The organism is Streptomyces sp. NPDC041940, from assembly GCF_055589465.1.
The window spans coordinates 223,568-331,665 of sequence record NZ_JBVJBP010000004.1; the positions used below are offsets into that span (position 1 = coordinate 223,568).

A 108,098-nucleotide genomic window follows, 5' to 3' on the forward strand; every position below is an offset into this window, starting at 1 on the left:
GGCCGTGTACACGGGCAGCCCGTCCCGGGCGGTGGAGCGGGCGATGTCGTAGCGGCCGATCGCGAGCGTGGCGAGGTAGCTCGCCATGGGTTCGGCGGAGTGCCAGCTGAACGTCGTACGGCCGTCCTTCGCGGTCGTGACGTCGCGCAGCTCCCCGTTGGAGACGGCCCGGAGCCCCCGCGGCACGGTCACCGTGAGGTCGTACGACGCCTTGTCGGACGGGTGGTGGTTGCCGGGGAACCACGCCATCGACCCCGTCGGCTCGCCCAGCGCGAGCACCCCGTCCTCGGTGCGCAGCCAGCCCTCCTGGGAGCCGTCGGGGTCGGTGACGGTCCCGGGCGCCCCGGAGTAGCGGACGGTCACGCGGAACGTCTCGTCCCGGCCGAGGTCCTCGCGCGGCCGGACGGTGAGTTCCTGGCCTGCCCGGTTCCAGCGGGCCGTCTCGCCGCCGACGGTGACCTTGCCGACGTCCAGGCCGGACAGGTCGAGGTTGAAGGCGGACAGGTCCCTGGTCGCGCGGGCGGTGAGGGTGGCCGTGCCGGTGAGGTGGTGGGCGTCCGGGTCGTAGGCGAGGCGCAGGCCGTAGTGGGTGACGTCGTAGCCGCCGTTGCCGGCCTTGGGGAAGTAGGGGTCGCGTACGCCGGAACCGCCCGGGGTGCCGTGGACCCCGCCGCAGGCCGTGAGGGCGAGCGCGGAGACGAGCAGGGCGGGGAGACGACGTACGGACCGGGCCACGCTCTCGATCCTATGAGGGCCGTGACAGCATCACCTCGTGCTCGACATCGGCTACGCCCTCTCCAACCGCTTCCCCGACCCTCCGCAGACCGACTACCGCCGCGCGGACGTCCGCGCCCTGCGGCACGACCTGTTCTGCGGTGACGTCTATCTGGCGGACACCAAGACGGACCACGAGGTGTCCACAGCCTGGGGATGGGTGCCGGTGCTCGACTTCGCGTGGGCGCTGTGCGACATCGTGGAGCGGATCGACCGGGACCCGGCGGGCTCGCGGGCGTCCCGGCCGCAGCGGGCGGAGCTGGACTTCACCGAGTCGACGGACCGGATGCTGTTCGAGCGCCGCTTCGGATGGGTGGACATCGAGGCCGACTGGATGCGGGCGGAGGAGCCCCCGCTCACCGTCTCCCACACCGAACTGCGCCGCGAGTCCCGGGACTTCCTGCAGGACCTGATCGCCGACCTCACCGATCTGCACGACGACCTCGCCGAGAACCCGGCGATCTGGACCCTCCAGGCGCGCTTTCCCCGGGTCTCCTGACGACGGTTCACGGCCGGGCTGACACGATCGCCCTTCGACCGGCAGCGGATACAGCGGACACGGGGAGAACGGCGGCATGAGCCAGGGGCGCGTGACCTACGGCCTGAACTACAGGATGACGCCACCGGTCATCGTCAGCGGAGAAGGGCTGCCGCAGGGCACCTCCGTCCGGCTCCACCGCGATCCCGACAGCCCCGCGCCGGACCGGCACCGCTCGCTGCGGGCCTTCCATCTGCGCGCGGAGGACTGGGCGCCGGTCGCCCGGGTGGTGACGGAGCAGCCCCTGGGGTCACGGCTGAGCGGACGCCCGGCGGTGTACCACGTCCTCGATCCCCACGGCGCTCCGCTCGGGCGGATCACCCTGCGGCGCCGCCGCGCCTTCCGGTGGGGTCGCGAACGCTGGACCGTGGAACCGGCTGCGGGGCCCGTCCTGCACGGGTACGTGGGCCGGCTGGCGTGGTGGGCGCTGTGGTGGCCCTTCGGGCTGCCGGTCTACCTCCTCTTCCTGCTCCTGGCCCTGATGGCGGAGATGGACGGCGGCTTCCGTCCACCCCGGCGCATCACCTGGCGGGACGGCTCCCACCACGCCCACCTCGTCTTCCGCGCGGTGGCAGAGGACTACCGGCTGCTGCGGCACGAACTGGACCCCCGTCTGCTCCACGCCCTCATAGCCCTGCACCAGTCCTACGACTGCCCGGAGGAGGCGGGGGCGGGGGGCTGGTACGAGTACTGAGGTGAGCGTGCGGGGTCAGCCCTCCACTCTGATCCCCCACTCCATCGCCAGCACCGGCGCCAGATCCAGCAGTTGCCCCGTACTGATCACCGCCCCCGACAGCCGGTCGAGACCCCCGCTGATCTCCAGCGACGCGGCCCCGCGCAGGTCGACGTCCGTGAGGGTCGCCGCGTGGAAGTCGACGCCCTTGAGGGCGCAGTCCACGAACTCCACCCGCTCCAGGCGGGCGCCCCCGAAGTCCGGCTCGACGAGGACACAGCCCTCGAAGACGACGTCTCTGAGCCGGGCCGTGCGCAGATTCAGATAGTCGATCTTGCCGCCGCGGATCAGCACCCGCTCCAGCACCGCCCCGTGCAACTGCGGTCCCCCGAGGCGGGCGTCGGTCAGCTCCACGTCCCGCAGGGTCGCCTCGGCAAGGTCGGTGCCGACGCCCCGGACGCCGGTGAGGGCCGAGTCCAGGAAGCGGGCATGCCGCAGCCGGGTCTCGTCCAGCGCGCACCCCGTCAGCGCGCAGTCCATGAAACGGGCCCCCGCCCCGTCCTGCCCGGTGAGATCCGCGTCCCGGAACTCCAGCCCGTCGTAGTCCCCGTCCGGTTCCAGCCCACCGCCCCCGTACGCCTCCAGCACGGGCAGCCGCACCTCCGGTCGCCGCGCGCCCTTCACACCCGTACCGCCCGCCGCTCTCCTCGCCATGCCCCCATGCTGCACCCCACCACTGACAACACCCCCTGACCTGCGCGAACACCGGCCATGTCACATTCCGGCCCCCGCGAACGGTCGTCATCCCGAAGGCGATTACCGACCTCAGGCCCCAGGGAGATCCCAGCCATGCACCGCATCACCGTCATCGGCGGCGGCTTCGCCGGACTGACCGCCGCCATCACCGCCGCGGAGGCGGGCGTCAAGGTCACCCTCCACGAAGCCCACCACACCCTCGGCGGCCGGGCCCGCACCGCCGAGGGCCCGTACCGCACGAACGAGGGACCGCACGCCCTCTACAGCGGAGGCCCGCACTGGGCCTGGCTCAAGCAGCGCGACCTCATCGGCCCGCTCGCCCCGATCCCGCCCCTGGAAGCCGCCCGGCTACGGCTGCGCCACCACGGCGTGCTGCGCCGCACCCCGCCCTTCCCCATGCTGAAGCTGCTGCGCCGCACCCCCCGGCAGGCGCCCGTGGACGTCGACTTCCTGACCTGGGCGACCGGCGTCGCGGGCGAGGAGGGCGCCCGGGCCGCCGCCCACTACTCCGCCGTCGCCCTCTTCCACCACGACCCCGGCTCCCTGTCGGCCGCGTTCGTGCAGGAGCGCCTGCGCCGGGCCACCAAGCTGCCGCCCGAGGCCCACTACCCGCGCGGCGGCTGGGGCAGCCTCATCGACCGGATGGCCGCCCGGGCCTGGAATCTGGGCGTCCGGATGGAGACCCTGTCCCGTGTCGACGCGCTCCCCACCGATACACCGGTGATCGTCGCGACCTCCCTGGACGCCGCCCGGCGGCTGCTCGGCGACGACTCCCTGACCTGGCCGAGCGGCCGTACCGCCCTCGTCGACCTGGCCGTGCGCACCCGGCGCGGGGACGCCTTCGCGGTCTCCGACCTGGACGCGCCCGGCTGGCTCGAACGGTTCACCGCCCAGGACAGCGGCCTCGCCCCGGCCGGCGAGCAGCTCATCCAGGGGCAGCTCCCCCTCGCCCCGCACGAGTCCAAGTCCGACGGCACCGCCCGCGCCGAGCAGCTGCTCGATCTGGGGTTCCCGGGCTGGCGCGAGCGCGTCACCTGGCGGCGCGCGTCCGTCGCGAACGGCCGTACGGGCGCGGTCGACCTGCCCGGCACCAGCTGGCGTGACCGGCCCGCCGTGGACCGGGGCGACGGTGTCTACCTCGCCGGTGACCAGGTCGCGGCCCCCGGTGTGCTCTCGGAGGTCTCCTTCAACAGTGCCCTGACGGCGGTGTCCCTGGCCCTCGGGCGGCGGGAGCTTGACCTCGAGCAAGCTTGAGGTTGAAGGCTGGCCGCAGACCACTGCGACACGAGGAGCCTCGTATGCACGCCATCCGCCTGCACGCCTTCGGCCCGGCCGAGAACCTCACCCACGAGCGGGTCGAGGACCCCCGGCCGGGCCCCGGACAGGTCCGTATCGCCGTACGGGCGGCAGGCGTCCACCTCCTGGACGCCGCCCTGCGCGAAGGCATGCGGGGCGGACCGGTGGCCGAGCAGGCGCCGCTCCCCACCATCCCCGGCCGCGAGGTCGCGGGAGTCGTCGAGTCCCTGGGCGGCGATGTCAACGGCGACTGGCTCGGCAAGCGGGTCGTCGCCCACCTCGGCTTCGTCCCCGGCGGGTACGCCGAACTGGCCGTCACCGCGGTCGAACGCCTGCACGAGATCCCGGAGAACCTGGACTTCGCCGAGGCCGTCGCCATGATCGGCACGGGCCGTACGGCGATGGGGATCCTCCAGTTCGCCGACCTCGGCCCCGGCTCGGTGGCCGTCGTCCCGGCCGCCGCCGGAGGCATCGGCACGCTGATCGTCCAGTACGCCAGGAACGCCGGGGCGACCGTCGTCGGCCTCGCGGGCGGGCCGGAGAAGGTCGCCCGCGTGCGGGCGAACGGCGCGGATCTCGCCGTCGACTACAAGGACCCGGCCTGGCCCGCCAAGGTCCGCGCCCACCTCGGCGGCCGGACCGCGTCCGTCGTCTTCGACGGCGTCGGCGGCGACGTGGCCCGCGAGGCCGTAGCCCTCCTGGGCCCGGGCGGCAAGCACATCGTCTTCGGCTGGTCCGGCCAGGGCATCCTCGACGGCGAGCCCTACCTCGTCGACGGCCTCTCCGAACAGGTCCTCGGCCCCGCCATGCTCGGGAAGGCCGGAGGCCCCGACCCCCTGCGCACCCTCGAAGTACGCGCCCTCACCGAGGCCGCCACCGGCCGGCTCGCCCCGGCCGTCCACCGCTTCCCCCTCCGCGAGGCCGCGGCGGCGCACCGGGCGCTGGAAAGCCGGGGGACTACGGGGAAGGTGGTCCTGGAGCCATGACGTCCTGACACGACATCGAGAAGGGCCCCGCTCGCCACGGGGCCCTCCAGAAAAAGAGTGTCTGCCACCGGCAGATCAGCGAGCGACCGCCTTCGTCGCCGTGCTCACCGCCGATCCGTCCTTGTGCCCCGCGCGGTGGGCCATCACCTTCACGGTGATCTTCTTGCCCTGCTGCGCCGCCTTCAGCACGAACGAGGACTTCGTCGCCCCGCTGACCGCCGTACCGTTCGCGTACCACTGGTACCCGTACGAGGAGGCTGCCGGACTCCACGTCCCGGCCGACGACTTCAGTGTCTTGCCGACCTTGGCCGTCCCGCTGATCACCGGCGGCTTCGTCGCCTTGGGCGCGTCGCCCTTGGCCACGGTCACCGCCGGGGAGGACGCCGACCCGCTCTGCCAGCCGCTCCTGACCGCCGTCACGGTCACGCTGATCTTCTTGCCGGCCCGGGCCGCCGGGATCCGGTACGTCGCCGCCGTGGCACCGCCGATCGCGGCCCCGTCCGCCTTCCACTGGTACGTGTACGACGTCGGCGCCCCCGACCAGGTGCCCGGCGCGGCGGTGACCTCGGCACCCACCTTGGGCGTGCCGGTCACCTTGGGTGCCGCGCTGTTCTCCAGCTCGGGCCGGGGCGTCACGGTGAAGGTGCCGCGCTGGAACTCCCAGCCGCGCGTGAGCACGCTGACGTTCCAGACGCCGGTCGCCGCGCCCGTCAGGTCCACGGTCGCGGTCACCGTCCGGTTGTCCGCGGCGACCGAGTCCGCCTTCGCCTCGATCGTCTTGCCGGCCTGGCTCAGCCGGACCGTGACGTCCTTGCCGAGCGCGGTGCCGGTGACCGTGAGCTTCACTTTGCCGCCGCCGGGACCCGTGTCGGGGCTGACGGCGGTGACGTTCGTCTTCTCCGTGCCGCACAGCGCGGACGAGCAGATGAGTTCGGCGCTGTAGGCCGTGCTCGACGCCTTCTCCGGCAGGCCGAGCAGGAACAGCGACGGCGCGCTCCCGGAGGACGAGCCCGGGACGCCGCAGTCGTAGCCCTCCGGGATGAAGCGCGTGCAGCCGTTCTTCCAGGTGGAGGTGTCGTACAGGACGGGTACCGCCTTGGCGTCGGCGCCCGCCGTGTCCTTGATGTCGGTGTCGAAATGGTCGAATCCGGCGGTGGGCAGCGCCGCGCACACGGCGGTGCGCGACTCGTCCAGCGTGCCGGTGACCGGCCCGTATCCGAAGGCCACGGACGGCACCTTCACGCACTCCGGGGCGGGCCCGTCGGCGGTCGCGATCCGCAGCCGCTCCAGGCGGTACTCGGGCGCCGCCTTCAGGTTGGCCGGCGTCTGCACGAGAACCTGGTGGGTGGTCGAACCGCTCACCGCGCAGGACGTGTTCCGGAAGGAGCACTCCACGCGGCCGTCCCCGGCGACCACCGCGCTGTTGGCGGTACCGAGCGCGTCCCGCACGTCGACGTGTACGACGTCGGTCGCCGCGCCGGTGGTCACCTGGTGGCAGTTGATGGTGCCCGGCGCGTACGCCCTCTTCAGGGACGCCCCGCCGACCTTCACCGCGGCGGTCGTCGCACAGCCCGCGGCGGAGGCTCCGGCCGTGACGTCACGCCGGGCCAGGCTGTACGTCGCGGCCTCGTCCCGGCCGGTCACCAGCACGGTGTGGGCCTTGCCCGGGGTCAGCGAGCAGATCGTCCAGCCGTCGGTGGTGGCGTAACGGTCGCAGACGCGCTTGCCGTCCGAGTCGAGCACCGAGAAGCCGGCCGGAGCGGTGCCCGAGGTCGCGGTCAGCTGGAGCAGCTCCGCGTTCGAGTGCGCGTCCGCCGGGATGCCCAGGCAGTGCGAGAAGACGCCGCCGCCCGTGGTCAGCGCGGCCTTCGCGCCGCCCGGGGCGAAACTGCCCGCGGGCAGGGCGGGGCAGCCCTCGGCGGCGTCGGTGCGGTGGAAGGCGACCGCGTAGGGGCCGGTGGCCGCCTCGCCGCTGTCCTCGGTGTGCACCAGCGCGCGGAACGGTGCCTCACCGGTCAGCGCGCAGTCGCCGTCCCCGAGCGCCTCGCTGCCGCACTGCGGGGTGCCCGCGCGGTCCAGGACCTCCACCTCGGGGGTCAGTCCGGCCGAGGAGTTCGCGGTGAGCGCGGCGATCCGGGCACCCTTCGGCACGGGCAGCGTCAGGCAGTCGTACTGCCCGACCGTGCTCAGCTCGCCCTTGTGGAGGCCGGTCCCGATCTCCTCGCAGCCGGCGTCGGAGGCCCGGTCGAACACGACCAGCCGGTCCCGGGAGACCTCGAACGGGTAGCTGCCCAGGACGGCGGTGTAGGTGCCCGCCTCGCGGATCCGGCACGGGTCGGTGCCGGAGTCGCACACGGTCAGCCCCTCGGCGTCGTACACCCGGACCGCCCCGGCCGACCGGTCCTCGTCCACGGCGTGCACGGTGTAGGGCCCGGCCCGGTCGGCGGTGAAGGTGTAGCAGAGGTCGGTGCGGAAGTCCTGCGGCTCCAGCGGGCCGTACGGCAGTACGGAGGCCGTGGTGCAGCCCTGCGGGTCGTTCAGCCGGCGCACCTGGAGCGCGTAGGCGGCGGGGAAGCCGGTCTCCGAGCGGGAGACGCTCGACAGCACCCGGTAGGGGCCGTCGCCCGGCAGCACACAGCTGTCCTCGCCGTCCTCCGGGAACCGCTCGCAGATCCGGGCACCGGTCCCGTCGGTGATCCAGGCGACCGACTCGCCGTACACCTTCCGCTGCAGGTTCAGCCGGATCCGCTCTCCGGGCCGGCCCTCGAAGGCCTGGCAGTCCAACGCCAGCGGGCTCGCCGCGCTCCGGATCACGGCCGGCCCGTCCCAGCCGGTGCCGACGGGCTCGGCGCAGCCGCGGGTCCCCGAGCCGAGCGGGACGACGGTGAGTTCGGTCTTCTCGTCGTCGACCCAGCCGCTGTTGACGACCTTGAGGGTGTACGTACCCGCCGCGGGCACCTGGCACCAGCCCTCGGTGCGGGCCTCGTCGGCGTAGCAGTCGACCTGGGCACCATCCGCGTCGTACAGCTCCGCGTGGGCGTTGTTCCCGCTGTCGTCCAGGGCCGTCACCAGGTGCGGGCCGGCCGAGCCGACGGTCACGGTGAAGCAGGCGCTGCTCTGCGCCGGAACGGTCGCCCTGCCTACGGCATCCCCCGGATCCCCGAACGGTGCCAGCGCGAGCGGCGCGCACTCCGGGTCATCGGCCTCGGCTGAGCCCGCCCCTGTCAGGCTCAGCAGTGAGGCGAACAGCGAGACGACGGCAGCGGACGCGAGGACCCGCGCCCGTCCGGGTCTTCGGGACGCACGGGCGTCGGTGTACGACATGACAATCCCCCCTGGATCATTGGTTGTTGGCGAGATGCTCGCACATGGGTACGACACCGCGCCCATGAGTATCGGGCGCCCCAGCGCACACGCCGGAACGGGCGACGGACGGTGCCCGCCGAATTCAGGTGACCCGCGCGACGCACCCCACTACCGTGCCGGGAGTGATCGAGATCCCTCGCGAACTGGCAGCATCACAGGAGAAGTTCAACGGCGAGGCGGGCCGCGCCTTCATCAGCGGACTGCCCGCGCGGACGGCCCGCTTCCTCGACCACTGGGACCTGACACCCGACGGCCCCCCGATGCACGGCGTCTCCGCCCTGGTCCTCCCGGTCCTGCGCCGCGCCGACGACACCCCCGCGGTCCTCAAGCTCCAGCTCCTCGACGAGGAGAGCGAGGGCGAACCGGTGGCGCTGCGCGCCTGGAACGGCGACGGAGCCGTCCGCCTGCTCGACCACGACGAACCCACCGGCACCATGCTGCTGGAACGCCTCGACGAGACCCGCATGCTGTCCCACGTGCCGGACGCCCACCTGGCCGTCGTCACGATCGCGGAACTCCTCGCCCACCTCACCTCCTTCCCCGCCCCGCCCGGCGTGCGCCGCCTCGGCGACATCGCCCGGGCCATGCTCGACCGGACCCCGTGGGCCCTGGGCCGCATCCCCGACCCCGAGGCCCGCCGCCTGGTCGCCGACTGCGCGGCCGCCGTACGCGAGGTCGTCGACGAACCGGGCGACCGCCTCCTGCACTGGGACCTCCACGACGAGAACGTCCTCGCCTCCGACCGCGCCCCCTGGCTGGCGATCGACCCCAAGCCCCTCGCGGGCGACCCCGGCTTCGAACTCTGGCCGGCCCTCGACAACCGCTACGACCCCGACGACATCCTCTGGCGCTTCGACGCCATGACCGACATCCTCACCCTCGACCGCCCCCGAGCCCGAGCCTGGACCCTCGCCCGCCTCCTCCAGAACACCCTCTGGGACATCGAGGACGCCCGCCCCCTCGACAACGACCAGCTGGAAATCGCCCGACGCCTCCGCAGCGCGTGAAAAACCCAGGCCGGGAGAGGTCCGGCCTGGACATGGGCTGGTAGGGAAGGTCGGTCGAGATGCGGGTTCTCAGTCAGCAATAGGCCAAAGCTGGACAACCCATACCTCAAGGGGATCCTCATGCGGCCCCTCAGGAGGGAAGGGCTCGAGCGCCAGAGCAGCCTCAACATGATCCCGCCCTCGGCAGAGCAGACGCAGGTGGTGGCGCCCCGGCTGCAGCGCGATCTGGCCGTAGGACGCGCCGTTCAAGTCGACCACCTCGAGGCGATCCGCCATCGGGGACTGAAAATCCCGTTCGTACTCCCAAGATCCTGAAGGCTGAGGAGCGGGCCCGTCCCATACCTCGAGACGCACCAAGGGATAGAAATCGTTGTCGCTGGAGGTCAGGCTCCAGCCTTCTCCGGGGATCTGAACAATGTCGTCCTCCGCCGGCGCCTGCTCGAACAGGATGGGGCCGATCTGGATGGTCCTGTAGTACACCCGCGGGCGGACATCAACAGCGTCGGTCAGAGTGGACACTTACCCTCCTCACCATCGAGCGAGCAGGGCCCGTCAGGCCGGCCCCGACCTGAACCACAAAGGCCCAGGTCAGATGGTGTCTGTCCTGGGCCTGTTCGGAGCCCCCTGTCGGATTCGAACCGACGACCTACGCATTACAAGTTGTCCGATCTTGGTCCGGGGGTGTCCGTTGCTGTACGCGAGGTAGACGCGACACCTGACCAGGCCGCTTCCCAGACTCCGGCGGACAAGAGTGGACGGTCCGAGAATGAGCGGCAATCGCGACCACAACTGAGACCGGTTCAGGTCTGGAGTGCGCCAGCGCTGCACCAGACGGCGACAGCGCCAGCACACCGTCTCCCACCGAGAGGTTAGGAGCGGACAGCGGTGATCAAGGCCGCCACGGCTCCGATGAACGCGGCGGCAGGGGTGAGAGCGATCAAGAGATCCCTGAGCCATCGAGGGCTGCCGCCGCTAAGCTCCTGCTCTGGAGGGCGATGGGCTTCCATCTACTTCGTTTCTCCAATCTGCGAGAGCTTTGAGGTACGCCACCAGCAAGCTCTCCGGGCCAGGCCCCGCTCCCACCACCCGGTGTGAGGCGGGGCTTTGTCTTACGCCCAATGCAACCTGTCCGCTGCACTGCCTGCGACCATGACGGCCGATCCCGGCAACACCCGGACGGCGTAAGCCCAGTTGAATTACCCTATGGCAGCCAGGACCGGACAGGTCCGGACGTTGCCGGACAGGGGCAGACACCTCCGGCCGCTACGGGGGAGACACTCGAATGGATCTTGCAAGTCAGCTGCGAGAGCTCCGTGTGCGCGCCGGAACCCCCTCGTATCGAGCGCTAGATCGTTTGATAGCGCGACAAAGAAGACCTCAGAAGATGACACGCTCTACAATTCAGGAGAAATTCTCAGGGAAGTCCTCTATTAATCTTACGCAAATCGTGTCCATAGTGGACGCGCTGGCCGAGTATGCTCAGATGCACGGAACCCCACTCCCGAAGCATGAGATAGACCGCCAAACATGGCAGGATCGAGTGGCAGCCGCGTCAAAAAACTCTATCGCAGGGCCAAAGGAAGGGCTGACCCCAGGAAGCACTTCCGCCACTCCGGGAATAGAGTGGAATATTGAGCCTCTGCGACGCGCTCAAATGGATGACCTAGTGGCCTTAATCCTGGATCACAGATCCAAACCTGTTGGTGACTGGTTGCCCCGAGTGCTACGGGTCATGACGCAAGCAGAAATGTCCGTCACCGACTTTTTGAGGAGAGCGGCAGAGGATTCACCCCAAGGGGTCGTCAATACGGTGGCAGCGCTGCACATGGAATTTTCGTACGAGGTCGAAGGACCTTGGGGTACCGAAAGGAGTCAGCAGAATATTGACACAGTTGGCCGACTGATTACCTTCTCGGCAGAACGGCATGGCGACACGGCGACTCCAGTAATTGTCGTAAGTTTGAGGCGCTCACACCTCGGCATCTATGTGGATGACTTCCTGACCAGAGTGGCAACTTGGTTCCTTGCTTCTTCTATCGAGAGTGCAGTGGATCAACTACGATCGGCAGCCTTGCTAGGAGACGTCAATCTCGTACTCACAGCGATCGCGCAACGCAAGTACGATCGCATTTACGAAGTTGTGGAGCACTTCGGGCGGAATAAGTGGCGCCCCGGAGACTTGAATACGATCCTTCACGCCATTGGTTCACGCAAAGCCCTCGAACTGAGATACATCATCGAAGATTTTCAGAGCCGCAACGCACCGGAAGACCTGTTGAAAGAAATTGCACGCGGAGTGGAGTACAGCAATCACCAGGAATACATGGAGTGGTTTGCTAGTTGGGGCAATCACGATTTTGCCGACCTGATCCATAAGGCCTCAGAAGAGCCCCCCTTCTAGCGGCGAATCCCCGGAAATAATCTAGTGGACCATACCCCCACAGGAGGGGATTAGTGACGACGAACAAATATCAAGATGTGAATTTCACCGTTCTCCCATCAGAGCGCTTCGGGATCTCCTCCAGGGAGGAAGTATCCGCAGTTATCAGGATGGGGAGTCCGGATCTCCCGGCGCTTCTATCAACAGCACTGGAAGAGCTACACGTCGTCACGCGAATCTTCTTCACCGAGACAACCAACAAATCTGCGGCCATTGTCGGTAATCACGCCTTCAATGACTTCGACGGCTTGATCGATTCCCTACTCTCTGGTGACGGCAGAGCTGCGGCGCGGGTTTCCAGATCGCTATACGAACACTTGGTCAACTATTGCGAAGTGATGGCCTCTACCGCCGCGGCCGAAAGGTATATAGATCATCGAGCAGTAACAGCGGAGCTGCTAGGAGATCTGACGCATGGGCTACCCCATCTGAAGGGCGTTGAACAGAAGCGGGAAAGAGTCAGGCTGGCAAAACTCAAACGCGACAGCTTGAAGGACCTGAAGTCCGCTCTCTTGAGGTTCGGAAATTCCTTCCGTCGCGACTGGTCATCCGGCAACCTGCGCGACCGGGCCGTAAAGCATGGGTACGGAGACAAGTACGACACCTACCGACTGCTTTCACAGGTTACTCACGGCAGCTGTGGCGGCGTGCTGGGAAACTACTCATCCATTTCCGGCGCGACCGTACATCGAACAGGCCCATCCCTGGACCTAGCGGTTCTTTCCTACCTAGAAGGCCTCACTTTCTTTCGAGACTTCGCCAAGGAGATCGAAGCCCGGCAGGGTATCAACACTCGGCAATTGACCACTTCGCTCAACAAATTGCTTTCATACTGGCCTACGTATCGTAAACTTCTGCGCGTCATTGACAGGCGCCTGTGGCCAAGCTCGCCCCCTCCGAGCCCAACCCCAATTATGGCTCTTTACCCAAATGGTCGCATTCGATGGTTTTACTGGGAGCCGGCCTTGAATATGATGAAGGCGGCTAATCCGCCAGCTGACGCGGAATGGATTGAGGAGACTTTTCGCGCGCATGTAAAGGACGGTCACGTGGATGTCCCTCCGGACCTGAATGGACGCCCTATTACATCTGCCGTAGATAACACTCAAGTCTCTCCGAAGGAGGGGGCAGAGTGGTTTACCGCGACCGCGATCTTCCCTCCTGGGTCGAAACCAGAGATTTCATGGCTCAGTCCGAGAGCTGGCGCGTGACCGCCAGGTTTGACAGCAAGAGGACCATGCGAAACTGGACCGGATGGTGAAGCCAGCGGTGAGGGAGATCGGGTGTCGCAGCACGTCAGCCCTCGGGGATCCTTCCTGACAGTCGCAGAGGCCCTCAAGGAGCTAATCGCAACGAAGCGGGGCATGCGTGAGCTACCGCCAGCCGCACAGCTCATGCAAGACCACGGTGTCTCTCGTGGTGTCATCCTCCGAGCCTTCAAGGTGCTTCAGGACGAAGGACAGGCCGAACCAGTGCCAGGAGGGCGCTGGCGCGTCCTCCGGCCCGGGGAACACGTCGACCGTCGACCGCTTGAGGCGCGCATCGCGGACATCGTCACGGATGAGGGCCTGGAAGTCGGAGCAGCGTTCCCGAGCGCGTCAGTCCTAGCTGAGAGGTTCGGAGTTTCCCGCCCAACAGTGACCAAGGCTCTAGACAAGCTGGAGGCCGCCGGCGTGCTGGCGAGTGCAGGGCAGGGCAAGGCGCGGACGGTGCGTTCCGTGCCAACGCGAGAGGAGCGGTCGTAGCTTGCCGAAGTTGACGGAGTGGGCTTACCCCTTGGCTGAGTCCCTGCTCGCTGAGCCGCTACCGCGGCGGTGGAAGCACTGCCTCGGGGTCGCCGAGAGGGCGCGTACGATCGCGCTCGTTCTCAACCAGGAGGCCGATCTGCTGGAGGCCGCGGCGGTCCTGCATGACATCGGCTATGCCCCGGACCTGGCCAAGACGGGCTTTCACCCGCTGGACGGGGCGCGATACCTCCGAGACGTGGCCGGCGCCGACGAACGGGTCATCAACCTCGTCGCCCACCACTCCTGCGCCTGGATGGAAGCGGAAGCGCGCGGCATGCGCGAGGAGCTGGAGGGTGAGTTCCCCCGCGAGAGCGCGCACCTGAACGACGCGCTCTGCTACTGCGACATGAACACCACGCCGGACGGCACGTCCACGAACCCCATCGACCGGATCAACGAGATCGCTGGCCGGTACGGGCCGGACAGCCTGATCGGGCAGTTCATCCGCCGGGCCGAACCGGAGATCCTCGCCTGCACGTCCCGCGTACTCGAACGGGTCGCGGCGGCCAAGCGTCAGCCGATGTAGGGAGTCGTGCGCGCCCGGTCCATGGCGTGCTCGATCCGCAACCGCATCGTGGGGTGCACGTCAAACGTCGTCAGGTCCGCTGGGTCGACCCAGCGGACCTGAGTCGTCTCGTTGCTCGTACGGAGCTCACCGCCGACCGGCCGGGCGCGGAAGCAGATGCTGAACTGCTGGCGCACCTCGCCGTCGTCGTACTGCATCACGTGTCCGGGGTCCGTGTAGAGCCCGGACACGTTGACGACCTCCGCCTTGATCCCGGTTTCTTCCCAGACTTCGCGCACGACGGTGTCGCTGATCGACTCCCCCACGTCGTGACCACCACCGGGCAGTGCCCAGCGCCCGTTGTCGGAGCGCTGAATCATCAGCACCTGTCCCGCGTCGTTCTGCACGAACGCGACGACGGACGGCACAACCGAGTTGGCCGGCGGGGCATCGGGGTCGTGCAGGTAGTCGATACGTCCCATGGTTCAGGCTCCCGTGATGCTCGCTATGTCCTGCTCGGTGATCGGGCGGGCGTTCTCCCAGGTGTGTTCGATGCTATTCGCGTACGTGTCGAACATGCCGCCGCCCGGCAGACGGCGCAGATGGAGGACGGGCGCCATGAAGGCGCCGATGCCGTAGACGTGAGGGTTCACCAGCATCTCGTCGTCGGCCCGGTAGATCGAGTTGTAGAGCGTCGAGTCGTGCAGCCGAAAGCCGACGTCCGGATGGCTCCGCATGAGGGCGCGGTAGTGGAGCAGGGCGTTACGAATCTTGCCGTCCATGATCTGGTGCCCCTCGTCGATGCCGCGCTGTCGTACGGCAGCACACTCGGGGTCGCCGAGCAGGATGCGCACCTGGGCTCCGGCCTCTACCTTCGCCTTCACGAGGTCATGGAACAGCGGGTCCTCGGAGAGGAACAACCCGGAGTAGACGAGCACGTCCAAGTTCCGCCCGGCGCGGCCGTAGAGCTCTCGCCAGAGCCCTGGTGGCACCGTATGGCGGTGCGGGTAGACGGTCGCTATCTCGGCTTTGGACAGGTCCGCCGCGCTCTCGATGGTCCGGCCGTCTTCCCAGATCGTCGTCACGTCGACCTTGAGCGCTGCCGCTGTCGCGTACTGGTGACGCCGGTACGGAACCTTCCCTTGCGTGATCCAACGCTCGACAGTCTTCGGAATGACGCCGATCTCTTCGGCCAGGTCCTGAACGGTCATGCCACGCGCTAACAGGGCCGACCTCAAGCGCTCGTTGGACATCTACACCCCCTGAGGGACTTGTAGGGACTTCTTGAGCGTAGTCAGCGCTCCCCAAGGTTTCCAAGGGTGCGGTTACGAACGCCCCTGACCTGCGGCGATTCTGATGGTGCGCCAAGAAGTTCCGGGCGCGAAAGCACGAGGTTCCGTCGCGGCACTTGACGGACCCTAATGCAGTACCTGTAAAACAGGTACTGCAACGACCGAACGCAATACCTCGGTCGGAAGGCGGCTTCATGCCGCCTGCACAGAAGGCGGGGACGCTGCAATCCCGCTGAAGGCCAGGCAGAACAGGGTTTCGGCCCGTACTGGCGAGGTGGCCCGGCGACCGCGAGCAACGGCCGGAGGGTGGGGACGTGGTCCCCCTTGCAGTGATTCATCCCTGTTGATCTCACCTGAGAGGCATTCCAGTGCACCGACGAAGACTTTGGGCGCCGCCGTGTCGGACCGGCCGGCGGGCGCCAGTACGCAAACCGGGTCCGTGAGCGGAACGCTCGCTCGCGGCCGAACCGGTCCGCTCTCTACCTGCCATCGCAGCGGCTAGCGCTGCGGCCGGTTGCCTCCCTCGCCCGTCCAGGCCCGCACATCGTGCGGAGTCCGTACGGGCGGGGCGCGGGGAGCCGAGACAACCCGGCTTCAACGGCAAGCGGCCCCCGGGGTGCCACCCGGGGGCCGCGCTCGGGCCGTTCACCCTTCGAGAGGAACACGACCCATGAAGATTGTCCCCCTTCACCCGCTGTCCGACATCGACGTGAACGAGCAGGACCGCGAGCCGTCGGCTGCGGAGCTGTCCGCCATCGCGTACGAGACGCCGCTCATCGAGGCGGAGGTCGAGTTGCTGGACGTCCGTATCGCCTTGATGGACCGGACGCCGACGCAGCTGGACCGTGGGCGTCTGCGCAAGGCTGTGCACAAGGTGCTGGCCGAGCGCGTGGCGCTGGCCAACCGCCTGGCCCCGGGGGAGGCGGCGTGATCCGCATCGTCACCGCGGCCCGCCTGGAACGGCTGGAGGCCGACGCGAGCACGGCCCGCGGGTGCGCCCGGCAGATCAGTGGGGCGGCGAACGAGGCGTTCGGCCGGTATGTGCGGGAGCTCTTCGCCGTCACCGATCGCGCGGAGCGGGCGGAGGCTGCCGCGGACGAGGTGGGCGAGCTCCTGACCGGTGCGATGGATGAGCTGTCCGCCGCGCAGCAGGAGCTGCTGCTGAAGGACATTGAGATCCGCCGGCTGCGAGCCGAGCTGGAGGGTGAGTCACTGGAGGGGCGGACGCTGACGGTCCTGCTGCACTACGGCGAGCCGCACACCGTCTACGCCTCCCGCGAGGACGCCTACGCCGACACCGCCACCCACGGCGCCGACCCGGACGGGTGGGTGCCCTCCGGTGAACGCCCGGCCGCCGAGTGCAAGTGGCGGTGTGAGGCGTTCATCTACAACGCCTCCTCCAACGGCTTCCGCCGCGCTCGCATGCCCGCCCCGAAGCTGATCGAGGGGGCAGCGTGAACAGTGTTCAGACGCGTTCAGCAGAGCGCGCCCTATCGGGCGGGACGTGGCTGATCGTGTGCGGGGCGACGCTGTACTCGATCCTCACCGTCACGCCGCTGATGGCCGCGCACACGGCCGAGAAGTGGGACTGGACAGCGCCGATCCTGCCCCTCGTGGTGGACGCAGCAGTCGTCATCGTGGTGAAGCTCGATGACGTGCTGGCCCGTCTGGGCGGCAACGGCGGACGCTGGCCCATCACGCTGCGGTGGATGACCGGCCTGATGACCCTGGCGCTCAACACGGCCGATTCCGCGCTGAAGAAAGACCTGGTCGGCGTGGCAGTGCACTCGGTGGCGCCGCTGCTGCTGATCGTCACAGCGGAGACCAGCCTGGCCTACCGGCGGGCGATCGCCGCCGCCGTGGCGGCCCTGGAGGATCAGCAGCGAGCCGAGCGGGAGCGGCGCGAGCAGCAGGCCCGGGAGCGTGCCGAGCAGGCCCGTGCCGAGGCCCGCGAGGAGCGCGAGCACGCCGCGCAGTTGGCCCGTGAACAGTGTGAGCACGAGGCCCGCATCGCCCGCGAGCAGGCGGAGCGGGAGGAGCGGCAGCGGCGCGAGGAGCGTGAGGCCCGACAGCGGGCCGAGGCTGCCGAGCGGGAGGCTCGTGAACGCCGTGAACGCGAGCGTGAACGGCATGAACAGGAACGGCTGCGCCGTGAACAGCAGGCCCGGCAGCAGGCTGAGGCCGAGCAGCGCGAGCGTGCCGAGCAGGCGGAGCGTGAACACCGTGACCGCCAGGAGCGTGTGGCCCGTGAACGCGCCGCTCTGCTGGAGCGCGGCCCGGCCGAGGCCAAGCTGCCGGAGGTCGAGGCGCGCCGGATCGTAGCGGCCGGGTTCGAGTCGGGCCTGTCGGTGCGCCAGGCGGCGGAGCTGTGCGGCTGGTCGGTCGGCTGGGTCTCCCAGCGCTACGCCGAGCACCGCGACCCCGGCACCGGCGGGGCTGAGTTGGCCATCGCGGGCAACTGATGGCCAGCCTCCCCGTCTACCGGTGGCGCCTGGCCCCGGACGGGCTGGCCACGCGCCGCCAACTCCGGGCCCTCGGGCTGCGACCCGGCGGGCAGGACGTGGCCGGCCAGTTGGAGCGTCCGCGGCGCCACCGCGGCCCGCTGGTCGCCTACCTCTACCTCATCGAGCAGGCCAAGCCGGTCCGGCCGATGACGCCCGCGAAGTGGGCCGCCCTGGCCAAGGCCAACGCCGCTCGCCGCATCTGCCCCGAGTGCCGGCGGGATGCCGGATACGTCATCCCGCCCTCGCTCGGCATGTGCGCCCCGTGCGCCTACCCCGACGAACAGTGCGCCGCCGCCTGAACCCCTTTCGACTTCACCGGGAGTTTCGCTGTGTCCAGCCGTACCCGTACCCGCTCCGTGAAGACGGCGGCGGGTGTCCACACCGTCCGTATCCCGCGCCAGCGTGGCCGGCGCTCCGACCCGTTCGTGATCGTCGTCCCCGAACGCCCCTCCCTGACCCGCGAAGCCCTCGGCTTCATAGGCCGTGGCCTGTGGACGTTCCGCCGCGCGCTCGCCCCGACCGGCCTGTCCGTGCTCGCGTTCCTGGTGGCCGGGCTGCTGCACGCCATCGCCTGGTGGTCCGCACTCGTCGTCGCCCCCGTGGCGGCCGTGCCGGTGGTGTGGCTGCTGGTCATGCAGCGCCGCCGCCCGGCCCGCGCCGCCGCGCTTGGCTGGCGCATTGGCCTGGCCGTGCTTGCCACGGCCGCCGCTGTGTGGCTGGCGCTGGCCGCCGGGTTCGGGCCGCTGAACGGCACGCTCGCGCTGCTGTGGCTGCTCATCCTGATCGCCGCCCAGACCGCGTGGCTCATCATCCGCCCGTCCCGCTGACCTGAGGAGATCGTCTGATGGCGCAGAACACCAACGGCCAGCGTGCGCGCGGGCCCGTGAACGACCCCAAGACCGGCAAGTTCGCCAACGCCGGGGCAGCCGCCGGCGGGTTCGTCGGGGCGCTGGGAGGCTCGATGGTCCCGCCTATCAACGTCACCGTGAACAACAACAAGCGCGCGGCCGGCTCGAACGGGCGCCGCCCGCACGCCGAAGCCCTGCTCCCCGCCCCGGACTTCAGCTCCCCCGCGCAGGTGCGCAACTACTGCAACACCCTGCGGGCGGCGGCCGTGACGCTGTCGATCGAGGTCGCCATGGGCACCGAGATCCTCAAGGGCGTGCTCGCGGCCGTGCCGGACCCCGACGGGCGGGCGTTCGGCTCCCGGATCCGCGCGGCGAAGGTCGCCCGGAAGATGAACAAAGCTGCCGATGATCTGCGCAGCGCGGCGAAGAACGCCGCCGCCTGCTACGCGACGTTCCAGCAGGAGTTCGAGGAAGAGATCAACCGTGTCCGTCACCGTGCCCGGAAGCCTCAGCAGCCGGTCATGAACTGGGCCCAGCAGTAAGGAGGCCACCCCATGGCAAGGAACAGCTACGGCCGCCGTGTGCGGCACACCGACTTCCTCGACAACGGCCTGGTCGCCGACTACACCGGCCCCGGTCTCCTGCCCGGCCAGTCCGCCGGCGGTGGCGGTGGGGTGGGCGCCTACCTCCTGTCCCGGGCGATGCCGCACCTTCCGCCGTGGCTGGCCGCCGCCGGCATCGGCATCGCCGGCGGACTGGGGAGCCTGAAGTGGGAGGAGAGCGCGGCGGCCGGGGTCGGCCTGACCCTCGCTTCCGTCGCTCTGACCGGGGCCACGTGGTGGATGGGCAAGTCCACCACCGCCCAGCGGCGCCTGCACTCGGCGATCACGGTTGCGTCCGCGTCCGCGTGGACCACGGCCGCGTGCCTGGCCGGCCCGACGGCGGGCCCGCTGCCCGACCTGTACCTGATGGGCGCGCCGGCGCTGGCGCTGTCGTGGAACATCCGCATGGTCCTGCGCCGCAACGACGCCCCCGCCGGCGAGAGCGGTGACAAGGGGCTGCTGGAGAAGGTGGGGCTGGCGCGTGCGCAGATCGGCAACGCCAAGGTGGAGCCCAACCGGGTCACCGCCCCGCTCGCGGTGGAGGCCGGTGAGCAGACCAACGACGACGTGTCCAAGGCCCTGGCCCGGATCGCCTCCGCCCTCGACCTGCCCACCTCGGCCGTGCGCTACCAGCCCGATGGCGACTCCAACCGGCGCGGGGACCTGGTCATCGTGCCTGAGGACATGCTCGCTGAGGCCGCCTATTGGGAGGGTCCGTCGAACCTGGGCGGTTCGATCGCCGATCCGCTGGTGATCGGCCGTTACGACGACGGCTCCCCGATGTTCCTGTGGCTGCCCGGCGACCCCGACGCCGGCCGCAACGGCACCCACGTCCTCGTCGCCGGCGGCACCGGGTCCGGCAAGGGCGAGACCGCCCTCAACCTGCAGACGGAGATTCTGTCTCGGCGGGATGTGCTGCTGTGGCTGTCGGATCCGAAGATGTTCCAGGACTTTAGGCCGCTGCTGCCCGGCATCGACTGGGCCGCCGAGGGCGGGACCCCCACCGAGGTCATGGTGGAAGCGATCCAGGCCGTCATCCCAGCCCGCACGCGCTGGCTGGGCCAGCACAACTACCGGCAGTGGATCCCCGCGGCTGCCGAAGCGCAGAACGACCCGAAGCACTCGTGCCGCGCGGACGGCCGGGCCTGTGGCTGCGACGGTATGCCGTACCTGGTGGCGTGGATGGAGGAGGCCGCCAGCACGCTGCGCAGCCTCGGGGACGACGCGTTCACCGGCATCGCCCAGGAGGCACGCTCCGCCGGCGTCTCGCTGATCGTGTCGCTTCAGCGGCCCTCGTACGACCAGATGTCCACCAGCACCCGGGCCTCTCTGCCGTCGGTGATCGCGCTGGGCTGCGACCCGCGTGACGAGTCGTTCTCCCTGCCCGACACGGTCCTGGACGCGGGCGCCCACCCCGGCGCCTGGGGAAACCGCCGCCCCGGTTACTGCTACTTGGTCACCCCCGGCATCGACGAGACCCGCTACGCCTCACCGGGCCGCACGTGGGGGTTCGGCCGCGACGCGGTGTCCCGGATGGAGGTCCTCGCCGACTGGGCCCAACGCAACGGCGCCGAGGCCGACCCCGTCACCGCCGGCGCCGCGTCCAGCGTCGCCGGAAACGCCTACACCGGCCGCCCCACCCCGGACGGTGCCCCCGGGCACGCCGCCACGGCGGAGGACGACATGGACGACGACACCGGATACGGGCCGCTCGTCGACCTCGAGGACGCCGACATCGACCCCGAGGCCGAACTCCCCGAGCCCGAGCAGGGCGACGACGCCCCGATCTTCGGGCAGGACAGTGGCCGCAAGCCGTCACCGGAGGAAGCCCGGCGGCTGTTCGCTCAGGCGCTGGAGGAGTTCGAGCGGGCCGGGCACATGGTCGTCGGCCCGAAGGACTTCATGGACTGGTGCGACCGCAACAACCTCTCCCGGCCGTGGGTCTCCGCACGGCTCAAGGAGGCCGCCCTGGAGGGCCGTCTGGAGGCAACGAACACCACCGGCCGGTGGCGCATCGTCCCCGCCCTGACGGCCGCGTGACACCTGACACCGTCACGCCCGGCTGACACCCAAACCCCTAGGCACACGCGGTGTCACGCACCTCTGACACCACCCGCTGACACCCCAACCCGCACGGGCCCGCGCCACCACCGTGGCGCGGGCCCGCCGACATCCCAGGGAGGCCCGATGAACGACCCCAACCGGCCCACGGCCGTCGAAGTCCACCACCCGCAACCGATCACCGTTCACCCGCCGGCCACACCGGTCGCCACAGTCCAGCCGGGCCACGTCCCGGCGGTGGCGAGCGTGGTCCTGCCCGACGGACGGGTCGTCACCGGCTACGCCATCAACCCCGCCCAGCCCGAACCGGTGGTCGCCAAGCAGCCCGTGTCCCGGACGGCGGTGAACGTCGCCCTCGGGGGCGTCGGGTTCCTCGCTGTGTGCGGCGGCCTGCTGCTGCTCACCTCGTTCATCGCGGCCCTGACCGCGTTCGTCACCCAGCTCATCACACTCGCCGCCGTCTGCTTCGGCGGCTGGATCGCCGCGATGGTGTTCAGCACGGGCGGCCACGGCGGCGGGACCACGGTCAACATCCGCAAGGCCGTGATCAAGCGGAACAAGTTCTACGGCTGACCAAGGAGGCCGACACCCGTGATCCGACTCCGCATCAAGGTCACCCACTGCCCCCGTCGGGCCCTGGCTCTGTCCGACACCCCTCGCCCCGACTGCCCCGAGTGCCGAGGAGAGGGCGGCATCGCGCACGACTACGGCGACCACACCGGCGAGTACGCCGGTACCCACTGGGAGCCCTGCTCGTGCTGGACGCAGTGGGCCGTGATCCTGCTGTCCCTTCCGCGCCTGCCGCGCTGGATGCGCCGGCGTCGCCCTGACAGCGACCCGTGGGCGCCCGGCGGCTACAGCAACGAACCGCCCTTCTAGCTACGCCCAGGGCGGCCCCCTCTCGCCAAAGACCGGGGCCGCCCTGGTCCAACCTGCCATCAACAGACCCGTTGGAGGTCTCCCAGCATGACCCAACAGACCCCCCTCCGGCGAGTGGCACTCAACCTGGCCGCCGCCGGACTCCCCGTGCTGCCCCTGCGCCCGGGCAAGGCACCCTTCGCCAACTGCCACCAGTGCGCGAACAACGCGTGCGGCGGCCGGCCGAACATGAAGACCGCCGGGCCGTGCCAGTGCCCGGGTGTCTGCCACGCGTGGGCCGCCGCCACCACCGATCCGGCCGTCCTCGCCTCTCCGGCCTGGATGGCTGCGTGGCAGCGGGCCGTCTGCGTCGCCTACCACCCCGGCGCCGCCGGGCTGACCGTCGTCGACCTCGACGACGCGGCGGCCGTCGACTGGGCCCGGGCAACCCTGCCCGCCACACGGACCGTGCAGACGACGCGCGGTGAGCACTGGATCTACCAGGGCGCCATGGCGTCCCACAACGCCGTTCGGCCCGGTGTCGACATCAAGTCGACCATGTCCTACGCCCGCTACCTCGGTCCCGGCACAGGCACCATGACCGACCTGCCCGACACCGTCCGCGCGCTGGCCATGAAGGAACCGCCCGCCGCCCGGCCGGCGCCCCTCTCCGCCTCCGTGCCCGCACGGTCCGGCGGCGGGCAGTGCCCGCACCGCACGCCCGCCTTCCTGGAACGCGGCATCGCCATGGCCGTGCAGCGCATCACCGCCGCCCGCAGCGCGATCCACTCCACCGTGTACGGGACGTTCCTGGCGGTGCTGTCCACGCACGGCCGGTGCGGCTGCCTCACCGACACCCACGTCAACCGGCTGTTCACCGCCGCGCAGACCAAGGGCGAGACGGCCCGGCACTGCACCGAGGCGTGGACCAACGCCCGCACCACGTTGGGACTGTGACCCGTGTCCGACGACGACAAGACCCCCGGCCGCGAGGTCATCACCGACTACGCGCGATCCCACTTCCGCTACTTCCGCACCGCCGACGGCACCGTGTACGCGCAGCGCAAGGGCCACCCCGTGGCCCGCCCGATCCGCTCCCAGGGCACCACGGGCAGCCACCGCCAGGAACTCATGGTCGGCATGTTCCGCGACGGCATCGGCGTGTTCAACGGCACCGCCCTGAAGGAGGCGCTCGACCTGATCGAAGCACTCGCACTAACCGAGGACGTACAGGCCGTGCACATCCGCGTCGCCCCCGGCCACGACGGAGCCACCTGGCTGGACCTCGGGCGCGCCGACGGCCTGTCCGTGCGCATCCACCCCACCGGCTGGGACCTCACCGTCCCCGACCCGCGTGAGGTCTGCTGGCGGCGCACCCAGCTCACCGGGGAACTGCCCGTACCGGTCAAGGACACCGACGGCAAGGGCATCGACGCGCTGCTCAGGCTGTGCAACTTCGCCACCGCGGAAACCGAGTGCCTAGCCATCGCGTGGCTGGTCGGCTGCCTCGAACCGTCCGTCCCGGTCCCGGCCCCGTTCCTCACCGGCCCGCAGGGTGCGGGCAAGTCCACCGGTGGGCGGATGCTCGTCAGGGTCGTGGAGGGGATGAGCGGGGACCTGCGCCGGGCCCCGAAGGACGAGGAGAACCTGACCACGGCCGTGGCCGCCGGATGGGTCACCGCCCTGGACAACCTCTCCCACATGACCCCCGACATGTCCGACGCGATGTGCCGCATCGTCACCGGAGCCGAGGACGTCAAGCGGGCCCTGTTCACCGACGGGGACGTCTTCCGCGTCGGCTACCGCCGCCCCCTGCTCCTGACCGGCATCGACGTCGGCGTCATCAAACCCGACCTCGCCGAACGGCTCCTTCCCCTGCGCCTGGAACGCCCCCGCGTCCGCCGCACCGAAGCGGACCTGTGGGCCGACTTCGCCGAAGTGCTGCCCGTCATCCTCGGCTCACTCCTGGACCTCACCGTGCAGGTACGCGCGGCCGATGCGGACATCCCCACCGACCTGCGCATGGCCGACTTCGCGCACCTGTGCGCACAGCTCGACGCGGCCACCGGTCTCGGGGCGCTGGCCGCCTACCGGGCCAGCCTGGACGACCTCAACGACGACGTCATCGAGGGCGACCTGCTCGCGCAGACCGTCCTCAAGCACGCCGCCGGCATCGACCCAGGCGGCGAGCAGCGGATGACGTCTGCTGAGTGGCTGCACTGCCTCACCGGCCTCTACACGGGCGAGGACTTCCGCCCCCTGCCCAAAGGGTGGCCGACCACCGGCAAGGTGCTCTCCGACCGCCTCAAGCGCCTTCAACCCACCCTCGCCGCCCGGGGCGTGCTCATCGACTGGGGACGCACCAAGGCGTCCCGCTACATCGAGATCGCGCGGCCCGCCGCACCGGCCGAGCCGGAGCAGGAAGCGGCCTTCTGACCGCGCGGCGCACTCGCCCGCAACAGCAAGAAGAGCACCCGGCCCCGCGTGCTCTTCTTGCTGTTCGGCGGCGGCGCCGCCCTGCGGTCGCGCCGCGAAGCGGCTCCTTCTTCACGCTCTGAGCCGCGCACCACAACAGACACCACCCCCCTCTTTTGTCCGAAGTAGGAAGACGCTGCGTCACCTGCGTCACCCACACCCCGAAAACGGCCACTGACCTGCCCAAACAGTGGTGACGCAGACGGCCGGATCCTGCGTCACCCCGCGTCACCCGCGTCACTCGGTGACGAAGGTCTACGTCACCGGTGACACACCCCCAGCTTCCTGCGTCACCCTGAAACCGCAGGTCAGACCCCCGAATGACGCAGATGACGCAGATGACGCAGGAATCCCCACCTCGGACACACACGACCCCTGAAAAGCACCCAGGACCCTCCCCTCAAGGAGACACCCGGATGAGCACCGCGGCTGCTGTACCCGTCGACCGACTCCTGTACAAGCCCGAAGAGGCTGCCGAAGCGCTCGCTCTCGGCCGCTCCACCATCTACGAGCTGATGGCCGAAGGAACCTTGAGGTACGTCAAGCGAGGTCGCTCCCGCCGCATACGTCGCAGCGACCTGGAGGCGTACGTCAACAGCCTCGAACCGATCTCCCACTGACCCACACCGCACCCAGCCCAAGGCGCCCCCGGACCCCACGGTCCGGGGGCGCCTTCCGTATGGAGGAGCACGTTGAGCCCCCGCAAGCCGAACATGGAGTCGTCCATCTACCTGGGCAGCGACGGCTGGTGGCACGGCCGCGTCACCATGGGCGTCAAGGACGACGGCAGCCCCGACCGGCGTCACCGACGCGCCAAGTCCGAGCCCGCGATCAAGCGCAAGGTTCGCGAGCTGGAGGACCTACGCGACAAGGGCCGCGCCCCCAAAGCCGGCCGCAAGCCGACCGTCGCCCAGTGGATGACCACCTACCTGACCGACATCGCGAGCCTGAAGCTCAAGCCCCGTTCCTTGGACGACTACTGGTCCAAGACCCGAAACGACATCATCCCCGGCATCGGGCAGCACCGGATCGACAAGCTCCAGCCGGAGCACCTGGAACGGATGTACCGGAAGATGCTCGACGCCGGGCACGCGGAGTCCCACGTCCTCAAGGTGCACCGCATCCTCTCCCGCGCCCTGAAGATCGCCCACCGTCGCCGGATCATCGTCGAGAACGTGGCCACCCTCGTGGACCCGCCGACCGTCGACGAGACGGAGACGAACCCGTTCTCGATCGAGGAGGCAAAGGCATTCCTGGAGGCCGCCGCCAAGCGGCCCACCTTCATGCGCTGGGTCGTCGGCGTCGGCATGGGATTCCGGCAGGGCGAAGCCCTGGGATTCCGGTGGAAGTACGTCGACCTCGACAACGAGCTGTTCCACCCCCAGTGGCAGCTTCAGCGCCTCACCTGGCGCCACGGCTGCACGGACCCCCATGCCTGTGGGGAGCGACTGCACCGATTCGCCCCCTGCCCGCCCAACTGCAAGACGCACAAGAGCTACAAGCGCGGCTGCCCCAAGCCGTGCCCGAAAGACTGCGCGAAGCACGCCAGTACATGCCCCGACCGCAAGGGCGGCGGACTCGTCTTCACCCGACCCAAAACCAAGAAGAGCCGGAATTCCGTGCCCATCCCGCCGCCCTTCATCCCGTACCTGCTGGAGCACAAGGCGCAGCAGGAGGAGATGCGCACCGCGGCCGGAGACGAGTGGCAGGAGCACGACGCGCTCTTCACCCGGCCGGACGGCCGGCCAATCGACCCCCGCGACGACTGGGAGGAGTTCAAGGAGCTGCTCGAAGAGGCCGGCATCGACGACCGGCGCCAGCACGACGGCAGCCGCCACACCGCCGGCACGATCCTGAACGAGCTGGGCGTCGACCTCCCCACGATCATGGAGATCCTCCGCCATTCCCAGATCGGCCAGACCCGCCGGTACGTCAAGGGCCGATCCCACCTCGCCAAGGCCGCGATGCGCCGCATGGGAGACGCGTTCATGCCTGCCCCGGCACCCCCGACTGAGACCAGGACTGAGACCAGCGACCGGCGAGCAGCCCGCGCGCAGCGTCGCCGCCGCATCCGCTGACGAAAAAACCCCAGGTCAGAGGACATCTGACCTGGGGTTCACCAGAGCCCCCTGTCGGATTCGAACCGACGACCTACGCATTACAAGTGCGTTGCTCTGGCCATCTGAGCTAAGGAGGCCCGTACGGGTAGGCACCCGCACGTGCCCGAGCAGTGTACCCAGGTCCCCGAGGGGCCCCGTCGAAAATTTCCGCGAAGTTCACAGGGGCGGAGGTACTGACAGACCAGGTGAACGCCAGGTACGGTCCTGAGCCAGTTCACACGCGTGGACTACACCACAACGGAATGCCCGTCGTGGCACCGCCTTCCTACTCGGATCGTCCGGCACGTTCCTGCCGGTAGAAGGGGTTCACTCATCATGGCCACTGTCTCGTTCGACAAGGCGACCCGGATCTACCCGGGCACCGACAAGCCCGCTGTTGACGCGCTGGAGATCGACATCGAGGACGGCGAGTTCCTCGTCCTCGTCGGCCCGTCCGGCTGCGGCAAGTCCACCTCGCTCCGCATGCTCGCGGGGCTCGAGGACGTCAACGCCGGCGCCATCCGCATCGGCGACCGCGACGTCACGCACCTGCCGCCGAAGGACCGGGACATCGCCATGGTGTTCCAGAACTACGCGCTCTACCCGCACATGTCCGTCGCCGACAACATGGGCTTCGCGCTCAAGATCGCCGGCGTCAACAAGGCGGAGATCCGGCAGAAGGTCGAGGAGGCCGCGAAGATCCTCGACCTCACCGACTACCTGGACCGCAAGCCGAAGGCGCTCTCCGGCGGTCAGCGCCAGCGTGTCGCCATGGGCCGCGCCATCGTGCGTGAGCCGCAGGTGTTCCTCATGGACGAGCCGCTGTCCAACCTGGACGCCAAGCTCCGCGTCAGCACCCGTACGCAGATCGCGAGCCTGCAGCGCCGCCTCGGCATCACCACCGTCTACGTCACCCACGACCAGGTCGAGGCCATGACGATGGGCGACCGTGTGGCGGTCCTCAAGGACGGTCTGCTCCAGCAGATCGACACCCCGCGCAACATGTACGACAAGCCCGCCAACCTCTTCGTGGCCGGCTTCATCGGCTCCCCCGCGATGAACCTGGTCGAGGTGCCGATCACCGACGGCGGCGTGAAGTTCGGCAAGTCGGTCGTCCCGGTGCAGCGCGACGCGATCGCCGCCGCCACCGACAAGACCGTCACCGTGGGCGTCCGCCCCGAGCACTTCGACGTGTCGGACGCCGAGCAGGGCCTCGCGGTCACCGTGAACGTCGTCGAGGAGCTCGGCGCCGACGCCTACGTCTACGGCACCGCGAAGGTCGGCGACGACTCCAAGGACCTCGTCGTCCGCGTCAGCGGCCGTGAGGTCCCGGAGAAGGGCAGCCAGCTGCACATCGTGCCCCGCTCCGGCGAGACCCACGTGTTCTCGACGTCGACGGGCGCGCGCCTGTCCGACTGACGGCAACCGCAAACACCCGACCTCGGATAATTCACCCGGGTTGACGAAGAAGGCCCCGCAGAGCGCTGCGGGGCCTTCTTCGTTGTCGACAAATACCCCGGCAGACCGGACGTTTCGAGCAGTGTGCGTCAACCCCTTACCCGGAAAAGGGCCCTCTCTCATCCCCCGAACCGGTGACTAAATGTCTACATTCCATCACCCCGCGCTACCCTCACACGCGTGAAGCACTCCACTACCCAACAGACGCGACGCGGCCGGGGCCCCGCCCGCCGGATCGGCCGCACCCTCGCTTTCGTCCTGCCCGTCGTCCTGGTGCTCTCCGGGACCCTCGCGGTCAGCCGAGTCAACTGGACGGGGGGCTCCTCCGACCCGGTGCTCACCGCAGCGGACACGGCCACCTCCGCCGGCACCTCGCGCGCCGCCAAGCGGGCTCCGCAGGACGTCCTGCGCGACAAGCTGCTGACCGAGCTGCAACAGGAGAACCCGGGCGTCGCCCTCACCCACCTCCAGCAGGCCGTCGACGACCGCCCGTCGCTGGCCCGGCACTGCGCCTCCCTCGCACGTGCCCTCGGCCAGGCCGCCGTCCGGGTCTACGGCCCGACCCGCGCCCAGTCCTACGCCCGCCCGGTCTGCGACACCGCCTTCGCCACCGGCGTCGCCGCCGCACACAGCTGAGCGCACCGCCCTGCCACCAGGTGGGCAGTCGATAACGGCAGACGCGGGAACCCCTCGTCCGCCGCTTTTCCCGGGCGGGACGCACCGTACAGTTCGGTCTCATGAGCGATCCGAGCGCCGCGTCCCGCCCCGTTCAAGCCGTCGTTCTGGCCGGCGGCCAGGGCTCCCGGCTGCGTCCGTACACCGACGACCGGCCCAAGCCGATGGTCGAGATCCCCGGGACGGGGACGCCGATCATCGGCCATCAGCTGTCCTGGCTCGCCGAGGAGGGCGTGACGGACGTGGTGGTCTCCTGCGGCCACCTCGCCGAGGTACTGCAGACGTGGCTGGACACGGCCGATCTGCCGGTCTCCGTCACCACAGTCGTGGAGTCGGAGCCCCTCGGCCGCGGCGGCGGCCTCAAGTACGCCGCGGCGCACCTTCCCCACCCGGACCAGCCCTGGTACGCCACGAACGGCGACATCTGGACCCGGTTCTCGCTGCGTGACATGGCCGACTTCCACGCCGAGCGGGACGCGATCGCGACGCTCGCCCTGGCCCGGCCCCGCCTGCCCTGGGGCGCGGTGAAGACGGACGGCTTCGGCCACATCACCGACTTCATCGAGGCCCCGCCGTCGACCTTCGAGATCAACGCGGGTGTCTACGTCTTCTCCCCCGAGTTCGCGGGGCTGCTGCCGCAGCGGGGTGACCATGAGCGGACGACGTTCCCCCGGCTGGCCCGGGAGCAGCGGCTGGCCGGTTTCACGATCCCTCAGGGGTCCTACTGGCGTGCCATCGACACGGCGAAGGACCTGACGGAGGCGGCGAAGGAGCTGGCCGCCACGGGCCGTTGAGAACGCGCCCAGGAGACAAGGAGAGGGGCCCCGCACCGTGACGGTGCGGGGCCCCTCTCCTGTCTCTCCCGCTTCGCGGTTGGCCGGCTAGCCCAGCAGGCCGCCCACCAGGCCCGGCTGGCCCGAGGAGGAGCCTTCCCCGGTACCGCCGCCGGTCGAGCCGGAGCCGCCGCCCGTCGTGGAGCCGCCGGACGTGGGGCCGGAGGTCGTGGTCGGTGCCTCGTCGGCCGGGGAGGACTGCCGGGGCGGGGCCTGGCCCGTGCTGCCCTGGGTCTGGCTGGGCGAACCGCCGGTGACGGTGCCGCTGCCCCGGGTGGCGTCCGGCCGGGTCGTGGTGCCCGCGGTGGGGCTGGCCGAGCCGGCCGTGGCGCCCTGGGTGGGCGACGTGGACGCCGACGGGGTCCGCTTCTCCTGCCGCTTGGGTTCGCCCGGGAGCGGGGAGCCCGGCAGCTCGTTGCGCGGAGCCTCACCGGGGCCGGGGACGACGACCCGGTCGGCGTCGCGGACGGCGCCGCCGAGCAGCGAACCGACCAGCAGGGTGAGTCCGGCGGCGATGGCGGTGACGAGGGCGCCGCGGCGCAGCACGTAGCTGCGCAGGTCCCAGATGTCGGCGCGGGGCCCGAGGCGGCGCCAGGCGCTGCCGGCCAGTCGGCCGTCGACGGAGTAGACGGGGGCGCCGGCGATGATCAGCGGGGACCAGGCGGCGAGGTAGATGATGTCGGGGGTCTCGTAGGCGGGGACGCTCTTCCAGCTGACGGTGACCAGCAGCGCGGCCGAGAGCAGGGCGCCGAAGGCCGCGGCGACGCGCTGCCAGCAGCCGAGCACCGTCAGGACACCGACGATGACCTGGGCGAAGGCGATGACCAGCCCGGAGCCGACCGGGTGCTGCAGGGCGAACTGGCGCAGGGGCTCGGCGACTTCCCAGGGGTGCAGGGTGTTGAGCCACGTGACCATGGAGCCGCGCTTGCCGCCGTCGAAGTAGACGGGGTCGCACAGCTTGCCCATGCCGGCGTAGACGGAGATGAAGCCGAGGAACACGCGCAGCGGGAGCAGGACGACGCCGAGGTTCATCCGGCGGCCCGGATAGTAGGCGTGCCGCGCCGGGTCGTCGCCGTGCCGCCTGGAGGCCCGCCCGGTCCCGTCCGGGTCGGCGGCGAGGTCGTCGAAGTCCTCTTCCGCGTAGGCGGGTTCGTCGTAGGTGCTGCCGACGGTGCGCATCGGAGGCAGCAGCCGGGCGCCGTCGGAGTGGGTGCGCTGGGGGCCGACGACGGGAGTCTCGACCGTCTGGTCGAGGTCGTCCGCGTAGCCGGCGCCGTAGCCGTCGCCCTGGTATCCGGGGCCGCCGTAGCCCGTGTTCCCGTGGCCGGTGGACGGGCGGGAGATGACCTGGGTGGCGCCTGCGTCGGCGGTGGGCTCCTCGGTGTGGCGGATGCTCTCGTGCCGCACGGCCTGGAGGAGCCGGTGGGCGCCGGTGTCGTCGGGCGCGGATCTGCCGCTCCAGACGACGGGCCGGCGGCGGGCGGCGGCCCCGTCCGCCCCGCCCCCGGCGGTGGCGACGGGGATGCGGGCGGTGCCCTCGCTGGCGGTCAGATGCCGTGCGACCCGGGGGGACTGGACGCGACGCGTCGAGACGCCCAACTGCACGCGGAAACTCGCGTGATTGACGATGACCTGCGCCGGGTCGCTCGGCACCTTCACCATGCTCAGCGCGGGAGCGTCGTCGAGTCCCGACGAGCGGTCCCCCGTGGGAGTGCGGGGTGTTCTGGTGTCCACACTCATCTAACCGAGTGACGTCGCGATAGGACACTGCTTTGACCGGCCGGATCTGTCCGGACCCCGTCAAGCTTGTCCTTGTCGCCCCACCACCCCCCGAATTACCCCGTTCGGGTGAAGTGCCGGATGCCTGTTCAGCGGCGTCGGCGCGCCGCCTCGTACAGCACGATCCCCGCCGCCACACCGGCGTTGAGGGACTCGGTGCCGCCCGGCATGGGGATCCGCACCCGGTAGTCGCACGTCTCGCCGACCAGCCGGCCCAGTCCCTTGCCCTCGCTCCCGACGACGATGGCGACGGGCCCGCCCAGGGCCTCGAGATCGCCGAGTTCGACCTCACCGTCGGCGGCGAGGCCGACGACCACGATGCCGGCCTTCTTGTACGCCTCCAGCGCGCGCGTCAGGTTGGTGACGCGGGCGACGGGCGTACGGGCGGCGGCGCCGGCGGACGTCTTCCAGGCACCGGCGGTCATCCCGGCGGCCCGCCGCTCGGGTACGACGACGCCGTGCCCGCCGAAGGCCGAGACGGACCGGACGACCGCGCCGAGGTTGCGCGGGTCGGTCACCCCGTCGAGCGCGACGATCAGCGGGTCCACGCCCTCGTCGGCCGCGGCGCGGGCGAGGTCCTCGGGGTGGGCGTACTCGTACGGCGGGACCTGGAGCACGAGGCCCTGGTGGTTCAGCCCGTTCGTCATCCGGTCGAGCTCGGGGCGCGGCGCCTCCATGAGGTTGATGCCCCCGCGCTCGGCGGCGAGTTGCAGGGCCTCGCGCACCCGCTCGTCGCTGTCGATGAACTGCTGTACGTACAGCGTGGAGGCCGGCACGCCCTCGCGCAGCGCCTCGACGACGGAGTTGCGCCCGACGACCAGCTCCGAGGTGCCCTTGGCGCGCGGGCCCTTGGTGCGGCTCTGGGCGCGGCGCGACTTGGCCTGCGCGGCGCGCTGCTTGGCGTGCCCCTTGCGCGCCTCGGCGGGCGGCGTCGGCCCCTTGCCTTCCAGGCCCCGGCGCCGCTTGCCGCCACTGCCGACCTGCGCGCCCTTCTTGCCGGACATGCGGCGGTTGTTCGCGGCCATGAGCTACCCGTCTCCGTGAAGTGGTTCGTACGTACGTCTGCGTACGTCTGTTACGTCTATGCCTGTTGTTACGTCTATGCAGTGTGCCGCCCGGAGGCCCGGGCGGCACAGTCGATCAGCCGTGGGCCTTGTCTCAGCGGGGGCCGAGGCTCCAGCGCGGACCCTGCGGACCGTCCTCGATGACCAGGCCGGACTGCCCCAGCTGGTCGCGGATGGCGTCCGCGGTGGGCCAGTCCTTGCGGGCCCGGGCGGCCTCGCGCTGGTCGAGGACCATACGCACCAGCGTGTCGACCACGCCGTGCAGGTCCTCGCCGCGGTCGCCCTCCCCGGCCCAGTGCTCGGCGAGCGGGTCGAGGCCGAGGACGCCGAGCATCGCGCGGACCTCGGCGAGCCGGGCCACGGCGGCTTCCTTGTCGTCGGCGGCCAGCGCGCTGTTGCCCTGCCGGACGGTGGTGTGCACCACGGCGAGCGCCTGGGGCACGCCCAGGTCGTCGTCCATGGCCTCGGCGAAGGCGAGCGGCACCTCGGCGGAGGGCTCGACGACGCCGGCCTTCTCCACCACGCGCTGCACGAAGCCCTCGATCCGCGCGAACGCCGACTCGGCCTCGCGCAGCGCCTCCTCGCTGTACTCGATCATCGAGCGGTAGTGCGGGGTGCCGAGGTAGTAGCGCAGCACGATGGGCCGCCAGCGCTTGACCATCTCGCTGACCAGCACCGAGTTGCCGAGCGACTTGGACATCTTCTCGCCGCTCATGGTGACCCAGGCGTTGTGCAACCAGTACCGCGCGAACTCGTCACCGTAGGCCTTGGCCTGGGCGATCTCGTTCTCGTGGTGCGGGAAGACCAGGTCGAGGCCGCCGCCGTGGATGTCGAACGCGGTGCCGAGGTACTTGTGCGCCATCGCCGAGCACTCCAGGTGCCAGCCAGGGCGGCCGCGGCCCCACGGCGTCTCCCAGCTGGGCTCCCCCGGCTTCGCCGCCTTCCACATGGCGAAGTCACGCGGGTCGCGCTTGCCGGTCTCGCCGGCGCCGGACGGCTGCTGGAGGTTGTCCAGCTCCTGGTTGGACAGCTCCAGGTAGCCCGGGAAGGAGCGCACGTCGAAGTAGACGTTGCCGTCGGCCTCGTAGGCGTGCCCGCGCTCGATGAGGCCGCGCATCATCTCGACCATCTCGGTGATGTGGCCGGTGGCACGCGGCTCGTAGGTCGGCGGGAGGCAGCCGAGGGCGTCGTAGCCGTCGTTGAACGCGCGCTCGTTCTCGTAGCCGATGGACCACCAGGGGCGGTTCTGGTCGGCCGACTTGGCGATGATCTTGTCGTCGATGTCGGTGACGTTGCGCACGAACGTGACGTCGTAGCCGCGGTACTCGAACCAGCGGCGCATGATGTCGAAGTTCAGGCCGGAGCGGATGTGGCCGATGTGCGGGGCGGCCTGCACGGTGGCACCGCACAGGTAGATCGAGACGCAACCCGGCTGGAGCGGGGTGAAGTCACGGATCTGCCGGGCGCTGGTGTCGTACAGGCGAATAGTCACGACACCAGGGTAGTAGGCCGGGGCGTATGTACGGCACCGTTCTCGAGTGCGGGTCCGTGGGGGCTTGTCGCGCCCATGCGGCGGAGCCGCACAACAGACACAGCCCCGCGCCCCCCAGAAGCCGGACCGGTCATCCGCGCTTCACGACCAGCGCCGTCGCCACCGCCATGAGGCCCTCGTCCCGGCCGGGGAAGCCGAGGCCGTCCGTGGTCGCTCCCGACACGGATACCGGCGCGCCCGCCGCCTCCGACAACAGCTTCTGGGCCTCGTCCCGCCGCTTTCCGATCTTCGGTCGCGGGCCCACGACCTGCACCGCGATGTTGCCGATACGGAAGCCGGCCTCGCCGACGATGCGGGCGGCCTCGGTCAGCAGCGTGACGCCCGACGCGCCGGACCATTCGGGGCGGCCCGTGCCGAAGTGCTGCCCCAGGTCACCGAGGCCCGCGGCGGAGAAGAGGGCGTTGCAGGCGGCGTGGGCTACGACGTCCGCGTCGGAGTGGCCCGCCAGGCCCGGGCCCTCGCCCTCCCACTTCAGGCCGGCGCACCACAGCTCGCGGCCCTCCTCGAAGGCGTGGATGTCGGTGCCGATGCCGACCTGGGGGAGCGGGGGCTCGTAGCGGGGTTCGTCAGAAGCCATCGTTGAGCCTCCTGCGGGCCAGGACCGCCTCCGCGAGGACCAGGTCCAGGGGGCGGGTGACCTTGAAGGCCTCCTCGTGCCCGGGCACGGCCACGACCGTGAGGCCGAGCTGCTCGACCATGCCGGCGTCGTCGGTGACCTCGCCGGTCACCGTCTCGTGTGCCCTGACCAGCGTGGCCCGGTCGAAGCCCTGCGGGGTCTGCACGGCACGCAGCAGCGCGCGCTCCGGCGTGGCGACGACCGGCTCCGGCTCGCCGGGGGCCCGGGCGGGCTCGACCTGCTTGACGGTGTCGGCGAGCGGCAGCGCCGGGACCACGGCCGGGGCGCCGTCCCGTACGGCCTCGATCACGGCGTCGACGGTGTCCACCGGGACCAGCGGGCGGGCCGCGTCGTGCACCAGGACGATGTCGTGGCCGGACGGCAGCGCGTCCAGGCCGAGCTTCACGGACTCCTGGCGGGTCTGCCCGCCCGGGACGACGAGGAAGTCCGTCCGCTCGGGCAGCGCGTACGCGTCGAGCAGCGACCTGACCTCGGCGGCACCGTCGGGCGGGGCCACGACGACGACCAGGGAGACGGCGCGGGAGGCGGCCAGCGCGCGGACCGCGTGGATGAGCATGGGGGTGCCGCTCAGGGCGCGGAGCGCCTTGGGGGCGCCCGGGCCGAGCCGTACACCGCGGCCGGCGGCCGGGATCACGGCCGCCGTACGGGCTGCCGCGGGGGCGGCCGGCGGCTCAGGGCGTGATTCGTCAGACATCGGTTCCTGTCAGGTTTGTGTGCTGGCCTGGCGTGGGTATGGCCTGGAGGAGTGCCGGGCGCGACGCGCTCGACCGGACCCTTCCGTGACGCTGGTCGAGCCGGCTGCCCGGGCCCGGCACGCCAAATCAACCGGGTCGTGAGTGATAACACATCCCGGGGCGGCGGTGCACCGGCATCCGAGTACGAACATGCCGCAGCGCCCGGCGACAGGAAATTCGTCATCGGGCACCGCGGCATTTCGGTGTGCAGCGTTGATCAAGCGTCAAGCAGAGTGCTGATCGACGGGCTTCGCCTCAGGAGGCGAGTACCTCGTCGAGCAGGGCCTCGGCCTTGTCCTCGTTGGTGTTCTCCGCGAGGGCGAGTTCGCTCACCAGAATCTGGCGGGCCTTGGCGAGCATGCGCTTCTCGCCTGCGGAGAGTCCACGCTCGCGCTCACGACGCCACAGGTCACGCACCACTTCCGCGACCTTGATGACATCGCCGGAGGCGAGCTTCTCCAGGTTTGCCTTGTATCGACGGGACCAGTTCGTGGGCTCCTCGGCGTACGGCGCGCGCAGCACCTCGAAGACCCGGTCCAGCCCGTCCTGACCGACCACATCACGCACGCCGACGAACTCCGCATTGTCCGCTGGCACACGTACCGTCAGGTCGCCCTGGGCGACCTTCAGCACCAAGTAGGTCTTGTCCACGCCTTTGATCTGGCGAGTTTCGATAGCCTCGATCAGCGCGGCCCCGTGATGGGGATAGACCACGGTGTCGCCAACCTTGAACGTCATGTGACAGGTACCCCTTCCGTGGCTATCCAGGGTAACACGGAAACTGCGGGTTCTGAATGGCGTTTTCGCAGGTCAGGGCATATCTCGGGGCTTGACAAGTCCGACAGGAACGTGCTTCGCCCAGGGGATGGAAGAAGGTATTCGCAGGTGGGAGCGGCTGTCCGGGGTGAGCGAAACGCGTACGTTACACGTATCCGAAGCCCCCTCCAGATGGCCGAACATCCCGATATGTCCCGTTCCGTATGATCGACTTCCGCTACTCCGTTCGGCGGCCCGAGCCGGGTTCCCGTCGAATCCGGAATTGATCACGAACCCTCCGGGCGGGCCGTCGGTGATCAATTCCGAGGTGCTCCGCGCATTCCTTCACGGAAATTTTGCGGTACTGCCCCGGGGCTCTTATGTGAATGCCGGACGAGCACTCCGCCTATGTGACCCAGGAGTCACATGTGATGTGGGAGTCAGTTGTGACACAGGTGCGATCAGAGGTCCCGGGGGGTCGGGTGCGGCGGTGCGGGAACGGCTCGGTAACCTGAGGCCTGCTGACACACCCTTAGGGCGGCTTTATCGGCCGCTCTGCTCGAGTCAAGGAGTTGCCGCCGCCGTGAGCAGCAGCCTTCGACGCGGCGCCCTCGCCGCTGCCGCCGTCGCGTTCTCGATCGCCTCGCTCGCCGCGTGCGGCGCCGGCAACAGCGCCCAGACACTGGAGATCAAGCCGGACAACGCGGCGACCAGCGTGGGCGACATCAAGATCCAGAACGCCGTGGTGATCACCCAGCCCGACCTGGAGTCGACCGGCCCGGCCGCGATCTCCGCGACCTTCTTCAACTCCGGCAAGACCGCCGAGACGCTGGAGTCCATCACCATCCCTGGCACCGGCAAGACCGCCGAGCTCAAGCCCGCCAAGGGCGGCAGCCTCAGCATCCCGGCCGGCGGCTCGCTGATCGTGGGCGGCAAGGGCAACGCCACCGCCATGCTGCCGAGCAGCCGTGAGGCCGTGCAGGACGGCAACGCCCAGAAGGTCACCTTCACCTTCAGCAAGACCGGTGACGTGAGCCTGCGCGCGTTCGTCGTCCCCGCCGAGCACTACTTCAAGGAGTGGGGCCCTAGCGAGGTCCCGGCCGCGCCGGGCGCGTCGGGAGCCCCGTCCGGTTCGCCGTCGGGCTCGCCGTCCGGTTCTCCGGCCGAGGGCGAGTCGGGCGCGCCGGAGAGCCCCGCCGGTGAGGCCCCGGGCGGTCACGAGTCGCCGGCCACGCCGACGGACGCGGCTTCGGCGAGCGCGACGGGTGGCGCGGGCGCCGGGCACTGAGCGGCCGTAGAGAGCAGTAGAAGGGGCGGGACCTCCTGGAGGTCCCGCCCCTTCCGTTTCCGTCTTCGGCGTGCGGCTTACGGCTCGAACTTGTAGCCCAGGCCGCGGACCGTCACCAGGTAGCGCGGGGCGCCCGGGTCCGGCTCGATCTTGGCGCGCAGGCGCTTGACGTGGACGTCGAGAGTCTTGGTGTCACCGACGTAGTCGGCGCCCCAGACCCGGTCGATGAGCTGCATGCGGGTCAGGACGCGCCCGGCGTTGCGCAGCAGCATCTCCAGCAGGTCGAACTCCTTCAGCGGCAGGTCGACCTTGGTGCCGCCGACCGTGACCACGTGCCGGTCGACGTCCATGCGGACCGGGCCGGCCTCCAGCGCGGCCGGGGTGACCTCCTCGGGCTCGCCGCGGCGGCGCAGCACGGCCCGGATACGGGCGACCAGCTCGCGCGAGGAGAAGGGCTTGGTGACGTAGTCATCGGCTCCTATCTCCAGGCCGACGACCTTGTCGATCTCGCTGTCCTTGGCGGTCACCATGATGACGGGGACGTTGGAGCGGCCGCGCAGCTGGCGGCACACCTCGGTGCCCGGCAGGCCGGGCAGCATCAGGTCGAGGAGGACGAGGTCGGCGCCGTTGCGCTCGAACTCGTCGAGTCCGTCGGGGCCCGTGGTCGCGACCGCGACCTCGAAGCCCTCCTTGCGGAGCATGTACGACAGGGCGTCGGAGAAGGACTCCTCGTCCTCGACGACGAGCACTCGGGTCACGGAAGGACCTCCGGGGCAGGAAGCGTTTCGTACGCGGTTGATTCGGGGGATGTGGGGGTGGACCGCCCGGCCTCCTCGTCGAGGCCCGCGCCTCCTGCGCGTTCATCTCGGGCGGGCTGCTGATGTGCGCGGTCGCGGGCCGCACCGGCCTCCGGCAGCCGCAGGGTGAAGGTGGAGCCCTGGTTCTCGGCGCTCCACACGGAGACCTCCCCGCCGTGCGAGGCGGCCACGTGCTTCACGATCGCCAGCCCCAGTCCCGTACCGCCGGTGGCACGGGAGCGGGCGGGGTCGACGCGGTAGAAGCGCTCGAAGATGCGCTCCTTGTCCTTGTCGGAGATGCCGATGCCCTGGTCGGTGACGGCGATCTCGATGTGGTCCCCGCCGGACGCGTTCACACTACGGGCCGCTATACCGACGCGGGTGCGGGCGGGCGAGTAGTTGACCGCGTTCTCGACGAGGTTGCCGAGGGCGGCGGCGAGCTGGCCGCGGTTTCCCCATACGTGCAGGTCGGCGGTGCCGCCCGCGGCCATGGTGATCTGTTTGGTGCCGGCCTGGTGCCGGCAGCGGTCGATGGCCTCGGCGACGAGTTCGTCGACGCGGACCGGCTCGGCGTCCTCCAGCGGGTCGTCGTTCTGCACCCGCGACAGGTCGATGAGTTCCTGCACCAGGCTGGTCAGCCGGGTGGCCTCGATCTGCATGCGTCCGGCGAACCGCTCCACGGCCTCGGGGTCGTCGGAGGCGTCCATGACGGCCTCGGAGAGCAGCGAGAGGGCACCGACCGGGGTCTTCAGCTCGTGGCTCACGTTGGCGACGAAGTCGCGCCGGACCGCCTCGATCCGGCGGGCCTCGGTGAGGTCCTCGACGAGCAGCAGCACCAGCCGGGAGCCGAGCGGCGCGACCCGCGCGGAGACGGCCAGGGCCTCTCCGCGTCCGGTACCGCGCCGCGGCAGGTCCAGCTCCACCTGGCGTATCTCCCCGTCGCGCCTGGTGTCCCGGGCCATCTGCAGCATCGGCTCGACGGCGAGCTTGCCGCCGCGGACCAGCCCGAGGGCGTACGCCGCCGAGCTCGCCTTGACCACCGCGTCCGCCTCGTCGAGCACGACGGCCGAGGACCTGAGGACCGACAGGACGGTGTCCACGCCCGGCGGAAGCACCGGGTCCGTGTGCAGGGAGGTACGCGTGGGGCGCTTCTGCTCGCGCTCGCTCCACCGGAACGCCAACATGGCGATGACACCGGTGAGCACCCCGGCGATCGCTGCCACTGCGGCGACCGCCGCGTTCACGTCCATGCACCCAGGTTAGGCATGGCTCGGGCACGGGCCACAGCCGTCGGAGTGCGACCTCGAACACTCGTCGCCCAGAGTTCACCTTGGAGCCAGTATTGGTTCATTTGGGATGACGGAAACGGACGCGTACAGGCCAGAACGTGGGAGCGTGGGGTTCGGACCGTTGGTAATACGACGGTCGTACCGCCGGTTGTTCGGTGGGTCCCGGCCTGTTCGCTGGGCCCCGGCCCTTGAACCCCCGACACAGACGCACGAGAGGGAAGCCTGATGCGGGACGCGTACCACGAGGAACTGGACTCGATCAGCGACAGTCTGGTGGAAATGGCCCGGCTGGTCGGATCGGCGATCGGGCGCGCCACCACCGCCATGCTCGACTCCGATCTGAAGCTGGCCGAGGCCGTCATCGAGGCCGACCAGAAGGTCGACGAGCTCCAGCACGACCTGGAGGCCCGGGCCATAGCCCTGCTGGCGCGGCAGCAGCCGGTGGCGACGGACCTGCGCATCGTCGTCACGTCGCTGCGCATGTCGGCCGACCTGGAGCGCTCGGGCGACCTCGCCCAGCACGTGGCGAAGCTCGCCCGCCTGCGCTACCCGGACCGCGCGGTCCCGAGCGACCTGCACGCCACCATCCTGGAGATGGGCCAGCTCGCCCAGCGCCTGATGGCCAAGGCCGCCGAGGTGATCATCACCAAGGACGTCGACCTGGCGCTCCAGCTGGAGCAGGACGACGACGAGATGGACCTGCTGCACCGCACCCTCTTCCAGCACCTGATGGACGACCGCTGGAAGCACGGCATCGAGACGGCCGTGGACGTCACGCTGCTGGGCCGTTACTACGAGCGGTTCGCCGACCACGCGGTCTCGGTCGCCAAGCGCGTGGTGTACCTGGTGACGGGTGAGCACGCCGACGAGATCCAGACGGACGTGCAGCCGGAGATCCAGGCGGTGGCCACGGAGGCGGAGAGCGCCTGAAGACCGGGGGCGGGTGAGGATCGGCCGGGGCGCGCGCAAGCCTCAATGCGCCGTTGATGCGCCCAGCGGAACGGGCATCCAATGGGCACAGGCACCAGCCTGGGCACAGGCACCAGCCCTGAGGAGGAACCCATGGCCGATTCCCCCAGCACCACGCCCGACCCCACGCAGGAGCGCGAGACCGAGCAGCCCGCCGAGATCAGGAAACTGACCCTGATCGCCGCGTGCGGCTGCGGCTCGGGCTGCGGCTGCGGGTGCCAGTCGGGCAGCCCCTGCCAGTGCGGCTGAATTCCGTAGGGCCCCGGAGGTTCGCCTCCGGGGCCCTACGGCGTTGAGGTCGCCCGCGTGCGCGTACGGGCGGAGCATGGAACCGGAGGGTTCACGGGAGGGTTCGTACGGAAGGAGGCGCGGGCCATGGCCAAGTTCATGGATGTCCACCACAGCATGAAGGGCATCACGGAAGAGCAGCTGCGTGAGGCCCACAACGCGGACCTCGCCATAGAGGGCGAGGAGCGCGTCCACTTCGAGAAGGCCTGGGCGGACCCGGAGTCGGGCCACGTCTACTGCCTCTCCGAGGCGCCCTCGGCCGAAGCCATCCAGCGCGTTCACGAGCGCGCCGGGCACAAGGCCGACGAGATCCATCCGGTGCCGCTGTCGATTCAGTGAAGTGAGGCGAGGTGAGGTGAGGTGAGCGGCCGGCGGCAGAACTCGCGCCGTAGCCGCACACCACCGGGAACATCGCGGGCCGGTATCAGGTCCCGGAGGCGGACCCCTCCGGGACGGGCCCCAGGACCTGCGCGGCAGGCTCCCTCTCCTCCTCCTTCTCCTCCTTCTCCTCCGTCGTCTTCTCCTCTGTCATCTCTTGCGGCAGCCGCCGCATCAGCACCTGGTACCCCAGCCCGGCCACCGTCCCGACGACCGCGCACAGCCCCCACATCCACTCCGCCCCGACCCGGTCGATGACGAAGCCGGACAGCAGCGGGGCGACGAGGGCGGCGACGGACCAGGACATCGTGTACATGCCCTGGTAGCGGCCGCGGCCGTGCAGCGGGGACAGCCGGACGACCAGGCCGGTCTGCGTCGGGGCGTTGACGATCTCGGCCAGCGTCCACACGCACACCGTGAGGGCGATCGCGCCGACCGACCCGGCGAAGGCGGTGAGCGCGAAGCCGTACCCCGCGAGGAGCGAGGAGATGACGAGCAGCCGGCGGGGGTCGCGGTGCTCGATGAACCGCGTGACGGGAATCTGCAGGACGACGATCAGTACGCCGTTGACGGCGATCGCCGCCCCGTACTCGACCGGCGTGAACCCGGCCTCCCCCATCGCCACCGGCAGCCCCACCGACCCCTGCTGGAAGATCAGCGCGACGAGGAAGGACAGCCCGACGACGCTCATGAAGCGCCCGTCGCGCAGCACGGTGCCGAGGCTGACGGAGTCGTCCCGGGCACCGCTCCTGTCACTGACGGCCGTCTCGGCGGCGGGCTTGGACTCCGGCAGCCGCAGGAAGACGAGGATCGCGCAGGCCATCGTCATACCGGCCTCGACCAGGAACCCGGCGCGGTAGCTGACCTCGGCGATGAACCCCGCGGCCATGGTGGACACGGCGAAGCCGAGGTTGATGGCCCAGTAGTTCAAGGAGAAGGCGCGGATACGGTCCTCGGGCCGCACGATGTCCGCCATCATCGCCTGCACGGCCGGCCGGGAGGCGTTGCTCGCCATGCCCACGAGGAAGGAGACACCGGCGATCGCGACCGGGTCGCGCACGAACCCGAGGAGCGCGACGGACACGGCGGTCGAGGCCTGGGCGACGAGCAGCGTCGGCCGCCGGCCCAGCCGGTCGGTCATCACCCCGCCCCCCAGCGAGGAGATCACTCCGCCGAGCCCGTGCAGGGCGGCGACCAGACCGGCGTACGTGGCGGAGTAGCCGCGGTCGAGCGTCAGGTACAGCGCCATGAAGGTGGCGACGAAGGCGCCGAGCCGGTTGACGAGGGTGCTGGTCCACAGCCACCAGAACTCACGGGGTAGCCCCGAGACGGTCTCCTGGACAGCACGTCTGGCGCGGACGGCGTACGGCATGGACTCCCCCGGATGTGACTGGCCGCGCGTAAGTGGCGCACGTAGGAGTCACAAATTACGAGCGGCTGCTTGACGGCGGCCACTCGATTAACGGATCCGGTCAAGCGTCCGCCTGCCGGGCAGCCACGCGAACGGGCGAATGCGTGGATTACGCTCTGGGGCATGGCCGACGCACCGTACAAGCTGATCCTCCTCCGCCACGGCGAGAGCGAGTGGAACGAGAAGAACCTGTTCACCGGCTGGGTGGACGTCAACCTCACCGCGAAGGGCGAGAAGGAGGCGACGCGCGGCGGCGAGCTGCTCAAGGACGCCGGCCTGCTCCCCGACGTCGTGCACACGTCCCTCCAGAAGCGCGCCATCCGCACGGCGCAGCTCTCCCTGGAGTCCGCCGACCGCCTCTGGATCCCGGTCCACCGCAGCTGGCGCCTGAACGAGCGCCACTACGGCGCGCTGCAGGGCAAGGACAAGGCGCAGACGCTCGCCGAGTTCGGCGAGGAGCAGTTCATGCTGTGGCGCCGGTCCTACGACACCCCGCCCCCGGCGCTGGACGTCGACGCCGAGTACTCCCAGTTCTCCGACCCGCGCTACGCGACTCTCCCGCCGGAGCTGCGCCCGCAGACGGAGTGCCTCAAGGACGTCGTCAACCGCATGCTCCCCTACTGGTTCGACGCGATCGTCCCCGACCTCCTGACCGGCCGCACGGTCCTGGTCGCGGCCCACGGAAACTCGCTGCGCGCCCTGGTCAAGCACCTGGACGGCATCTCCGACGAGAACATCGCGGGCCTCAACATCCCGACGGGCATCCCGCTGTCGTACGAACTCGACTCGGAGTTCAAGCCGGTGAAGCCGGGGGGGACGTACCTGGACCCTGAGGCGGCTGCGGCGGCCATTGAGGCGGTCAAGAACCAGGGGAAGAAGAAGTAGCTCACGCCCTTTTGCCCTTTAGGCCCCCGACCTGCGGTTTGTTCGCGGGGTGGGGGCTTTCTGGTGAGGGCGGGTCGTCTCTGGGCCCTCAGAGGCCGCTTCCGAGGACACGGCTGCGCCGGGCCTGCCGGTACTCCTCGTAGAGCCGGTCCCCGGTCACGCAGCTGCCGACGGTCTCGCCGTTGTCATCCACGATCCGACAGTCCTGGCATGCGGGGCAGTGCAGCAGCATGCGCAGGTACGCGGCTCGCTCGGGGGCCTTCGGGCACTGGTGGTCCTCGTTCTCGTAGTGGTCGCACAGGGCGAGGACGGAACGGGCGAGGCGTTGCGCGTGAGCGGTCCGGGCCCGGGCAGACGGATCGCGGCCGGGCTGAGCGCTCAGCCGCAGGCGGGCCTCCCCCACGCAGGAGAGCGCACAGGCCCGCACCACGCTGTCCTCGGGCATGGCCAGCGCCGCCGTTTCGACCTCGGGAATGGTCAGCATGAGGTGTCCGTGCAGTTGGAGCGTCAGCGTCTCCAGCCCTTCTGGAGACGGCACCTCAGCGTTGCTCCCGAGGAAGCGGTCCGCGCTGGCGCGCATGGTCTCGAGGTCCAGCGGCGGCGCGGTCATGACTCGTCCTCGTCACCGAGGCAACGACCCGCCATCGCGAGAGCCAGCACGTCGACCGCCATGCCCAGTCGCCCGGGCCGGAGGAGGGGCACAGCCCAGTAGGACGCCCGTGTCTGCTCATCGAATGTGGTGCGGTCGGCTCGCGGCACTCCGAGGTACGTGCCCTCGCCCAGGCACTCCGCGACCGGCGCGCACCACATCTGTGCGGTGCCGGGTGGTACGAGGGCGTAGTAGCGGCGGAAGCCCGGATCGTGAATGACCGGGGCACCGCTGAGACATCGGGCCAGCCGATCGCTCACCGTGTCCCGATCCGCGCTCGCGACCGCCCGGTGCACGACTAGCTCGGGCAGACGCACCGCCTCGAAGACCCTCCCCAACGGAATCACGGCGAGCTCGGCGGCACCGTTCCACTCTCCACGCGCGGTGTCCGGTGACGGATGGGCCGATGCCAGCCACCGCTCGACCGTCCCACAACCCGGCGAACCCGCCGGGGATGGGCAGGAAACCCCCTGGAACCTAATCTCTGTCATGTCGGCGCTCCTCAGCAGCGTTGGCCACGCCCCGGGACCGGTCGCACGGTCGCACGGTCGCCGGGGTCCTTGCAGGAAGACCCTTCCGCCAGACGCCGATCGCTCCCATCCCAAGCCCTATAGGAGCGCCCTATATTGGAGCTATGGGGGAATTCCACACGGACCTCTGGTCCCATCCCGCACTCGCCTCAGCGGTCACCGACGAAGACTGGGGCCAGGTCTTCCGCACCTACCGCAAGCTCACCGGCCTCAGCCAGACCAAGCTCGGTGAACTCGTCGGCCTGGTCCAACCCGACGTCTCCGACATCGAACGCGGACGGCGCCGGGTGACCTCGCTCGAGGTGCGGCAGCGCATCACGGCCGGGCTCGATATCCCACCGTTCCTGCACACTTCACCGGAGCACCCGAACACGGCACCGGTCCCCGCACTCTCCCTCGCCGGCCCCGGACCCGACGAAGACCTCCTGGCCCGCGTCACGAGCGTCGTCGACACAACACACCGCGTGGACGCCCCCACCCTGGACTGGCTGGACCGCCTGCTCGCCGAACACCGCCGCGCAGAGGACGTGATCGGCTCCCGCCCCCTCGTCGAGGTGATGCGCCGACAACTCCACACCGTCGTCGACCTCTACGCCGCCGCCCGCGGCCCGCTCGCCGACCGTGTGGTGCGCCTTGCCTCCGAACACGCCCAATTCCTCGCCTGGATGGCCCAGGACCAAGGCCAGACGGCCGCCGCACTGGCCTGGTACGACCGCAGCCACGAATGGGCCCTGGAAGCCGGCGACGCCAACATGGCCGCGACCACCCTCAGCATGAAGGCCCACATGGCCTGGTCCGGCGGCCGCGGCACCCGCTGCGTACGGCTCGCCGAAGCCGCCCGCTGGTCCGCCCCCGGCACATCCCTCGGCGTCCAGGGCATGGCCGCCCAGATGACCGCCCGCGGCCACGCCCTCAACGGCGACGCCGACAGCGCCGAACGCCACCTGGACGACGCCCAGACCCTCATCAGCCGGGCCGCCGAGCACCCCGAGGACGAGCCCCCGTGGATGTACTTCTACGGCGAAACCTGGTTCACCCTGCAACGCGGCATGGCCGCACTGCACCTACGGAACTGGCAGACAGGCATCACCCACCTCACCACCGGCCTGAACGCCCTGCCGGACGACTACCGACGCGACAGAACCTGGTACCGGTCCTGCCTCGCACACGCCTTCGCCGGCGCCGGTGAAGCAGCACAGGCACTCGCAGTAGCCACGAAGGCCGTTCCCGAAGCCTCAGAGGTCGGCCGTCCTCATTCCTGGAACGAACTCCACACCACAGCGGCGGTTCTCCTGCGACGCGGAGCCGGGGAAGGGCACCAACTGGTCGCCGCATTGCGAGAGCACGACTGAGAAGGACGGCTAGGGCCTGTCCGGCGGATCATCGTTCAGAGGACGAGTTCCCCGGCTCGGCGGGCCACCTCGTCCGGCGTGAGGTCCTCCAGATGGGTGAGGAAGACCCAGACGTGGCCATAGGGGTCCTTCAATATGGCCGTGCGGTCGCCATGGAACTGATCGGTCGGTGGTTGCAGGAGTTCCGCACCAGCCGCGGTGGCTTGTTGCGCCAGCGCATCGACGTCATCGACGAAGACGTGCAGGCCCACAGTGGTGCCGCCGATGGCCGTCGGTGCGCTGAAGAGTGGCCCCTCGGCGTCGCCCAGCATGACGGTGGAACCGTGAATCGTGACTTCGGCGTGCACGATGCGTCCGTCGGGGCCGCCGAGGCGGAACAGCTCGGTGGCACCGAATGCTCGGGTGTAGAAGTCGATCGCGTTCGCGGCGCCATCGACCATGATGTGGGCGACGACAGCGTTGCGGTAGGTCTCGGGAATGGCGTTCGTGGTCATGGAGACTGCCTCCTTGGGGGCTCTTGCCTATGACCATGAACGTAGAAGCTGAACCATACTTGAGGTCAAGTGTGGGTCAATTGGCGGGCGATGAGGGAGCTGTGCGAAGCCACAGCCTGATCGCTGCGAGGGTGATGGTGCCGTGGAAGATGTAGGCGCGTTTGTCGTATCTCGTGGCCACGGCTCGGGAGTTCTTGAGGGCGTTGATCGTTCTCTCGACTTCGTTCCTCCTTTTGTAGATCGTCTCGTCGAAGCCGGTGGGCCGGCCGCCCCTGCTGCCTCGGCTTTGGCGGTTGGCGCGCTGGTTCTTCGGCTCGGGGATGGTGTGCTTGATCTGGCGTCGCCGCAGGTAGCGGCGGTTACGGCGGGACGAATACGCCTTGTCCCCACCGACATGGTCGGGCCGAGTACGCGGGCGTCCGCCATCGAGACGGCCCACTCGGATGCGGTCCATGACGGGGGTGAACTGCGGGGCGTCGCCCCACTGGCCCGGTGTGATCAGCAAGGCCAGGGGGCGGCGTCCGCCTTCCCCGGCGAGATGGATCTTGCAGGTCAGGCCGCCCCGAGAGCGCCCGAGTCCCTCATCGGGGCGGTGCTGCCGGGGCGTTGTTCTTTTCCCGACACCCGCGGGCGTCTCTTGCGGGCTCCGGCGGCGTGCTGGTGGGCCCGGCAGGAGGTGGAGTCCACACTCACCATCGACCAGTCGATGCGGCCCTCGGCGTCGGCGTCCGCCAGGACGGCCGCGAAGAGCCTGTCTCAGGTGCCGTCCGCCGACCAGCGTCGGTGCCTCTCGTACACGGTCTTCCACTTGCCGAAACGCGCAGGCAGATCCCGCCACGGCACACCGGTGCGGTTCCGGTACAGGATCCCGTTGATGATCCTGCGATGGCTCGCCCAACGACCGCCCCGCTTGCCGGACTTCGGCAGATGTGGCCTCAACCGGACCCATTCATCGTTCGACAGATCTCCCCGCCCCATGGACATGCCAACGAGCCGACCCCAGACCGGTCACATGATCCGCCGGACAGCCCCTAGCCAACGAGCGCGTTGACCGCGATGCCAGCACCAACGAGGCCGAAGGTCGAGAGCCCGGCGATCCATACGGGGTAGGCACGAAGACGGGCCAAACGCGGAACACGCACGCCGAGCTGGCTACACCGGTCGTTCAAAGGCCGGTGAAGCACCTCCCACCCCTGGTCGCGCTCGAACCTCTCCAGCCAAACAGCATCCGCAGTCGCACTGAGTCGGTGCCTCATCAGGAGCTCAACAGACAGGAGCGCGACCACTACGGAGAGAAGCCCCGATGTGAGGCGCGCGAGTTGACCAGAGCCGGGCCCGAGGCCGATCGTCATCAAGAACGCCTGGGCAGTGAGGGCGATACCGGGGACCTGCCAGACCATCTGGTCGAGGCCCACATGCCGGGCTGCGACCACTTGATACATGATGAGGCGATCGTCCGAACTCGGTTGCGTCGCCATGTAAGCCCCCGTTGATCGACGTTGGTGAGCATGCTCTGCGCGAGACTGATACCACCGAGATGGAGCAGGCATCCCTGACGGCCACCTTCCAAAACCCCTTGGCCACCACGGCGTTGTCGAACAGGGCGAGTTCAGCACGGCTCGGGGCTCGAACAGCTCTACGTGGTGTTCAAGCATCTCGCGAGTGATCGGGGCTGTTCGTCGAACGTGTCGATGTCGAGGTCTGCCAGCCATTCGTCCGGGCACAGGCGTACAGCCGGAGTCTCGTGTGCCCCGTCCTGCCGTAGGTCTGGATGCCCGATATTCGGTGGCGGAGCCGTTGCGGGCCGGTACACCATGCCCCCCATGGTCTCGGATGAGCACACCCGTGAACGAGCCGCGGCTCGGTGGACGCAGGCGACCGTCTATTCCGACATGTGGGTTGATCCGGACGATGACCCCCGCGAGAGCGGCACCGAAGTCGTCGATGAGCGCAGCGCCCTGCTCGAGAGCCTGCGTCACTATCGACTGACCCTGGAGATGAAGTGTGCGGGGCTGGATGCCGAGCAGATGGCTCGGCGGTCCGTGCCGCCGTCCACGATGTCCCTGCTCGGGCTGGTGCGGCACATGACCGAGGATGAGCGGCATTTTCGGCGGGTGATGGCCGGTGAGGACGCGCCGAAGCTGTATCGGACCGATGAGGACCGGGACGGGGACTGGAACGGCGCGGTCGCCGACCCGGGGGTCGTGGAGGATGCCTGGCGGCAGTGGCGTAGCGAGGTGGAGCGCACTGATCGGTACCTGGGTGGCGTCACCGACCTCGCCAGTACGAACGCCGGGTTCTCCGACCTCGGGCCTGAGCCCGGTGGGCAGCTTCAGTTGCGGGATGTCCTGGTGGCGCACATCGCGGAGTACGCACGGCACTGCGGTCACGCCGATCTCCTGCGTGAGTCGATCGACGGGCGCGTCGGGCAGTAGCGATGTCTGGCCTTGGTGGGCGGTCATGACCCCTCGGGTAATCGACCGCTCCTCCCTCTCCCGGCAGGATCGGACGTGTCCAGACGGCAGCGGAGCGAGGAGAGTGCCATGTTCGTCAAGTCCAGCCCTATGAAACCGACTTCCGCCGAAACCACCCGAGCCGTCGTCGAGGAGTTCCTCGCAGCCCGGCTCGCCGGGGACACCGGGCGGCTGACGGAGATCTTCGCCGACGAGGTCGACTGGGTGCTCGCCGAGAATCCCGGTGTTCCGTGGATACGGCCCCGGTCCACTGGCGCCGAGTGTGCAGCACAGGGCGCGGAGTTGGCTGAGTACACCGTGCCTGAGGACGCCCGCGCCTCCGTCGACGCCTTTCTCGTGGACGGCGCCGACGCCGTGTTGACGGGGTATTTGGCGGGGACCGTACGGGCCACAGGGAAGTCCTTCGAGGGGCCGTTCGCGTTGCGGCTCACCGTCGAGGGCGGGCGGATCACGCGGCACCATCTGTATGAGAACAGCTTGTCGATCGCCGAGGCCTGCACCCCTTGATCGAACCCGGCCCGTCGCCCTGGCGCGCACCTCGGGAGGTGCCGACCGTGTCGGCTCACGGGTGCATCCGCGCCCCCTTCACCACCTTGTCCACCGCGTTCTTCGGGCCGTGGACGAGGAGGCCGACCAGGTCCAGGTCCCCCGTCGGTACCGCCCGCACCGCCGCGCGGTTGTCGCGGTCGTTGCCCGTAGCGAACAGGTCGGACGTGAAGATCGCGCGGGGGAGGGAGCGGGACAGGGCCTTGATGTGGGCCGTGGTCAGGGTTTCCTTCGTGGCCTCGAAGACCATGACCGGCTGGCGGAACATCGGCAGGTAGGGCACGCCGTCGGCGTCCTCGTACGGTTCGCCGATCACCTCGGGGAGCTGCGTTCCCAGGCCGCTGACCAGGAACGATGTGACGTTGAGGCGCTGCCACTGCTCCAGGTCCGCGCGCAGCAGCACGGCGATCTTCGTGTCGAAGCGGATCGGCTCGACCGGCTCGACCGGCCCGGGGGGTGGTTCGGTGTTCATGATGCGAGCCTGCCGGGCCGTCCCCGCCGGGGTCTTGTACGTTTTTTGCATGGCCTCCGAGTCCTCCCGGCCCTCCCGGACCGTCTCCGCCTGGCGGCCCCCCGTCGCGGGTGTCGTCGAGGTCTTCCACGCCCGCTTCACCGAGTACGCGTATCCGATGCACGTCCACGAGGCCTGGACGCTGCTGATCGTCGACACCGGCGCCGTGCGGTACGACCTCGACCGGCACGAGCACGGCACGCCGCACGACACCGTGTCGCTGCTGCCGCCGCACGTGCCGCACAACGGCTCTCCCGTCACCGCGGAGGGCTTCCGCAAGCGGGTGTTGTATCTCGACGGGACGTATCTCGGGGACGAGCTCATCGGGGCCGCCGTCGACCATCCCGACCTGCGCGATCCGCTGTTGCGGCGGCGCGTCGGGCAGTTGCACGGCACGCTGGTGCGGCCCGGTGAGGAGCTGGAGGCCGAGAGCAGGCTGCTGTTCGTCGGGGAGCGGCTGCGCGGGCATCTGCGGGGCGACCCCGCCGCCCCACGGGCCGCCGATCCCGTCCTCGCACGCCGGCTGCGCGAACTGCTGGACGAGCGGGTCGTCGAGGGGATGGAGCTCCGTGAGGCCTCGGCGCTCGTCGGCGCCCATCCGGCCCATCTCGTACGGGCGTTCAGTGCCGCTTACGGCATCGCCCCGCACCAGTACCTGACGTCACTGCGCGTGGGCCGCGCCCGGCGGCTGCTGCTGGAGGGGCGGACGCCGAGCGAGGTGGCGGTGGCGACCGGGTTCTACGACCAGTCGCACCTCACGCGGCACTTCCGGAGGCTGGTGGGGGTACCGCCCGGGCGTTACAGGGCGGCCATCGGCTAGGCCGTGTCCGCAGGGCGCTGGGTGAGGTGCGCGAACGCGTCCAGGTTGCGCGTCGACTCCCCCCGGGACACCCGCCACTCGTACTCCTTGCGGATCGCCGAGGCGAAGCCCAGCTCCAGAAGGGTGTTGAAGCTGCCGTCCGCCGCTTCCAGGACCTGGCCCAGCAGGCGGTCCAGTTCGTCGGCGGTGACGGCGGCGAGGGAGAGCCGCCCGGTGACGTAGATGTCGCCGTGCCGGTCGACGGCGTAACTCACGCCGTAGAGCTTGAGGTTGCGTTCCAGCAGCCAGCGGTGGACGGCCGGTTCGTTCTCGTCGGGGTGGCGGATGACGAAGGCGTTCAGGGAGAGGGAGTGGCGGCCGACGAGCAGGGAGAGCGTGGTCTTGAGCTTGCGGGTGCCGGGGAGCTGCGCGACGTACGTGCCGGGCTCGGGGTTCTCCCACTCCAGGTCGGCGTCCTTCAGCACTCCCTCGATGACCTGTGCCGCGCGCTGTTCCTGACCGGTGTCACCCATGGTGCGAGCGTACGCGACGGCGGTGCGCCTGCATCGCGGCCGTGTAGACGTCCGCCGTGGCGGCGGCCGCGGTGTCCCAGCCGAAGGACTGGGCGTGGCGGGCCGCCTGCGCGCCCATACGGGACGCCAGGTGCGGGTCGTCCGCGAAGTCGCGCAGCACGCGCGCGTAGTCGGCGGGATTGTGGCCGCGTACGAGGAAGCCGGTGTGTCCGTCGCGGACGGCTACCGGCAAGCCGCCGACCGATGCCGCCAGCACCGGAGTGCCCGCCGCCTGGGCCTCTATGGCGACCAGGCCGAAGGACTCGCTGTAGGAGGGCATGACCAGGAGGGAGGCGGCGCGGAACCAGTCCGCGAGCTGTTCCTGGCCGACCGGCGGGCGGAACCGTACGACGTCCGCGACGCCGAGGCGGGCGGCGAGCTTCTGCAGGCCCTCGGGCTTGGCGAGGCCGCTGCCGCTGGGGCCGCCGACGACGGGGACGAGGATGCGCGAGCGCAGCTCGGGGCGCTCGTCGAGGAGGACGGCTACGGCCCGCAGCAGCACGTCGGGGGCCTTCAGGGGCTGGATGCGGCCCGCGAAGAGCGGGATCAGCGCGTCCTGGGGCAGGCCGAGACGGGCGCGGGCGGCGGCACGGCCGTCGGCGGGCGAGAAGCGGGTCAGGTTCACGCCGGGGTGGACCACGGCGAGTTTGTCGGGGTCGGCCGCGTAGTGCCGTGCCAGTTCGTCGGCCTCTTCGGTGGTGTTGGCGATGAGGCGGTCGGCGGCGGAGACGATCTGGGTCTCGCCGATGACGCGGGCGGCCGGCTCGGGGCTGTCGCCGTCGGCCAGGTTGGCGTTCTTGACCTTGGCCATGGTGTGCATGGCGTGCACCAGGGGGACGCCCCAGCGCTGGGCGGCGAGCCAGCCGACGTGGCCGGAGAGCCAGTAGTGGGAGTGGACCAGGTCGTAGTGGCCGGGGCGGTGACCGGCCCAGGCCTGCATGACGCCGTGGGTGAAGGCGCACAGCTGGGCCGGGAGGTCCTCCTTGTTGAGGCCCTCGTAGGGGCCGGCGTCGATGTGCCGGACGAGGACGCCGGGGGCCAGCTCGACGGTCGGCGGGAGGGCGGCCGCGGTCGCGCGCGTGAAGATCTCCACCTCGACGCCCTGCGCGGCGAGGCGCTGCGCGAGCTCCACGATGTAGACGTTCATGCCGCCGGCGTCGCCGGTGCCCGGCTGGTGGAGCGGGGAGGTGTGCACGGAGAGCATGGCCACCCGGCGGGGCCTGCGGTGCAGCCTCAGACGCGCGGGCGCGGACGCGGAGCGCCGCCCGAGCCTGCCGATGTACTGGCTCACGTGGCGTTCCTCCTCGCTCCGGGCATGCCTCGCGCAGGACGCGCTGTGCCCTGCACGGGACTGAACACCGGAGGGGGGCGCTCCATTTCCCCGTTCGATTCCCTGTTCGCGACTTTTACCGAATCATTACCGCTCACCGCTCAACCGTTCGAGGGCGTGGAGCTCCCGAAGGGCTTCCCCGCAGGGCTCCGGATGGGCTCCGGATGGGCCCCGGACGGGCTCCCTTGCCCGCCGGGCCCGGGAGCGTGACGGGCCGGTGAACTCGATCGGAAATCGCAGGTCACGGGCGTTGTCCCCGGCGTGAAAAGACTGTCGATCCCGGTGCCTCGGACAACCGGGCTCCTGCCCCACCGGTCACAACCAACGAAAGGATCGACCACTGCCTCACGGAGGTTATGCAATGCCCTCTCGCCTCATCGGCCGCCGGACGTTACGCGCGGCGACGGTTCTGACGCCCCTTCTCGGCATCGGCCTGGCCGTCCCGATCGCCCTCGCGGGCCCGGCCGGGGCCGCGCAGCCGACGGCCACCGCCTCGGTGAACGAGTACGGCTGGCAGCTCACCTACACGGCCGCCCCCGGGCAGGCCAACAAGGTGACCATCGCCCAGTCCTTCACCGGCGACCGCTCCCGGTTCACCTATGTGATCGACGACGTCGTCCCGATCAGCGCCGGGGCCGGCTGCGGCCACCCCGACAGCGCGGACAAGACCAAGATCTCCTGCACGGTCGAGGCTCCCGAGAGCCAGTCCCCGCTCACCTCCATGGAGATGGACCTCGGCGACGGCGCCGACACCGCCTCCTTCGACAACGCCACCGACCAGGTCTACTACTTCAACGCGGTCGAACTGGGCGACGGCGACGACCGGTGGACCGGCACCACCGGCAGCCGCGTCGACGGCGCGTCGGTGCGGGGCGGCGCGGGCGAGGACACCATCAGGGCGGGCGCGCTGGGGTACGCGGGCGGCGGGGCAGGCGACGACACCCTCTACGCGGGCGCCGACGGCGAGATCGTGGACGGCGGCGCGGGCGACGACGTCCTGCACGGCGGCGCGGGCGACCAGATCCTGCGCGCCGACGACGGTGACGACACGGTCTACGGCGGTGCCGGCGACGACGAGATCTACGGCGGCAGGGGCAACGACATCCTGCACGGGAACGGCGGCGCCGACCGGATCTGGGGGAACAGCGGCGACGACGAGCTGTACGGCGGACCCGGCGCGGACACGCTCTCCGGCGGGCCGGGCAGGAACATCGTCCGCCAGGACTGACGCGGTTCTCGCGGGCTCCCGGGTGTCCTCGGGCGCCACCGCCGTTCCCGGGGACACCCGGGAGCCACTCCTGAGGGCCGCATACCCTCGTACGCATGACATCCCGCGCAGCGACCCGCCCCCGCGTCGTGGGCACGGTGACGCGTGGGACGACCAACCCGAACCGCCTGCGCCGTATGGACCGCTGGATCGCGGCCACGCACGGCGCGGAGCTGCGCCGCGCCGCCGACCCCGTGACGGTCGACCTCGGGTACGGCGCCGCCCCCTGGACAGCCGTCGAGCTGCTGCACCGTCTGCGTACGGTCGCGCCACGCACGCGCGTGGTGGGCGTCGAGATCGAGCCCGCCCGGGTCGCGGCGGCGTTGCCCTACGAGCGGGCGGGGCTCGTGTTCCGGCACGGCGGCTTCGAGATCCCCCTCCCGCAGCGGCCCCTGCTCGTCCGGGCGGCGAACGTGCTGCGGCAGTACGAGGAGGGCGAGGTCGCGGCCGTGTGGGAGCGGCTGTGCGGGCGGCTCGCCCCGGCCGACCCGGCCACCGGTGCGCGCGGCGGACTGCTGGTCGAGGGGACCTGCGACGAGATCGGGCGGCGGCACGTGTGGATCGCGCTCGGCCCCGAGGGGCCGCGCACGGTCACCTTCGCGACCCGGCTGGGCTCCCTGGAACGCCCCTCGGACCTGGCGGAACGCCTGCCGAAGGCGCTCATCCACCGCAATGTCCCGGGCGAGCCGGTGCACGCCTTCCTGCGCGACTTCGACCGCGCCTGGGCGGCCGCCGCGCCCTACGCCTCCTACGGCGCCCGCCAGCGGTGGATCCGGGCGGTACGGGACCTGAGGGCGGACTGGCCGGTGGCGGACGGGCCGGTGCGGTGGCGGCAGGGCGAAGTGACGGTGCGGTGGGAGGCGTTGGCGCCGCGGGGTTGAGCGCACCGGCATGGCCCGCCGGGAACGATCTCTTTGAGTCGTTCGTCACACAGGCGGGGAGATCGTCATGCCGGGGGCATACCGATGAGGGAGTGGCGGGAAGCACTACCCCTGTCGCTTTGGGCGCCGGCATGGCAGCATCCCAGGCGAACCGGATGTTACTGACGGTTAATCAGTTGGGGGCTGAGGTATGGGAACGGGCAAGCGTGGCCTGATCGCGACGGCTGTGGCCGTGGTCTGCGCGATCACCGTGCTGGCGGCACCGGGCACGGCGTTCGCCAGTCCGAGCCCCTCCCCCACGCCGAGCGCGAGTTCAACGCCCGGGCCCAGCAAGGACCTCGAGGCCGTACGCGAGAAGCTCGACAAGCTCTACCGCGCCGCGGGCCGTGCCACCGACGAGTACAACGCCGCCGAGGAGAAGGCGGACAAGCAGTCCGCCGAGATCGTCGAACTGGCCAAGAAGATCGTCAAGGGCAAGGAGAGGCTGGCCGAGCTGAAGGACCGGGCCGGTGCCTCGGCCGCCGCGCAGTACCGCGGGGGCGGACTGCCGCCCGAGGCCCATCTGACGCTCAGCGACGACCCGCAGGAGTTCCTCGAAGGAGCGGTCCGGGTCCGCCAGGGCCAGCACGCGGCCAAGGGCCTGATCGGCGAACTGGCCCGCACCCAGCAGGACTTGGAGCAGTACGCCAAGGACGCCTCCGCGCAGTGGAAGAAGCTGGAGGCGGGCCGCAAGGCCAAGGCCGCCGCGCAGAAGAAGATCGAGAAGCAGATCAAGCAGGCGGAGAAGGTCGAGTCCGAGCTGCGGAAGGACGAACAGAAGCGCCTCGCCGAGCTGGAGAAGCAGGCCGCGGCCAAGGCGCAGTCCGCCTGGCTCGGCTCCGGCATCCTCGACGAGATCAACGGCAAGGCGTCCAAGCAGGGCAGGAAGGCCGTCGAGTACGCCACGGCCCAGATCGGCAAGCCGTACCAGTGGGGCGCCGAGGGCCCGACGACCTACGACTGCTCCGGGCTGACCTCACAGGCCTGGATATCCTCCGGCCGCGGCATACCGCGCACCTCGCAGGAGCAGTGGAAGCGGCTGCGGCACATCGACGTCCAGGACATGCGGCCCGGCGACCTCATCATCTACTTCGACGACGCCAGCCATGTCGCGATGTACATCGGCGACGGGGCGATGGTGCACGCCCCGCGCCCCGGGCGGGACATCACCGTCGCGGGAGCGGGATCCATGCCTATCCTCGGGGTCGTAAGGCCGGATCCCGGCACCGACGCCGGGTGAACATATCGGGCATCGGGCACCTTTGGTGACCCGGCCCACGTGACCCACCGCACGCCGGGGTCCCCGACCCACGCGGTGTCGGCGTGACGTTCGTCATCTCCGCAGCATCTCCGGCCTGTCCAACTGCGGTACATATCGCGGCATATGACACTGGCCGATGGCGCGGCGGCGTGGCTCACACCATTCCTATGCGGCGCCGACACCCGCTATGGTCCCCGTCGGTGGGTCGAGGTCCCTCGCCCCCGCCATGCCCTCGGGGGGAGGGAAGGAACCCAAGACAATGCCCGTACCCATACCGCGGCAGAGAGCGATCCCGGCCGTGGAGAGTGGTCAGGCGCAGGCCGCGTCCCCGTGCGGCGGACCCGCCGAGGGCTCCGTCACGGACGCCTCGAGCGCGGCCCCGCGCACGCCGGACACCGCCGGGAACATCACGGAGAAGGTGGAGAACAACACCGCCCACACCAATCTGACCCTGCTGCTGATCGAGGACGACCCGGCCGGTTCGCCGATCGTGCCGGACATGCTCGACCAGGCAGGCAAGCCGATCCGCGTCCGCACGGCCCGCAATCTGACCGAGGCCGGGCGGCTGCTGACCGACGACGTCCACTGCATCCTGCTGGACCTCGCGCTGCCGGCGCCGGGCCACAGCGACTCCGAGGACGAGCTCGCCGTGCTCAAGCACGTGCTGGAGCTCGCGCCCCGGCACGCCGTCCTGGCGCTGACCGCGTCGGGCGACGCCGAGCGCGGCGCGGAGGCGGTGCGCGTGGGCGCCCAGGACTACCTGTTCCGCGACGAGCTGGACGGCCGGCTGCTGAGCCGCGCGATCCGCTACGCGGTGGAGCGCAAGCGTTCCGAGTCGGCCGAGCGCCGGCTCGCCGAGGGCCGGCTGCGGGCCCAGGAGAACCGCCGCCTGGAGCGCGGTCTGCTGCCGACCCCGCTGCTGGAGGGCTCTCCGCTGCGGTTCGCCGCCCGCTACCGCCCGGGCCGCTCGCGCGCCCTGCTCGGCGGTGACTTCTACGACGTCGTCCGCACCCCGGACGGCACCGTGCACGCGATGATCGGTGACGTGTGCGGCCACGGCCCGGACGAGGCCGCCCTCGGGGTGGAGCTGCGGATCGCGTGGCGCGCGCTGACGCTGGCGGGCCTGTGCGGCGACCAGCTGCTGGGCACGCTGCAGCAGGTGCTGGAGCACGAGCGGGCCGACGACGAGATCTTCGCGACGCTGTGCACGGTGGACATCGCGCCCGACGGCCGCCGCGCCGGCCTGTGCCTGGCGGGCCACCCCTCGCCGCTGGTGGCCCGCCCGGGCAAACCGGCCCGCCTGCTGCCGTACGACAACAACGGACCGGCCCTCGGGCTGCTGCCGGGTGCCCGCTGGCCGCGTATGCAGGTGGAGCTGGGTGCCGAGTGGAGCCTGATGCTCTACACGGACGGCCTGATCGAGGGCCATATCGGCCGGGGCCGGGAGCGGCTCGGCCAGGACGGCATGACCGAGATGATCCGCCGCCAGTTCGCCGAGGGACTGCGGGGCGAGCGGCTGCTGCGGGCGGCGGTGAACGAGGTGCGCGCGCTCAACGGTGGCGAGCTGACGGACGACGTGGCGGTACTGCTGCTGGACCGGGTGCCGTAGCCAGGATCCGGCGCTGCCCAGGGGGCCAGGGGGCCGGAGGCCGGAGGCCAGGAGGCCGGAGGCCAGGGGGCTAGGAGGCCAGCGGGCCAGGGGGCGCCTTCCGGAGGGGTTACCGGCCGCCGTTCCAGGGGCCGTACGGGCCGTCGCTGCTGGAACCCCGCTGGCTCCGGCCGCCGCCGGGGAGCGCGCGGATGGCCGGGCGGACGTCGACCATGTACACGATCGTCGCGATGAGCCCGATGATCGGCAGGAACGACAGGATCGGGAAGAGCAGGTTCACCACGAAGGCCAGACCGAGGATGATCAGCCAGAACGGCTTGGTCTTCTTGTCGGCCGCGCGGTACGCGTCCTCCCGCCGCACGGCGGCGTCGAACAGCGCGAAGCCGCTGAAAATGATCAGGGCCATGCTCAGAAGCCACATCAACCCTGTGAAGCCCTGCATCAGCACAACATCCACCACCAGACTCGGCTCGTCCCTACGCGGTCACCGTACCCGTACAACGGGCCGGGCACCCCCAGGGTGCCCGGCCCGCGTCGGCCTCCGTGCCTACTTCGCCGGCGGCGTCTTCTTGGCGACGGGCTTGCGCGCCGGAGCCTTCTTGGCGGCGGGCGCCTTCTTCTCCGGGGCGGCCTGGGCCTTGGCGCCGGCGGGCTTCGCCGGCTCCTCCTTGACCTCGACCGGCTCCGGCTTCGGCTCGACGGCCACGGCCAGCTCCTCGACGCCCTCGGCGACGTCCTCGATGCCCTCGGCGGCCTCGCCGCGCCAGGTGCGCACGGCCTGCTCACCGTGCTCGGCGACCTTCTCGTAGGTCTCCCGGGCCTTGACGGCGTACTCGGCGGCCACGCCGACCCCGCGCAGCGCGAAGTCCTGGGCGTTCTCGCCGAACTTCTTCAGGTCCGCGTCGAGGTTGTTGCCGAGCTTCTTGAAGTCGGCGTCGAGGGAGCCGATGAACCCCGTGACCTTGGTCTGCAGGGTCTCCTGCGTCTCCTTGACGCGGGCGGAGGCCTCCTTGGCCCGGGCGGAGGCCTTCTCCTGGACGGCCTTGGTGTCGGTGTTGCGTACGGCGTCGATCCGCGCCGGAGCCTCGGCCCGCAGCTGCTCCACCAGGGCCGGCACCTTCTTCGCCTGCTGGAGGGCGAGGTCGGCGGTGCCGGCGGCGAAGTAGAGCGGAGTCGGGTCGCTGAGGGTCTTGCGCAGGTCGTCGGTGATGGCCATGGTGAGGGTCCTCCCGGATTCTGTCTCGCTTGAGGGTTCGGCTGAGGGTGGTGTGATCCGCAGCGGAGCGGCCGGTGCCCTGGTCCGGCTCAGCCGGCCGTCTGCTGCGGGTCGGTGTCACTGCCGCCGGTGGCCTTGCGGGTCCGGCGAGTCGTGGGCGTACCGCCGGTGCTCTTGCGGGTCCGGCGGGCGGCGGGCGTACCGCCGTTGTTCTTGCGGGTGCGGCGGCTGGCGGACGTGCCGCCGTCCTTCCCGCTGACGCGGCCGCCTGCGGGCTCGCCGCCGTCGGCCATGCGGGTCAGGCCCTCGGCGGGCTGCCCGCCGTCGGCCGTGCGAGTGCGTCTGGGTATCTCGGTGCCGCCGTCCGGGGCGTCCCCGTCCGCATCCGCCGCGCCTTCACCGACCACGACGCCGACGTAAGCCGAGTCTGCGGAGCCGTCCGCGCCGTCGCCGGTCCCGAACCCGTTCTCCTTGCGGAAGGACTCGTAGATCTGCAGCAGCACCTGCTTCTGCCGCTCGTTCAGCGTCGGGTCCGCGAGGATGACGGCACGCGTCTCCACCTCGTCCCGGTCCCGCTCGGCGTCCAGAATGCCGGCGCGGACGTACAACGTCTCGGCGGAGATCCGCAGGGCCTTGGCGACCTGCTGCAACACCTCCGCGCTCGGCTTGCGCAGCCCGCGCTCGATCTGGCTCAGATACGGATTGGACACCCCGGCGGCATCGGCGAGCTGCCGCAGCGACAGCTGCGCGTTGCGCCGCTGCTCGCGCAGGTAGTCACCGAGATTGCCGACGTTGAGCGATGCCATGCCTCCACGGTGCCGCATCCCGCTAACTATTGCAAGCACCCGCTTGCAATAGTGCGCCACGCCACGCGGGACGACGACTGAGCCTGAGCACGATAGGTGTCGTATTTGCACGACAACTGTCGTCATCCGCGTCCGGCCTCCTGGTGCAGGTGCTCTTGGGTCGGCCGCGCGGGTCGCCGAGAGGCGGCGTTGTCGGTGGGCTCTGCCAGGGTGTGCGGCGTGGATGAATTGGTGGAGCGTGTCGATGGTCAAGATCGCGTGCTGGGGGTGGTCAGCCGTCGGGAGGCCATCCGGGAGGGTTGGCTGCATCGGGTCGCCGTGACGGTGTGTCGTGATGATCGTGGCCGGATCCTCGTCCACCGGCGGTCGGAGCAGGTGTCGCGCTTCCCCGGGCTCTATGAGGTCGAGGTCGGTGGCGCCGCAAATGTCGGCGAGTCCTATGAACAGGCCGCCGCGCGGGAGCTGGCCGAAGAGCTGGGCATTCGTGCGCTGCCGCGCCTGCTGTTCACGTTCATCAACCGCAGCGGTCTGAGCCCTCACTGGCTCGGTGTGCACGAAGCCGTGGTGCCGGACGCCGTGGTCCCCGATCCCGATGAGGTCGCCTGGCATGGCTGGCTGACCGAGCCGGAGCTCGGCTCGGCCCTGTTGGAGTGGCGCTTCACTCCCGACAGCCACGAAGCCTTCCGCCGGTATCTCGCGTTCCGGACCACCCAGCCCTGACCTTTCCCGCCTCGCGGCCTGGGCAGTGAAGGGCGGGGGTGTAGCTTCCTGCCCGTGTTAGAACACCAGGATGAGACCAGGACAGCCTACGACGGGGTCGTCGAGCTCTATGCGTCGATGTTCACTAGTCGGTTGGAGACGCGGCCGTTCGCCCGGAATATGATCGGCACCTTCGCCGAGCTCGTGCGTGACACGGGGAACTTGCGCGTAGCCGACGTCGGATGCGGACCCGGTCATCTGACGGCCATGCTGCAAGACTTGGGGCTGGACGCCTTCGGAATCGACCTCTCCCCGGCCATGATCGACCACGCTCGGCGGGCCCAGCCAACGCTGCGGTTCGACGAAGCGCGAATGGAGGCCCTGCCGGTCGGGGATGGCGCGCTCGGTGGAGTGCTGGCCCACTACTCGATGATCCATACCCCACCTGAAGAACTGCCCGCGCTACTCGCTGAGCAGGTGCGTGTTCTGGCACCAGGGGGTCTGCTCCTGGTGTCCTTCTTCGGCACCGAGGGGCCAGAGCCGGTCCGCTTCGATCACAAGGTAGCGCCCGCCTACAGCTGGCCGGCGGAGCAGTTTGCCAAGTTGCTGGCCGAGTCTGGGCTCGTAACGGTGGCTCGGTTGCTCCACGACCCAGCGTCCGAGCGCGGCTTCCTCGACACACACTTGCTGGCCCGCCGCCCGTAGAGACTGACGGCGTCCTACACCAAGTGCGACAAGGGTCCGAGCACAAGTCCTGTCGTGTCATACAAGTCGGTTACTGACTCACCCTGTACGACAGCTTGCTCATCCCCGACACACACATGGAGCTCGCACCCCGTTTGCTCGTAGTTGATCGTGTCTACGAAGAAACGCTTAATGACGGCCTAACCTTCGACCTCAATCAGCTCAGGCGTGAGCGACTGCACACGGCCCGCTTCGGGCACCATCGCCGCGATGGCATTACTCGTGAAGCCCGATTTGGACGGCACGCTCCATAGTGCGACCGCCTCGGCGGCGGCAGGGCCAACTACTCCTCGAAACACAAGCCACACCCGGCACCTCGCCGGCACACTTCTCCTTGTTGTTCCAGCGCCCCCCCCCCGGAATAACCTTCGGACCCGCGCACACCCGTGGCCCGTCCGCCACACCGATGAATTCGAATGACCTCGCGCATGGTGCCGTCCTAGCGTTCGCCCATGACCTCCCCGGACGACGGCATCACCGATGAGCCCGGCGTGACCATCCGCTCCCTGGACAACGCGGCCATCGGGGTGCGGCTCAGCGAACAGGCGCCGTTCGATGACGGCTGCGTGCGATACGGGGTCGAGGCCTGGGCTCCCGGCCTGACCGCGCGCGCCGAGGAGGTTGTTGCCTGGATCAGGGACGCTGATCTTGCGGCCTTCGTCGCCGGGCTCGCTGCGGATCACCAGGGCTGGGAAGGCGAGCGGGTCTGGCACGCGTATGACAGGGACTTGGGGATGTCCGCCGTCTTTCGGTCCGGCGGCCATGTCGGGCTGCAGCAGACATGACAGCAAGCATGCGCATGACCTGGACGCTGGATGGACACGGCTGGGCCGGCTGCACCGTTGAGGGTCACCAGGCGAAAGCGGAGCTCACCGCGTCCTGCATCACCAGTGCTCCGGAGGAGTTGCTGACCGCCTTGTCCCGGCTCGTCGCCGGCCAGACGGAGACCCGCGCACAGTTCGAAGCCGAACCAACGGCCTACCGCTGGATCTTCTACCGCGAAGGCGACGACAGCTGGGTCCGCGTGCTGGAGCTGCGGCACGGCAGCGATCACGACAAGAAGGGCACCGAGATCTGGTCAGCCCATCTCTCCATCGACGCACTCGTCCGAGCCGCGGTCCGCTGCTTCGACGAGGTGGCTCGGTCCTATGGCGAGAGCGGCTACCGCGGCACATGGGGCGAGCACTTCCCCCGAACCGAACTCGAGGCCCTCAGGAATCTCTGGCACAGTCACCGCCGACGCGACGACGCACAACCCTGAGTAGCCACCTTTTTGTGGGTACTTGGCGATGACCGGCCATGGGAGCGACCCTGGTGAAGGGCGGCCGGAGGGTCGTCAGACGCTGGTGAGAAGCGAGGTGACGAGGCGATGGGTCATGAGACCGACCGTGTGTCGGCGAGCTTTTCCAGGCGGCGGTGGCCCCAGTCGGAGAGGGGAGCAAGCGCCTCGGACAGCTCTCGGCCGAACGCGGTCAACGAGTACGTGGTCTTCAGCGGAAGCACGTCGTGCACCTCCCGGTGCACCAGCCCGTCGGCCTCCATCTCGCGCAGCGCCTGAGTCAGCACCTTCTCACTGAGCCCCGGCAGCAGCCGACGCAGTTCGCCCGGGCGGTGCGGACCCGACTCCAGCAGCCAGAGCAGAGCCGTCTTCCACTTTCCGTCGATCACGGCGATCGCCGCGGTGACCCCGCAGACATTCGGGTCCTGGGCACGACTGCGCGTCACTTTCGCCCCTTTCGTAATAGTTTGCCGGTATCTTTCATGGGAGTTGAGCGATGTCCTCACACACCGAAGAGTCTGCCGTCACCGTCCTCGGCTTGGGGCCGATGGGCAGATCCCTGGCGGGCGCGTTCCTGGACGCCGGCCGACGGACCACGGTCTGGAACCGTACGCCGGGCCGGGACCGTGAGCTGGCCACGCGGGGCGCGGTCAGCGTCCGGTCGGTCGAGGAGGCGGTTGCCGCGAGCCGTGTGATCGTGGTCTGCGTGGTGAACTACGACGCGGTGGACGCCATTCTGCGGCGAGAAGCGGTCACCGGCGCGCTCAAGGGGCGCACGGTGGTCAATCTGACCGCCGACACACCGGACCGGGCCCGAGACGCCGCGGCGTGGGCCGCTGAGCACGGTGTCCGCTACCTGGACGGCGCGATCATGACACCGACCACGACCATCGGAACTCCTGCCGCCGTGTTCCTGCACAGCGGCCCGGAAGACCTCTACCGCGAGGTCCGGCCCGCCCTGGAGGCGCTGGGCGGCACCCACACCCACCTCGGCGAGGACATCGGCCGGGCCGCGGCCTACGACATCGCGCTGCTCGACATCTTCTGGACCGCGATGGCGGGCTATGCGCACGCACTGGCGGTGGCGCGGGCCGAAGGCATCACCGGACGTGAGCTGGCACCGTTCGCCAAGGGCATCGGCGACATCCTCCCGCCGATCTTCCAGGAGGCCGCAGAAGAAGCCGACAACGGCAACTACTCCGGCGACGGCAACCCGATCACCTCGGCCGTCTCGTCCATGGCACACATCGTCCACACCTCCGAGGCGCACGGCATCGACGCGGGAGTGATGCGCGCGGCCGAGGGCATGGCCCGCCGAGCCATCGGACGGGGCCACGGCACCGACGGGTTCCTGAGGATCACCGAGCTCCTGGGTCGTCGCTGAGAAAACATCAGCTCTGCCCTCGCACTGATCCACTCGGCCCCGCACGGGCCGAGGCAAGCACCGCCTGACACTCCGCCCAAGCTGGCTCGCTCAGCAGGGGCCGGAAACGGGTGAACAGGGTGAGGAGTCCGGGGCCCCACTTCTCCCGGAAGGCCGAGTCGATGCGGGCGAGGTCGAGTTCGTTGGCGACGGACAGTTCCGCGAAGTCTCGTCGATGTCGAGGATCCGGAGTGTGGAGGCGGCCGGTGAACCGGTCCCGGAACGGCCCGTCGGCATCCGCGAGGGTCGGATAGGTGGCCTGCCGGTCGCAGGACGCGTAGAGATACACGATCGCCTCGGCCTCGGCACCGATCACCTCGGCGAGGTCGGAGCGGCCGTCCGGAGACAGCAGGGCGGTGGGGAAGCCGTCGGTGCCGTAGAAGGCGTGGCTCAGGCCCGCGAGTTGGAGGGCCGGACGGGCGCCCCAGACGGCGAGCCGGCTGTGTACCCGCTGGAGATGGGCGACGAGCGTGCCGCCCGGATGGGCGATCTCGGCGGCACCGAGCTGGTGCAGCAGCGCGATGGCCCGGTCGGCGGCGGCAGGGGGAGATGCGTGGCCGTTCACGACAGGCCCCCGACGATGCAGAAGGGGTGCCCGGCCGGATCCGTGAGGACGCGCCATCTGTCCTGCTGCGGCTGCTGATCCGGCCGGCCCGCGCCCAGTTCCAGCAGCCGGGCCTCGGCCTCGTCCAGGTCGACGACCCGGAAGCAGCAGTGCAGTTGCTGCGGAACGGCCGGGGCGGGCCAGCTCGGTGGCCGGTGGTCGTCGACCCGCTGAAAGCCGATGGAGAGTCCGCCCGCACTGTCCAGAGAGGCGAAGTCGGCGTTCGACTTCGGGTGAAGTCCGAGTCCGGTGGCCTGCTGATAGAACGCCGCCAGGGCGAGCGGATCAGGGCAGTCCAGGGTGATCGCGCTCAGCTTCATCAGCGGGGTCATGGCGCCTCCGGGCCGATCGGTGGGGAACTCCGGGCCCTGCACACCCTAGAAGCGCTGGTCGCAAAATCGTTCGACGAATCGGGTCGGGGACGGCCATGATCCGCCCTCGTGACGACTTCGCAGGATCTCCCGCTCCTCCGCGCCGCGGCCCGGAACAACGCCGAGTGGTGTGCGGCGATGTGCCGGGCGCACGGAGTGACGGGCGAGTTCGGAGCCGAGGCCTGGTCCGCCCCCGCACGGACGCCGCTCTACTACCCCGACGCGGTGACGCTGGAGCCGGGCGCCGGCCCAGACGCGCTCGTGACACGGATCGACACGGCCGCGCCCGGCGCCTCGGTCAAGGACAGCTTCGGCGACATCGACTTGGCGGAGGCCGGGTTCCGGGTGCTGTTCGAGGCGCAGTGGATCCACCGGCCTGCCGGGGCGCCCACCGCGTCACCCGATCTCGCCTGGGACGTGGCGGGCGACCCGGGCACCCTGCGTGCCTGGGCACTGGCCTGGGACGACGGGGCCGGGGACGCGGACCTGTTCCGGCCCGGGCTGCTCGCCGACCCGGAGACCTTCGTGATCCTGGGCCGGTCCGACGCCGCCGCCGACGACGACCGAGTGGTCGCCGGAGCGGTGGCGACCCGCAGTGAGCACGTGGTCGGTGTCTCGAACGTCTTCGGGCGGGACGGTGGGACCGACGCGGCCTGGCCACTCGTCCTGCACGCGCTCGCCCGGCTCTTCCCCACCCTGCCCGTCGTCGGCTACGAGCAGGGTGACGAACTGGCGGTCGCCCTCCGGCACGGCTTCGAGCCGATCGGACCGTTGCGGGTGTGGACACACGGCGGGTAGCCCTCTCAGGCGTCCTCAGTATCCGGTACCGGCAGGCGCATCCCCCGGGACTCCGCGACCCGCAGGGCATCGGTCAGGCACTCGGCGAGACGGTGGCCGGCGAATCGGACCTCGGTGCAGGGCGAGTTGGGGTCGTCCAGCACCTTGCGGGCGAGGCCGAGCACATCGGTGCCGGTGGTCAGTTGTACGGCCTCTAGCTCGTCGGCAAGACGGGAGAGGCGGCTGCCGTGATTGTCCGTCACCAGGTAGCAGGGGTTGCCGTCGAGGGACCGCCAGGGCAGAAGCCGGGGTACGGGTGTGCCATGCGGGTGACCGTTCGCGGATTCCATCAGGCTGCCACCTTCTCCGCGCCGATCAGGTGCTGGTCGAGATCGATCCCGAGGTCGGCGGCGAGGTAGGGGCGGACCAGGGCGGAGGCGGTGCCGTCGAGGGGACTGTGCAGGCCGTACGGGGAGCGGTGGCGGGGGAGCTGCGGGACGGAGGGGCAGCTTACGAGGATGAGGTGCACGTGAGGGAAGAGGTGACGGTGAGGGCGGCCCCGGCGCCGTTTCCCGGTGCCGGGGGCGAAGAGGAGGCGCAGCCAGTGGAGGGCGCGGGGGATAAGGTCGGGCACGTCGACGCTCCTGTTTCAGCGTTGGCCATGCCCCGGGAGGTCTAGCCACCTCGCCGGGGTCTTTCCGTTTTGACGCTACACCTGGGTATAGCCCTCTACATACAAGTACAGAGGGATCCACACGATCGGGCAGATCTCTACCGCTCTACGTTGGACGTATGAGCGATAACGAAGCGCCAAAGACCTCGCTGGACCCGATGAGCGCCAGGCCGCTCTACGTACAGCTGGCCGACGTGATCGCCGGGAAGATCGCACGCGGAGAGCTGGCGCCGGACAGGCCCATCCCCTCCGAAAACCACCTCGCCGACGAGTACGGCGTGGCACGACTCACCGCGCGACGGGCCGCACAGGAGCTCCGCGAGCGCGGCCTGATCGTCACTGTGCGAGGCAAGGGTTCCTTCGTGGTGGAGCAACCGGCCGGAAGCTCGCCCGATGAGAACGAACCGAACGCCTGAAGGAGCCGCACGGGCGTAGCCACCACCCCCGCTCCACTACCGCGGCTTATACGCCAGGAACGTCCCCGCCCGCCTCTTCGCCCCGCCCTCCGGTTCCTGCACCACCCGCGTCGTGATCACCAGCCCCGCCTGCCGGAGCAGTTCCGCGATCCGGTCCGGGGGCAGTAGATGCGACTCGTAGGACACCGGATGGTCGCCGTACGCGCGCGTCGGGCGCAGGTGCTCGCCGTTGCCCAGATGGCCGGCCAGCATCAGTTGGCCGCCGGGCGCGAGGGTGCGGTGGAACTCGGCGAACACGGTCGGCAGCCACTGCGGTGGGGTGTGGTGGACGGTGTAGTACGCCAGGATGCCGCCGAGTTCGCCCTCGCCGGTCTCCAGCGCGGTCATCGAGCCGACGGTGAAACGGAGCCCCGGGTACGCCGCCCGGGCCAGTTCGATCATCCTCGGTGACACGTCCACGCCGAACACCGGCACTCCCAGGGCGGCCAGGTGCGCCGTCACCTTGCCCGGGCCGCAGCCCAGGTCGGCGACCGGCCCGAGAGGGCGGGCGAGTTCGGCGAAGGCGGCCAGCATCGCGCGGGAGACGGGGTCCAACTCGGCTGGTTCCTTGACGAGTCGGGCGTAGTCGGCGGCGACGGTGTCGTAGGACTCCCGGACGGCGGTGAGGTGGGAGGGCTCGGTCATGCCGCGAAGTTAGACGACGGCACTGACACCCACCCCGTACGCCGACGCCAGTACGCCGGAATACTCCCGCCGTGAGACGACCTCACCCCGCCGCCCCGGCAGCGTGTTCCCCATGAACCCGAAACTCGGCCGCCCCGCCCGCCGGACCGTGCTGGTCGTCCACGTCATCGCCTCCGCGAGCTGGCTCGGGCTCACGCTCGGGCTGCTCGCGCTCGGGGCCACCGCGGCCACGACCGGGTCCCACGTGACCGTGGAGGCGTCCGTCCGGGCCATGAGGCTCTTCGCGGACTGGCTGCTGCTCCCCGTCGCGTTCCTCACGCTCCTCAGCGGTCTGGTGCTGTCGCTGGGGACGCCATGGGGTCTGACGCGGCACCGGTGGGTCTGGACGAAGTTCTGGCTGACCCTCGCCACGACCACCGCCACGGTGTTCGCCCTGCGCCCCGGGGTGAACTCCGCGGTCGCCGCCGTCGCCGCGGGCGGTCCGCTGCCCGACGCCGGGGACGTGCTGATGGGGCCGGTCGTCTCGCTGTCCGCCTACGTCTTCATGACGGTGATCTCGGTCCTGAAGCCCTGGGGTCTGACCAGGCGGGGAAGGAGGCTGCGAGCGCCCGCCCGGCGCGCCCTCCAGGGTGCCTAAGATCGCAGATTGTTTGCCTATAGGTATTAGGCAGATGCACAATCCCTTCAGGTGCAAGGGAGAGGTCGTATGGCACGAGTGGGGCTCACACCGGAGCGTCTGACCGAGGCTGGCGCGGAACTCGCCGACGAGGTCGGCTTCGACGGGGTGACCGTCTCGGCGCTCGCCCGGCGCTTCGACGTCAAGGTCGCGAGCCTGTACTCGCACGTGAAGAACTCCCAGGACCTCCGGACCAGAATCGCCCTGCTGGCGCTCGCGGAAATGGCCGACCGGGCCGCCGACGCCCTGGCCGGACGGGCCGGCAAGGACGCCTTGGCGGCCCTGGCCGACGTCTACCGCGACTACGCCCGGGAACACCCCGGCCGCTGGGCCGCGGCCCAGTTGCGGCTCGACCCTCGGACGGCGGCCGCGAGCGCGGGCGTCCGGCACGCGCAGATGACCCGGGCACTGCTGCGCGGCTACGACCTGACGGAACCGGACCAGACCCACGCGGTACGGCTGCTGGGCAGCGTCTTCCACGGCTACGTCAGCCTGGAGCTGGGCGGCGGGTTCGACCACAGCGCCCCCGGCACCGACGACACCTGGGTCCGGATCATCGACGCCCTCGACACGCTGCTGCGCAACTGGCCCGCACCCCCCACGGACCCCCGAGGCTGACACCATGCACACCGATCACACCGAGCACACCGAGCACGACTGGATCACCACCCCGCTCACGGCGGACCTGCTGCGCGGCGCCCTCGACCTGGAGCGCACCGAGCACGGCCTGCTCCCGCACCGGCTGCCCGCCCGGGCCCGCGCCCAGAACACCAACGCCCAGCTGGCCATGGCCGAGGCCCAGCCCTCCGGCGTACGGCTCGCCTTCCGTACCGCCGCCACGGCCGTCGAACTCGACACGCTGCGCACCAAGCGCGACTACGTCGGTTTCCCGTCCCGCCCGGACGGCCTGTACGACCTGCTCGTCGACGGCCGCCCGGCCGGCCAGGCCTCCGGGACCGGCGGCAACGTCCTCACGGTCGACATGGCCACCTGGGCCGGCGAGGTCACGCCGGGCCCGGTGGGCACCGTCCGCTTCACCGGTCTGGCCGCGGGTGAGAAGGACGTCGAGATCTGGCTGCCGCACAACGAGACCACCGAGCTGATCGCCCTGCGCACCGACGCGCCGGTGGTGCCGCTGCCCGACCGGGGCCGCAGGGTGTGGCTGCACCACGGCAGTTCGATCAGCCACGGCTCCGACGCCGCGAGCCCCACGGCCATCTGGCCCGCGATCGCCGCGTCCCTGGGCGGTGTGGAACTCGTCAACCTCGGTTTCGGCGGCAGCGCGATGCTCGACCCGTTCACCGCGCGTGCCGTGCGGGACACCCCGGCCGATCTGATCAGCGTCAAGGTGGGCATCAACATCGTCAACGGGGACGTGATGCGACTGCGCGCCTTCGGCCCGGCCGTGCACGGTTTTCTCGACACGATCCGCGACGGGCACCCCGACACCCCGCTGCTGGTCGTCTCCCCCATCCACTGCGCGATCCACGAGGACACCCCCGGCCCCACCGCCCCGGACCTCAGCGAGATCGAGCAGGGCCGGCTGCTGTTCGCCGCGATGGGCGACCCGGCGGAGACGGCCGCCGGGAAGCTCACGCTCGGCGTCATCCGGGAGGAACTGGCCCGGATCGTGCGGCAACGCGCGGCCGACGACCCGAACCTCCACTACCTCGACGGCCTCGACCTCTACGGCGAGTCCGACGCGGCCGAACTCCCCCTCCCCGACCACGTCCACCCGGACGCCGCGACCCACCGCCGCATCGGCGAACGCTTCGGCGCCCTGGCCTTCGCCGAGGTCGGCCCCTTCGCGGCACAGGGGTGACGGGCAGAACATGCGGTTCAGTCCTCGAACGGCAGCGGCCTCCCGTGCACAACCTCCAGCCTCGTCACCGCCCGCGTCAGCACCACGTACAACCGGTGCAGCCCCCGTTCCTCGGCCTCGGCGATCGCCGCAGGCTCGACAGCCACGACATGGTCGTACTCAAGCCCCTTGACCACGCTCGCCGGCACCAGGGCCACCCGCGCGCCGAGTTCCCCGGGCCCGGCCGCCTCGATACCGGCCGCGTCCAGGGCCGCCCGCACGCGGGGCAGGTCCGCGTCCGCCACGACTACCCCGACCGATCCCTCCTGGCCCAGCGCGTCCCGTACGGCGTCCACGACCGCCGTGGGCACCCCGTCCAGATCCGTCTCCCGCATCCGCAACTCCCCGTCCCCGCGCAGCGAACGGGCCGCCGGCACGTCCACGTCCAGCCGCTCCAGCAGCCGGTTGGCGAGGCCTACGACGGCCTGGGGGACACGGAATCCCGTGGTCAGTTCGACCACGGCCGCGTCCGGTTTCCCCAGGTGCGCCAGACCGTCCGCCACGACCGTGCCGCCCACGGCGTCGTCCCCTGCGCCAGATCGCCCAGCACCGTCAGCGAGCCGAAAGGCGCCCGGCGGGCGATGGCCCGGCACTCCATCGGGGACAGGTCCTGCGCCTCGTCGACGACGACATGTCCGTATCCCTCCGGGTGCTCGATCAGCCCGGCCACCTCGTCGAGCAGCACCAGATCGGAGGCCGACCAGCGCGCCGACTTCCACGACCGGGGCGGCTTGCGCCACAGCAGCGCCCGCTGCTCGGCGCGGTCCAGCAGACCGTCGGCCGCCCCGGCCAACACCTCGCGGTCGGTGAGCAGTTCGGCCACGACCTCCTCCGGCCGCACCCGGGGCCAGACGGCGTCGAGGTACGCGGACACCGGCCGGGACCGCTCGACCCGGCGCACCCAGGCGTTCGTCGGCGGCCCGGCCCGCCGCTCCACCCGCTCGCGCAGACACCGCACGATCCGCGCCCGCACCCGCTCCCGCCCGACCCCGTACGGCGGCTCCTCCTCCCGTACGTCCGCGACGATCCGCGCCAGTTCCCCGTCCGGCACCCGCCAGTGGTACGACCCGTCCGGCACGGCGAGCGAGCCCGCCCCCGCGGTGCGCACGCGTGAGTACAGCGCCCGCCGCAGTACCTCCGCCATCCGGGCGTCGTGCTTGACGACGGCGGCGGGCTCGTCGTCGGTGCCCCGGACCGGCCACCGGGCGATCTCCTCGGCGAGCGTCGACTGCCGCACCCCTGTCTCGCCGAGGGCCGGCAGGACCTCCGCGATGTACGAGAGGAAGGTGCGGTTGGGCCCGAGGATCAGCAGGCCGCCGCGCCGGATGCGCTGCGGATGCGTGTAGAGCAGATACGCGGCCCGGTGCAGGCCGACGGCCGTCTTGCCGGTGCCCGGCGCGCCCTGCACGCACACCGACATCGCCAGGTCCCCGCGCACGAGGTCGTCCTGCTCGGGCTGGATGGTCGCGGCGATGTCCCGCATGGGCCCGACGCGGGGCCGTTCGATCTCCCGGGCGACGATCTCGCTGGCCCTGGCCTCCCCCTGCCCCAGGCGCTCGTCCTCCAGGCCGGTGAGGTCGCCGGAGTCCCCGCGGCTGCCGGGCGCCCACCCGAACCGCCGGCGTACGGCGACGCCCTGCGGGTCACGGGCGGAGGCCTGGTAGAAGGCACGCGAGACGGGTGCGCGCCAGTCGACGACGAGGGGCGGTTCGGCCGGGTGCTCGGAGATCCGCAGCCGCCCGATGTGCAACTGCCCGTCCTCACCCCGCAGGGCCCCGAAGAACAACGGCCCCTCGGGCAGTTCGCGCAAGGACTTGGCATGGCTGCGCAGCCGGTACCCGAGCACCTCCGCGTCGGCACCGGACGCGGAGACGTCCTCCCCGATGACGACCTGTTCACCGGCGCCCTCGACCATCGCGGCGAGGGCGGCCCGGCAACGCTCGTGATGGGCGCGTTCCCGGTCGAGTGCGTGCTGAAGGGCAGGTTCGGTCGACGTCATTCCACCGAGCCTAGGGCAAAAACGTAACCGAGTTAAATTTATAACTCAGAATCACTCAGGCTCGGCACGGAACCGTGCCGGCAACCCGGCCGCCAGCCACCGGAACGCCCGCTCCGCCGCCGCCACCGCGTCCGCCCGCACGTCCGCCAGCCGCTCCCCCGCCGCGATCCGCCGCCAGTTCTCCAGCGCGAGCACCCGCAGTACGGCCATGATCTGCCCGGCCGCCAGCCGCGCGTCCAGATCACCCCCGAGCACCTCGGCCAGCGCGGCCTCCGACCGCTCCTGGTGCGTGTGCGCACGGGCGACCAGGGAAGGCGTCCCGTAGAGCAGGGCGTGGAAGGCGAGCACCTGGGGATGGTCGTTGAGCCCCGTCACGGGGTCGGACCGCTCCAGCCCGTCCAGGAAGTGCCGCCGCAACGCCTCCACCGGCGGCTCCTCCGCCCCGGCCACCACCCGCGCGGCCTCCCCCTCGTGGTCGGCGATCCGGTACAGCACCAGATCCTCCTTGGCCGGGAAGTACCGGAACAGCGTCGGCTTGGAGATCTCTGCCGCCGCCGCCACCTCGGCGACCGACACCGCGTCGAACCCCTTCTCCAGGAAGAGCCCCACCGCGATGTCCGACACCACCTGGTACATCCGCCGCTTCTTGCGCTCACGCAGCCCGGTCTCGCTCATGGGGGGAGCCTACGCAGGGGCCGACGCACCGCCGAGGCTAGGCCAGGGCGCGGGCGAGGTACGGGTTCGTCGTGGACCTGACCGGGAGGCCGAGCGAGCCCGTGGCGACCGCCAGCGTCACCGCGTAGGAGTCCACCGCCCGCCGCACGTTCGGGGCGTCCAGGCTCACGCCGGTCACGATGCGGTCCAGATCGACGTACGCGGAGCGCACGATCTCCAGCGAGCGGTACACCCGCCAGTCCTCGCGCCAGTCACGGGTGTACTCGGCGGGCAGCCGCCGCTCCCAGCGGCGGAACATGCGGTCCCGGATCTCCGGCCGGGTCGGCGTGAGGTGCATGTGCCGGACGAGGTCGTAGAGGGGATCGCCGACGACGGCCATCTCCCAGTCGATGATGGTCAGTGCCAGGTGGTCGTCGCGCCGTACGAGGTTCCAGGGATTCAGGTCCCCGTGCAGCAGGGCGGGCTCCCGCCGGCTCACCTCGTGCCGGGAGAGGATCAGCCGCAACCGGTCCGCGTCGGGCAGCCCGAGATGCCGGGCCAGCTGCTGCGACTCCTTCGGCAGATCCCGCACCAGGGAGACGAGCTGGTCCCGCAGCCACCGGTGGAAGGCGCCCTCACCGGCGGTCGGGTCGATCTGCTGGTACCGCACCCGCGTCAGGGCGCACAGCTGGTCCACCAGGCCGTCCGCCTCGTGCGGCAGCAGTCCGTGGACGGGGTGGTCGGGGGGCCGGTCGGCGTCACGGGGTCCGACGTAGGTGTGGAGGGCGATGGTGCCGCTCTGGAAGGTCTCGCCCAACGCGAGCACTCTCGGCGCCGCCACCTCGGCGGACCAGTCCTCGATCGCGCGCAGCACGGTGTGCTCGCTGAGGAAGCCGCGTTCCCGGCGGCACACGTCGGGCAGCTTCCGCCGTACGACCACGGGGGCTTCGACGCCCGGCACCGACACCACCGTGTTCAGGTGCGCGGTCCCCTTGAAGACCCTGCCCGCGGGGGCGGCACCCTCTGCCAGCAACGCCTCCCGGACCACGGCCGACGAGAAGCCGGGGCGCTCCGGAACACGCCGGTCGGGCCGCCACTCGAACGCCTTCGCGATCCAGGCCCGGCCGCTGATGTCCGTGTTCCCGCGCGACACCAGCCAGCGGAAGAGGACCCGTCCGATCTCGCCCTCGCTCGGCACGCTCCCGAGCCGCAGCGGCTCCGCCGCCGTGTCGAGGGCCCGTCGCACCCGGGCCGCCGCCTCGTCCAGGCTCGCCGGCGTGAACGATTCCTCGAGGGAGCGGGCGGCCCGCATCACGTCGGGGAACACCGACTGGGCCCGCTCGAAGGCCAGGTAGTGCCGCAGGTCCTTGGCCAGTCCGTTGACGGCGGCCGGCCGGATCTCCTGCATGGCCTCGGCCCACGCGTCGACCACCTCGGCCCACTGATGGGCCGGGTACCGCATGCGGACGAGGTGCGTGGCCAGGTCGTGCAGCGGGTCGCCGTAGGTCGCGAGCTCCCAGTCGACACAGCTGAGGGGTGGGCCGCCCTCGTAGGACACGATCACGTTGTCCCGGTGCAGATCGGTGTGGAGCAGGCTGTACGGCCGCCGGGCCATGGCGGGGACCCGTCCGGCCAGTCCGGTGAGAGCGTCCTCCGGGGTGCCCAGCGCCGCGAACAGCCCGCCGAAGGCCGCCCGGTTGGGCTGCCTGATCTGCCGGTCGGCCAGCTGGGCCAGCGTCCGGAGGAAGCCCTGGCTGTCCATGTCGTTGCGGGGCCAGGCGGACGGCAGGGCGGGCAGTGCCCCACGCCGCACCTGGGCCAGCCGGGCGAGCAGACCGGCCAGCGCCTTGACGGTCAGGGTGTCGACGGGTTTGCCGTAGTCGCAGACGCTGGAGAGCGGTACGCCCTCCACAAAGCTGTGGATCGCGAAGTCGCTCCGCTCGACCAGGCATTCCGGCGCCTGCGGCAGGACCCCCCGGACGGCCTTGAGGATCTCCGCCTCGTTCTCCCAGGTCCGGATGACGACGGGCAGCGCGTCCGGCCGCCGGACACGGACGGTCACGGACGTCCCCGCCGCACGCCCGACCAGCGGGGCCACGCTCTCCGTCAACGGCAGGACGAGATTCCGGTGGTGATGGCCGCCGCTCGCCTGGCCCAGCTCGGCGGCCAGCCTGACGAAGGCCCGGTACGCGGCGTCGTGCGAGGCGCGCTCCCCGAGGAAGGGACGGGGAAGAGGAGGTGCGCCCACTGGCCGCTCCGGAAGTACGAGAAGGGGAGGACGGTACGGCAAACGGTAAGTTCGCGGCCGGTGCTGCGCATGGCGGATGAGCCGATGAGGGTGGATTTGCCACCCGTCCGCATGAGACGGCGTGGACTCGTTCTATGGTGGCCGGTTGCCCCTTCGGATACGAACGAGGACGGCGTTTGACTCAATCGGTGCGCGGTGCGGGAATGCTACACCCGGTCAGCCATGCGCCCGCAGCAGCGCCAGCAGCGGTTCCAGGGACGTCAGGACCGCGTCGGCCCCGGCCGCCCTGAGGACCTTGGCCTTGCGTTCGTTGCTCGCGTAGCCCAGGAACGGCACCCCGGCCCGTGCCGCCGCCTCGTGGTCGGAGGGCGCGTCGCCGATCATCAGGGCGTCGGACGGCGCCGCGCCCATCGCGCTCAGGGCCCGGTTGAGGCAGTGCGGGTCCGGCTTCAGATGGTGGAGCTCCTGGGTGCGGCCGTAGATGTGGGGATGGAAGCAGCGGACGATGCCGCGGCTCGTGAGGTATTCGCCCACCACGAGCGGGGAGTTGTTGGTGGCGATCGCCAGACGGGCGCCCACCGCCGTCCAGGTACGGATCAGCGGGTCCGCGTACGCGGTCGGCATCGCCGAGGCCGCGGCCAGCCGCTCCTCCTGGGTGAGCCGTGCCTCCAGATCGGCGACGAGATCGCTGCCGGGGTGCCGGCGGTCCACGGCGCGCAGCACCACTTGCGGGTCGAGGGACTCCCGCTCGCTCTCCGTCAGCAGCCCGTGCAGCCCCCGGCCCTCCAGCCAGGACACCAGGTCCCTCGCCACCCGTTCCGCCGAGTGGTTGGCGAACAGACGGCAGACGGGCCCGTCGAAGTCCCACAGCACGACGCGGGCGCGTCTGATCAGATTCCGGAGTTCGTGCGGATCGCTTTCCGTCTGGACTGTCACCGCACCAGTCTGCGCCGTATCAGGAGTCACTAGGAGAGTGTCAGGTCCGTCGTGATGGTTTCCCAGAGGGCGTCGAACCACTTCTGGGATTCCTCCACGAACGCCGCGTCCCGCAGACCCGCCCGCTTCACGAAGGAGAAGAGGACGGACTTGGAGCCGAGGACGTCGTACATGTCCAGGGTCTGGCTGCCCCACTCCTCCTCGCGCCTGGTCAGCATGTAGTAGCCGAGCAGCGCCTCCTCCTGGTTGAGGAGGTACAGCTTCACCGGCGGGGTGAAGGGCAGCGCGCGGAACGTGACGTGGACGTCGATGCCGTGGGTGGAGCGCAGGGCCAGGAAGTTGTGCTGGAGCACCTGCCCCTGCGCGTTGCGCATGGACAGCCAGCGCTGGTGGACGGGGTTGTCGTCGCCGTGGGCCTCCACGGGGACGGGGAAGGCCAGCTCGATGTCCCGGGACGGGACGAGGATGCGGACGTCGATCGACTCGGGGTGGATACGGCCCTCGTGGATCAGGCGGAGCGGTTCGCCGATGGCGACCATCAGGGTCTCCGCGGTGTGGCAGACCACGTCCACGCGGACGCGGCGTGCCGAGAACGCCTCGGTCAGCCGTGGCGCCAGACCGACCATCGTCGGCTGGGGCTCGCCCCGGGCCGGAGCGGGCGCGGCGATCCGCGGCGGGCTGCCCTTGCTGACGTTGGTGAGGAGACCGTCCTCCTGGAGTGCGCGCAGGGCCTGGCGGACGGCGCCGCGTTCCACGCCGAACTCCTCCGCGAGGTCGGCCTGGGTGGGCAGGCGGTCCCCGGGCTTGAGCTCGCCCGTGCGGATGCGTTCCCGCAGGTGATCGGCGATCTCCTGGGGCGAGAACCTTCTGCTGCCGTTCACTGCCACGTTCTCCTGAGTCACGACCAAACGCTACAACTTTGATCCATCTGGCGGGAGTTGTTTGAAAGTTGTTTATGAGTAGGGGCCAAGTGGGGACAACTTAATCAGAGTTGGTTGCCAACTCCCTTGAGTTGGCGGAAGTTTTGCTTCCGGACTTCCGAAGGGGGAAACCAATGCCCGCCCTCACTCTCATCGCCGCCATCGCGGTCGTCGCCTTCGAGCAGTTCGTCCAGTGGAAGTACGGTCCGGTCGGCATCGTCGGCCTGCTTCTCCTCACCGTGGGCCTCAAGGCCAACAACTCGGCGGTCAGCTCCACGGGGGCCGTCGTGCTGGCACTGCTGGTGCTCAGGACCGCCCTATGAGTTCGTGAGCACCAGCTCCGAACTGATCGTCTCCCACAGTGCGTTGAACCAGAGATGCGACTGCTCGACGAAGGTCGTGTCGCGCAGCCCGGGGCCCTGCCGGAAGGAGAACAGCATCGACTGGGTGCCCCGCGCGTCGTACATCTCCCTCTGCTCATGGTCGATCTCGGCCTCCCGGCGCGTCAGCGTGTAGTACGCGAACAGCGCCTCCGAGCCGTTGAGCAGGTACAGCTTCACCGGCGGGGTGAAAGGCAGCGCCCGGAAGGTGACGTGCACATCGATGCCGTGCGTGGCGCGCAGGGCCAGCAGGTTGTGCTGGAGGACCTGCCCCTGGGCGTTGCGCATCGCCAGCCACCGCTCGTGCACCCAGTCGTCGCCGCGCCCCCCGACCGGCACCGGGAAGGCGAGGTCGATGTCCCGGCTGGGCAGCAGGACCCGGACGTCGACCTTGGCCGGTTTCAGCCGTCCCGCGTGGATCTGCCGCAGGGGTTCGCCGATCGCCAGCGTGAGGGAGATGGAGGTCAGGCACACGGCGTCGATCTCGACGTGCTCCGCCGCGAACGCCGTCGCGATCCGGGGCGCGAGGCCCACGGTCGTGGGCACGGGCGGGGCCTGCGGGCCGGTCAGCGCCCTGGTGAGGTCGGAGGCGACGGTCGCCGGGCTGCCCTTGGACACGTTGGTGAGCAGCTGCTCGGACTGCAGGATGCGCAGCGCCTGGCGCACGGCACCGCGCTCGACGCCGAACTCGTCGGCGAGCTGCGCCTGCGTCGGCATGCGCTCACCGGACCGCAGCGCTCCTGACCTGATCCGCGCGCGCAGTTCGTCGGCCACCTGTTGATGTGTCCTCTGTGGCCGTTGCGACCTCTTCCGCCCATTGGCGGAGGTGTGTTCCGGGTCCACAACCAAACAGTACAACTTCCCGCCATCTTCCGGCAGTTCAGCACAGGGTGGTTATGAGACGCTTCCAAGCGGCTATAAGTACAGAGAAGTTGGTCGCCAACTTATGCAACATGGTTCAGACGGGCCTCCCTTCCGGAGGGGAGCCGGGAGCCCGGTCGGTGAGTACCACCGCACAACAACCACAACCGAACAGCTCGCTACGGATGCGGGTCCCTGAACATCGGCTACACCGGCAGGAGGGAGCGGCTCAGAACATGTCCGGGCACCAAGGCCGCCTGGACGTACGCAGCAGGGCGTCGGCCTTCCGGGCGGCGCCCGCTCGTTCTTCGCGCACCCGCCCCAGCGCCGCCAGCCGCACCGCCGACTCGTCCCCCAGCCACAGCGCACCCAACTCGCCTATCTCCAGAGAGAGTTCCGCGCTCTCCGTGGTCGGCGTGCAGGACGCCCCGTCGGCGGAGGCCTCCAGCCGGTACCGCCCGCCGGTCAGACCGTCCACACCGGCGATCTCCAGCACCAGCGTCCCCTCCCCCTCGTACGTCCGCGCCTCCAGCGCCCGTACGACGTCCAGGATCCGCACCCACAGGAAGTCCGCCAGCGAGGTGATCCTGGCCGCCCGCGGATCCGGCAGGAAGTGCGGGAGCAGGTCGTCGGGCGCCCGCCAGCCGCTCTTCACCTTCACGACCCAGTCGATGGAGCAGAGGTACTGCCACAGGGCGCGCTCCGCGGCCGGGGTCACCCCGATCAGCCAGCTCACGGTCGCCGTGTTCAACGGCTGCTTGGCCTCGCCCCAGTTGTCGTCCACCTCGTAGGCGGCCATGCCCTCGACCTCGCCGGACGCCGAGCGGTACACGGCGAAGAAGGGCATCTTCCAGGCCGGGTCGAACGTGACGGCGCCGGTGTTCACCTTCCACCACAGCTCGTCGCGGTCGATGACGCCGGGCTGCGTGCGGCGCAGCCGCTCGTGCAGTTCGGGGCCGAGCTTGCGGACGTCGTCGCCGTCCACCAGGTCGACCCGGCCGCCGTCCGCCGGGCCCGACCAGCGGGCGTCGAGACCGGCGCGCGGCACATCGACCGTCCACTCGGACATCCAGGTCGCGGGCCCGAAGCCGTACCGGCCGTAGATCGGGTACTCGGCGGCGATCAGCGTCGCCACGACGTCCCCGCGGTCCTTGGCGGCCGCCAGGTCCCGCGCCATCATCCGGCTGAGCAGCCCGCGGCGGCGGTGGGTGGAGGTGACGGTGACCCCCGTGACGGCGTCGGCCGGCACGCTCGCCCCGCCCACGGCCGTGAGCCGCTGCTCGAAGGACCGGAAGGTCGCCACACACCGGCCGCCGTCGAAGGCGCCGAGGAAACGCCCCGGGACGAACCTCTGGCGGCGGCCCTCGATCTCCTCCGCGGAGACGACCGGCCCCCGCAGGAAGCCGGTGTGCACGGCACGCAGCCACTCGGCGTGTTCGGCTTCGGTGATGGGGCGTATGTCGATGTCGGCTTCGCGGGTCATGGGCTCACGCTAGGCGGAGGGCCGGTGGGTGTCGCGCGGATTTCCGGGCGCCGGCCCTCCCCCTGTCCGGGAGTGGCTCAGACGAGCAGGTCGTCGACCTGCGCCTCCCCTTCGCGGTAGCGGCGGGCGATCTCCGTGCTGCACTCGTCGGCCGTGCGCTGGAGCCGCTGGCGGCGTCGGGAGACCTGCTGCTCGTAGCGCACGAGCCGGCCCATCGCCGTGTTCAGCTCCAGGTCCGTGCGTGCGTCCAGGTCGGACAGCTCGACCTCGCCGAGCATCTCCGCGGCCAGCCGCCGGGACTCCTCGCCCTGCGGGGTGCCCAGGGTCACGTGGCGGGCGGAGGAGCGGTGCCGGGCCGGGGCGTCCCGCAGGATCTCCGCCAGCCGCTCGACGACGGACGTCTCCGCGGGTGCGGGGACGGCGGCCGCGTCCGCCGGTGTACGCCGTGCCAGCTCCGCGCGCAGGATGTCGATCCGCCCCTGCAGCAGCCGCCGTACGTAGCTGAGGTCGGCCTCGTCACGCTGGGCCTCGCGGCGCGCTGTGCGCAGCTCGGTCAGGCTCAGCGCGGTCTGATCGGGCTCGGGAGCGTCCGAGGGCAGCCGCGGGCTGTCCGTGCGCTGGGTGGGCGGCCGGTGGTACTCCGTCGCGCCGATCCCCGTGTACGTCGACCAGACAGCCCCCGACTGCTGCCCGGTGCTTGATGTGCTCATGTGCCTCAACCGTCCCCTCGACCGGTGTGTGCATGCATCGTGCCACCCCAAGTGGCCGCTATGGGAACGAGTGCCCCCGATAGACCCCAGATGGGCGGTTAAGCAGCAAAATACGGTCGGGAGCGGCCCGTTGGTGCCCGGTGCAAACCACCCGTTCGTGCCATGTGCGCACCACCCGCGGCGTGACGTTCACCGCCCTGCATGATGGACGTATGCGAGCAGTGGTGCAGAGGGTGGACGGCGCGAGCGTCGTCGTGGACGGCGAGACCGTGGGCGCGATCGAGGGCGAGGGGCTGTGCGTCCTGGTCGGTGTCACGCACGAGGACACCAAGGAGAAGGCGGCCCAGCTGGCCCGCAAACTGTGGTCGATCCGCATGCTGCACGACGAGAAGTCGTGCAGCGACATCGACGCCCCGCTCCTGGTGATCAGCCAGTTCACCCTCTACGGAGACGCCCGCAAGGGCCGCCGCCCCACCTGGAACGCCGCGGCCCCCGGCGATGTGGCCGAGCCGCTCGTCGACGAGGTGGTGGCCCAGCTGCGCTCCCTGGGCGCGACGGTGGCCACGGGCCGTTTCGGGGCGGCCATGCGTGTATCACTGACGAACGACGGCCCGTTCACCGTGCAGATCGAAATCTGACCCGAAAGGTCTACAAGTCCTAAGGGCACAAGACTTACGGCGCGACGACGACTTCCTGGGCCGCGGCCGTGTCCCCGGCCACCAGCCGGGCGTCCACGGCCACGTTCCGCTTCACCAGCGCGAGGGCGACCGGGCCCAGCTCGTGGTGGCGTACGGAGGTCGTGATGAAGCCGATCTTCCGGCCGTCGGGCCCGTCGTCCGCGAGCCGGATCTCCGTCCCGGCCACCGGCAGATGGACCTCGCTGCCGTCCAGGTGCAGGAAGACCAGCCGGCGCGGCGGCTTGCCCAGGTTCTGCACGCGGGCAACCGTCTCCTGCCCCCGGTAGCAGCCCTTCTGCAGATGCACCGCCGAGCCGATCCAGCCCAGCTCGTGCGGGATGGTGCGGTGGTCGGTCTCGAAACCGAGCCGGGGCCGGTGCTGCTCCACGCGCAGCGCCTCGTAGGCCAGGATCCCGGCCGCCGGTCCGGCCTGCCCTGCGAACGCCTCCAGGTCGGCGCGCGGCAGGAACAGGTCCCGGCCGTGCGGCGTCTCCCGTACGGCGACGCCCTGCGGCACCTCGGCGATGGAGCCGGCCGGCAGGTGGAGCACGGCGGTGTCGGCCGTGCGGTCGGCGACCTCGACCCGGTAGAAGAACTTCATCGACTCCAGGTACGCGATCAGCGCGTCCTGGGTGCCCGGCTCGACATGGGCCCAGACCGTCTCGCCGTCGTCGACGAGATACAGGGCGTGCTCGATGTGGCCGTTCGCGGAGAGGATCAGCGCCTCGGTGGCCCGGCCCGCGGGAAGGTCGCTCATGTGCTGGGTGAGCAGCAGGTGCAGCCAGGCCAGCCGGTCCTCGCCGGTGACGGCGACGACCCCCCGGTGCGAGAGGTCCACGAAACCGGTGCCGTCGGCGAGGGCACGCTGCTCGCGGAACAGGTCGCCGTAGTGGGCGGCGACGCCTTCGTCCACGCCCTCGGCGGGGACGGCGCCGGGCAGGGTCAGCAGGGGGCTCTTCATATACGTAAGCCTACGACTCGGTAGTTGAAGCCTTGAGCGCGCAGTCCTGGCACCGGCCGAAGATCGCGAAGTGCTTCATGTCGGTGTCGAAGCCGAACGTCTGCCGCAGCTTGCCGGTGAACTCGGCGGCCACGGAGACGTCCGCCTCGATGACGTTCTGGCAGTCACGGCAGACCAGGTGGAGGTGGTGGTGCCGGTCCGCGAGGTGGTACGTCGGCGCCCCGTGTCCCAGATGCGCGTGGCTGACCAGCCCGAGCTCCTCCAGGAGCTCCAGGGTCCGGTAGACCGTGGAGACGTTGACCCCCGACGCCGTCTTCCGCACTTCCACGAGGATGTCGTCGGGGGTCGCGTGCTCCAGGGTGTCCACGGCTTCGAGCACGAGTTGCCGCTGCGGGGTCAGCCGGTAGCCGCGCTGCCGCAGATCGCTCTTCCAGTCGGTGCTCACCACACCTCGAGTCTAGAACTACTTGAAGAAGGCGATGCCGTCGTCCGGCATGTCGTCGGGCAGGGCCTTGGCCCAGCGCTCGACGTCTTCCGGGCTGACGACCTTCTTCAGATGGGCGGACATGTAGGGGCGCAGTTCGACCTCGGGGGTCTGCTTCTCACCGACCCACATCAGGTCGCTCTTGACGTAGCCGTAGAGCCGCTTGCCGCCGGTGTACGGCTGGGAGGCGGCCGTGCGGGCGACGGCGTCGGTGACCAGGTCGATCTGGGGCTTCTGGTCGGCCAGCTCGCCGTACCAGATCTCGATGACGCCGTCGTCGCGGGTCATCGTCACCTCGACCTTGCGGTTCGCGTCGATACGCCAGAAGCCGTGCTCGGACTCCAGGGGACGGACCTTGTTGCCGTCGTTGTCCAGCACCCAGGAGTGGGAGTGGTACTCCAGGAAGTCCCGGCCGTCGTGGGTGAAGGTGACCTCCTGCCCGAAGTTGCACTTCTCGGAGCCGGGGAAGTCGTGCACACCGGCACCCGCCCAGTCGCCGAGCAGGAAGACGAGCGGGACGAGGTCCTTGTGAAGGTCGGACGGGATCTCGATCATGGGAACTTCCTAGACGGGGGTCAGCGCTGGCCCTGGTACAGCTTCTTCACGGTCAGTCCGGCGAAGGCGAGGACGCCGACGGCGACCAGGACCAACAGGATTTCGAAGAAAAGCTCCACGGGGTGCTCCTTGAGCGGGGTGCGAATGGGTGCACAGGGCCGAGGCCAGCTTACGCGGGCGCCTTCGGCACTTCGATTCCGGACTACGCTTCCGGCTATGGCGAAGAAGCTGGTGATCAAGGTGACGGCGGGGGCCGACGCCCCCGAGCGGTGCTCGCAGGCGTTCACGGTGGCGGCGGTCGCCGTCGCCAGCGGCGTCGAGGTCTCCCTGTGGCTGACCGGTGAGTCCGCCTGGTTCGCCCTGCCCGGCAGGGCCGCCGACTTCGACCTCCCGCACGCGGCCCCGCTGCCCGACCTGCTCGACTCGATCCTGGCGGCCGGCCGCGTCACGCTGTGCACGCAGTGCGCGGCCCGCCGCGAGATCACGGAGAAGGACGTCATCGAGGGGGTCCGCATCGCGGGCGCGCAGGTCTTCGTCCAGGAGGCCATGGCGGACGGGACGCAGGCGCTCGTCTACTGACCCTGCGCGGACGCGTCCGTGTGGAGGCAGAACGGGTGGCCCGCCGGGTCCAGGAGCACCCGGACACCGGCCTGCGGCTGGACCTCGGCGAGCCGTGCGCCCTCGGCGACGGCCCGCGCGGTCTCGCGCTCCAGGTCGTCGACCTCGATGTCGAGGTGGATCATCATCTGCTGCCGGTCCCGAGCGCCCGGCCAGACGGGCGGCCGGTAGACGGGCTCGGTCTGGAAGGACAGTCCCGTACCGCCGTCGGGCGGCCGGATGTGCACCCAGTCCTGCCAGTCCTCCCCGCGCCACACCCGCCAGCCGGGCAGCAGCCGCAGATAGAAGTCCGCCAGCACGCGGGCATCCGGCGCGTCCAGAGTCGCCGCTGTCAGTCGCATGGGGCCGGGATACCCGCCGCATGCGCGAAGACACCGTCACCTCGGCCGCTTCTTGCCGTCCAGCTCGTCCCACCACTCGTCGGACTGGGGATCCCCGGACGGGTCGTCCCACCAGCGGTCGTCGGGGCCCCGGCGGTTCGCGACCATCGCGGCGACGGGCGGGATGACCATGGCCACGACGCACATGCCGACGGCCACGGGGATCGACCAGAGACGTACGACACCCCAGGCCAGGACGAAGAGGGCGATGCAGCCGCCCATCATCAGGAAGTACGTGCGCCGCCGTCGTGCGTACATACCTCCAGCGTAGATCCGGGCAGCCCGAAGGGCCGCACCCCAGGCGTCCAACCCGGGGGGTGCGGCCCTCGATGACCTGTCGCCGTCAGACGGCGATCGCGACCTCCGCCAGTCCGCCCTGCTGGGCGACGACCGTGCGGTCGGCGGTGGCGCCGGGCACGAGGGCACGAACGGTCCAGGTGCCCTCGGCCGCGTAGAAGCGGAACTGTCCGGTCGCCGAGGTCGGCACCTCGGCCGTGAACTCGCCGGTCGAGTCCAGCAGACGGACGTAGCCCACCACGGGCTCGCCGTCCTTGGTCACCTGACCCTGGATCGTGGTCTCACCGGGCTTGATCGTCGAGGCGTCGGGGCCGCCGGCCTTCGCACCACACATGTCGTACTCCTGAAGAGGTCTGGAAAGGTCGGTCCGGTTCTTTACTTGTTGGCGCCGAGCTCGATCGGCACGCCCACCAGGGAGCCGTACTCGGTCCAGGAGCCGTCGTAGTTCTTGACGTTCTCCACACCGAGCAGCTCGTGCAGCACGAACCAGGTCAGCGCGGAGCGCTCACCGATGCGGCAGTAGGCGATGGTGTCCTTGGCCAGGTCGACGCTCTCCTCGGCGTAGAGCTCCTTGAGCTCGTCGTCCGACTTGAAGGTGCCGTCGTCGTTGGCGTTCTTGGACCACGGGATGTTCCGGGCGCTCGGCACGTGGCCGGGGCGCTGGGACTGCTCCTGCGGCAGGTGGGCCGGGGCGAGCAGCTTGCCGGAGAACTCGTCGGGCGAACGCACGTCGACCAGGTTCTGCGAACCGATGGCCGCCACGACGTCGTCACGGAAGGCGCGGATGGCCGTGTTCTGGGCCTTGGCCTTGTAGTCCGTCTTCGGGCGCTCGGGCACCTCGTCGCCGGCGACGAGCTCGCGGGCGTCGAGTTCCCACTTCTTGCGGCCGCCGTCGAGGAGCTTGACGTTGTCGTGGCCGTACAGCTTGAAGTACCAGTACGCGTACGAGGCGAACCAGTTGTTGTTGCCGCCGTACAGGACCACCGTGTGGTCGTTGCCGATGCCCTTGTCCGACAGGAGCTTCTCGAAGCCCTCCTGCGTGACGAAGTCACGGCGCACCGGGTCCTGGAGGTCCTTGGTCCAGTCGATGCGGATCGCGTTCTTGATGTGGTTCTTCTCGTACGCGGACGTGTCCTCGTCCACCTCGACGATCGCGATGCTCGAGTCGTCCAGGTGCTCCTGAAGCCAGTCGGCGTCTACCAGGACGTCGCTGCGGCTCATGCTCTTTCTCCTCCGGGGCAGTTACGGCGGGGCGTGCGAGATATGCGGGCGCGCGCCCTGACGAGGGCGGCGCACGGGTGCCCTTGATCCAGGGCGGCGGGGATGCGCGCGTCGGAGCAGGCCGACGCGGTCGCTCAGAAGGTGCGACAGAGCATGGCGGCGACGCGGCACAGGTCTACTGCCCGCCGCTTCGTGAGATCCGCCTGTCGCTTCATGCTGTCGATCGTAGGGACGGTCGGGCACGCGTGTCACCGGTGTGTCGCATAGTGAGACGAGAAGATCCGCCATATGGGATCAGCGACCCGCCCGCGCGCCTCCCGCACGGCATCCGGCCATCTGTATTCGCCATCACATCTACGCTACGGACTCCGCCGTCTCGCCCATCGGACAGCCCTGGTCGGCGCCGCCTCGCGCCTTGCCTACCCGGCGAGTCGGACGTTGGAACCCTTCACCGTGATCTCCACGCCGTTCGGCGCCGCCTGGACCTTGTCCAGTTGGATGCCGCCGGGCAGGCCGTCGATCTTCTGCTGGAAGTCGGTGATCGCCCGGACCCGGTTCTCGGCGATGTCGACGCCGCCGAACTTGGGCAGGCCGTCGGCCTTCACCCGCACCTCGCCGTCCACCACCGTCACCGAGCTGAGCACCGAGACGGGCTCGGGCAGCTTGGTGCCGAGGACGGTGGCCTCGACGGTGACCTTGATCTTGCCGTTGCCGCCGTCGGAGAGGCCGACGACGTTGGCGGTGACGCCCGGGGCGACCTGGGTCGGTTCGGACTTCGCCGTCTTCAGCAGTTCGTCGTAGGCGATGGTCGCGGTGCCGGTGGCGCTGGTGGCCGTGGCGGAGCTGTAGTCGCCGGAGAACTCGACGCCCTGCATGTCGGCCTTGAGGTCGTCGATCCGGATCTTCTGGGCGCCGTTGCCCGCGGCGGCCTCGTAGTCCTGGATGCCGACCTCGATGTCGTCCAGGGAACCGCCGGCGACCTGGGTGAGGAACGGGAAGCCCTTGATGGAGACATCGGGGGTCGCCGAGAGGTTCTCCGTCGTCTTCAGCCGGTCTGCGGCCTCGTCCTCGGCGAAGTTCACCGCGACACGGTCGGCGATCACGAAGAGCCCGCCCAGGATCACGACGACGATCAGCAGTATTCGCAGTGCGCGCATACGGTGTTTCCCCCACCTCGGCGGTTGGACGGCGGTCCGGTCCCTGACGACCGGGTGGCCGCCCAAGCGTGAGGGTAACTCCGTGGGATGTGAGCGCCCGGGATTTGTCGATCATCTGTGACAGGGACTCGGCGTTGGTGCGGGGGCCCGGGTGGGTGGGTGCGCAGCTCGGCGTGGCGGGGTGCGCGGCGTCGGTGCTGGGGCGGGGTGGGTGCGCAGCCCGGCGTGGCGGGGTGCCGCTGCGCCCACCCGTGCCGCCCCCAGCGGCACGCATGCCCGCAGCGGGACTGGCGGCGTCAGCCGGGACGGCCCGCACCCGCGCACGGCGAGAAGGGGACGTGTCGGGGGGTGTCCGCCCGCAGCGGTTGTCGCGTCAACGAACAGTCAGTCGGCGCCCGACCCCATCGCGACGTTCCGAGGACGGACACCCCCCGGCGCGGCCCCGACCCACCCCCGGCGGGAGGCGCTAGGCCAGCGCCCGCCCCAACAGGTACACCGCAGGTGCCGCGGCGGCCAGAGGCAGGGCCACTCCCGCTGTGAAGTGGACGAAGCGGGACGGGTAGTCGTAGCTGGCGACCCGGTGGCCGATCAGGGCGCAGGCGCCCGCGCCCGCCCCCAGCAGGGCACCCGGCGTGCCGATGCCCGTCATCGCGCCGGCCGCGACGCCCGCTCCCGCCGCCGCGAGCAGCGCCACCACCACGGACGCCGGGGTCGGCAGCGGCAGGGCGCGGGCCAGGACCGCGACGGCCACCGCGATCGCACCCACCGTCACCGCGTCCGCGTCGGCCGCGAGATAGCCGCCCGCGACGATCGCCAGCGCCGCCGCCGCGACCGTCGCCATCAGGCCGTACATCCGCTCGTCGGGGTCGGCGTGCGAGCGCAGTTGCATGACGAGGGAGAGCAGCACCCAGACCCCGAGCGTGCCCAGGATCGCCGACGGCGAGCGGCCCGACACCAGCAGCGCCGCGTCCGCGGCCAGCGCCCCCGCGAAGCCCAGCGCGATGCCCTGCCGCGCCGGCCACATGCCGTTCAGCCGGAACCAGCCCGCCGCGGTGACGGCCTGGAGGGCGACGAGCGGCACCAGGAGCGCGTACGCGCCGACGGCCGCGGCGCCCGCCAGCAGCAGCCCGAGCAGTGCCGTCAGCGCGGCCGGCTGCATCCCCGGCTCGATGACCGGCGACCGCCCCTCCGCCCGCGCCCGCTGCGCGTCCGTGACGCGGGTGTTCCCGCCGACGGTGGCGGGGCCGTACCCGGAATCGGGAGCGGGAGTGTCGGGGACCGCCTCGGGGGCGGGAGCCGCGTACGCCTGCGGGGGCAGATAGGCCGTCTCCTCCGCCGCAGGCGTCACCGGCTGGTGCGTCTGCGTCTCCCAGGTCTGCCCCTGCCACTGCTGCGTGTACTGCGCGTTCTGGGGGTGCTGGGGGTACTGCTGGTGCTGCTGGTGCTGCTGGGCGGCGTACGGATCGTCGTACGGCTGCTGCCCGGGCCACGCCTGCTGCTGCGGCGGCTGCTGCTGCTGCCCGTAAGGGTCGTAGCCCTCGTGCGGCTGGTTGCTCATCGTCATCCTCCTGCGAACGGCGGGAGCACCTCGACCGTGCCGCCGTCGGCCAGCCGTACCGTCTCATGTCCGCGGGTGCCCACGGGGTCACCGTCGACGAGGAACGAGCATCGCCGCAGGACCCGCTCGAGTTCGCCGGGGTGTCGCCCGCGCACCCCGTCGAGCGCCTCGGCGAGCGTGACCGCCTCGTACGGCTCCTCGGCCACCCCGGCCGCGGCCTTGGCGGCGGCCCAGTAGCGCACCGTGACCTTTGGCATCTGCTTCCTCAATGAAACTCGACGGTGAACTCCGTCAGGCTAGCCCGCCCGGCCGACGGCCCATTCCCCGATGCGCCCCAGCAACGCGTCGCTCGCGGCGTGCTCGGCATGCCCCATGTCCGGCTCCAGCCACAGTTCGCCCTGGTCACCGGCGGCAGCGGCCAGCATGCGGGGGTGGTCGAGCGGGAAGTAGCCGTCGGCGTCGCCGTGCACGATCAGCAGGGGCGTGGGCGCGATCCTCGCCGCCGCCTCCACCGGGGAGAGGGGGACCGGGTCCCAGTCCCGGTGGTGGATGCGCGTACCGAAGCCGTACCGGCTCACCACCCGTCCCTCGGGCCGCGTCACCAGCCAGTGCAGCCGGCGCATGGGTGCCGTCCCCCGGTAGTACCAGCGGGCGGGCGCGCTGACGGACACCACCGCGTCCGTGCCCGCCTCGTACAGCGCCGCGTACCGCAGCACCACCGAGCCGCCCATGGAGAACCCCACCGTCGCCACGCGCGCGTGCCCGAGTTCCCGGGCCCACCGCACGGCCACCGCCAGGTCGAGCACCTCCCGGTCCCCGACCGTGGACCGCCCGCCGGACGCCCCGTGGCCCCGGAAGGAGAAGGTGACGACGGCCCCGTGCCGGGCGAACGCCTCGGCCACCCGCCGCACGTGCGGCCGGTCCACGGCACCGGTGAAGCCATGGGCCACGACGAACACGGGATGAGCGGAAGGCGTCCCGGAGGCGTCGTATACGGCGGTACCCGGGTCGTATACGGCGTCGATCGTCACGCCGTCGGACGTCCGCAAGAAGGTCCGAATCGGAGCCCGCACAGGCGTTCTGGAGTCCGTCTCGGAGTTCGGACGAACGGTGGAACGCGCCACATGACCTGCCCGACCAGAGCTCATGTGGGCTATTCTGCTGGGCAGAGGACTCGGGCAGCGTTGCCCCCGGGTCCTTTTGTGCTTTCGGAAGCGTTGTATACGAAGCGGGAAACCGCAGGTGTACGGGCCTTCGGGATCGCAGAGCGGTGCTGCTGCCAACAGACGTCCTCGCAGGGACCGAGGAGGAACCAGACGTATGAGTTCTCTGCTGCTCCTGACCAACGCCCTCCAGCCGTCGACGGAGGTGCTCCCCGCCCTCGGCCTGCTTCTGCACAGCGTGCGAGTGGCCCCCGCGGAGGGGCCCGCCCTCGTCGACACCCCGGGTGCCGATGTCATCCTCGTCGACGGCCGGCGCGATCTGCCGCAGGTCCGCAGCCTGTGCCAGCTGCTCCGGTCGACCGGCCCGGGCTGTCCACTGATCCTCGTCGTCACCGAGGGCGGTCTCGCCGCCGTCACCGCCGACTGGGGCATCGACGACGTCCTGCTCGACACCGCCGGCCCGGCGGAGGTCGAGGCCCGGCTGCGGCTGTCCATGGGACGCCAGCAGATCGTCAGCGACGACTCCCCGATGGAGATCCGCAACGGCGACCTGTCGGTCGACGAGGCGACGTACTCCGCCAAGCTCAAGGGCCGCGTCCTCGACCTCACCTTCAAGGAGTTCGAGCTCCTGAAGTACCTCGCCCAGCACCCCGGCCGCGTCTTCACCCGCGCCCAGCTGCTGCAGGAGGTGTGGGGCTACGACTACTTCGGCGGCACGCGCACGGTCGACGTGCACGTACGGCGGCTGCGCGCCAAGCTCGGGCCGGAGCACGAGTCGCTGATCGGCACCGTCCGGAACGTCGGTTATCGATTCGTTACGCCGGAGAAGCCGGACAAGATGGAGCGCGCCGCCGAGGAGGCGAAGGCGAAAGCCGCCCAGGCAAAGCAGGACAGCGCGGACAAGTCGGCCGCCCTGGAGGCCGCCGAGGCACGCGCCAAGGCGTAAGAGGCGTATCGCGGTGCCCACCTGGGCATCGCTTTTCGCGAGGGCGTCTCCGGACGGCGGTCGGGATATCGTACGGAACCTCCTTTACGCCCTGCCCAGAGCAGGTATATCCGCGTAGACTCCGCGCGTGGCCAAGGTGACTCGGGATGATGTGGCGCGGCTGGCAGGGACTTCCACTGCCGTGGTCAGCTATGTCATCAACAACGGACCCCGGCCGGTCGCCCCGGCCACGCGCGAGCGTGTACTCGCCGCGATCAAGGAACTGGGGTACCGGCCCGACCGCGTGGCCCAGGCCATGGCGTCCCGGCGTACGGATCTCATAGGCCTGATCGTGCCGGACGCGCGCCAGCCCTTCTTCGGGGAGATGGCGCACGCGGTCGAACAGGCCGCGTCCGAGCGCGGAAAGATGGTGCTCGTCGGGAACTCCGACTACATCGGCGAGCGCGAGGTCCACTATCTGCGGGCCTTCCTCGGCATGCGCGTCTCGGGGCTCATCCTCGTCAGCCACGCGCTCAACGACCTGGCGGCGGCCGAGATCGAGGCCTGGGACGCCCGGGTCGTGCTGCTGCACGAGCGGCCCGAGTCCATCGACGACGTCGCCGTCGTCACCGACGACCTCGACGGCGCCGAACTCGCCGTACGGCACCTGCTGGAGCACGGGCACGAGTACGTCGCCTGTATGGGCGGCATCGCGGAGACGCCCGTGGTCGGCGACCCGGTCTCCGACCACGTCGAGGGCTGGCGCCGTGCGATGGCCGAGGCCGGGATCTCCACGGAGGGCCGTCTCTTCGAGGCCCTCTACAACCGCTACGACGCCTACCAGGCCGCCCTGAAGATCCTCTCCGGCCCCGAGCGCCCGCCCGCGATCTTCTGCTCGACCGACGACCAGGCGATCGGCCTGCTGCGGGCGGCGCGTGAGCTGCGGATCGACGTGCCCGGCGAGCTGGCGGTGGCCGGGTTCGACGACATCAAGGAGGCGGCGCTGACCGACCCGCCCCTGACGACTATCGCCTCCGACCGCCCGGCGATGGCCCGCGCGGCGGTGGACCTCGTCCTCGACGACGGCCTGCGGGTCGCGGGGGCGCGCCGGGAGCGGCTGAAGGTGTTCCCGTCCAGGTTGGTGACGCGGCAGTCCTGCGGCTGCGCGTAGCCGCCGGCGGCTGAGCAGCGGCGGGGCGCCTTTATATCGGGCATACGAGGTTCTGCCGGGCTTCTCAGGGAGCACTCAGGAAGCTCTCATGGTCGGGCGACAAGCTCTGAGACATGACCGAGAGCATGTACTCCCAGCATGGATCCTCTCCCGTGAACCCGGAGTGGCCGCCTCCGCCGCCGCACGCCCCGGCTCCGCACGCCCCGGCTCCCGCTCCGCACGCTCCGAAGAAGCGCCGCCGCGGCCCCGTCGCCCTGCTCGCCGCCGTGGCGATCGTCGCCGCGGCGATAGGCGGCGGCACCGCCTACGGCATCCAGGAGCTGACCGGCAACGACACCGTCACCTCCAGCTCCACCAGCACCAACGTGGTGCCGTCCAGCCAGAAGGGCACGGTCTCCGGGGTCGCCAAGGCGGTCAGCCCGAGCATCGTCGAGATCAGCGCCGATTCCAACGCCGGGTCCTCCACCGGCTCCGGGGTGATCATCACGGGCGACGGCGAGATCATCACCAACAACCACGTGGTCGCCGGTGCCTCGCAGATCAAGGTGACGACCAACGACGGCAAGTCCTACACCGCCAAGATCGTCGGCACCGACAGCAAGAAGGACCTGGCGCTGATCAAGCTGGAGAACGCCTCCGGCCTGAAGACCGCGACGCTCGGCGACTCGGCCGGGGTGGGGGTCGGCGACCAGGTCGTGGCGATCGGCTCCCCCGAGGGCCTGACCGGCACCGTCACCAGCGGCATCATCTCCGCCCTCGACCGGGACGTCACGGTCTCCACGGACGAGAGCCAGGGCCAGGAGCAGGGGCAGGGACAGGGACAGGGACAGCAGGGCGGCGAGTGGCCGTTCGAGTTCGGCGGCCGGGAGTTCAACGGCGACACCGGCTCGGACACGACGACGTACAAGGCGCTCCAGACCGACGCGTCCCTCAACCCGGGCAACTCCGGCGGCGCGCTGATCGACATGAACGGCAACATCATCGGGATCAACTCCGCGATGTACTCGGCGGCGGGCGCGTCCTCCTCCGCGGCCGCGGGCAGCGTGGGCCTGGGCTTCGCAATCCCGATCAACACCGTCAAGGCCGACCTCGCCACGCTGCGGGCCGGTTCCACGGAATGAGCTTGTGCACGGAATGAGGAGCAGGGCGATGATCCAGCAGGTCGAGCACACGGAGCCGGGCGGCGATCCGGCCGGGGTCGGGCTGGCCCTGGCGGTGGCGTACGAACTGCACGCGCCGACGGGACGGGCACCGGAGGTGGCGTCGGCGGCCAAGGCGGCCCGGCGGGCGGGCCGGGCAGCCGCCCGACGCCGCACCGCACGGGCCTGACGCTCCTTCCTCCCGGCACCGCACGCGGTCATGCGAGGCTGAGAACGTCAGACAGCCCGGCCCCGCCCCGCCCTCCCCTTCACACCCGAGGACCCCGAGCCCATGAGCCCCGCAGACGGCGACCGTGACCCCCAGCGCATCCTGATCGTCGACGACGAGCCGGCGGTACGCGAAGCACTTCAGCGCAGTCTCGCCTTCGAGGGCTACGGGACCGAGGTCGCCGTCGACGGCGCGGACGCGCTGGTGAAGGCCGCGGCGTACCGTCCGGACCTGGTCGTCCTCGACATCCAGATGCCCCGCATGGACGGCCTGACGGCAGCGCGCCGCATCCGCGCCACCGGCGACACGACGCCCATCCTGATGCTCACGGCCCGCGACACCGTCGGCGACCGGGTCACGGGCCTCGACGCGGGCGCCGACGACTACCTGGTCAAGCCCTTCGAGCTGGACGAACTCTTCGCCCGCATCCGCGCCCTGCTGCGCCGCAGCTCCTACGCGGCGGCCGTGGGCGCGGGCAACCCGGCCGACGAGGACGCCCTCACCTTCGCGGATCTGCGCATGGACCTCGCGACGCGCGAGGTCACCCGGGCGGGCCGCCAGGTGGAGCTGACCCGTACGGAGTTCACGCTCCTGGAGATGTTCATGGCCCACCCGCGCCAGGTCCTCACGCGGGAGCAGATCCTGAAGGCGGTCTGGGGCTTCGACTTCGAGCCGTCGTCGAACTCCCTCGACGTCTACGTCATGTACCTGCGCCGCAAGACCGAGGCGGGCGGCGAACCGCGCCTCGTCCACACGGTGCGGGGTGTCGGCTACGCACTGCGGGCGGGCGGCGCGGAGTGAACAAGGTCGTACGCCGGTTCCGCTCCCTGCCGATCCGGTCCCGACTGGCGCTGCTGGTGGCGGCGGCGGTGGCGTTCGCGGTGGCGGCGGTGTCGGTGACGTGCTGGTTCATCGTGCAGGGGAAGTTGTACGACCAGGTGGACGATGACCTGCGGTCGTCGTTCCGCACGATTCAGGCGGACGAGTTCGACGCGCTGACGAAGACGTGCCCCCAGAACCCCTCCAACACGCTCGGGGGAGCGCCGCGGCCGCAGACCTACGCGCAGGTGGTCAGGACCGACGGCAAGGTCTGCCGCTTCAGCAGCCTCATGCCCCAGGTGAACGTGACGAGCGGCGACAAGGACGTGGCGAAGAGCCCCGACCCAGAAGTTGCCCAGCTGCGCAACGGCACCGACAGCGACGGCAATTCGGTACGCGTCATGACCACGGCCGTGTTCGTCAAGAACGGCCCGTTCGAGCAGGGCGTGGCCGCCGACTACGCGCTGGTCATCGCCGTCCCCCTCAAGGGAACGGAGTCCACGCTCAACGAACTGGCGCTGATTCTGCTGCTGGTCTCGGGTGTAGGGGTGTTCGGCGCGGGAGCGGCCGGCCTCACGGTCGCCAGGGCGGGCCTGCGCCCGGTCGACAAACTCACCGAAGCGGTCGAGCATGTGGCCCGCACGGAGGACCTGGACGTCCGCATCCCGGTGGACGAAGACAGCGACGACGAGGTGGCGCGCCTCTCCCGCTCGTTCAACTCGATGACCTCGGCCCTGGCGAGCTCCCGAGAACTCCAGCAACAGCTCATCGCGGACGCCGGCCACGAACTCCGCACCCCCCTCACCTCGCTCCGCACCAACATCGAACTCCTCACCCGAAGCGAGGAGACGGGCCGCCCCATCCCCGAGGCCGACCGCAAGGCCCTGCTCGCCTCGGTGAAGGCCCAGATGACGGAACTGGCCGCACTCATCGGCGACCTCCAGGAACTCTCCCGCCCGGACACGGGCCAGCACTCGGGCCGTACCCAGATCGTCGCCTGGCACGACACGGTCGAGTCGGCGCTACGGCGTGCGCGACTGCGGGGCCCGGAGCTGCGGATCACGGCGGACGTACGGCCCTGGTTCGTGCGAGCGGAACCCTCCGCCCTGGAGCGGGCGGTGGTCAACATCCTCGACAACGCGGTGAAGTTCAGCCCGGAGGCCGGCACGATCGAGGTCCGCCTCGCCGCAGGCACCCTCACGGTCCGCGACCACGGCCCGGGCATCCCCGCCGACGAACTCCCCCACGTCTTCGACCGCTTCTGGCGCTCCCCGAGCGCGAGGGCCCTGCCGGGCTCCGGGCTGGGCCTGTCCATCGTGGCCCGCACGGTGCAGCAGGCGGGCGGCGAGGTGTCGCTGTCCCACGCCGAGGGGGGCGGCACGGTGGCTACGGTGCGGCTGCCGGGGGCGTCGGTACCACCGCCGGACGGCCCTCCCCCCTCGGCCTGACGCCCCCTCGAAACCGCGGCGTGAACACCCCGGCGAACGCACGCGGTCGCAGCACCATGACCGGGCGCCAGGTCACGGCTGCTGGAACACGACCTCAGGATGCGTGGCCGTGGGGCCGTCGAGGAGCGGCTGCGACATGCCCCGCAGGTGAAGGTCGAAGAAGGCTGACACGTAGTCGCGGGTTATGCGCCACCCGCGTTCTCCGGACAGCGGTATGGCGGGGTCCGACACTCCCAACTGCCCGGCCAGATACGGCATATCCGTGAAGGAGAAGTGTCCAGCGCCGGCCACGGTCAGCCAGCGTTTCCAGCCGTTCAGGTGTTCCCACGCCGCCGGCCAGTCGGTTTTCGGGCTGTTGGGGCTGTGGGTGGACTCGGCGCCGAGCATCATGAACGGGCGCCCGCCGAGCCTTGCCGCGGCAGAGTGCAGAGAGAAGTTGCCGTCCAGGTCGACCCCCGCCCGCACACGACGGTCGGCGGCCATGGTCGCCGCCGCGGTCGCACCGCCGATCGAATGCCCGCCGATTCCGATCCGGCTCGGGTCGATCACATGGGACAGCGCCCCGGCCCGTCGGCCATTGGTCAGCTCGCTGATCACGAAGGACATGTCCTTGGCCCGGCCGCGCACGACAGCCGCCCGCTCCTGCGGAGTGTCGTCCCGCTCGCAGGCCACACAGGTCAGCATCCGGCCCCCGGGGAAGACAGTGCCGACGGATTCGTACGCGTGGTCCACCAAGGCGACCACGTAGCCGCGACTCGCGAGATCGTCGGCGATCGAGGTGAGTGTGGTGCGCGGCATCGAGAATCCCGGGGAGAGCAGCACCAGGGGGAAACGCCCCGGAGCCGGGCGAGTGCCCACGTACGCATGGGTACGCGCCCCGGCAACCGTTTCGCGGGGCACGACGCCGCCGAGTCCCCTCGCTTCCAGGAGGAGCTGCGCCTCCTCGTCGGTCATGTACGCCGCCGGTGATCCACTCGCCGAGCGTGCCGGGTAGGACACCGTCACCATCAGCTCCCGGCTACCGGCCGTCGGCACCCATGGATCGGTGCGGTTCCGGTCGACCAGGTGCAGGGTGTGGCGGCCCACAGGGTACGGACCGGTGAGGGACGGTAGTTCCAACCCACTGCTGTACGGGACTTGGGGCGCGCTCTGCGCGGCGTCGACGGAGGCGGCCGGTGTGGCGCCCACAAGCGGCGCAGCCAGGGCCAGGGTGAGCAGAGTGGCCACAGTGGCTCTGCGATGTCTGGGAATCATGCAGTCGAAGCTAGGCCCCGAAACTCCGCAACACGTCCGGCTCCAGGGGGACTTGGCGATACCCGTGATACCCCTGTCGGCGGATCCCGTCAGACCCCGGTATCACACGGATGAGGGCGAGAGACGTCGTGCGCGTCGCGGTCAGCCGCGGTGGCGACACCGGCAACCTTTCCGTGCGGGGCGGCGACTGGTCAGTGGTCATTCCCCCACACGGATCGGATCGCCGTATGAGTGAGCCGCGCAGCAAGGCCCGTCATCGTCACCGCAGAAGCCGCACCGCCCTGGCCGTCACGCTCCCCCTGGCCCTGACCGCCGCCGGTGCCCTCGCCTACGGCAACGACCTCGGCGTGCTCGGCGGCAGCGGCCGGGAGGCCTCCGCCGCCGCACCGGCCTGGGCGGCCGACACCGCCGACGGGTTCGCCTCCGTCAACACCCTCGGGCAGAACGGGACGTACGGCGGGCGGGACGGCAAGACCGTCACGGTGAAGACGCAGGCCGAGCTGGAGAAGTACGCCACCGCCGCCGAGCCGTACGTCATCGTCGTCGCCGGGACCATCAACATGAACCCGGTCGGCAAAGAGATCAAGGTGCGGTCCGACAAGACCATCGTGGGTCAGGGGACCGCCGGGCACATCGTCGGCGGTGGGTTCTTCCTCGGGTCCGGCGTGCACAACGTGATCATCCGGAACTTGACCATCCGGGATGCCTACCAGGGCATCTGGAACGACAAGGACCACGACTTCGACGCCGTCCAGATGGACGGCGCCCATCACGTCTGGATCGATCACAACGATCTGCGGCACATGGCCGACGGGCTCATCGACGTCCGCAAGGACTCGACGAACGTCACCGTCTCCTGGAACAAGCTGAGCGACAACAACAAGACCTTCGGCATCGGCTGGACCGAGAACGTCAAGACCGACATCACGATCCACCACAACTGGATCCGCGAGACCGAGCAGCGTAATCCGTCCACGGACAACGCCGCGCACGCGCACCTCTACAACAACTTCCTCGAGGACGCCTCGGGCACCGCCATCAAGTCGTCGTACGGCAACTACTCGCGCGGCGCGACGAAGATGGTCCTGGAGAACTCCTACTTCCAGGGCGTCAAGAACCCCGTCATCAAGGACAGCGGCGCCGCGATCGTGCAGCGCGGGAGCGTCTTCTCCGGGACCAGTGGAAGGAACGAGAGCGGCGGGAGCGCCTTCGATCCGAAGGCCTACTACCCCTACAGCCTCGATCAGGCCGCCGACATCCCCGCCATCCTCAGGTCCGGAGTCGGGCCCCGCTCCTCCATCGGTACGACGGCCGCCTCCACCAAGGCCGCCGCCGCGACCACCCTCACGGTCGCCGCCGACGGCAGCGGGCAGTACCGGACCGTGCAGGCCGCCGTGAACGCCGTACCGGCGAACAATCCCGCCCGTGTCGTCATCGCCGTGAAACCGGGGACGTACCGGGAGCTCGTGAAGGTGCCGTCCAACAAGCCGCACGTCACGATCCAGGGGACCGGCGGCAGCCGCAAGGACACGACCATCGTCTACAACAACGCGGCCGGTACGCCCAAGCCCGGCGGCGGTACGTACGGCACCGGCGGGAGCGCCACCGTCGCCGTCGAGGCCGACGACTTCCAGGCCCGGAACCTGACCATCTCCAACGACTTCGACGAGAAGGCCAACCAGAGCCTCAGCGGGCATCAGGCCGTCGCGCTGCGGACCGCCGCCGACAAGGTGTTCCTGGACGGGATCATCGTCAACGGCGACCAGGACACGCTGCTGCTCGACACCGCCGCCAAGGACAAGCTCGGGCGGGTCTACGTCGGTAATTCCTACGTCACCGGCAACGTCGACTTCGTCTTCGGACGGGCGACGGCCGTCGTCGACAAGTCCGTCATCACGCTGAAGAAGCGCTGGGACGGGACGTCCGCCGGTTACGTCACGGCGCCGAGCACCGCCGCCAACCGCAAGGGCATCCTGATCGCCAACTCCACGGTGAGCGGGGATGTGGCGAGCGGGAGCTTCTATCTCGGGCGGCCCTGGCACGCGGGTGGGGACGCGTCGCTCGATCCGCAGACCACGGTCCGCAACACCAGCCTCAGTGCGGCGGTGAAGTCCACGCCGTGGACCGACATGAGCGGCTTCTCGTGGAAGGACGACCGGTTCGCGGAGTACAAGAACTCCGGTGCGGGGGCGGGCAGCGCGGGCAGCAACCGGCCCCACCTCACCGACGCGCAGGCCGCCGGCCAGGAGGTCGCGGACTGGCTCGCGGGCTGGACGCCCTCGGCGTCCTGAGAACTCCCTTCCGGGTCCGGCTGACAAGCGGCGCCGGACCCGGAAGGGCCACCATGCCTCGGGAGCGACCTACTTCTTCCAGGCGTGGTGCAGGCGGTCGAGGCCGCTCTGGTTGTTCACCTTCAGGCTGAGCTTGGTGCCCGTGCCCTGGAGCGTGGTGAGGGAGTACGTGTCGCCGTTGCGCAGGCCGGGCCAGTAGACCGAGCCGAGGCCCAGCTCCCGGATGGTGTCGGTCGCGGCCTGGATGTAGGCGATCTCGTTGGAGGTGCCCACCGGGCCGTTGTAGTCCAGGCCGGTGGTCATGGAGGCGCCGAACTCGTCGAGGATCGTGCGCGAGGCGCAGTCGCCGATGCGCGACTTGAAGTCCGCCTTCCACTGGTCGACGCTGGTCCAGTCGGTGTGCCAGAAGCCGTAGTTGTGCAGGGCGAGGCGCGTGCCCTTGAGGCGCGGGTCGGCGCAGACCGGCTTGACGTCCTCGCTGTACTTGTAGCCGCCGATGAGGATCCGGTCGCGGGGTATGAAGCGGTGGGTGTTCACCCACTTCGCGGCGATGTCGGTCCACTCCGTGGCGGTGTAGCCGAACGGTTCGTTCATCGGCTCGAAGTACACCTTGGAGTTGTGGGCGTAGGAGGTGGTGATCCGCGCCCACATGCGGTCCCAGGTGGCCTGGTCGTCGATCTTGCCGTCCTTGGCGTTGTCGGCCTCCCAGTAGCCCAGGATGACCTTGAAGCCCTTGGCGGTGGCGGCGTCGATCGCGGCCCGGTACGACGTCCAGAACGGGCCGTTCACCGAGGTCGGGTTGACCGGGAGACGGACCGTATTGGCGCCGAGCTTGGAGAAGCCGGTGACGATCGCCTTCGACTTGGCGTAGGTGGTGGCGTAGCTGTCGGTGGTGGACAGGCCCGAGGGCACGACCGCGTCGTCGGCGTAGTTGTCGCGCGGGTCGGCCCAGTTGACGCCCTTGAAGTCGCTGACCGGCGGCGGCGTGGCGGGGCGGTGGGCGGGTGAGGCGGCGGCGGGGGAGGCGAGCGCTCCGCCGAATGCCGTGACGCAGGCCAGCAGCGCCCCCACGCAAGCTGTCCCGCGATGGTTCTTTTGAGACACGACATCCCCTTCTGAGCATGTGCGAAGGCGAGCAGCCCGCAGTCGGACCGCTCAGTGGAGCACGAAACTAGAAGGAGACTCGAACAGAGGTCAACACATCTGCACACAAAGTTTCACCCAGGGAGCGACCCCGGGCGGTGCTTGAGTTCCAGTGGCCGGCCTCAGGAGGACTTCTCTCCGTCCGAGGACGACGAGGACATGTCCTCCAGGTTCTTGCGAGCCTTGTCCGAGAGCTGCTTCTTCCCGGCCAGCACCTCCCGGTAGTACTGCGCGCCCTTCTCCTTGGCCATCGGGAAGTCCTCGTCGAACTCCTCCGCCTCGTGGTACGGGTCGCCCTGCTTCGTCAGGGCACCGCGCATGGCCTTGCCCGCCCCGGGGAACCGGCGCTCCTCGGACTCCGTCATGACCCCGTAGAGCATGGCGGCGGCCCGTCGCTGCGTCGCACTCATGGTGCTGACGATGTCCTGGTCCGGTTCCTCGCCGCGCGCCGCCGCCGAGACCACCGGCAGGTGCTCGGCGTCGAGCGCCCTGACCAGCTCGTTGTACGTGGTCCCGAGGTCCTCGCTGCCCGGGTGCTGGGTCTTCTTGTTCGACGTGATGTACGGGCCGGCCCCTCGGCCCTTGTTCACCGTGTACGGACCGAAGGGGCTCTGCCCGGGGCCGTACACGGGCGCCCCTTGACCGCGCTTCCCCGCCCGCTCGTTGGCCCTGCGCAACCGGCTCAGCCCGTCCATGGGCTTCTCCTCGGCCGGGCCTTCGCCGTTGCCGCCCTGGGGCATGCGCTGCACGGCGACGAAGGCGGCGTTCCCGGCGGTGCGCTGGAGGGACATCGCCGCGTCCGGTGTGAGCTGCCCGCCGGCTGCCAGCCGGGCCGCCTGGGGGCCGTCCTCATGAGGCTTGAGCAGGGGCCGGTGGGGGTGTCCGGCCCGTGCGTCCGCCTCGGATTCCGGGGACCTGCCGTGCCTGTGCATCCGCATCATCCTCATCTCGGTCCGGTGCGCCCGGCCCAGCCTCCCGGAGATCACGGAGTACGGACAGCGCCCGGGGGCCAGACTTCCGGGCACAACGCGCTGCGCGAAAGGCCCTCGGGGCGCGGGCAGGGTCGAGCCCCGGCCCCGGCCCCGGCGAGGCTCAGCCGCCCACCGACAGCCCCGAGCCCGACAGCCGCACCTTGATGCCGTCCTCCTCGACCCGTACGTCCTCCAGCTTCACGTTCCCCTGCTCCGGCTTCGGCAGCTCGAACGCCAGCGCGAGGCGGTCGGCCAGGACCGGGCGGGTCAGGCTCGACAGCTCGCCGAGGAGGTCGGGGTCGAGGCCCAGGCGCTTGAGCACCTCGGGGTTGTTCAGGGCGAGGTCGATGAGGTTGAGGCGTTCGGCCTGGCGGGCGAAGCGCGGGGAGCCGGTCAGCTCGGCGAGCTTGCCGTCGTCGGCCAGGGCCTCGTCCACGGTCGCCTCGGGCACACCCATGCGCTGCACGATCGCCGGGACCGACAGCAGCGCCTTGGCCTTCTGCGTCTCCCGGGCCAGGTCGGCGGACGCCTTGGGCGTCAGATGCAGTCCCTCCGAGGCGCGCTTGCCGGGGCGGTAGGTGGCCAGGTCCCCGATGTCCAGGCGCATGCCGCCGATCTCCGTGGAGATGCCCCGCTCCCCCTGCCGCTGGATCCGGGCCTCGGCCCGCAGCTTCAGGTTGTGCCCGGCGACCGGCAGAGTGCCGCGCGCCCGCACCCGGTCGCGGCCCTCGCCGGTGAACGTCACCTGGGAGGCGCCGAGTTCGCGGTTGAGGTCCTCGAAGGACAGCATGACGTCCCCGTCGAAGCGGGGAACATCGGCGCCGCGTACAGAGGTCAGACCGTCGGCGTTCAGCCGTACGTCATGGGCCGTGGCCGACACCTTCGCCAGCGAGATCCGGTCGGCGGCGACGTCCGGGACGGTCACCTTCACCGACTCCAGCCGCTTGTCGGCGAGCTGGGTGAGGAAGGGGAAGCCGCCGATCTCCACCTCGGGCGCGGCGGCCAGGTCCAGGCGGTCCTTGAGGGTGCCCGCGGCCTTGTGCTCGGCGTACAGCACCGCCCAGCGGTCACCGAGCGCGGCGAACGAGGCGAGAACGACCAGGCCCACCACCGCCTTCACCGCGAGCGGCAGCCCGGCGAAACGATTCTTTCGACGTCGGCCGCCGCGACGGTGATCGGGCGGCGACCACTCCTGTTCCGGCTCGTCGCGCTGCTCCGCGTCCTCGCCGAGGAAGTCCTGCAGAGGGGTCGCCTCCAGAGGCCCGTCGTCGAGGGCGCCGAGTTCGTCGTAGGGGTTGTGCGGCTGCTCGGAGCGGTCGTCGGGATGGTGCGTGTCCATGCGGTGGGGGGTGCGCATCGTCTCATCCGACCATGCGCACCGCCCCACCTCGCAACCTGAACCCCGCCTATGCGATTTACTTCACGATCGTGATGCGGTCCGCATTGGGCGGCGCGATCGGGTTACCGGCCGACGAGTTGGCCGTCAAGTACTGCTCCAGAGCGGCCAGGTCGTCGAGGCCGACGACATCGTTCGTGCCCTGGCCCAGCGTCGGGAATCCGTCGCCGCCGCCCGCGAGGAAGCTGTTCGTCGCGACACGGTAGGTGGCCGCCGGGTCGATGGCCTTGCCGCCCAGCTTGACCGAGTCGGTGACGACGCGGTCGGCTCCGGACTTGGTGAGGTCCAGCGTGTAGGTCAGCCCGGACGACACCTGGAGCACCTTCGGCGCCGCCGCGTTCGCGCCGGTCACCTGCTCCTTGAGGACCTGGATCAGCTGCGCGCCCGTGAAGTTCTGCAGGTTCACGGTGTTCGCGAACGGCTGGACCGTGAAGCCCTCCGCGTATGTCACGACACCGTCACCTTCACCGGCTTTGGCCGCGAACGTCAGGGGTGCCCGGATACCGCCCGGGTTCATCAGCGCCAGGTCGGTCTCCGGGTCGAGCTGCTTGCCGTACGCGAGCTGGGCGTCGGCGATCAGGTCGCCGAGCGGGGACTCGCTGCCGGTGTTGCCGATGTCGCCGGAGATGTAGCCGATCGGCTTGTTGCCGATGGGCGCGGCCAGGGTGTTCCACTTGCTGATCAGCCGCGTCATGTCGGGCGCCTTGGGAACGTCCCGGGTGACCACGCGGTTCGCCGACTTCACGGCCGTACGGGCGATGTCGCCGGTCTTGCGGTCGTACGTCAGCGTGGTGTCGGTGTAGAGGCGGCCGAAGGACGCGGCCGAGGTGACCATACGGGGCTTGCCCGCCGGGTCGTCGATGCTGCACACGTACGCGTTGTGGGTGTGGCCGGTGACCAGCGCGTCCACCTGCGGCGTGACGTTCTTGGCGATGTCGGCGATCGGCCCGGAGATACCGTCGCCCGCGCCCGGGGAGTCACAGTCGTAGTTGTACGACGTCGACGCCGGGAAGCCGCCCTCGTGGATGAGGGCGACGATCGACTTCACGCCCTTCTTCCGCAGCTCCTTGGCGTACTTGTTGATCGTCTCGACCTCGTCCTTGAAGGAGAGGCCCTTGACGCCCTCGGCGGAGACGATGTCCGGGGTGCCCTCCAGGGTCACGCCGATGAAGCCGACCTTGACGTCCTTCTTCTTCCACACCCAGTAGGGCTTGAGGATCGGCTTCTTCGTCTTCTCGTCGAGGACGTTGGCGGCCAGGTAGGGGAAGTCGGCGCCCTTGAACTTCTTGTCCGTGTAGCAGCCTTCCTTCGGGTGGCAGCCACCCTTCTGCAGACGGCCCAGCTCCTTGGCGCCCTCGTCGAACTCGTGGTTGCCGACGGAGGTGACGTCGAGGTCGAGCTTGTTCAGCGCCTCGATGGTCGGCTCGTCGTGGAAGAGCCCGGAGATCAGCGGGGAGGCCCCGACCATGTCGCCGCCGGCCGCGGTGACGGAGTACTTCTCGCCCTTGCGGGCCTCACGCAGATGCGTGGCCAGGTACTCGACGCCGCCCGCATCGATGGTCTTCGTCGTACCGTCGGCCTGCTGCTCGGTGACCCGGCCGGAGGAACCGGCCGGCGGCTCCAGGTTGCCGTGCAGGTCGTTGAACGACAGCAGCTGGACATCCTGGTAGCGGCCGGGCCAGTGAGCGCCCTTGCGGTGGTCCTCGCCGGCGGTCGCCGACCCCGGCAGCCCCGCGGCGGCCAGCGCGCCGACGGTGACGACACCGGCGGCGACTGCGGCGAAACGGTTCGTACGACGTCTGCGACGCTCCTGGTGCGCCGGTGCCGGTGAAGTGGCTGGCATACGCCCCCCTGTCGGGTCTGCTGTTGTGTCCGGCTGCTGGATCTGCTCGGACGGTGATGTCGTCCGGCGCAGCCTAGAGTCAACGCGCGTAGCGCGACAGGTGTTTCGTGGTTACATCCTGGTTGCTTCTTTGCCGCCGATTTGCCGGTGGGGCGCCGTACCCTCGTACGCATGACCAGCGACGACACCGTACGGCCCGGCCGCCCCCGCTCGATCGAGACCCTTGCCGCGCTCTCCCCCGAGCAGACCGAGGCCGTGCTCGGGCTGCTCGCCGAGGCCGCCGGTACCGACGGGCAGCAGGCGGTGTCCGAGCAGGGCCGGTTGCAGTTGCGGGGCGGGGAGCGGGAGGGCGTGGCGCATCTGCTGCTCACCGTCGACGGCGAACTCGTCGGCTATGCCCAGCTGGAGGACACCGACCCGGTGGAGCCGCCGGCCGCCGAGCTGGTCGTCCACCCCGGGTATCGCGGGCACGGGCACGGACGGGCGCTCGGATCCGCCCTGCTGGCCGCCTCCGGCAAGCGGCTGCGGGTCTGGGCGCACGGCGGCCACTCCGCCGCCCGGCATCTCGCGCAGGTCCTGGGCCTGACCCTGTTCCGTGAACTGCGTCAGATGCGACGCCCGTTGACCGGCTTCGACGAGCCCTACCCGACGCTCCCCGCAGGCGTCACCGTCCGCCCCTTCGTCCCCGGCCGGGACGACGCGGCCTGGCTCGCCGTGAACGCCGCCGCCTTCGCCCACCACCCCGAGCAGGGCTCCCTCACGCAGCGCGACCTCGACGACCGCAAGGCCGAGCCGTGGTTCGACCCCGCCGGTTTCTTCCTCGCCTTCCGCGGCGACGAACTCGTCGGCTTCCACTGGACCAAGGTCCACGCCCAGGAGGGCCTCGGCGAGGTCTACGTCCTCGGCGTCGGCCCCGGCGCCCAGGGCGGCGGCCTCGGCAAGTCCCTCACCACGATCGGCCTGCGGCATCTGGCGCATCAGGGCCTGCCCACGGCGATGCTCTACGTCGACGCCGACAACAAGGCGGCGGTGACGGTGTACGAGCGGCTGGGGTTCGAGACGCACGAGGTGGATCTGATGTACCGGACGGAGACCTGAGCCGGGCCCGGGGTCAAGGTCATTGCGCCCACGTCGGGCGCCAGGTCTCTCCCTCGGTCACGCGTGGGCGTCTCGCCAGCAGATGGTCGCGGAGGGCGGCGAGGCCCGGATGCGCGTTGTCCGTGCGCCACAGCAGGGAGTGCGGGTACACGGGCGTCGGGTCGCGCAGGGGAACGAGGCGCAGGTCGTGGCCGGTCGGCCAGACGAGCGGGGTGCGTTCGCTGAGGAACGTCGCCAGGGTCGGGGAGCCCGCGATGGTGTCGAGGAGGGCCTCGATGCCGAAGTTGGGGCCGATGGTGTCGATGGTCGGGCCGAAGGTCGCGGCGAGTTCGTCGTAGTACGCGGCCCACTCCGTGCCGGGCTCGTTGCCGGGCATCCAGATCCGGTGCCCGGCCAGTCGCGCGGGTGTCACCGAGGCGGCCCGGGCGAACTCGTGGTCCGGGCCGACGCACAGCCGCAGCGGCTCGTCGAGGACCGGGACGGCTTCGACGCCCTCGGGCAGCCGGTGCCCGGGCATCGTGACGGCTCGGAACGTGGCATCGACGGCCCCGTCCCGCACGGCGGCCAGCGCCGTGTCCGCGCCGTACAGCGTGACGACGTCCAGGGCGATCTCCGGATGCGCCAGGTGGAAGTCCCGTACCAGCCCGGCCGTGGCGACCCGGCGCCCCACGACGTCCACCCGTAGCGCACGGTCCCCGGGCCTCACCGCCGCCACCGCCCGCTCCTCGGCCCGGAGCAGGGCCCGGGCGTGCGGCAGCAGCGCCTGCCCGTCGATGGTGAGCTCCGCTCCCCGTGCCGTACGCACGAGCAGCCGCACCCCGAGGTCCTTCTCCAGCGCGGCGATCCGCTTGGAGACGGCCTGCTGGGTGAGGTCCAGATCCACGGCGGCCTTCTGGAACTGCCCGGAGTCGGCGATCGCCACGAAGGCTCGTACGGCTTTGAGGTCCACGCCGGCACTCTAGGAGTACGACCTGCGGCCCGGGCCCCCGCGCCAGGACCACCGCCGCACCGGCTCCCCCGCCCCCAGCACCCCCACCAGCACGGCCACGGCCAGCACCACCGTCCACCGGTCATGCGCCGCCGCCCACCGCTCGTCCTGCACCGGCACGAACAGCGCCCACCGCCCGGGCCAGAACAGCAGGGCCAGTACCGCCGAGGTCAGCAGGCCGGCCGCGAGGCGTGCCCCGGGCCGGGCAAGGTCGCTGCGGTGCACGGCGACCAACGCGGCGGCCACCGCCAGGGCGAAGGCCGACCCGGCCTCCAGGGTGATGTCGGCGACCGGCGGCCGTAGGTCCCGCGGCACCAGCAGCAGCGCCGCCGTCCACCAGGCCGCCACGAGCGGGAGGACGAGTGCCACCCGCAGTCCGGTACGGACCGGGCGCGGGGTCGGCACCGTGGAGGTGGTGTGCCGGGCCGGGTCGTCCAGGAGGAACACCAGGCCGATCGCGAAGGCCAGGATCGCCGCCCGGAGCAGAGGCAGCGCGAGCCATTCCCCCGCCTCGCCGGTGGCCCGGGTCAGCCCGGCCATCAGCAGCCCTGCCGCACCGGCCGCCCCCAGCAGGCCCACGGGCAGGGTCCGGCCGACGGCGACGACCAACTCCCCTCTCAGTCGAGGCACTTGTCGTCTCCCTCGGGCGCCTTGACACCCAGCAGCTTCGCCGCCCGGGCCGCCGTCAGTTCCGGCGCGGTCAGCTCGGCCCAGTGGGACTTCACCCTCGCGGTGACCTCGCCCCGGGGTCGCGCCAGCAGCTCGCGCACCACCTCCGTCTGGGCGTCGGTCATGTACAGCCCGTCCGTCGGCTGGAGCACGAGGGCCGAGCCGGTGTCGCTGTCGTCGAGTCGGACGTGCCGGAGCGCGGCCACCGGGTCGGACTCCCAGCCCAGGGCCAGCCACATCACGGTGACGATGCGGCCGTCGCACATCGAGGTCGAGGCCTTCTCATCGCCGGCGACGAGCACTCCGGCGACGGCGGCCGAGAACTCGGGGACGCGGTTGCCGCCCCACCGGGTGCCCACCGTCACCTCGTGCGGACGCTCCAGCGGTGTCAGCGCACTGTCGCTGGAGAGGCCGTCGCGGGCCTCGATCCGCTGCCGTACGACGATCTTCTGGTCCTGGGCGGCGCCCCCGGCCAGGGACCGCACCCGGTCCACCACCCCGGCCCAGTCCCCGACCCGCGGCCCCCACTCGGGGAACGCGCAGTACGTCGACCCGTCCCGCTCGACGCAGGACTGCAACTGCCCGGGGGTGGCCGAGGCCCGTTCGCGGGCCCGGACCAGCTCGGGGGATTCGCCGCCCGTCTGGGTCACCCCGCCCACCAGCGCCATGGCCAGCGCCCCGGCGATCCCCGCCACGACCACCGGCTTGCGGCCACCGGCGACCAGCACCGCCGTCAGGCCCGCGCACAGCGCCAGCCCGGCCAGGTACAGGGCGTGCCATCCCGCGGGCCGGCCCAGCAGGTCGGACGGCAGGGTGTTGCTGGTCACCTCGACGACGACCGGCAGCAGCCAGCGGCTCCCGTCCTCGCTCGTGCCCCAGAAGAAGAGGAACAGGAACAGCGCGAACACGACCAGCAGCGGCGCGCCCAGGGCCGAGCGCACGAGCCCTGCCAGGAGAAGCCCGACCAGCCCGGCCAGCAGCACGGTCAGCGGTCCCACGAGCAGTTCGCTCACCGAACCCTGCCCGATCGCACCCGGCCGGAGCGCCTCCCGGCCGAACTGCGCGGCCACGCACACGGCGGTGAGCAGGGCCGCGGCCAGGGCCGACAGCGCGTGGGCGACCGTACGCCGCCACGGCGGCAGGACCAGCACCGCGAAGTGGGGTTCCGTCCCGTGCCGCCGGGAGCGCAGCGCGGCGCGGTTGACGCACAGCAGCACCGTGAGCCCGATGAGCAGCGGCGCGCTCTGGG

116 protein-coding genes, 1 tRNA gene and 2 pseudogenes (2 of these 119 running past the window's edge) are annotated in these 108,098 nt (G+C 70.4%); 59 read left to right on the forward strand and 60 right to left on the reverse strand.

Annotated features, from left to right (window positions below):
- Positions 1-735: the 5' portion of a M1 family metallopeptidase gene (locus tag ACZ6I3_RS10335; protein ID WP_469413457.1), read on the reverse strand. The gene continues 657 nt to the left of window position 1, outside the view; 735 of the gene's 1,392 nt are visible here — the first part of the coding sequence; its start codon is at positions 733-735; its stop codon lies off the left edge, out of view.
- A 37-nt stretch (positions 736-772) separates the two neighbouring features.
- Here ACZ6I3_RS10335 and ACZ6I3_RS10340 point away from each other — a divergent pair, with 37 nt between their 5' ends.
- Both ACZ6I3_RS10340 and ACZ6I3_RS10345 read left to right on the forward strand, forming a co-directional pair.
- On the forward strand, positions 773-1,273 hold the full coding sequence (locus ACZ6I3_RS10340; RefSeq protein WP_469413461.1) for a hypothetical protein: 501 nt from the start codon (positions 773-775) through the stop codon (positions 1,271-1,273).
- A 76-nt stretch (positions 1,274-1,349) separates the two neighbouring features.
- Positions 1,350-2,006, forward strand: coding sequence for a hypothetical protein (locus ACZ6I3_RS10345; protein ID WP_469413463.1), 657 nt, complete (start codon positions 1,350-1,352; stop codon positions 2,004-2,006).
- Between the two features lie 15 nt (positions 2,007-2,021).
- Here ACZ6I3_RS10345 and ACZ6I3_RS10350 read toward each other — a convergent pair whose 3' ends face one another.
- Positions 2,022-2,699 carry a pentapeptide repeat-containing protein gene (locus tag ACZ6I3_RS10350; protein ID WP_469413464.1) on the reverse strand — a complete coding sequence of 226 codons (678 nt, stop codon included), beginning with the start codon at positions 2,697-2,699 and terminating at the stop codon, positions 2,022-2,024.
- 135 nt (positions 2,700-2,834) lie between these two features.
- Here ACZ6I3_RS10350 and ACZ6I3_RS10355 point away from each other — a divergent pair, with 135 nt between their 5' ends.
- Both ACZ6I3_RS10355 and ACZ6I3_RS10360 read left to right on the forward strand, forming a co-directional pair.
- Entirely contained in the window at positions 2,835-3,995 is a 1,161-nt protein-coding gene (locus tag ACZ6I3_RS10355; protein WP_469413466.1) for an NAD(P)-binding protein, read from the forward strand.
- A 44-nt stretch (positions 3,996-4,039) separates the two neighbouring features.
- Positions 4,040-5,023, forward strand: a complete 984-nt coding sequence (locus tag ACZ6I3_RS10360; RefSeq protein ID WP_469413468.1) for a zinc-binding dehydrogenase — start codon at positions 4,040-4,042, stop codon at positions 5,021-5,023.
- Between the two features lie 75 nt (positions 5,024-5,098).
- On the opposite strand, the gene ACZ6I3_RS10365 is transcribed toward ACZ6I3_RS10360, so the two are convergent.
- Positions 5,099-8,347 carry a Tat pathway signal protein gene (locus ACZ6I3_RS10365; protein WP_469413470.1) on the reverse strand — a complete coding sequence of 1,083 codons (3,249 nt, stop codon included), beginning with the start codon at positions 8,345-8,347 and terminating at the stop codon, positions 5,099-5,101.
- 155 nt (positions 8,348-8,502) lie between these two features.
- Here ACZ6I3_RS10365 and ACZ6I3_RS10370 point away from each other — a divergent pair, with 155 nt between their 5' ends.
- Positions 8,503-9,396 carry an aminoglycoside phosphotransferase family protein gene (locus ACZ6I3_RS10370; protein ID WP_469413471.1) on the forward strand — a complete coding sequence of 298 codons (894 nt, stop codon included), beginning with the start codon at positions 8,503-8,505 and terminating at the stop codon, positions 9,394-9,396.
- A 69-nt stretch (positions 9,397-9,465) separates the two neighbouring features.
- Here ACZ6I3_RS10370 and ACZ6I3_RS10375 read toward each other — a convergent pair whose 3' ends face one another.
- Entirely contained in the window at positions 9,466-9,915 is a 450-nt protein-coding gene (locus ACZ6I3_RS10375) for a hypothetical protein (RefSeq protein ID WP_469413472.1), read from the reverse strand.
- Positions 9,916-11,143: 1,228 nt separating this feature from the next.
- Here ACZ6I3_RS10375 and ACZ6I3_RS10380 point away from each other — a divergent pair.
- The 4 genes from ACZ6I3_RS10380 to ACZ6I3_RS10395 all read left to right on the forward strand — a co-directional run bounded on the left by ACZ6I3_RS10380 (position 11,144) and on the right by ACZ6I3_RS10395 (position 14,149).
- A complete protein-coding gene (locus ACZ6I3_RS10380; RefSeq protein ID WP_469413475.1) occupies positions 11,144-11,797 on the forward strand; it encodes a hypothetical protein in 654 nt (217 codons plus the stop codon).
- 53 nt (positions 11,798-11,850) lie between these two features.
- Positions 11,851-13,047: a DUF5677 domain-containing protein gene (locus ACZ6I3_RS10385; RefSeq protein ID WP_469413477.1), complete on the forward strand. Its 1,197-nt coding sequence runs from the start codon at positions 11,851-11,853 to the stop codon at positions 13,045-13,047.
- Between the two features lie 72 nt (positions 13,048-13,119).
- Positions 13,120-13,581 carry a GntR family transcriptional regulator gene (locus ACZ6I3_RS10390; protein ID WP_469413478.1) on the forward strand — a complete coding sequence of 154 codons (462 nt, stop codon included), beginning with the start codon at positions 13,120-13,122 and terminating at the stop codon, positions 13,579-13,581.
- Position 13,582: 1 nt separating this feature from the next.
- A complete protein-coding gene (locus tag ACZ6I3_RS10395; RefSeq protein WP_469413480.1) occupies positions 13,583-14,149 on the forward strand; it encodes an HD domain-containing protein in 567 nt (188 codons plus the stop codon).
- On the opposite strand, the gene ACZ6I3_RS10400 is transcribed toward ACZ6I3_RS10395, so the two are convergent.
- Positions 14,137-14,610 (reverse strand): NUDIX domain-containing protein, encoded by a 474-nt coding sequence (locus ACZ6I3_RS10400; RefSeq protein ID WP_469413482.1) that lies wholly within the window; start codon positions 14,608-14,610, stop codon positions 14,137-14,139. The genes ACZ6I3_RS10395 and ACZ6I3_RS10400 overlap by 13 nt on opposite strands.
- A 3-nt stretch (positions 14,611-14,613) precedes the next feature.
- A complete protein-coding gene (locus ACZ6I3_RS10405; protein WP_469413484.1) occupies positions 14,614-15,339 on the reverse strand; it encodes an XRE family transcriptional regulator in 726 nt (241 codons plus the stop codon).
- A gap of 751 nt (positions 15,340-16,090) precedes the next feature.
- On the opposite strand from ACZ6I3_RS10405, the gene ACZ6I3_RS10410 reads away from it, so the two are divergent.
- From ACZ6I3_RS10410 to ACZ6I3_RS10470, 13 genes are all read left to right on the forward strand, one after another.
- Positions 16,091-16,351 (forward strand): DUF6284 family protein, encoded by a 261-nt coding sequence (locus tag ACZ6I3_RS10410; RefSeq protein WP_469413485.1) that lies wholly within the window; start codon positions 16,091-16,093, stop codon positions 16,349-16,351.
- Positions 16,348-16,878 (forward strand): hypothetical protein, encoded by a 531-nt coding sequence (locus ACZ6I3_RS10415; protein WP_469413486.1) that lies wholly within the window; start codon positions 16,348-16,350, stop codon positions 16,876-16,878. Before ACZ6I3_RS10410 ends, ACZ6I3_RS10415 begins: the two co-directional genes overlap by 4 nt.
- Positions 16,875-17,882 carry a DUF2637 domain-containing protein gene (locus tag ACZ6I3_RS10420; protein WP_469413488.1) on the forward strand — a complete coding sequence of 336 codons (1,008 nt, stop codon included), beginning with the start codon at positions 16,875-16,877 and terminating at the stop codon, positions 17,880-17,882. Before ACZ6I3_RS10415 ends, ACZ6I3_RS10420 begins: the two co-directional genes overlap by 4 nt.
- Entirely contained in the window at positions 17,882-18,223 is a 342-nt protein-coding gene (locus ACZ6I3_RS10425) for an RRQRL motif-containing zinc-binding protein (RefSeq protein ID WP_469413490.1), read from the forward strand. Before ACZ6I3_RS10420 ends, ACZ6I3_RS10425 begins: the two co-directional genes overlap by 1 nt.
- 30 nt (positions 18,224-18,253) lie before the next feature.
- Positions 18,254-18,751 (forward strand): hypothetical protein, encoded by a 498-nt coding sequence (locus ACZ6I3_RS10430; protein WP_469413492.1) that lies wholly within the window; start codon positions 18,254-18,256, stop codon positions 18,749-18,751.
- A gap of 17 nt (positions 18,752-18,768) precedes the next feature.
- On the forward strand, positions 18,769-19,314 hold the full coding sequence (traA, locus tag ACZ6I3_RS10435; RefSeq protein ID WP_469413493.1) for a plasmid transfer protein TraA: 546 nt from the start codon (positions 18,769-18,771) through the stop codon (positions 19,312-19,314).
- Between the two features lie 12 nt (positions 19,315-19,326).
- A complete protein-coding gene (gene traB / locus ACZ6I3_RS10440; protein ID WP_469413495.1) occupies positions 19,327-21,414 on the forward strand; it encodes a plasmid transfer protein TraB in 2,088 nt (695 codons plus the stop codon).
- 147 nt (positions 21,415-21,561) lie between these two features.
- Complete coding sequence (locus tag ACZ6I3_RS10445) at positions 21,562-22,008, forward strand: hypothetical protein (RefSeq protein WP_469413496.1); 447 nt, start codon at positions 21,562-21,564, stop codon at positions 22,006-22,008.
- Between the two features lie 18 nt (positions 22,009-22,026).
- Entirely contained in the window at positions 22,027-22,314 is a 288-nt protein-coding gene (locus tag ACZ6I3_RS10450) for a hypothetical protein (RefSeq protein WP_469413499.1), read from the forward strand.
- Between the two features lie 87 nt (positions 22,315-22,401).
- Entirely contained in the window at positions 22,402-23,250 is an 849-nt protein-coding gene (locus ACZ6I3_RS10455) for a bifunctional DNA primase/polymerase (protein WP_469413501.1), read from the forward strand.
- A 3-nt stretch (positions 23,251-23,253) separates the two neighbouring features.
- Positions 23,254-24,729 (forward strand): ATP-binding protein, encoded by a 1,476-nt coding sequence (locus ACZ6I3_RS10460; protein WP_469413502.1) that lies wholly within the window; start codon positions 23,254-23,256, stop codon positions 24,727-24,729.
- Between the two features lie 455 nt (positions 24,730-25,184).
- On the forward strand, positions 25,185-25,388 hold the full coding sequence (locus tag ACZ6I3_RS10465; RefSeq protein ID WP_469413505.1) for a helix-turn-helix domain-containing protein: 204 nt from the start codon (positions 25,185-25,187) through the stop codon (positions 25,386-25,388).
- Positions 25,389-25,460: 72 nt separating this feature from the next.
- The gene (locus ACZ6I3_RS10470) at positions 25,461-26,846 is read left to right on the forward strand and encodes a tyrosine-type recombinase/integrase (RefSeq protein WP_469413506.1); all 1,386 of its coding nucleotides are present in this window, start codon (positions 25,461-25,463) and stop codon (positions 26,844-26,846) included.
- A gap of 45 nt (positions 26,847-26,891) precedes the next feature.
- On the opposite strand, the gene ACZ6I3_RS10475 is transcribed toward ACZ6I3_RS10470, so the two are convergent.
- Positions 26,892-26,965: transfer RNA gene (locus tag ACZ6I3_RS10475), tRNA-Thr, on the reverse strand.
- Positions 26,966-27,203: 238 nt separating this feature from the next.
- On the opposite strand from ACZ6I3_RS10475, the gene ACZ6I3_RS10480 reads away from it, so the two are divergent.
- The 3 genes from ACZ6I3_RS10480 to ACZ6I3_RS10490 all read left to right on the forward strand — a co-directional run bounded on the left by ACZ6I3_RS10480 (position 27,204) and on the right by ACZ6I3_RS10490 (position 29,794).
- Positions 27,204-28,286 (forward strand): ABC transporter ATP-binding protein, encoded by a 1,083-nt coding sequence (locus ACZ6I3_RS10480; protein ID WP_469413507.1) that lies wholly within the window; start codon positions 27,204-27,206, stop codon positions 28,284-28,286.
- 219 nt (positions 28,287-28,505) lie between these two features.
- Positions 28,506-28,961 (forward strand): hypothetical protein, encoded by a 456-nt coding sequence (locus ACZ6I3_RS10485; RefSeq protein WP_469413508.1) that lies wholly within the window; start codon positions 28,506-28,508, stop codon positions 28,959-28,961.
- Positions 28,962-29,062: 101 nt separating this feature from the next.
- Positions 29,063-29,794: a nucleotidyltransferase family protein gene (locus ACZ6I3_RS10490; protein WP_469413510.1), complete on the forward strand. Its 732-nt coding sequence runs from the start codon at positions 29,063-29,065 to the stop codon at positions 29,792-29,794.
- Between the two features lie 87 nt (positions 29,795-29,881).
- On the opposite strand, the gene ACZ6I3_RS10495 is transcribed toward ACZ6I3_RS10490, so the two are convergent.
- The 6 genes from ACZ6I3_RS10495 to ACZ6I3_RS10520 form a co-directional block, all read right to left on the reverse strand.
- Complete coding sequence (locus ACZ6I3_RS10495; protein WP_469413512.1) at positions 29,882-31,573, reverse strand: DoxX family protein; 1,692 nt, start codon at positions 31,571-31,573, stop codon at positions 29,882-29,884.
- A gap of 128 nt (positions 31,574-31,701) precedes the next feature.
- Positions 31,702-32,637, reverse strand: coding sequence for a 23S rRNA (guanosine(2251)-2'-O)-methyltransferase RlmB (rlmB, locus tag ACZ6I3_RS10500; RefSeq protein ID WP_469413514.1), 936 nt, complete (start codon positions 32,635-32,637; stop codon positions 31,702-31,704).
- Between the two features lie 133 nt (positions 32,638-32,770).
- Entirely contained in the window at positions 32,771-34,168 is a 1,398-nt protein-coding gene (gene cysS / locus ACZ6I3_RS10505; protein WP_469413515.1) for a cysteine--tRNA ligase, read from the reverse strand.
- 130 nt (positions 34,169-34,298) lie between these two features.
- On the reverse strand, positions 34,299-34,805 hold the full coding sequence (gene ispF, locus ACZ6I3_RS10510) for a 2-C-methyl-D-erythritol 2,4-cyclodiphosphate synthase (RefSeq protein ID WP_469413516.1): 507 nt from the start codon (positions 34,803-34,805) through the stop codon (positions 34,299-34,301).
- Positions 34,795-35,559 (reverse strand): 2-C-methyl-D-erythritol 4-phosphate cytidylyltransferase, encoded by a 765-nt coding sequence (ispD, locus tag ACZ6I3_RS10515; protein ID WP_469413517.1) that lies wholly within the window; start codon positions 35,557-35,559, stop codon positions 34,795-34,797. The genes ispF and ispD overlap by 11 nt, the downstream gene beginning before the upstream one ends.
- A gap of 295 nt (positions 35,560-35,854) precedes the next feature.
- Complete coding sequence (locus tag ACZ6I3_RS10520; RefSeq protein WP_003953493.1) at positions 35,855-36,337, reverse strand: CarD family transcriptional regulator; 483 nt, start codon at positions 36,335-36,337, stop codon at positions 35,855-35,857.
- Positions 36,338-36,938: 601 nt separating this feature from the next.
- Here ACZ6I3_RS10520 and ACZ6I3_RS10525 point away from each other — a divergent pair.
- Entirely contained in the window at positions 36,939-37,643 is a 705-nt protein-coding gene (locus ACZ6I3_RS10525) for a copper chaperone PCu(A)C domain-containing protein (protein ID WP_469413518.1), read from the forward strand.
- Between the two features lie 77 nt (positions 37,644-37,720).
- Here the strand turns inward: ACZ6I3_RS10525 and phoP are convergent, their stop codons facing one another.
- Both phoP and phoR read right to left on the reverse strand, forming a co-directional pair.
- Entirely contained in the window at positions 37,721-38,401 is a 681-nt protein-coding gene (gene phoP, locus ACZ6I3_RS10530; RefSeq protein ID WP_004929857.1) for a two-component system response regulator PhoP, read from the reverse strand.
- A complete protein-coding gene (phoR, locus tag ACZ6I3_RS10535; protein WP_469413519.1) occupies positions 38,398-39,690 on the reverse strand; it encodes a two-component system sensor histidine kinase PhoR in 1,293 nt (430 codons plus the stop codon). The genes phoP and phoR overlap by 4 nt, the downstream gene beginning before the upstream one ends.
- 264 nt (positions 39,691-39,954) lie before the next feature.
- On the opposite strand from phoR, the gene phoU reads away from it, so the two are divergent.
- The 3 genes from phoU (at position 39,955) to ACZ6I3_RS10550 (ending at position 41,325) form a co-directional block, all read left to right on the forward strand.
- Positions 39,955-40,659, forward strand: coding sequence for a phosphate signaling complex protein PhoU (gene phoU / locus ACZ6I3_RS10540; RefSeq protein ID WP_469413520.1), 705 nt, complete (start codon positions 39,955-39,957; stop codon positions 40,657-40,659).
- A 132-nt stretch (positions 40,660-40,791) separates the two neighbouring features.
- The gene (locus ACZ6I3_RS10545; protein ID WP_215120614.1) at positions 40,792-40,947 is read left to right on the forward strand and encodes a hypothetical protein; all 156 of its coding nucleotides are present in this window, start codon (positions 40,792-40,794) and stop codon (positions 40,945-40,947) included.
- A gap of 126 nt (positions 40,948-41,073) precedes the next feature.
- Entirely contained in the window at positions 41,074-41,325 is a 252-nt protein-coding gene (locus ACZ6I3_RS10550; protein WP_382590722.1) for an SCO4226 family nickel-binding protein, read from the forward strand.
- 85 nt (positions 41,326-41,410) lie between these two features.
- Here the strand turns inward: ACZ6I3_RS10550 and ACZ6I3_RS10555 are convergent, their stop codons facing one another.
- A complete protein-coding gene (locus ACZ6I3_RS10555) occupies positions 41,411-42,736 on the reverse strand; it encodes an MDR family MFS transporter (protein WP_469413523.1) in 1,326 nt (441 codons plus the stop codon).
- Between the two features lie 162 nt (positions 42,737-42,898).
- Here ACZ6I3_RS10555 and ACZ6I3_RS10560 point away from each other — a divergent pair, with 162 nt between their 5' ends.
- The gene (locus ACZ6I3_RS10560) at positions 42,899-43,660 is read left to right on the forward strand and encodes a phosphoglyceromutase (protein WP_469413525.1); all 762 of its coding nucleotides are present in this window, start codon (positions 42,899-42,901) and stop codon (positions 43,658-43,660) included.
- Positions 43,661-43,748: 88 nt separating this feature from the next.
- Here the strand turns inward: ACZ6I3_RS10560 and ACZ6I3_RS10565 are convergent, their stop codons facing one another.
- Positions 43,749-44,270, reverse strand: a complete 522-nt coding sequence (locus tag ACZ6I3_RS10565) for a DUF6415 family natural product biosynthesis protein (protein ID WP_469413526.1) — start codon at positions 44,268-44,270, stop codon at positions 43,749-43,751.
- Positions 44,267-44,800 (reverse strand): hypothetical protein, encoded by a 534-nt coding sequence (locus ACZ6I3_RS10570; protein ID WP_469413528.1) that lies wholly within the window; start codon positions 44,798-44,800, stop codon positions 44,267-44,269. Before ACZ6I3_RS10570 ends, ACZ6I3_RS10565 begins: the two co-directional genes overlap by 4 nt.
- Before the next feature lie 143 nt (positions 44,801-44,943).
- On the opposite strand from ACZ6I3_RS10570, the gene ACZ6I3_RS10575 reads away from it, so the two are divergent.
- Positions 44,944-46,191: a helix-turn-helix domain-containing protein gene (locus ACZ6I3_RS10575; protein WP_469413530.1), complete on the forward strand. Its 1,248-nt coding sequence runs from the start codon at positions 44,944-44,946 to the stop codon at positions 46,189-46,191.
- Positions 46,192-46,226: 35 nt separating this feature from the next.
- Here ACZ6I3_RS10575 and ACZ6I3_RS10580 read toward each other — a convergent pair whose 3' ends face one another.
- The 3 genes and pseudogenes from ACZ6I3_RS10580 to ACZ6I3_RS10590 all read right to left on the reverse strand — a co-directional run bounded on the left by ACZ6I3_RS10580 (position 46,227) and on the right by ACZ6I3_RS10590 (position 48,163).
- Complete coding sequence (locus ACZ6I3_RS10580; protein ID WP_399018434.1) at positions 46,227-46,685, reverse strand: VOC family protein; 459 nt, start codon at positions 46,683-46,685, stop codon at positions 46,227-46,229.
- Positions 46,686-46,761: 76 nt separating this feature from the next.
- A pseudogene (locus ACZ6I3_RS10585) lies at positions 46,762-47,663 on the reverse strand (IS5 family transposase).
- A 53-nt stretch (positions 47,664-47,716) separates the two neighbouring features.
- Complete coding sequence (locus ACZ6I3_RS10590) at positions 47,717-48,163, reverse strand: hypothetical protein (RefSeq protein WP_469413532.1); 447 nt, start codon at positions 48,161-48,163, stop codon at positions 47,717-47,719.
- Between the two features lie 345 nt (positions 48,164-48,508).
- Between ACZ6I3_RS10590 and ACZ6I3_RS10595 the strand changes: the two genes are divergently transcribed.
- On the forward strand, positions 48,509-49,120 hold the full coding sequence (locus ACZ6I3_RS10595; protein WP_469413534.1) for a DinB family protein: 612 nt from the start codon (positions 48,509-48,511) through the stop codon (positions 49,118-49,120).
- 108 nt (positions 49,121-49,228) lie between these two features.
- Positions 49,229-49,666 (forward strand): nuclear transport factor 2 family protein, encoded by a 438-nt coding sequence (locus tag ACZ6I3_RS10600; RefSeq protein ID WP_469413536.1) that lies wholly within the window; start codon positions 49,229-49,231, stop codon positions 49,664-49,666.
- Positions 49,667-49,721: 55 nt separating this feature from the next.
- On the opposite strand, the gene ACZ6I3_RS10605 is transcribed toward ACZ6I3_RS10600, so the two are convergent.
- Complete coding sequence (locus tag ACZ6I3_RS10605) at positions 49,722-50,177, reverse strand: DUF2000 family protein (RefSeq protein ID WP_469413538.1); 456 nt, start codon at positions 50,175-50,177, stop codon at positions 49,722-49,724.
- A 49-nt stretch (positions 50,178-50,226) separates the two neighbouring features.
- Here ACZ6I3_RS10605 and ACZ6I3_RS10610 point away from each other — a divergent pair, with 49 nt between their 5' ends.
- Positions 50,227-51,036: a helix-turn-helix domain-containing protein gene (locus tag ACZ6I3_RS10610; protein WP_469413540.1), complete on the forward strand. Its 810-nt coding sequence runs from the start codon at positions 50,227-50,229 to the stop codon at positions 51,034-51,036.
- Here ACZ6I3_RS10610 and ACZ6I3_RS10615 read toward each other — a convergent pair.
- The gene (locus ACZ6I3_RS10615) at positions 51,033-51,548 is read right to left on the reverse strand and encodes a type III secretion system chaperone family protein (RefSeq protein WP_469413542.1); all 516 of its coding nucleotides are present in this window, start codon (positions 51,546-51,548) and stop codon (positions 51,033-51,035) included. The two genes, ACZ6I3_RS10610 and ACZ6I3_RS10615, sit on opposite strands and share 4 nt — an antisense overlap.
- Positions 51,541-52,878, reverse strand: coding sequence for a D-inositol-3-phosphate glycosyltransferase (gene mshA / locus ACZ6I3_RS10620; protein ID WP_469413543.1), 1,338 nt, complete (start codon positions 52,876-52,878; stop codon positions 51,541-51,543). The genes ACZ6I3_RS10615 and mshA overlap by 8 nt, the downstream gene beginning before the upstream one ends.
- 400 nt (positions 52,879-53,278) lie before the next feature.
- Here mshA and ACZ6I3_RS10625 point away from each other — a divergent pair, with 400 nt between their 5' ends.
- The 4 genes from ACZ6I3_RS10625 to ACZ6I3_RS10640 all read left to right on the forward strand — a co-directional run bounded on the left by ACZ6I3_RS10625 (position 53,279) and on the right by ACZ6I3_RS10640 (position 57,974).
- A complete protein-coding gene (locus ACZ6I3_RS10625) occupies positions 53,279-54,145 on the forward strand; it encodes a calcium-binding protein (RefSeq protein WP_469413544.1) in 867 nt (288 codons plus the stop codon).
- Positions 54,146-54,240: 95 nt separating this feature from the next.
- The gene (locus ACZ6I3_RS10630) at positions 54,241-55,065 is read left to right on the forward strand and encodes a class I SAM-dependent methyltransferase (RefSeq protein ID WP_469413546.1); all 825 of its coding nucleotides are present in this window, start codon (positions 54,241-54,243) and stop codon (positions 55,063-55,065) included.
- 190 nt (positions 55,066-55,255) lie between these two features.
- Positions 55,256-56,344: a C40 family peptidase gene (locus tag ACZ6I3_RS10635; protein WP_469413547.1), complete on the forward strand. Its 1,089-nt coding sequence runs from the start codon at positions 55,256-55,258 to the stop codon at positions 56,342-56,344.
- 280 nt (positions 56,345-56,624) lie between these two features.
- Entirely contained in the window at positions 56,625-57,974 is a 1,350-nt protein-coding gene (locus ACZ6I3_RS10640) for a PP2C family protein-serine/threonine phosphatase (RefSeq protein WP_469413548.1), read from the forward strand.
- Between the two features lie 109 nt (positions 57,975-58,083).
- On the opposite strand, the gene ACZ6I3_RS10645 is transcribed toward ACZ6I3_RS10640, so the two are convergent.
- The 3 genes from ACZ6I3_RS10645 to ACZ6I3_RS10655 all read right to left on the reverse strand — a co-directional run bounded on the left by ACZ6I3_RS10645 (position 58,084) and on the right by ACZ6I3_RS10655 (position 59,996).
- Positions 58,084-58,416, reverse strand: a complete 333-nt coding sequence (locus ACZ6I3_RS10645) for a DUF2516 family protein (protein WP_031107860.1) — start codon at positions 58,414-58,416, stop codon at positions 58,084-58,086.
- A gap of 105 nt (positions 58,417-58,521) precedes the next feature.
- The gene (locus ACZ6I3_RS10650; protein ID WP_469413550.1) at positions 58,522-59,190 is read right to left on the reverse strand and encodes a hypothetical protein; all 669 of its coding nucleotides are present in this window, start codon (positions 59,188-59,190) and stop codon (positions 58,522-58,524) included.
- 89 nt (positions 59,191-59,279) lie between these two features.
- The gene (locus ACZ6I3_RS10655) at positions 59,280-59,996 is read right to left on the reverse strand and encodes a helix-turn-helix domain-containing protein (RefSeq protein ID WP_469413552.1); all 717 of its coding nucleotides are present in this window, start codon (positions 59,994-59,996) and stop codon (positions 59,280-59,282) included.
- Positions 59,997-60,206: 210 nt separating this feature from the next.
- Here ACZ6I3_RS10655 and ACZ6I3_RS10660 point away from each other — a divergent pair, with 210 nt between their 5' ends.
- The 4 genes from ACZ6I3_RS10660 (at position 60,207) to ACZ6I3_RS10675 (ending at position 62,700) form a co-directional block, all read left to right on the forward strand.
- Complete coding sequence (locus ACZ6I3_RS10660; protein WP_469413687.1) at positions 60,207-60,716, forward strand: NUDIX hydrolase; 510 nt, start codon at positions 60,207-60,209, stop codon at positions 60,714-60,716.
- Between the two features lie 54 nt (positions 60,717-60,770).
- Complete coding sequence (locus tag ACZ6I3_RS10665; protein WP_469413553.1) at positions 60,771-61,400, forward strand: class I SAM-dependent methyltransferase; 630 nt, start codon at positions 60,771-60,773, stop codon at positions 61,398-61,400.
- Positions 61,401-61,891: 491 nt separating this feature from the next.
- Positions 61,892-62,224, forward strand: coding sequence for a DUF6228 family protein (locus ACZ6I3_RS10670; RefSeq protein WP_469413555.1), 333 nt, complete (start codon positions 61,892-61,894; stop codon positions 62,222-62,224).
- An 8-nt stretch (positions 62,225-62,232) separates the two neighbouring features.
- Complete coding sequence (locus tag ACZ6I3_RS10675; RefSeq protein ID WP_469413557.1) at positions 62,233-62,700, forward strand: hypothetical protein; 468 nt, start codon at positions 62,233-62,235, stop codon at positions 62,698-62,700.
- A gap of 113 nt (positions 62,701-62,813) precedes the next feature.
- On the opposite strand, the gene ACZ6I3_RS10680 is transcribed toward ACZ6I3_RS10675, so the two are convergent.
- The gene (locus ACZ6I3_RS10680; RefSeq protein ID WP_469413559.1) at positions 62,814-63,164 is read right to left on the reverse strand and encodes a winged helix-turn-helix transcriptional regulator; all 351 of its coding nucleotides are present in this window, start codon (positions 63,162-63,164) and stop codon (positions 62,814-62,816) included.
- Positions 63,165-63,214: 50 nt separating this feature from the next.
- On the opposite strand from ACZ6I3_RS10680, the gene ACZ6I3_RS10685 reads away from it, so the two are divergent.
- Positions 63,215-64,102 (forward strand): NAD(P)-dependent oxidoreductase, encoded by an 888-nt coding sequence (locus tag ACZ6I3_RS10685; protein ID WP_469413561.1) that lies wholly within the window; start codon positions 63,215-63,217, stop codon positions 64,100-64,102.
- Between the two features lie 7 nt (positions 64,103-64,109).
- Here the strand turns inward: ACZ6I3_RS10685 and ACZ6I3_RS10690 are convergent, their stop codons facing one another.
- Together ACZ6I3_RS10690 and ACZ6I3_RS10695 are read right to left on the reverse strand one after the other, a co-directional pair.
- Entirely contained in the window at positions 64,110-64,664 is a 555-nt protein-coding gene (locus tag ACZ6I3_RS10690; protein WP_469413689.1) for a DUF6817 domain-containing protein, read from the reverse strand.
- Between the two features lie 38 nt (positions 64,665-64,702).
- Entirely contained in the window at positions 64,703-65,077 is a 375-nt protein-coding gene (locus ACZ6I3_RS10695) for a VOC family protein (RefSeq protein ID WP_469413563.1), read from the reverse strand.
- Between the two features lie 177 nt (positions 65,078-65,254).
- Between ACZ6I3_RS10695 and ACZ6I3_RS10700 the strand changes: the two genes are divergently transcribed.
- Complete coding sequence (locus ACZ6I3_RS10700) at positions 65,255-65,914, forward strand: hypothetical protein (RefSeq protein WP_469413690.1); 660 nt, start codon at positions 65,255-65,257, stop codon at positions 65,912-65,914.
- Positions 65,915-65,919: 5 nt separating this feature from the next.
- Here ACZ6I3_RS10700 and ACZ6I3_RS10705 read toward each other — a convergent pair whose 3' ends face one another.
- Complete coding sequence (locus tag ACZ6I3_RS10705) at positions 65,920-66,243, reverse strand: hypothetical protein (RefSeq protein WP_469413565.1); 324 nt, start codon at positions 66,241-66,243, stop codon at positions 65,920-65,922.
- Positions 66,244-66,685: 442 nt separating this feature from the next.
- On the opposite strand from ACZ6I3_RS10705, the gene ACZ6I3_RS10710 reads away from it, so the two are divergent.
- Positions 66,686-66,982: a GntR family transcriptional regulator gene (locus ACZ6I3_RS10710; protein ID WP_469413566.1), complete on the forward strand. Its 297-nt coding sequence runs from the start codon at positions 66,686-66,688 to the stop codon at positions 66,980-66,982.
- Positions 66,983-67,018: 36 nt separating this feature from the next.
- Here ACZ6I3_RS10710 and ACZ6I3_RS10715 read toward each other — a convergent pair whose 3' ends face one another.
- On the reverse strand, positions 67,019-67,666 hold the full coding sequence (locus ACZ6I3_RS10715; protein WP_469413567.1) for a class I SAM-dependent methyltransferase: 648 nt from the start codon (positions 67,664-67,666) through the stop codon (positions 67,019-67,021).
- Positions 67,667-67,778: 112 nt separating this feature from the next.
- Here ACZ6I3_RS10715 and ACZ6I3_RS10720 point away from each other — a divergent pair, with 112 nt between their 5' ends.
- The 3 genes from ACZ6I3_RS10720 to ACZ6I3_RS10730 all read left to right on the forward strand — a co-directional run bounded on the left by ACZ6I3_RS10720 (position 67,779) and on the right by ACZ6I3_RS10730 (position 70,164).
- Positions 67,779-68,303, forward strand: a complete 525-nt coding sequence (locus tag ACZ6I3_RS10720) for a DUF2269 family protein (RefSeq protein ID WP_469413569.1) — start codon at positions 67,779-67,781, stop codon at positions 68,301-68,303.
- 69 nt (positions 68,304-68,372) lie between these two features.
- A complete protein-coding gene (locus tag ACZ6I3_RS10725) occupies positions 68,373-68,960 on the forward strand; it encodes a TetR/AcrR family transcriptional regulator (protein ID WP_469413571.1) in 588 nt (195 codons plus the stop codon).
- A 4-nt stretch (positions 68,961-68,964) separates the two neighbouring features.
- Positions 68,965-70,164 carry a GDSL-type esterase/lipase family protein gene (locus ACZ6I3_RS10730; RefSeq protein WP_469413573.1) on the forward strand — a complete coding sequence of 400 codons (1,200 nt, stop codon included), beginning with the start codon at positions 68,965-68,967 and terminating at the stop codon, positions 70,162-70,164.
- 17 nt (positions 70,165-70,181) lie between these two features.
- Here the strand turns inward: ACZ6I3_RS10730 and ACZ6I3_RS10735 are convergent.
- The 5 genes and pseudogenes from ACZ6I3_RS10735 to ACZ6I3_RS10755 form a co-directional block, all read right to left on the reverse strand.
- A pseudogene (locus ACZ6I3_RS10735) lies at positions 70,182-72,202 on the reverse strand (HelD family protein).
- Between the two features lie 51 nt (positions 72,203-72,253).
- Positions 72,254-72,877 (reverse strand): TetR family transcriptional regulator, encoded by a 624-nt coding sequence (locus tag ACZ6I3_RS10740; RefSeq protein ID WP_469413575.1) that lies wholly within the window; start codon positions 72,875-72,877, stop codon positions 72,254-72,256.
- Between the two features lie 37 nt (positions 72,878-72,914).
- Positions 72,915-75,104, reverse strand: a complete 2,190-nt coding sequence (locus ACZ6I3_RS10745; RefSeq protein ID WP_469413577.1) for a phosphotransferase family protein — start codon at positions 75,102-75,104, stop codon at positions 72,915-72,917.
- 216 nt (positions 75,105-75,320) lie between these two features.
- Positions 75,321-76,040: an HAD family hydrolase gene (locus ACZ6I3_RS10750; RefSeq protein ID WP_469413579.1), complete on the reverse strand. Its 720-nt coding sequence runs from the start codon at positions 76,038-76,040 to the stop codon at positions 75,321-75,323.
- A gap of 29 nt (positions 76,041-76,069) precedes the next feature.
- On the reverse strand, positions 76,070-76,948 hold the full coding sequence (locus tag ACZ6I3_RS10755) for a winged helix-turn-helix domain-containing protein (RefSeq protein ID WP_469413582.1): 879 nt from the start codon (positions 76,946-76,948) through the stop codon (positions 76,070-76,072).
- A gap of 146 nt (positions 76,949-77,094) precedes the next feature.
- On the opposite strand from ACZ6I3_RS10755, the gene ACZ6I3_RS10760 reads away from it, so the two are divergent.
- Positions 77,095-77,283, forward strand: a complete 189-nt coding sequence (locus ACZ6I3_RS10760) for a hypothetical protein (RefSeq protein ID WP_469413583.1) — start codon at positions 77,095-77,097, stop codon at positions 77,281-77,283.
- Here ACZ6I3_RS10760 and ACZ6I3_RS10765 read toward each other — a convergent pair.
- The 3 genes from ACZ6I3_RS10765 to ACZ6I3_RS10775 all read right to left on the reverse strand — a co-directional run bounded on the left by ACZ6I3_RS10765 (position 77,278) and on the right by ACZ6I3_RS10775 (position 80,394).
- On the reverse strand, positions 77,278-78,189 hold the full coding sequence (locus tag ACZ6I3_RS10765) for a winged helix-turn-helix domain-containing protein (RefSeq protein ID WP_469413585.1): 912 nt from the start codon (positions 78,187-78,189) through the stop codon (positions 77,278-77,280). The genes ACZ6I3_RS10760 and ACZ6I3_RS10765 overlap by 6 nt on opposite strands.
- Before the next feature lie 241 nt (positions 78,190-78,430).
- Positions 78,431-79,684 carry a GNAT family N-acetyltransferase gene (locus ACZ6I3_RS10770; RefSeq protein ID WP_469413587.1) on the reverse strand — a complete coding sequence of 418 codons (1,254 nt, stop codon included), beginning with the start codon at positions 79,682-79,684 and terminating at the stop codon, positions 78,431-78,433.
- A 77-nt stretch (positions 79,685-79,761) separates the two neighbouring features.
- The gene (locus ACZ6I3_RS10775) at positions 79,762-80,394 is read right to left on the reverse strand and encodes an RsiG family protein (RefSeq protein ID WP_469413589.1); all 633 of its coding nucleotides are present in this window, start codon (positions 80,392-80,394) and stop codon (positions 79,762-79,764) included.
- Between the two features lie 212 nt (positions 80,395-80,606).
- Here ACZ6I3_RS10775 and dtd point away from each other — a divergent pair, with 212 nt between their 5' ends.
- Complete coding sequence (gene dtd, locus ACZ6I3_RS10780) at positions 80,607-81,032, forward strand: D-aminoacyl-tRNA deacylase (protein WP_030242984.1); 426 nt, start codon at positions 80,607-80,609, stop codon at positions 81,030-81,032.
- A 34-nt stretch (positions 81,033-81,066) separates the two neighbouring features.
- On the opposite strand, the gene ygfZ is transcribed toward dtd, so the two are convergent.
- The 3 genes from ygfZ to ACZ6I3_RS10795 are packed head-to-tail and all read right to left on the reverse strand — an operon-like array spanning position 81,067 to position 83,071.
- Positions 81,067-82,032 carry a CAF17-like 4Fe-4S cluster assembly/insertion protein YgfZ gene (gene ygfZ, locus ACZ6I3_RS10785; protein ID WP_469413590.1) on the reverse strand — a complete coding sequence of 322 codons (966 nt, stop codon included), beginning with the start codon at positions 82,030-82,032 and terminating at the stop codon, positions 81,067-81,069.
- A 10-nt stretch (positions 82,033-82,042) separates the two neighbouring features.
- Positions 82,043-82,480, reverse strand: coding sequence for a Fur family transcriptional regulator (locus ACZ6I3_RS10790; protein WP_469413591.1), 438 nt, complete (start codon positions 82,478-82,480; stop codon positions 82,043-82,045).
- A gap of 15 nt (positions 82,481-82,495) precedes the next feature.
- Positions 82,496-83,071, reverse strand: coding sequence for a heme-binding beta-barrel domain-containing protein (locus ACZ6I3_RS10795; protein ID WP_469413593.1), 576 nt, complete (start codon positions 83,069-83,071; stop codon positions 82,496-82,498).
- A 216-nt stretch (positions 83,072-83,287) separates the two neighbouring features.
- On the opposite strand from ACZ6I3_RS10795, the gene ACZ6I3_RS10800 reads away from it, so the two are divergent.
- Positions 83,288-83,650, forward strand: a complete 363-nt coding sequence (locus ACZ6I3_RS10800) for a DsrE family protein (RefSeq protein WP_469413594.1) — start codon at positions 83,288-83,290, stop codon at positions 83,648-83,650.
- Here ACZ6I3_RS10800 and ACZ6I3_RS10805 read toward each other — a convergent pair.
- The 9 genes from ACZ6I3_RS10805 to ACZ6I3_RS10845 form a co-directional block, all read right to left on the reverse strand.
- Entirely contained in the window at positions 83,644-84,030 is a 387-nt protein-coding gene (locus ACZ6I3_RS10805) for a VOC family protein (RefSeq protein ID WP_469413596.1), read from the reverse strand. The two genes, ACZ6I3_RS10800 and ACZ6I3_RS10805, sit on opposite strands and share 7 nt — an antisense overlap.
- Before the next feature lie 36 nt (positions 84,031-84,066).
- Positions 84,067-84,327: a DUF3099 domain-containing protein gene (locus tag ACZ6I3_RS10810; protein ID WP_469413597.1), complete on the reverse strand. Its 261-nt coding sequence runs from the start codon at positions 84,325-84,327 to the stop codon at positions 84,067-84,069.
- A gap of 85 nt (positions 84,328-84,412) precedes the next feature.
- Positions 84,413-84,700, reverse strand: coding sequence for a DUF1416 domain-containing protein (locus ACZ6I3_RS10815; RefSeq protein WP_003991226.1), 288 nt, complete (start codon positions 84,698-84,700; stop codon positions 84,413-84,415).
- Positions 84,701-84,741: 41 nt separating this feature from the next.
- Entirely contained in the window at positions 84,742-85,587 is an 846-nt protein-coding gene (locus tag ACZ6I3_RS10820) for a sulfurtransferase (RefSeq protein ID WP_469413599.1), read from the reverse strand.
- Between the two features lie 134 nt (positions 85,588-85,721).
- Positions 85,722-85,802, reverse strand: a complete 81-nt coding sequence (locus ACZ6I3_RS10825) for a putative leader peptide (protein ID WP_350310325.1) — start codon at positions 85,800-85,802, stop codon at positions 85,722-85,724.
- 204 nt (positions 85,803-86,006) lie between these two features.
- A complete protein-coding gene (locus ACZ6I3_RS10830) occupies positions 86,007-86,744 on the reverse strand; it encodes an LmeA family phospholipid-binding protein (RefSeq protein WP_469413601.1) in 738 nt (245 codons plus the stop codon).
- Positions 86,745-87,210: 466 nt separating this feature from the next.
- Complete coding sequence (locus ACZ6I3_RS10835) at positions 87,211-88,302, reverse strand: hypothetical protein (RefSeq protein ID WP_469413603.1); 1,092 nt, start codon at positions 88,300-88,302, stop codon at positions 87,211-87,213.
- A gap of 2 nt (positions 88,303-88,304) precedes the next feature.
- The gene (locus ACZ6I3_RS10840; protein ID WP_189729493.1) at positions 88,305-88,559 is read right to left on the reverse strand and encodes a MoaD/ThiS family protein; all 255 of its coding nucleotides are present in this window, start codon (positions 88,557-88,559) and stop codon (positions 88,305-88,307) included.
- Positions 88,560-88,598: 39 nt separating this feature from the next.
- Positions 88,599-89,450: an alpha/beta hydrolase gene (locus ACZ6I3_RS10845; protein ID WP_469413604.1), complete on the reverse strand. Its 852-nt coding sequence runs from the start codon at positions 89,448-89,450 to the stop codon at positions 88,599-88,601.
- Positions 89,451-89,622: 172 nt separating this feature from the next.
- Between ACZ6I3_RS10845 and ACZ6I3_RS10850 the strand changes: the two genes are divergently transcribed.
- The 6 genes from ACZ6I3_RS10850 to ACZ6I3_RS10875 all read left to right on the forward strand — a co-directional run bounded on the left by ACZ6I3_RS10850 (position 89,623) and on the right by ACZ6I3_RS10875 (position 95,196).
- Complete coding sequence (locus tag ACZ6I3_RS10850; protein ID WP_469413606.1) at positions 89,623-90,411, forward strand: winged helix-turn-helix transcriptional regulator; 789 nt, start codon at positions 89,623-89,625, stop codon at positions 90,409-90,411.
- 127 nt (positions 90,412-90,538) lie between these two features.
- On the forward strand, positions 90,539-91,561 hold the full coding sequence (locus ACZ6I3_RS10855; RefSeq protein ID WP_469413608.1) for a LacI family DNA-binding transcriptional regulator: 1,023 nt from the start codon (positions 90,539-90,541) through the stop codon (positions 91,559-91,561).
- A 113-nt stretch (positions 91,562-91,674) separates the two neighbouring features.
- Entirely contained in the window at positions 91,675-92,682 is a 1,008-nt protein-coding gene (locus ACZ6I3_RS10860) for a S1C family serine protease (RefSeq protein ID WP_469413609.1), read from the forward strand.
- Between the two features lie 28 nt (positions 92,683-92,710).
- Positions 92,711-92,890, forward strand: a complete 180-nt coding sequence (locus tag ACZ6I3_RS10865) for a hypothetical protein (RefSeq protein WP_469413611.1) — start codon at positions 92,711-92,713, stop codon at positions 92,888-92,890.
- A 102-nt stretch (positions 92,891-92,992) separates the two neighbouring features.
- On the forward strand, positions 92,993-93,730 hold the full coding sequence (locus ACZ6I3_RS10870) for a response regulator transcription factor (protein ID WP_382834658.1): 738 nt from the start codon (positions 92,993-92,995) through the stop codon (positions 93,728-93,730).
- On the forward strand, positions 93,727-95,196 hold the full coding sequence (locus ACZ6I3_RS10875; RefSeq protein WP_469413612.1) for a sensor histidine kinase: 1,470 nt from the start codon (positions 93,727-93,729) through the stop codon (positions 95,194-95,196). The genes ACZ6I3_RS10870 and ACZ6I3_RS10875 overlap by 4 nt, the downstream gene beginning before the upstream one ends.
- A gap of 72 nt (positions 95,197-95,268) precedes the next feature.
- Here ACZ6I3_RS10875 and ACZ6I3_RS10880 read toward each other — a convergent pair whose 3' ends face one another.
- On the reverse strand, positions 95,269-96,450 hold the full coding sequence (locus tag ACZ6I3_RS10880) for an alpha/beta hydrolase family protein (RefSeq protein WP_469413614.1): 1,182 nt from the start codon (positions 96,448-96,450) through the stop codon (positions 95,269-95,271).
- Between the two features lie 227 nt (positions 96,451-96,677).
- On the opposite strand from ACZ6I3_RS10880, the gene ACZ6I3_RS10885 reads away from it, so the two are divergent.
- The gene (locus tag ACZ6I3_RS10885; protein ID WP_469413616.1) at positions 96,678-98,741 is read left to right on the forward strand and encodes a pectinesterase family protein; all 2,064 of its coding nucleotides are present in this window, start codon (positions 96,678-96,680) and stop codon (positions 98,739-98,741) included.
- A 69-nt stretch (positions 98,742-98,810) separates the two neighbouring features.
- Here the strand turns inward: ACZ6I3_RS10885 and ACZ6I3_RS10890 are convergent, their stop codons facing one another.
- The 4 genes from ACZ6I3_RS10890 to ACZ6I3_RS10905 all read right to left on the reverse strand — a co-directional run bounded on the left by ACZ6I3_RS10890 (position 98,811) and on the right by ACZ6I3_RS10905 (position 104,094).
- A complete protein-coding gene (locus tag ACZ6I3_RS10890; protein ID WP_469413618.1) occupies positions 98,811-99,845 on the reverse strand; it encodes a glycoside hydrolase family 5 protein in 1,035 nt (344 codons plus the stop codon).
- 161 nt (positions 99,846-100,006) lie between these two features.
- Positions 100,007-100,816 carry a hypothetical protein gene (locus ACZ6I3_RS10895; protein WP_469413619.1) on the reverse strand — a complete coding sequence of 270 codons (810 nt, stop codon included), beginning with the start codon at positions 100,814-100,816 and terminating at the stop codon, positions 100,007-100,009.
- A 160-nt stretch (positions 100,817-100,976) separates the two neighbouring features.
- Positions 100,977-102,212 carry an LmeA family phospholipid-binding protein gene (locus ACZ6I3_RS10900; protein ID WP_469413620.1) on the reverse strand — a complete coding sequence of 412 codons (1,236 nt, stop codon included), beginning with the start codon at positions 102,210-102,212 and terminating at the stop codon, positions 100,977-100,979.
- 58 nt (positions 102,213-102,270) lie between these two features.
- Positions 102,271-104,094 (reverse strand): bifunctional metallophosphatase/5'-nucleotidase, encoded by a 1,824-nt coding sequence (locus ACZ6I3_RS10905; RefSeq protein WP_469413622.1) that lies wholly within the window; start codon positions 104,092-104,094, stop codon positions 102,271-102,273.
- 171 nt (positions 104,095-104,265) lie between these two features.
- Here ACZ6I3_RS10905 and mshD point away from each other — a divergent pair, with 171 nt between their 5' ends.
- Positions 104,266-105,192: a mycothiol synthase gene (mshD, locus tag ACZ6I3_RS10910; protein ID WP_405506206.1), complete on the forward strand. Its 927-nt coding sequence runs from the start codon at positions 104,266-104,268 to the stop codon at positions 105,190-105,192.
- Positions 105,193-105,211: 19 nt separating this feature from the next.
- Here mshD and ACZ6I3_RS10915 read toward each other — a convergent pair whose 3' ends face one another.
- The 3 genes in view from ACZ6I3_RS10915 to ACZ6I3_RS10925 are tightly spaced (at most 9 nt apart) and all read right to left on the reverse strand, a layout consistent with a single transcriptional unit that may run on beyond the window.
- Entirely contained in the window at positions 105,212-106,141 is a 930-nt protein-coding gene (locus ACZ6I3_RS10915) for a LysR family transcriptional regulator (RefSeq protein ID WP_469413625.1), read from the reverse strand.
- A 9-nt stretch (positions 106,142-106,150) separates the two neighbouring features.
- Positions 106,151-106,810 (reverse strand): ABC transporter, encoded by a 660-nt coding sequence (locus ACZ6I3_RS10920; RefSeq protein ID WP_469413627.1) that lies wholly within the window; start codon positions 106,808-106,810, stop codon positions 106,151-106,153.
- Positions 106,798-108,098, reverse strand: the 3' portion of a protein-coding gene (locus ACZ6I3_RS10925; protein ID WP_469413628.1) for an ABC transporter permease. It continues 217 nt past the right edge of the window; the window shows 1,301 of its 1,518 coding nt (coding positions 218-1,518); its start codon lies beyond the right edge, outside the window; it ends in the stop codon at positions 106,798-106,800. Before ACZ6I3_RS10925 ends, ACZ6I3_RS10920 begins: the two co-directional genes overlap by 13 nt.

Excerpts from the sequence above, each read along its gene's own strand:
- ACZ6I3_RS10345 (WP_469413463.1), top strand. The coding sequence starts at position 1,350 with ATGAGCCAGGGGCGCGTGACCTACGGCCTGAACTACAGGATGACGCCA.
- ACZ6I3_RS10350 (WP_469413464.1), bottom strand. The coding sequence starts at position 2,699 with ATGGCGAGGAGAGCGGCGGGCGGTACGGGTGTGAAGGGCGCGCGGCGA.
- ACZ6I3_RS10355 (WP_469413466.1), top strand. The coding sequence starts at position 2,835 with ATGCACCGCATCACCGTCATCGGCGGCGGCTTCGCCGGACTGACCGCC.
- ACZ6I3_RS10360 (WP_469413468.1), top strand. The coding sequence starts at position 4,040 with ATGCACGCCATCCGCCTGCACGCCTTCGGCCCGGCCGAGAACCTCACC.
- ACZ6I3_RS10365 (WP_469413470.1), bottom strand. The coding sequence starts at position 8,347 with ATGTCGTACACCGACGCCCGTGCGTCCCGAAGACCCGGACGGGCGCGG.
- ACZ6I3_RS10380 (WP_469413475.1), top strand. The coding sequence starts at position 11,144 with ATGTCCGTCACCGACTTTTTGAGGAGAGCGGCAGAGGATTCACCCCAA.
- ACZ6I3_RS10400 (WP_469413482.1), bottom strand. The coding sequence starts at position 14,610 with ATGGGACGTATCGACTACCTGCACGACCCCGATGCCCCGCCGGCCAAC.
- ACZ6I3_RS10405 (WP_469413484.1), bottom strand. The coding sequence starts at position 15,339 with ATGACCGTTCAGGACCTGGCCGAAGAGATCGGCGTCATTCCGAAGACT.
- ACZ6I3_RS10410 (WP_469413485.1), top strand. The coding sequence starts at position 16,091 with ATGAAGATTGTCCCCCTTCACCCGCTGTCCGACATCGACGTGAACGAG.
- ACZ6I3_RS10425 (WP_469413490.1), top strand. The coding sequence starts at position 17,882 with ATGGCCAGCCTCCCCGTCTACCGGTGGCGCCTGGCCCCGGACGGGCTG.
- traA (WP_469413493.1), top strand. The coding sequence starts at position 18,769 with ATGGCGCAGAACACCAACGGCCAGCGTGCGCGCGGGCCCGTGAACGAC.
- traB (WP_469413495.1), top strand. The coding sequence starts at position 19,327 with ATGGCAAGGAACAGCTACGGCCGCCGTGTGCGGCACACCGACTTCCTC.
- ACZ6I3_RS10445 (WP_469413496.1), top strand. The coding sequence starts at position 21,562 with ATGAACGACCCCAACCGGCCCACGGCCGTCGAAGTCCACCACCCGCAA.
- ACZ6I3_RS10455 (WP_469413501.1), top strand. The coding sequence starts at position 22,402 with ATGACCCAACAGACCCCCCTCCGGCGAGTGGCACTCAACCTGGCCGCC.
- ACZ6I3_RS10465 (WP_469413505.1), top strand. The coding sequence starts at position 25,185 with ATGAGCACCGCGGCTGCTGTACCCGTCGACCGACTCCTGTACAAGCCC.
- ACZ6I3_RS10480 (WP_469413507.1), top strand. The coding sequence starts at position 27,204 with ATGGCCACTGTCTCGTTCGACAAGGCGACCCGGATCTACCCGGGCACC.
- ACZ6I3_RS10490 (WP_469413510.1), top strand. The coding sequence starts at position 29,063 with ATGAGCGATCCGAGCGCCGCGTCCCGCCCCGTTCAAGCCGTCGTTCTG.
- ACZ6I3_RS10495 (WP_469413512.1), bottom strand. The coding sequence starts at position 31,573 with ATGAGTGTGGACACCAGAACACCCCGCACTCCCACGGGGGACCGCTCG.
- rlmB (WP_469413514.1), bottom strand. The coding sequence starts at position 32,637 with ATGGCCGCGAACAACCGCCGCATGTCCGGCAAGAAGGGCGCGCAGGTC.
- ispF (WP_469413516.1), bottom strand. The coding sequence starts at position 34,805 with ATGGCTTCTGACGAACCCCGCTACGAGCCCCCGCTCCCCCAGGTCGGC.
- ispD (WP_469413517.1), bottom strand. The coding sequence starts at position 35,559 with ATGTCTGACGAATCACGCCCTGAGCCGCCGGCCGCCCCCGCGGCAGCC.
- ACZ6I3_RS10520 (WP_003953493.1), bottom strand. The coding sequence starts at position 36,337 with ATGACGTTCAAGGTTGGCGACACCGTGGTCTATCCCCATCACGGGGCC.
- phoR (WP_469413519.1), bottom strand. The coding sequence starts at position 39,690 with ATGGACGTGAACGCGGCGGTCGCCGCAGTGGCAGCGATCGCCGGGGTG.
- phoU (WP_469413520.1), top strand. The coding sequence starts at position 39,955 with ATGCGGGACGCGTACCACGAGGAACTGGACTCGATCAGCGACAGTCTG.
- ACZ6I3_RS10545 (WP_215120614.1), top strand. The coding sequence starts at position 40,792 with ATGGCCGATTCCCCCAGCACCACGCCCGACCCCACGCAGGAGCGCGAG.
- ACZ6I3_RS10550 (WP_382590722.1), top strand. The coding sequence starts at position 41,074 with ATGGCCAAGTTCATGGATGTCCACCACAGCATGAAGGGCATCACGGAA.
- ACZ6I3_RS10555 (WP_469413523.1), bottom strand. The coding sequence starts at position 42,736 with ATGCCGTACGCCGTCCGCGCCAGACGTGCTGTCCAGGAGACCGTCTCG.
- ACZ6I3_RS10560 (WP_469413525.1), top strand. The coding sequence starts at position 42,899 with ATGGCCGACGCACCGTACAAGCTGATCCTCCTCCGCCACGGCGAGAGC.
- ACZ6I3_RS10565 (WP_469413526.1), bottom strand. The coding sequence starts at position 44,270 with ATGACCGCGCCGCCGCTGGACCTCGAGACCATGCGCGCCAGCGCGGAC.
- ACZ6I3_RS10570 (WP_469413528.1), bottom strand. The coding sequence starts at position 44,800 with ATGACAGAGATTAGGTTCCAGGGGGTTTCCTGCCCATCCCCGGCGGGT.
- ACZ6I3_RS10575 (WP_469413530.1), top strand. The coding sequence starts at position 44,944 with ATGGGGGAATTCCACACGGACCTCTGGTCCCATCCCGCACTCGCCTCA.
- ACZ6I3_RS10580 (WP_399018434.1), bottom strand. The coding sequence starts at position 46,685 with ATGACCACGAACGCCATTCCCGAGACCTACCGCAACGCTGTCGTCGCC.
- ACZ6I3_RS10590 (WP_469413532.1), bottom strand. The coding sequence starts at position 48,163 with ATGGCGACGCAACCGAGTTCGGACGATCGCCTCATCATGTATCAAGTG.
- ACZ6I3_RS10595 (WP_469413534.1), top strand. The coding sequence starts at position 48,509 with ATGGTCTCGGATGAGCACACCCGTGAACGAGCCGCGGCTCGGTGGACG.
- ACZ6I3_RS10600 (WP_469413536.1), top strand. The coding sequence starts at position 49,229 with ATGTTCGTCAAGTCCAGCCCTATGAAACCGACTTCCGCCGAAACCACC.
- ACZ6I3_RS10605 (WP_469413538.1), bottom strand. The coding sequence starts at position 50,177 with ATGAACACCGAACCACCCCCCGGGCCGGTCGAGCCGGTCGAGCCGATC.
- ACZ6I3_RS10610 (WP_469413540.1), top strand. The coding sequence starts at position 50,227 with ATGGCCTCCGAGTCCTCCCGGCCCTCCCGGACCGTCTCCGCCTGGCGG.
- ACZ6I3_RS10615 (WP_469413542.1), bottom strand. The coding sequence starts at position 51,548 with ATGGGTGACACCGGTCAGGAACAGCGCGCGGCACAGGTCATCGAGGGA.
- ACZ6I3_RS10625 (WP_469413544.1), top strand. The coding sequence starts at position 53,279 with ATGCCCTCTCGCCTCATCGGCCGCCGGACGTTACGCGCGGCGACGGTT.
- ACZ6I3_RS10630 (WP_469413546.1), top strand. The coding sequence starts at position 54,241 with ATGACATCCCGCGCAGCGACCCGCCCCCGCGTCGTGGGCACGGTGACG.
- ACZ6I3_RS10635 (WP_469413547.1), top strand. The coding sequence starts at position 55,256 with ATGGGAACGGGCAAGCGTGGCCTGATCGCGACGGCTGTGGCCGTGGTC.
- ACZ6I3_RS10640 (WP_469413548.1), top strand. The coding sequence starts at position 56,625 with ATGCCCGTACCCATACCGCGGCAGAGAGCGATCCCGGCCGTGGAGAGT.
- ACZ6I3_RS10645 (WP_031107860.1), bottom strand. The coding sequence starts at position 58,416 with ATGCAGGGCTTCACAGGGTTGATGTGGCTTCTGAGCATGGCCCTGATC.
- ACZ6I3_RS10650 (WP_469413550.1), bottom strand. The coding sequence starts at position 59,190 with ATGGCCATCACCGACGACCTGCGCAAGACCCTCAGCGACCCGACTCCG.
- ACZ6I3_RS10655 (WP_469413552.1), bottom strand. The coding sequence starts at position 59,996 with ATGGCATCGCTCAACGTCGGCAATCTCGGTGACTACCTGCGCGAGCAG.
- ACZ6I3_RS10670 (WP_469413555.1), top strand. The coding sequence starts at position 61,892 with ATGACCTCCCCGGACGACGGCATCACCGATGAGCCCGGCGTGACCATC.
- ACZ6I3_RS10675 (WP_469413557.1), top strand. The coding sequence starts at position 62,233 with ATGCGCATGACCTGGACGCTGGATGGACACGGCTGGGCCGGCTGCACC.
- ACZ6I3_RS10685 (WP_469413561.1), top strand. The coding sequence starts at position 63,215 with ATGTCCTCACACACCGAAGAGTCTGCCGTCACCGTCCTCGGCTTGGGG.
- ACZ6I3_RS10695 (WP_469413563.1), bottom strand. The coding sequence starts at position 65,077 with ATGACCCCGCTGATGAAGCTGAGCGCGATCACCCTGGACTGCCCTGAT.
- ACZ6I3_RS10700 (WP_469413690.1), top strand. The coding sequence starts at position 65,255 with ATGTGCCGGGCGCACGGAGTGACGGGCGAGTTCGGAGCCGAGGCCTGG.
- ACZ6I3_RS10705 (WP_469413565.1), bottom strand. The coding sequence starts at position 66,243 with ATGGAATCCGCGAACGGTCACCCGCATGGCACACCCGTACCCCGGCTT.
- ACZ6I3_RS10710 (WP_469413566.1), top strand. The coding sequence starts at position 66,686 with ATGAGCGATAACGAAGCGCCAAAGACCTCGCTGGACCCGATGAGCGCC.
- ACZ6I3_RS10715 (WP_469413567.1), bottom strand. The coding sequence starts at position 67,666 with ATGACCGAGCCCTCCCACCTCACCGCCGTCCGGGAGTCCTACGACACC.
- ACZ6I3_RS10720 (WP_469413569.1), top strand. The coding sequence starts at position 67,779 with ATGAACCCGAAACTCGGCCGCCCCGCCCGCCGGACCGTGCTGGTCGTC.
- ACZ6I3_RS10725 (WP_469413571.1), top strand. The coding sequence starts at position 68,373 with ATGGCACGAGTGGGGCTCACACCGGAGCGTCTGACCGAGGCTGGCGCG.
- ACZ6I3_RS10730 (WP_469413573.1), top strand. The coding sequence starts at position 68,965 with ATGCACACCGATCACACCGAGCACACCGAGCACGACTGGATCACCACC.
- ACZ6I3_RS10740 (WP_469413575.1), bottom strand. The coding sequence starts at position 72,877 with ATGAGCGAGACCGGGCTGCGTGAGCGCAAGAAGCGGCGGATGTACCAG.
- ACZ6I3_RS10760 (WP_469413583.1), top strand. The coding sequence starts at position 77,095 with ATGCCCGCCCTCACTCTCATCGCCGCCATCGCGGTCGTCGCCTTCGAG.
- ACZ6I3_RS10770 (WP_469413587.1), bottom strand. The coding sequence starts at position 79,684 with ATGACCCGCGAAGCCGACATCGACATACGCCCCATCACCGAAGCCGAA.
- ACZ6I3_RS10775 (WP_469413589.1), bottom strand. The coding sequence starts at position 80,394 with ATGAGCACATCAAGCACCGGGCAGCAGTCGGGGGCTGTCTGGTCGACG.
- dtd (WP_030242984.1), top strand. The coding sequence starts at position 80,607 with ATGCGAGCAGTGGTGCAGAGGGTGGACGGCGCGAGCGTCGTCGTGGAC.
- ygfZ (WP_469413590.1), bottom strand. The coding sequence starts at position 82,032 with ATGAAGAGCCCCCTGCTGACCCTGCCCGGCGCCGTCCCCGCCGAGGGC.
- ACZ6I3_RS10795 (WP_469413593.1), bottom strand. The coding sequence starts at position 83,071 with ATGATCGAGATCCCGTCCGACCTTCACAAGGACCTCGTCCCGCTCGTC.
- ACZ6I3_RS10800 (WP_469413594.1), top strand. The coding sequence starts at position 83,288 with ATGGCGAAGAAGCTGGTGATCAAGGTGACGGCGGGGGCCGACGCCCCC.
- ACZ6I3_RS10805 (WP_469413596.1), bottom strand. The coding sequence starts at position 84,030 with ATGCGACTGACAGCGGCGACTCTGGACGCGCCGGATGCCCGCGTGCTG.
- ACZ6I3_RS10810 (WP_469413597.1), bottom strand. The coding sequence starts at position 84,327 with ATGTACGCACGACGGCGGCGCACGTACTTCCTGATGATGGGCGGCTGC.
- ACZ6I3_RS10815 (WP_003991226.1), bottom strand. The coding sequence starts at position 84,700 with ATGTGTGGTGCGAAGGCCGGCGGCCCCGACGCCTCGACGATCAAGCCC.
- ACZ6I3_RS10820 (WP_469413599.1), bottom strand. The coding sequence starts at position 85,587 with ATGAGCCGCAGCGACGTCCTGGTAGACGCCGACTGGCTTCAGGAGCAC.
- ACZ6I3_RS10825 (WP_350310325.1), bottom strand. The coding sequence starts at position 85,802 with ATGAAGCGACAGGCGGATCTCACGAAGCGGCGGGCAGTAGACCTGTGC.
- ACZ6I3_RS10830 (WP_469413601.1), bottom strand. The coding sequence starts at position 86,744 with ATGCGCGCACTGCGAATACTGCTGATCGTCGTCGTGATCCTGGGCGGG.
- ACZ6I3_RS10835 (WP_469413603.1), bottom strand. The coding sequence starts at position 88,302 with ATGAGCAACCAGCCGCACGAGGGCTACGACCCTTACGGGCAGCAGCAG.
- ACZ6I3_RS10840 (WP_189729493.1), bottom strand. The coding sequence starts at position 88,559 with ATGCCAAAGGTCACGGTGCGCTACTGGGCCGCCGCCAAGGCCGCGGCC.
- ACZ6I3_RS10845 (WP_469413604.1), bottom strand. The coding sequence starts at position 89,450 with ATGAGCTCTGGTCGGGCAGGTCATGTGGCGCGTTCCACCGTTCGTCCG.
- ACZ6I3_RS10850 (WP_469413606.1), top strand. The coding sequence starts at position 89,623 with ATGAGTTCTCTGCTGCTCCTGACCAACGCCCTCCAGCCGTCGACGGAG.
- ACZ6I3_RS10860 (WP_469413609.1), top strand. The coding sequence starts at position 91,675 with ATGACCGAGAGCATGTACTCCCAGCATGGATCCTCTCCCGTGAACCCG.
- ACZ6I3_RS10865 (WP_469413611.1), top strand. The coding sequence starts at position 92,711 with ATGATCCAGCAGGTCGAGCACACGGAGCCGGGCGGCGATCCGGCCGGG.
- ACZ6I3_RS10870 (WP_382834658.1), top strand. The coding sequence starts at position 92,993 with ATGAGCCCCGCAGACGGCGACCGTGACCCCCAGCGCATCCTGATCGTC.
- ACZ6I3_RS10880 (WP_469413614.1), bottom strand. The coding sequence starts at position 96,450 with ATGATTCCCAGACATCGCAGAGCCACTGTGGCCACTCTGCTCACCCTG.
- ACZ6I3_RS10885 (WP_469413616.1), top strand. The coding sequence starts at position 96,678 with ATGAGTGAGCCGCGCAGCAAGGCCCGTCATCGTCACCGCAGAAGCCGC.
- ACZ6I3_RS10895 (WP_469413619.1), bottom strand. The coding sequence starts at position 100,816 with ATGCACAGGCACGGCAGGTCCCCGGAATCCGAGGCGGACGCACGGGCC.
- ACZ6I3_RS10900 (WP_469413620.1), bottom strand. The coding sequence starts at position 102,212 with ATGCGCACCCCCCACCGCATGGACACGCACCATCCCGACGACCGCTCC.
- ACZ6I3_RS10905 (WP_469413622.1), bottom strand. The coding sequence starts at position 104,094 with ATGCCAGCCACTTCACCGGCACCGGCGCACCAGGAGCGTCGCAGACGT.
- mshD (WP_405506206.1), top strand. The coding sequence starts at position 104,266 with ATGACCAGCGACGACACCGTACGGCCCGGCCGCCCCCGCTCGATCGAG.